Here is a 110,876-nt window from a genome sequence, read left to right as displayed (position 1 = left end):
GGCTGCGATCGGGCGGGTCATCGGCGTCCTTCCGAAAGGGTGGGCGCGCTGCTAGCGCGCGTGACGGGGCGGGTGCACGCCGTCGTCCACGACGGTACCGGCCTGCGCGGGTGCCGCAGCACGCGCGGCACCCGCCGCCATGGTCGCGGTCGCCCGGGCGGCCTTGCGGCGCTCGCGGAGCACCTCGACCACCATCGGCACCACGGACACCGCGACGATCATCAGCACGAGCGCCTCGACGTGGTCTTTGACGAACGCGATGTTGCCCAGCAGGTAGCCGATCACCGTGATGCCGGCCGCCCACAGCGCCGCGCCGAGCGCGTTGTAGGCGATGAAGTGCCGGAACGGCATGCGCCCGACGCCGGAGGCCACCGGGGCGTACGTGCGCACGATGGGCACGAACTGGGCGATGGTGATGGTGCGCCCGCCGTACCTGTCGAAGTACTTCTGGGTCTGGTCGATGTACGTGCGCTTGAAGATGCGCGCGTCGGGCCGGTCGAAGAGACGCGGCCCCACGGCGCGTCCGATGCCGTAGCCGGTCGAGTTGCCCAGCACGGCCGCGCCGAACAGCACGAGCACCACGACGGGCAGCGGCAGCCGCATGGCGTGCTGCGCGGTGAACGCCCCGGCCATGAACAGCAGCGAGTCGCCCGGCAGGATCGGGAACAGCAGACCGGTCTCGACAAAGACGACGACCGCGATCGCGACGACGGCCCACGTCCCGTACGACGTGAGGAACCCGGTGATGAGGCTCGACGGGTCCATCCAGCCCGGCCCGAGCGCGTGGACCGTGCTCGCGAGCGCAAGTGTCTGCATGCGCGCAGCGTAGACGGGGGAGGATGGGGCCCATGACCGAAGCCCGGCCCGCGAGCACGACCGTCACCCCCACCCCTGGCGCCCTGGGGACCCCGCTGTCCCCGCACGCCACGCGCGTCCTGCTGCTCGGCTCGGGCGAGCTCGGCAAGGAGGTCGCGATCGAGCTGCAGCGCCTCGGCGCCGAGGTGGTGGCCGTGGACCGCTACGCCGACGCCCCCGCCATGCAGGTGGCGCACCGCGCGCACGTCGTCGACATGCTCGACGCCGCTGCCCTGCGCGCGGTGCTGGACGCGGAGCGCCCGCACGTCGTGGTCCCCGAGATCGAGGCGATCGCCACGCAGGTGCTCGCCGAGGTCGAGGCGTCCGGCGTCCGCGTGGTCCCCACGGCCCGCGCGACGCGGCTCACCATGGACCGCGAGGGCATCCGCCGTCTCGCGGCCGAGGAGCTCGGCCTGCCGACGTCGCCGTACCGCTTCGTCGACACGTTCGACGCGTTCCGGTCGGCGGTCGCGGAGGTCGGTCTGCCGTGCGTCGTCAAGCCGGTCATGTCGTCGTCCGGCAAGGGCCAGTCCGTCGTCCGCACCGCCGACGACGTCGAGGGCGCGTGGGCGTACGCGCAGACGGGCGGCCGCGCGACGGCGTCCGGCGAGGCCGGGGTCCGCGTCATCGTCGAGGGCTTCGTGACCTTCGACTACGAGATCACCATGCTGACCGTCCGCTCGGTCGCGGGCACGACCTTCTGCCCGCCCGTCGGGCACGTGCAGGTCGACGGCGACTACCGCGAGTCGTGGCAGCCCGCACCCATGAGCGACAAGGCACTCGCTGCCGCTGAGGCCATGGCCGCCCGCGTGACGGAGGCGCTGTGCAGTTCAAGCGGGTGCGGCTGGGGCCTGTTCGGCGTCGAGCTGTTCGTCGTCGGCGACGAGGTGCTGTTCTCCGAGGTCAGCCCGCGCCCGCACGACACCGGCCTCGTCACCCTGGTGAGCCAGGACGTCAGCGAGTTCGGGCTGCACGCCCGTGCGATCCTCGGCCTGCCCGTCGCCGCGCCCGCCCCCGTCGGCGGCCCCGGCCAGCAGGCCGCGGCGTCGTGCGCGGTGCTCGCCGAGGGCACGGGCGTCCCGGTGTTCGACGACGTCGCCGCCGCGCTCGCGGTCCCGACGGCGCAGGTGCGCCTCTTCGGCAAGCCGCGCGTCGAGGGCGGCCGCCGGCGGGTCGCGGTCGCGCTCGCCCGGGGCGCCGACGTCGAGCAGGCGCGGTCGCGGGCCCGCGACGCGGCAGCGGCGCTGAAGGTCCGCCTTGCCTGAGCGGCTCCCGGAGGTCGAGGAGGCCACCGCGAGCACGGCCGCGCCGGGCGCTCTCGCCACGGCGGACCACCGGGCGGAGGTCGGCGTCGGGCCCTGGGAGGGGGAGTGGCCGTCCGGCGCGCGGTGGGACACCGACCTGCTCGCCCACGGCGACCGGCGCAACGTCGCCGACGAGTTCCGCTACTGGACCGTCGACGCCATCGTCGCCGCGCTCGACGCCCGCCGGGACCCCGCCCGCGAGCTGCACGTCGCCATCGAGAACTGGGCGCACGACCTCAACATCGGCTCCGTGGTCCGCACCGCGAACGCGTACAACGTCGCAGGCGTCCACATCGTCGGCCGGCGCCGGTGGAACAAGCGCGGCGCCATGGTCACCGACCGCTACCTGCACGTCCACCACCACCCCGACGCCGACCACCTCGCGTCGTGGGCGGCGGAGCGCGGGCTGACGCTCGTCGGCGTCGACAATGTCGCGGGCTCGGTCCCGATCGAGGGCCGCGCGCTCCCGTCGCGGGCCGTGCTCGTGCTCGGCCAGGAGTCCACCGGGCTGACCCCGCAGGCGCAGGCGGCGTGCGACGTCGTCGTCCACGTCACGCAGCACGGCTCGACGCGCTCGCTCAACGCGTCAGCGGCCGGCGCGATCGCCATGTTCGCCTGGGCGCTCCAGCACGCGACGCCCTGACGGGCGACATCGCGCCTGGCAGGCGGTCCGCGCGACGGCCGGAATGACGGTCAGGCCACAGGCGTGGGAGGATGCTCGATGGCTCATCCACTCGTCTTTTGGAGTATCAACGATGCCCATCGCAACCCCTGAGGTCTACGCCGAGATGATCGACCGGGCGAAGGCTGGCAAGTTCGCCTACCCCGCGGTCAACATCACGTCGTCCTCGACCGTCACCGCCGCCATCCAGGGCTTCGCGGAGGCCGAGTCGGACGGCATCATCCAGGTCTCCGTGGGCGGCGCCGAGTACGCGTCGGGCTCGACCATCAAGGACCGCATCGCCGGTTCGCTGGCCCTGGCCGCCTACGCCACCGAGGTCGCCAAGAACTACAGCGTGAACATCGCGCTGCACACGGACCACTGCGTCAAGAAGAACCTGGACTCCTGGGTCCGCCCGCTCCTCGCCCTCGAGGCGGAGCAGGTCAAGAAGGGTCTCAACCCGACCTTCCAGTCGCACATGTTCGACGGCTCGGACATCCCGCTGGACGAGAACCTCGTCATCGCCGCCGAGCTGCTCGAGCTCTCGCAGGCCGCGCGCACCATCCTCGAGATCGAGGTCGGCGTCGTCGGTGGCGAGGAGGACGGCCACGTCGCGGAGATCAACGAGAAGCTCTACACGACGGCCGAGGACGGCCTCGCGACCGTCCGCGCCCTCGGCGCCGGCGAGAAGGGCCGCTACCTGACGGCCCTCACCTTCGGCAACGTGCACGGCGTGTACAAGCCGGGTGCCGTCAAGCTGCGCCCGTCGATCCTCGCCGACATCCAGAAGGCCGTCGGCGACGAGATCGGCAAGGCCAACCCGTTCGACCTCGTGTTCCACGGCGGCTCGGGCTCGACGGCGGAGGAGATCGCCGAGGCGGTCGACAACGGTGTCATCAAGATGAACATCGACACCGACACGCAGTACGCGTACACGCGCCCGGTGGCCGACTGGATGCTGAAGAACTACGACGGCGTCATCAAGGCCGACGGCGAGATCGGCAACAAGAAGCAGTACGACCCGCGCGCCTGGGCGAAGGCGGCCGAGGCCGGCATGGCCCAGCGCATCGTCGAGGCGAGCCAGCAGCTCCGCTCGGCCGGCCAGAAGATGCGCTGACCGTGAGCTGACGCTCTCGCAGCACGACGGAGCCTCCCACCCGACAGGGTGGGAGGCTCCGTGTCTTTGCGCTAGTCGAGGCCTTCGACGTCGTCGACGATCTCCAGGAGCTCGCCGATGCGGGTGACCTCGAGGAGGAACTTCACCGTCGGCGGGGCGCGCAGGATGCGGACCTTCTGGGGCATGCGGGAGGCGACGCGGGCGAGGAACGCGACGCCCGACGAGTCCATGAACGTGATGTGGTGCGCGTCGATCTCGACGGGCAGGCCCGTCGCCTCGGCCTCGGCGGTCGCCTCGCTGAGCTCTGCGCCGATGTCGGCGTCGATCTCTCCGGAGAGCACGATGCGGGCGCGCGTGGCCCCCACGATGAGGTGGACGCTCGCGGGGTCACCGATCTCGGGCGCTCCGTCGTGCGTACCCGTCCCTGAGACGGCGTCGGAAATGTCGCGCACGATGCTCCTTTCGCAGTCCCGGCCTCGCGTGCTTCCCGGGACCACACTACGGTGAAGTGACCAGCAGGAACACCACTTGTCCCGACGTGCCCGAGGGTGGAGGTTGCATGGCAGAGTCCCCGACGCGTGACGCACAGCCGTCCCCTGACCTCTTCGCGGAGCTGGCCGAGGGGACGGGCCTCTGCATGTTCCTGACCGGGTCGTACGACGACGGTCTGCCGCTGCTGTGGGTCAACGACGCGTTCCTGCGCAAGACGGGCGTCCCGGCGGGTGCGCAGCCCCCGCCCCCGGCCCCCGGGCGAGCGTCGCTGGGACCCCTCGAGCTCGTGCTGGCCGACCCGTCGAGCGGCGTGCTCGCGGTGCCCACGCTCGCCTCGGGCGAGGCCGGGACGTTCACCCTGGAGTGCCGCAAGGCGTCGGGCGGCACCTACTGGAGCCACGTGACGTTCACGCCCCGGCGGGACGCGACGGGTCGCGTGACGCACTACCTCGGCGTGAGCGTGGACGTCTCGGAGTACGTCGACGAGCGGTCCGCGCAGCTCCAGACCCTCGCCGTCGAGCGCCGGCGGCGCGCCGACCTGGACCTGGTCGCACAGACCACCGAGCTGCTCGGCGACCTCGAGTACCCGTTCGCGCTGCGCGACATCGCCGAGCTGCTGCGCACCGTGGTGCCGTGGGCGGCGTTCTACCTCCACGACGACGGGCTGCTGTTCGCCGAGGGCATCGACGTCGCCGCCCCGCCGGGCGGCCGCGGCCGCCGGCATGCGCGCCACGTCGTCGCGGGCGACCCGGAGCGCCCGCTGGAGGCGGGCACGCCCCGCCCCGGCCTGGAGACCGTCGACGCCGTCCAGGACCTGCTCGACGGGCTCGTCGACGGCCCCGTGCTGGTGCGTCTCGACGTCGAGTACCCGCCCTTCAGCGCGTCCGGGTGGCTGCGCCGCGACCTGGTGACGCGCGTCGTCGACGAGACGGGCGTGCGGCCCGCGTCGGTCGTCGTGCACGCCATGGGCGGACGCCGCCAGGTGCTGGGCCTGCTGGTCACGTGGAACGGGGACCAGGCGGGCGTCGCCGTCCCGGGTGACGGCGTCGCGGTGCTCAGCGAGCCCGACGACGTCCGTACGGTCGTCGAGGTCATCGCCCGCCGCGCCGGCACGGCCATCGACAACGCGCGCCTCTACGCGCGCGAGCACCGGCTCGCCGAGGCGCTCCAGCGCGCGATGCTGCCCGAGCAGGCCGACGTCACGGGCCTCGACGTGTGGACGTACTACGCGCCCAACGCGGAGCACGCCCAGGTGGGCGGCGACTGGTACGACGTGCTCGACATCGACGGCTCGACGGTCGGCCTCGTGATCGGCGACGTCGTCGGGCACGACGTCGAGGCCGCTGCCGCGATGGGCCAGCTGCGGTCCGTGGTGCGGTCGTACGCGTACGAGCTGACGACGCCCGGCGTGGTGCTCGACCGCGTCGACACGCTCGTGCAGGGCATGCGCATCCCCCGGTCGGCGAGCCTCGTGTACGCGACGCTGCGCAAGCGCGACGACGCCGCCGGGCCGGGCGAGGAGCGCTGGGACATGGAGTACACGCGGGCGGGCCACCTGCCGCCGCTGCTGCTGCGCGACGGCGAGGTGCGCCAGCTCGACGAGGGCGGCGGCTCCCTCGTGGGCTTCGGGTTCATCGAGCGCCGCACGGCCCGCGAGACGCTGCGGCCGGGCGACGTCCTGCTGCTCTACACGGACGGCCTCATCGAGCGCCGCGACCGCTCGCTCAAGGTGGGCCTCGACGCGCTCACCGAGACGTCGGCGCGCATCACGGCGCGCGACGCCGCGGGCGTGGGCGAGGAGCTGCTGAGCCGGCTGGCCGACGCGCCCGAGGACGACGTCGCCATCGTCGTCGTGCGGCTGCCGGACCCGGTGGCGGACGCCGTGACGCCCGCGCTGTCGCCGCGGTCGCGGCGCTGGCTGCTGCCGAGCGAGCCGGCGTCGATCGGGCGAGCGCGGCACGCGGTGCTGCGCTCGTGCGAGGCGTGGGGGCTGCCGGACTCGGCGTCGGCGGAGCTCGTGGTCTCCGAGCTCGTCGCCAACGGCGTGCTGCACGGGTGGGGCAACATCGGGCTGCGGCTGTTCGACACGGGCGACGGGCTGCGCATCGAGGTCGAGGACGCCAACCCGGCACCGCCCGTCACCACCGACGGCCACCCGAACCGCGTGGGCGGCTTCGGCATGCAGATCGTCGAACGCCTGGCGGACTGGGGCTGGCGCCCCTCGCGCTCGGGCAAGCTCGTGTGGGCGAAGCTCAAGCAGCCGGCGGCGTCGCTCGCCGTGCACTGAGGGGCGGCCACCGCACGCTGGGCGGGCGCGGGTCAGGCGGTCGGTCGCGGCCGGTGCGGGAGCGGGTCGGCCGCGGGGCTCCCGGCCGCGCCTGGACGCGTGAACGCCGTGTCGGCTGCCGAGTCCTCGCAGTCGTGGTCGCGGTCCACGCGGAACATGTCGAGCGCGCCGCACACCTCGAGCACGAACAGGTCGCGCTCGTCGGCGCCGCGCAGCACGGTGGCGCCGCCGCGCTTGCGGCCCGAGTCCGCCAGCGAGATGAGGAACGCCGCGCCCGTGGAGTCCATGAACGTCACGCGGCACATGTCGATGACGAGCAGCTGGCGGCGCAGGCCGACCACGCGGGAGGCGATCTCCGGGAACTGGTCGCGTTCGGCGAGGTCGAGGTCGCCGGTGATCACGAGGGTCGTCGTCGTCGGCGACGTCGCGATCTCGATCATGCTGCGAGAGTACGCGACAACACCCGGGTGAGATGGTCAACGACCGGTAAACTGCGCTGCGGTCCAGGTTGTCGCGTCGTCACGTGACCACCGGGGCAACAAGCCATCCAAGGGAAGGATCCCCATGCCTGCAGTCGTGCTCGTCGGTGCCCAGTGGGGCGATGAGGGCAAGGGCAAGGCGACGGACCTGCTCGGGTCGCGCGTCGACTACGTCGTCAAGTTCAACGGCGGCAACAACGCCGGGCACACCGTCGTCATCGGTGACGAGAAGTACGCCCTGCACCTGCTGCCGTCGGGCATCCTGTCCGAGGGCGTCGTGCCGGTGATCGGCAACGGCGTCGTCGTCGACATCGAGGTGCTGTTCGAGGAGCTCGAGGCGCTCGAGTCGCGCGGCGTAGACGTCTCGCGCCTGCTGGTCTCGTCGCAGGCGCACGTCATCACCTCGTTCCACCGGACGCTGGACAAGGTGACCGAGCGGTTCCTCGGCTCGCGCCGCATCGGGACGACGGGCCGCGGCATCGGCCCGGCCTACGCGGACAAGATCAACCGCCTGGGCATCCGCATCGCGGACCTGTTCGACCCGAAGATCCTGCACGACAAGATCGAGGGCTCGCTCAACCAGAAGAACCACCTGCTGGTGAAGATGTACAACCGCCGCGCGGTCGACGTCGACGCCGTCACCGAGGAGCTGCTGGCGTACGCGGACCGGCTCAAGCCGATGGTCGCGAACACGCCCCTGGTGCTCAACAACGCGCTCGACGAGGGCAAGACGCTGCTCTTCGAGGCCGGCCAGGCGACGATGCTCGACATCGACCACGGCACCTACCCGTTCGTGACGTCGTCGTCGGCCACCGCGGGCGGTGCGGTGACGGGCTCGGGCATCGGGCCGACCCGCGTCGACTCCGTCATCGGCGTCATCAAGGCGTACACGACGCGCGTCGGCGAGGGCCCGTTCCCCACCGAGCTGTTCGACGACAAGGGCGAGTACCTGCGCAAGACGGGTGGCGAGTACGGCGTGACCACCGGCCGCGCGCGCCGCACCGGCTGGTACGACGCCGTCATCGCGCGCTACGCCTCGCGCGTCAACGGCCTGACGGACCTCGTGGTCACCAAGCTCGACGTGCTCACCGGCCTCGACAAGGTGCCGGTGTGCGTGGGCTACGACGTCGACGGCACGCGCTTCGACGAGATGCCCGACAACCAGAGCGACTTCCACCACGCGAAGCCGGTCTACGAGGAGCTCCCTGGCTGGTGGGAGGACATCTCGGGTGCGCGCGAGATCTCGGACCTGCCCGCCAACGCCCAGGCGTACCTCCGCTACATCGAGGACATCTCGGGCTGCCGCATCTCCGCGGTGGGCGTCGGCCCGCGCCGCGACGAGATCATCCCGGTGCACGACCTGATCCACGCGCGCTGACGCGGGCCCGCGCGGCCGGGTCGGCGGTTCTGTTTCGGGTCGGCTGATACATCCGCCGACCCGAAGCAGAACCGCCGACCCGACCGGGGCCTGCCCCCAACCCCGGGGATCGGCAGGCGCCGCGGAGCGGGCGGCCGCGCCGCGAGGCGACGCGGCTGCCTACACTTGGCGCCCGTGAAGATCCTCGTCGTCGGGCCCGGCGCCCGCGAGCACGCCATCGTTCACTCCCTGGCCGCCGAGGGCGTCCACGAGCTGCACGCCGCTCCCGGCAACCCGGGCATCGCGCGCGAGGCGACGCTCCACGCCGTCGACGCGAACGACGGCGCCGCCGTCGCTGCGCTCGCCGCGTCGCTCGGGGCGGACCTCGTCGTCGTCGGGCCCGAGGCGCCGCTGGTCGCGGGCGTCGCGGACGCCGTCGCCGCGGCGGGCTTCCCGGTCTTCGGCCCGACGGCCGCCGCCGCGCAGCTCGAGGGCTCGAAGTCGTTCGCCAAGGACGTCATGGCCGCGGCCGGCGTGCCGACGGCGATGGCGCACGTGTGCACCACGGTCGAGGAGGTCGCGGCCGCGCTCGACGCGTTCGGCGCGCCGTACGTCGTCAAGGACGACGGGCTGGCCGCGGGCAAGGGCGTCGTCGTGACGTCCTCCCGGGAGGAGGCGCTGGCCCACGGGGCCGAGGCGCTGGCAGCCCGGGGGGCATCGTCTCCGGGCGATGCCCGGGTGGTCGTCGAGGAGTACCTCGACGGCCCGGAGGTCTCGCTCTTCGTCATCTCCGACGGCACCCACGTGGTGCCGCTCCAGCCCGCGCAGGACTTCAAGCGCGTGGGCGACGACGACGCCGGGCCCAACACGGGCGGCATGGGCGCCTACTCGCCGCTCGACTGGGCCCCCGCCGGCCTGGTCGACGAGGTCGTCGAGCGCATCGCGCAGCCGACGATCGACGAGATGGCCCGCCGCGGCACCCCCTTCGCGGGCGTGCTCTACGTGGGGCTCGCGCTCACGTCGCGCGGCACGCGCGTCGTCGAGTTCAACGCCCGCTTCGGCGACCCCGAGACGCAGGTCGTCCTCGCCCGCCTGCAGTCCCCGCTGTCCACGCTGCTGCTCGCCTCGGCCACGGGCGCGATCGACGAGCTGCCCGCGCTGCGCTGGTCGTCGTCGCCGGTGGTCAACGTCGTCGTCGCCTCGCAGGGCTACCCGGGGGCGAACCGCACCGGCGACCCCGTCACGGGCATCGACGACGCCGAGGCGCTCGACGGCGTGCACGTGCTGCACGCCGGCACCTCGGTGACCGTGGACGGCACGCTGGTCTCCGCCGGCGGCCGCGTGCTCTCGGTCGTCGCCGAGGGCGCGACGTTCGACGAGGCCCGCGCCCGCGCCTACGAGGGCGTCGCCCGCATCGGCCTGGAGGGCTCGCACCACCGCACGGACATCGGCCTCAAGGCCGGCCGCGGCGAGATCACCGTTCCGTCCCTCTGACCGCACCCGTCATCCTGCGCGACGTCGCAGGGCGGGTTCGCGGACCATCACTCCTACACACGAGAGGTCACGATCGTGACTGAAGCGTTCGGCGGCGGCGCCCTCGACCTGCCCGGCTGGCGGCACGTCTACTCCGGCAAGGTCCGTGACCTGTACGAGCCCGACCTGCCCGCGCTGGGCGGCGCGCACCCGCTGGGCGACGTCGTGCTCGTCGTCGCCTCGGACCGCGTGTCGGCGTACGACCACGTGCTCAGCCCCGGCATCCCCGACAAGGGCGTGGTGCTGACCCAGCTCAGCCTGTGGTGGTTCGAGCAGCTTGCCGACGTCGTGCCCAACCACGTGGTGTCGACCGAGGCCAGCGCGGAGCCGTTCGACGGCCTGGTGCCCGACGTCGTCGCGGGCCGCGCGATGATCTGCCGGCGCCTGCAGATGTACCCCGTCGAGTGCGTGGTGCGCGGGTACCTGACGGGCTCGGGCCTCGCGGAGTACCGCGCGTCCGGGTCGGTCACGGGGATCGCCCTGCCGCCCGGGCTGGTCGACGGGTCGCGGCTGCCCGAGCCGATCTTCACCCCGGCCACCAAGGCCGAGGTGGGCGAGCACGACGAGAACGTGCCGTTCTCCGCCGTCGTCGAGGCGCTCGGCGAGGGTCCGGCGACGACGCTGCGCGACCTCACGCTGGCCGTGTATGCACGGGCCGAGCAGATCGCGCGCGAGCGGGGCATCATCCTGGCGGACACCAAGCTGGAGTTCGGCGTCGACCCGGCCACCGGCGTCGTCGTCCTGGGCGACGAGGTGCTCACCCCGGACTCGTCGCGCTTCTGGCCCGCCGACGCGTGGGAGCCCGGCCACGCCCAGCCGAGCTACGACAAGCAGTACGTCCGCGACTGGCTGACGTCCCCGGCGTCGGGCTGGGACCGCGCGACGGACACGCCGCCCCCGCCTCTCCCGGCCGACATCGTGGCTAGAACCCGCGCCCGCTACCTGGAGGCCTACGAACGCCTGACGGGCGCCCCCCTCACCTGACCACGACGGTCGAGCGACCCTGAAGGTCCGCGTATGGGAGCCCATACGCGGACCTTCAGAGTCGCCCGCGAGCCGGGTGGGCCGGGTGGGCCGGGTCGGGTGGGCGGGTCAGGTGCGGGTTCGGCCGTAGGTGCGGACCGCCAGCGCGTAGGCCAGCAGACCCAGGCCCACCAGCCACGCGAGCGCGACCCAGATGTCCGTTCCCACCGGGCGGTGGTCGATCAGGGCCCGCATGGACTCGACGATCGACGTGACCGGCTGGTTCTCCGCGAACCACCGGACCGGGCCCGGCATGGTCGCCGTCGGCACGAAGGCCGACGACAGGAACGGCAGGAAGATCAGCGGGTAGCTGAAGGCCGACGCGCCCTCCATGGTCGAGGCCGTGAGGCCCGGGACGACGGCCAGCCACGTCAGGGCGAGCGTGAACAGCACCAGCAGGCCGAGGAACCCGAGCCAGCCGGCGAACGACGCCTGCGGGCGGAAGCCCATCGCGAACCCGACCCCGATGATGATCGCGGCCGTGACGAGGTTCGAGAACACCGACGTCAGCACGTGCGACCACAGGACCGCCGAGCGGGCGATCGGCATGGTCTGGAACCGGGCGTTGATGCCCTTCTGCTTGTCGCCCCACAGGCGGAACGCCGTGTACGCGACGCCCGAGGCGACCGTGATGAGCAGGATGCCCGGCAGCAGGTAGTTCGTGTAGTTGCCCGTGCCCTGGATGGCCCCGCCGAAGACGTAGCGGAACAGCAGGAACAGAGCGAGCGGCGTGACGGCCACCGTGATGATGGTGTCCGGGGACCGCAGGATCTGCTTCATGAGGCGGCCCGTGAGGGCGGTGGTGTCGCGGAACATGGTCAGGCCTCCTTGCCGGTCGTGGTGCCGGTCTTGGTGCCGGTCGTGGTGCCGGTCGTGGCGGCCGACGACGTCGAGCCGGTGATGGCGAGGAAGATCTCCTCGAGCGTCGGCTGCTTCTCGACGTACTCGACCGTGGCGGGCGGGAACATCGCCTTGAGCTCGGCGAGCGTGCCGTTCGCGATGATCGTGCCGCCGTGCAGGATCGCGATGCGGCCGGCCAGCGCCTCCGCCTCGTCGAGGTACTGCGTGGTGAGCAGGATCGTGGTGCCGCCGTCGGCGAGCTCCTTGACGGTCTTCCACACCTCGAGGCGCCCCTCGGGGTCGAGGCCTGTGGTGGGCTCGTCCAGGAAGATGATCTCGGGCGTGCCGACCAGGCTCATGGCGATGTCGAGCCGCCGCTTCATGCCGCCGGAGTAGGTGCCGGCGCGGCGGTCGGCCGCCTCCGTGAGCCCGAAGCGGGCCAGCAGGTCCGTGGCGACCTGCTTCGGCGCCCGCTCGCGGCGCAGCACCGCGATGAGCTCGAGGTTCTCGCGGCCCGTGAGGATCTCGTCGACGGCCGCGAACTGGCCCGTGAGCGAGATGGCCTGGCGGACCTTGCCGGCCTCGGCGGCGACGTCGTGCCCCGCGAGCGCGGCGCTGCCGCTGTCGGCGGCCAGGAGCGTCGACAGGATGTTGATGGTGGTGGTCTTGCCGGCGCCGTTCGAGCCGAGCAGGGCGAAGATCTCGCCCCGCCGCACCTCGAAGGTGACGCCCTGGAGCACGGCGTTGTCGCCGAAGGACTTGCGCAGGTCGGTGACCTGGATCGTGGCAGTCATGATCGCTTCTCCTCGGTGCTCTCAGACCCCGGTGAACGGGGAGGTGGACTCCGGGCGGCGCACGACGACGTCGCCGTAGGAGGTGGTGGCGTGGATCTCGGCGGTGGGGCCGCCGTCGGGCGCGCCGGACGGCGTGAGCCGGTTGCGCACCTGGCCGAACTTGGTGGACGCGTCGAGCCAGGCGGCCGTGCCCTCCGGCACGCCCACCTCGACCGACCCGTAGGACGTGTGGAGGGTCGCGACGCCCTCGTCGAGCGAGTCGATGCGGATGCCGCCCGACGACGTCTTGGCCCCGACGGTGCCGCGCACGCGCCCGACGACGATCTCGCCGTGGGCGCCCGCGACCTCGAGCGAGCCCGCGACGGAGCCGACCGTGACGTCGCCCGCCGAGGACTTGATCGTGCCGTCGCCGCTCAGCTCGCGGACCCGCACCGACCCGGCGGCCGACGTGATCGTCGCCGTCCCGGACACGCGCCCGACGACGACGCTGCCGGCCGCTGCGCGCACGTCGAGCCGCGTGGCCTGGTCGATCGTGCCGTTGCCGGCGGACAGCGCGACGTCGACGACGCCGAGCGGCCCCTCCGTGTACAGCGGGCCGAAGGCGAGCTTGCCGGTCAGGTCGGAGCCGAGCGGCACCTCGATCGTGACCTCGACGGTGCCCTTGGGGCCGATCACGAGCTTCCGCAGCGACGTCGGGGACCCGACGGTCAGGACGTTGTTGGCGAAGGTCGCGGTCGTCTCCTGGGCGAGTCGGGCGTCGGCCGCCTTGCCGGGGTTGGTGGGCAGGATCGTGACGACGGCGTCGTCGCGCTCTGCGGCGACCACCTGGACGGTGCCGGCGACCTGGTCGACGACGACGGTGACCGGACCGGAGGCAGGGAAAGTAGGCATGGTTGCTCCAAGGAAGGTGCGGCGGGGCCGCGGAGAAGGTGGTGCGTGACGGGTGGGCGCGTCAGCGCACCCAGCCGGTGACGTGGGTGCCGCCGACCCGCGTGACGCGGGTGGTGCCGGCGGGGGTGCCCTGGGCGAGCGCGGCGGAGACGGCGCGCACGAGCCAGGTGTTGACGGACACGCCGTCGCGGGCCGCGGAGACCTCGACCTGGGCCTTGAGGTTGTCGGGCAGGCGGAGCGTGGTGCGGGTGGTGGCGCCGTCCTCGGCGTCGGCCGGGGGTGCCGGCGGGGCGAAGGAGGCGGGTGCGGGTGCGGCGCCGGTGCGGCCGGCGTCGGGCTCGGGGAGGGCGACGACGAACTCGGGTTCGCCGCCCCGCAGACGCACGTCGACGGACCCGGGGGCGAGCTCCGTGGAGATCTCGCCGGCGGCGGCCGACAGGGCGTCGAGAAGAACGAGGCGGACGGCGGCGTCGAGCGTGCCCGTGAGGCGCTGCGCGATCTGCTGGGCCTCGGGCCCCCCGGTCTCGGCCGCCTGGGTGAGCCGCTGCTGGAGGTCGTCGACGTACCGCGTGATGTCCATGACGCAACTATGACACCACAGTGGTGTCATGACAACACCTTTGTGGTGTCAATCGTGATGCAGCAGGTCAGCGGGCAGAAAGAGGCCCGCCCCCGGTGTCGGGAGGCGGGCCGTGGTGTCGTGGGTCTCCCGGTCAGGAGCCCGTCAGCTCCGGCAGGATCGCCATCGTCGCCATGAAGAGCGCCATGCCGAAGATCGCCGAGAGGACGCCCAGCCCGATCGCGACGTACGCGAGGACCCGGCCGCCCTGGCCCGTGCGCCGGATCCGCCGCAGGGAGACGAAGCCGAGGATGATCGGGACGAGGCCGAGGGGGAAGGTGACGATCGCGGCGATGGCGTAGCCGTCGACGCCCTCGGTCCGAGGGGCCGGTGCGGAGAACGAGCCGTAGCTGCCGTGGGTCATGAGTCGATGGTCGCACCACCGTCCCGCGACGGCCGACCGATGTCCCGTCGAGACGCGGGATCAGGCCGCCGTTGCTGCCCGGTAGACTGACGCCGCACACCCCCCTTCCTCTCGCGAGAGATTCATTCGAGGAGCCCCTGTGGGACGCGTCGTCGTCGAGGTCATGCCCAAGCCCGAGATCCTGGACCCCCAGGGCAAGGCCGTGGTCGGGGCGCTGCCGCGCCTCGGGTTCACGCAGTTCACCAGCGTGCGGCAGGGCAAGCGGTTCGAGCTCGAGGTCGAGGGCGACGTCACGCCCGAGATCCTCGCCGCCGCGCAGCAGGCCGCCGAGACGCTGCTGAGCAACCCGATCATCGAGGACGTCGTCAACGTCTTCGACGCCACCCCCGCCGCGACCGCGGTCAACGCCTGATGACGGGCGTCGAGGGCGCCCGCATCGGCGTCATCACCTTCCCCGGCACGCTCGACGACCGGGACGCGCAGCGCGCGGTCCGCCTCGCCGGCGCCACCCCCGTCGCCCTGTGGCACGCGGACGCCGACCTCCAGGGCGTCGACGCCGTCGTGATCCCCGGCGGGTTCTCCTACGGCGACTACCTGCGCGCGGGCGCGATCAGCCGCTTCGCCGCCGCCATGACGTCGGTCGCCGACGCCGCGCAGGGCGGCCTGCCCGTCCTCGGCATCTGCAACGGCTTCCAGATCCTCACCGAGGCGCACCTGCTGCCCGGCTCGATGGTCAAGAACGACCACCTACACTTCATCTGCCGCGAGCAGGTGCTGGTCGTCGAGAACGCCACGACCGCCTGGACCAACCAGTACGAGGCCGGCCAGCGCATCACGGTGCCGCTGAAGAACCAGGACGGCCAGTACGTCGCCGACGAGCACACGCTCGACGAGCTCGAGGGCGAGGGCCGCGTGGTGTTCCGCTACGACGGCTGGAACCCCAACGGCTCGCGCCGCAACATCGCGGGCATCACCAACGAGCGGGGCAACGTCGTCGGGCTCATGCCGCACCCCGAGCACGCCGTCGAGGCGGGCTTCGGCCCCGACGCCGCCGCCGGTGCCCGCCAGGGCACGGACGGCCTCGGCTTCTTCACCTCGGTGCTCGCGGCGCTCGTCAACGCCTGACCCGCACCGCGAAGGGGGCCCGTCGTCGTGACGGGCCCCCTTCGCGGTGCCTACGACGCCGCGACGACGTCGTTCTCTGCACCGCCGAGACGACGTCGTTCCCTACGACGCCGCGATGACGGAGTGCCGCGTGCCCGGCTGGTATGGGCACAGCGGGTCCGACTCGAGCGGGTCGCCCGTGTGCGCGTAGGCGCGGGCGCGCGAGCCGCCGCACCACAGGTGGTACTCGCAGTCGCCGCAGCGGCCCTTGAAGCCGGCCGGGTCGCGCAGGGCGCGCATCGTCGCGTCGTCGCGGTACAGGTCCACGAGCGAGCGTTCCTTGACGTTGCCGACGGCGAGCGGCAGGAAGCCCGACGGCGTGACGTCGCCCGTGTGCGAGACGAACACGATGCCGTTGCCGTCACGGATCCCGAACGACCGGGCCATCGGCAGCGCCTCGATCTCGGCGGGCGTGCGGCCGGCCTTCTCGTGGCGCATCGCCGCGACGCGGCGGTACGACGTCGCCTCCGTGGTGCGCACCACGAACGGGGCCTCGCGTGCGATGCTCAGCAGCCACCGCATGAGCTTCTCGGCCTCGCCCGGCGACGGCTCCTGGAGCTGCGTGCCGCGGCCCGTGGAGATGAGGAAGAACAGGCTCCAGGTCATGAGCGTGCGCGTGCGCAGCAGCTCGTAGACGGCGGGCATGTCCGGCAGCGTGTCGGCCGTGACCAGGGTGTTCACCTGGACCGGCATCCCGACGGACGCGGCGACGTCGAGCAGCTCCAGGGTCGTCTCGAACGTGCCCGGCACCTGCCGGACGCCGTCGTGCAGGGCGGCCGTGGACCCGTCGAGGCTCAACGAGATGGCCTGCACCCCCAGCTCCCGCAGGCCCTCCAGCCGGTCGCGGCCCAGCAGCGGCGTGGCGGCCGGGGCGAGCGAGACGCCGATGCCGCGGTCCGTCGCGGCGGCGATGAGCTCGTCCAGGTCGGCGCGGCGCAGCGGGTCGCCGCCCGTCATGACGACGTGGGGGAGCGGGTCGCCGAACTCGGTGATCTGGTCGAGCACCGCCAGCGCCTGGCGCGTCGTGAGCTCGCCCGGCAGCGGCTGGCGTACGGCCTCCGCCCGGCAGTGGCGGCACGCGAGGCCGCAGGCCGTCGTCAGCTCCCAGTACACGATCATCGGGGCGCGCTGGTACGCGAAGTTCTCGTGCCGGACGGCGCCGATCGCCGTGGCGGCCGAGGGGTGGGTCGGGGCCATCGTCATCGACCGACTCCTTCGTTCAGGGGTACGCCGACGCTAGCGGCTCGCCGTCCGACGCCGGTACGTGAGGGCGGTCACTGGCGCTTGCGGCACCGTGCCGCCGTGGGCGCGTGCTGGGGCCCGACGGCGGTGACCTGCGGGTTCGTCGCCGGTGCGGCTCTTGCGAGGCGCCGGGAGCCCGGCGCGGGACGGCGTGTGCGGGGTGCGGCGCGTGCGGGGGCGCGGTGTGTGTGGGGCGTGGCGTGTGCTGGGCGCGGCGTGTGCTGGGCGCGCGAAGGGGCGGCGTGTGTTGAGCGCCTGAGGACGGCCGTGGGGCTCGGGAGCGCGGTGGGCGCCGGTGCAGGGGTGGCGCGTGCTCAGCGCAAGAGTGCGACGACGTCGCGGGCGCGTCGGCCGCGAGGGAGCGTGGGCCGGTAGCCCCGCCGCGGGCCTGCGACGGGCGGCTCGTCGTCGGCGTCCGTCTGGTGGTCCGCGGGCGTCAGGCCGGTCGAGGCCAGGACGGCGCGGTCGAGGTCTGCGACCGAGCTGTAGCCCGAACGCCGCGCGACGACGTCGAGGTCCCCGGAGAAGCGGGCGTCGTCGAGGTGCTCGAGCGCGAGGTCCAGCCGGGCCTGGGCGATGTGGCCGGCGACGCTCCGGGGGGCGTGCTCGAAGAGCCGGGCGAGCGTGCGGTCCGTGATGCCCAGCGCCGCGGCGACGTCGGCGGGCGTCAGGTGCGGGTTCGCCGCCTCCGCGGCGATGACCTCGAGCACCCGGGCGCGCAGCGCGGCGCGCGACGGGTCCCGCGCCGGGAGCGGCCGCAGATGGGCAGCAACGGGCCGCTCGTGGAGGCGGACCGCTGCTGGCGTGGGCATACCACGAGTGTGACGGGAGGGGCGCGATCTCCGCTGTCCGGGGGCGCGAAGAGTGCGGGTGTGGCGCCCACAGGATGCTGTGGGCGCCACACCGGGGTGCTAGAGGTGCCTGCCGCGGTCGGCGGAGTCGGCTGAGGACGCCGAGCCAGGGGAGGCGGCGGACGCGGCGGCGTCGCCGGAGGCGGGAGCGTCGCCAGAGGCGGTGGGCTCTGCGGAGTCGGCGGATGACGCGGAGTCGGCGGATGACGCGGAGCCTGCCGAGTCGGTGGAGGACGCAGAGCCGGCAAAGTCGGCCGAGGACGCTGACGCGGCCGCGGACGCCGTCGGCTCCGTGCGCGTCGGCTCGGCGGCGGGCGCGCCGAGGAACCCGCTGACGTCCTGCGGCAGCGGCTCGACGACCGCGTCGCTGAGCAGCGCGCGGATCGCGGACATCTGCTCCTCGAGCTCCGCCTTGCGCAGCGTGATCTCCTCGAGCTCCGCGCGGGCGGACGCGAGCGTCCGGTTGGTGTCGGCGTGCGTGCGCGCGAGCATGGCCTGCGCGTGCAGGTCGATCTCCGAGCGCAGCTCCGTGACCTCGTCACGGACGCGGCGACGCAGCTGCTCGGCCTCGGCGCGGGCGTCCGCCAGCACCTGGTCGGCCTCCTCGCGCGTGCGCTGCGCGGCCGCGAGCTCGTCGTCGCACCGGCGCTGCGTCGCGGCGACGATCTCGGCCGACTGTCGCTGGGCGGCCGCGACCGTGTGCTCGGCGTCGAGCTGGGCGGACTGCACCAGCTGGGTGGCCTCGTGCTGCGCGTCGGCGCGCGTGTTCTCCGCCTCGGTGACGGCCGCGGCGATGAGGCGCTCGATGCGCTCGCCGAAGCTCAGCCCGATCTCGGCGACGGGGACGGGGATCTCCTCGTCCGCCGCGGTCGGGAGGACGGCTGCGGGGAGGTACTCGTCGTCGTCGAGGTCGGCCTCCGTGACGACGACGTCGAACGCGTCCGCGTCCTCGGGCAGGTTCAGCGGCTCGGCGGCGACGTCGTCGGCGAACGTGCCCTCCTCGGTGCCCACGGGCACGTGCGACTCCTCGGGGTCGATGCTCGACGCGGGCTCGGCGCCCGCGTCGTCGTGCTGCTCCGGCGCGACGCCGGCGGGGGCGTCGAGCCCGTCGGTCCGGGCGGGCTCGGTCTGCGCGGGCTCCGTCTGCACGAACCCGGTGTGTGCGGGGTCTGTCTGCGTGGGCTCGAAGTCCGTCGGTGCGTAGCTCGTCCCCGGGGTGCCCGTCAGGACGCCGCCAGCCCGCTCGTCGGCAGCGGTGGCCGCCGCGTCGGGCGCGAGCGGAACCTGCGGCGCGTCGTCGCGGGCGGACGTGGCCTCGTCGTGCGCTACGTCGTGCTGCTCTGGCGCGACGTCGGCGGGGAAGCCAGCGTCCCGCCCTCCACCGTCCCGGACCTCGCCACCGGACGCGGCGCCACCGGACCCAGCGCCACCGGACCCAGCGCCACCGGACGCAGCGCTGTCGGACGCAGCATCGTCGGACCCGGCGTCGTCGGACGCAGCGCCGTCGGGACCCACCTCGTCGCGCCGCGCGCCGACGACCTGCGGGGCGTCGTCGCCGAACCCGAACACGGGGACGTAGGACTCGGTGGGCGCGGTCGGCTGGAACGACGACGGCGCGAACGAGCGCGGGATCCCGCCGAGCACCGTGCGGCGCTCGGGGACGGGCGCGGACGCCTCGGTCTGCTCGGCGGGCCCGCCGCCGACGATCGTGTCGAAGTCGGGCTCGAGCGGCGGGACGCCGGGCGCATCGGCGGGCTCGGCCCACCAGGGGTGCGACCCCTCGGGGGCGGGCGCCTGCGGGTCGTCGGCCGGGTGGTTGCGGAACCAGCGCATCACTGCTCGCCTCCGTCGTGCTGGGCGGGGGCGGGGGCCGGGCCGGCGCCCAGACCGAGCGAGCGGCGCAGGGTCTCGAGCTGGACGGCGATCTGGTCGCGGCGCTGCACGAGCTCGCGCGTGGAGCGCTCGGCGTCGGCGCGCACGCGCGCGACCTCCGTCTGCGCCTCGGCGACGAGGCCCGCGGCGCGCGCGGCGGCGGTCGACGTGGCGGCGTCGGCGTCGGCCTTAGCCTGGCGGCGGATCTCCTCGGCCTCGGCGAGCGCCTCGGTGCGGGCCGTCTCGGCCTCGTCGCGCAGCGCCTGGGCGCGCGCCTCGATGCGGGCGGCCTCGATGCGGGCCTCCTCGACCAGGCGGTGCGCCTTCTCCTGGGCGTCGGCAACCGTGGTGCGGGCGTCGTGCTCGGCGCGGCGGCGCTCGTCCCCGGCGGCCTGCAACGTCTCGCGGGTCAGGGCGTCGGCCGCGGCGGCGGCCTCGCGGCGCGCCTCGGCGGCGGCGTCGCGGCCCTCGGCGAGCAGGCGGTCGGACTCGGCGCGCGCCGCGGCGATCGTCGCCGTCGCGTGGACCTGCGCCTCGGTGACCGTCGTGTCTGCGTCGCGGCGCGCGTCGGTGAGCAGCTGCGCCGCCTTCTCGCGCGCCTCGCCGACGGCGTCGGCCGCCTCGGCGGCGGCCATGGCCACCATGCGCTCCATGCGCTCGCCGTACCCGTGGGCGGCCGTCTGGTCGGCGACGGGCCGTGGGGGACTGGCGATGAACCCGTCGGTCACTCGTGCTCCCAAGTCGAACGGGCCGGGGGCTCCCGGCGCCAGGTGCCTACGCTACCGGCCGTGCGACGACGCCCCGCGCGGCCTGTCGTGCGGGCTGGCGCGCACGCCTTCTGCCCGCCGCCCAGCGGATGTGTCTAACACCACAATCCCGGGTCCTGTCCACGAACAAGCACTTCGCGCCCCTCTGGCGCGGGTCGGAGCCGATCCCGGGGGACGATAGCCGCACCACCCGACACGACCGCCGAGGAAGCCGCACCATGACGATGACCGAGCGTCACCAGTCTGACGTCGTCACCGCCGACGACGTCGTCTATGTCGCGCCCCGGGTCGAGCTCACGGTCTGCCCGCGCGCACTGACGACGTTCTGCCGCTTCGAGGTCTCGGGCCGCGCGTACGGCACGGAGGTCGACGGTGTCGAGGTCGAGGTGAGCGTCGCCGGCGTCACCCGCACGGGCCGCGTGACCGACGGTACCTGGGCGGTGCACTTCGAGGCCGGCGCGCTGGCGCACCGGCACGCGGGCGTCCGCCCGGTCACCGCGCGCCTGACCGACTCCTGGTTCAACGCCGCGCAGTGCACCGAGTGGGTCACCATCGACGAGTTCCTCGACGGGTTCGTCCACGTCGACGGCCGCCACCGCCTCGAGGGCAAGGCCGGGCCGGACGGCGAGCTCGTCGCCTCGGGCGAGCTCGCGCTCGGCACGCACGAGGCGGGTCGCGAGCTCGTGGTCATGCTGGTGCGCGACGACGACGAGGCCGTCGTCGTCTCGACGGGCCTCGTGGAGCCCGGCTGGCGCCACGGCGAGTGGGCCGCCCGCCTGCCGCTGGCAGGCGTGACGACGGGCACCTACCGGATCCGCGCGCTGCTCACGGACACGGTCTGCGCCAGCCTGACCCGCCTCGCGGTGGGTCGCGCGTTCCGCCTGCCCTGACGCCGCCTGCCCTGACGCCACCGGCACCCGGGCCGCCCTGATCCGGCCGGTCGGCCGGCCGCGGTGCCGGCCGCCGCTACCTGTCCACAGCCGCGCCTTCCGCCTCGTTGCGCACAAGGCCGCCGCTCTGCCGCGTGGCGGCGCCGCGCCGGCTGGTCGCATGGGGCCGTGCGCACGCCCCGGCCCCTGCCTCCTGGTCTCCTCCGTCTTGCCGCCGAGCAGGAGGGTCTGCTCGCCTCCGCCCAGCTCACCCTGCACAGGGTGGACGGCGCGCGGGTCGCGCGTCTCGCGAGCCAGCGCCGGATCCTCCCGGTCACCCGAGGCGTGTACGACACCGTCCTGGTCCCACCCCGCGAGCGGACCGGGCACGAGGCGTTCGACCATCGGCGGCGCCGGGCCGCGCTCGTCGCGCTGCTGGCCCTCGGCGGCAACGCGTTCGCCGTCGGCGCCTGTGCCCTCGCGATGCACGGCGTCCAGGGCCTGCCCGTCGACATCGAGCCCGAGGCCGCCGTGCGGGACGGCGGGCCGCGACGTCCGCGCGACGGCATCACGGTCCGCCGGTACGACGGCTGCTCCGTCGTCATGCGTGACGGGTGGCCGGTGTCGTCGGTCGAGAACGCGCTCGTGCACACGGTCCCCAGCCTCGGACGCCGGCGGGCGCTCGCGGTGCTGGACAGCGCCTGCCATCTTCGGCTGACCGACGCGGCCGGTGTCGCGGCCGCGCACGAGCGAGCCCGGGGCCGGCCGGGTGTGGAACGGACGCACGACGTCTGGGCGCTCGCCGACGCCCGCTCCGAGTCTCCGCTGGAGTCCGTCGCCCGGCTGGGCTGCATCGATGCGGGCGTCCCGCCCGACGCTCTCCAGGTCGAGGTGGTCGACGTGGGCGGACGGTTCGTCGCGCGGTGCGATCTCGGGTGGTGGCTCGGGGAAGACCGGTGGCTCGTCGTCGAGGTCGACGGTGCGGACCCGCACTCGCTGCCCGACGCCCTCTTCCGCGACCGTCGTCGGCAGAACGCGCTGCTCACGGGCGGCGTCCAGCTCGTCCGCGTGACGTCGGAGGACGTATGGCGGGGCGCTCTCGCCCCGCTGGTGACGCCGATCCTGCGCCGGGCGGGATGGGCGCCCGGCCGCCTGGTGCCGGACCGGGCGGTCCTGCGTCCCTCGCTTTCGGCGTAGTACTTCCTTGCGTCTGGGGGCTCAGAACGCAAGGAGGTACTACATCGAAACGCAGGGGTCAGAGCGCGGCGAGCGCCTGCGTCACGTCGTCGACGAGGTCCGCCGGGTCCTCCAGGCCCACCGACAGGCGGACCGTCGTCTCGTTGATGCCCACCTTGGCGCGGCCCGCCGGGCCGAGCTTGCGGTGCGTCGTGGTCGCCGGGTGGGTGACCATCGACTTGGCGTCGCCGAGGTTGTTCGAGATGTCGATGACCTGGAGCGCGTCGAGGAACTGGAAGGTGCGCTTCTTCGCCTCGACGGGGTCGAGCCCGTCGGGCACGGCGAGGTCGAACGTGACGACCGTGCCGCCGCCGGCCTGCTGCGCCACCGCGAGCTCGTGCTGCGGGTGCGACGTCAGGAACGGGTAGCGCACGACCGAGAGCCCGTCGAGGCTCTCGAGCGCCGTCGCCACCTCGAGCGCGGCGTCCGTCTGGGCGCGGACGCGCAGGTCGAGCGTCTCGAGGCCCTTGAGCAGCACCCACGCGTTAAACGCGCTGAGCGACGGCCCGGTGTTGCGGATGAAGGTCTGGACGGGCCCTTCGAGGAACGCGCGCGAGCCCAGGATCGCCCCGCCCAGCACGCGGCCCTGCCCGTCGATGTGCTTGGTCGCCGAGTACACGACGACGTCCGCCCCGAGCTGGAGGGGCTTCTGGAGCACGGGCGTCGCGAACACGTTGTCGACGACGACGACAGCACCGGCCGCGTGGCCGAGCTCGGCCACGCGGCGCACGTCGACGAGGTCCTGCATGGGGTTGGAGGGCGACTCGAAGAACACGACGTCGGCCGGGCGGGAGAGCGCCTCCTCCCACTGCGAGAGCACGTGCCCGTCGACGTAGTCGACGCTCACGCCCCACTTGGCGAAGATCTCCTCGTAGATGACGTTCGTCGAGCCGAAGAGGGCGCGCGCCGAGACGATGCGCGAGCCGGCCTTGACCAGCGCGGCGAGCGCGGTGAACACGGCGCTCATGCCCGTCGCCGTGGCGTAGCAGGCCTCGGCCTCGGGGCCCTCGACGAGGCGCAGGCGCTCCTCGAAGGCGTGCACGGTCGGGTTGCCGTAGCGCGAGTAGACGAAGCGCGACAGGTCGCCCGCGAACGCCGCCTCGGCGTCGGCGGCGGAGTCGTAGACGTAGCCCTGCGTGAGGTAGATCGGCTCCGACGTCTCCTGGTACTCGGAGCGGCGGTGGCCGCCGCGCACCGCGAGCGTGCGGGGGCGGGCGCTCGCAGGGAGCGGGCCGCGACCCGAGCCGCCGGGCCGCGTGGCGTCGCCCGCGGGGCCGGTGACGATCGGCGCGGTCATCGCGCGTCGCCCGCGGGGGCGCCGTCGGTGTAGCTGGTGCGCCAGGGCAGCCGGGCGACCTTCCAGCCCTCCACGTCGCGGACGCCGGAGAGCCCCGGCGCGCCCTCGAAGCCCTGGAGCACGTTGTACGACGGCGCGAGGCCCGCGGCCGTGGCGACGCGCGCGGCGGCGACCGAGCGCTGGCCGGAGCGGCACAGGAACACGAGCGAGGCGTCGTCGCCGGCACCGGCGGCCGCGAGTCCGGCCTTGAGGTCGGCGAGGAACGCCGGGTTGGGCGTGCCGTTGTTGAGCACCCACTGCGTGAACACGGCCTGCTTGCCCGTGCTCGCGACGTCGGGCACGCCGATCTGCTCCCACTCGGCCTGCGTGCGCACGTCCACCAGGACGACGTTCGGGTCGGTGGTGAGCAGCTCCCACGTCTGCTCCGGCGTGAGGTCGCCCGCGTAGCCCTCGGCGGGAACGGCGGTGATCGCGCTCATGAGTGCCTCCATCGATCGTGGCTGGAGCACCCTGCTGTCGCAGGGTTGCTGCGGCGTCGTCCTGCCACGTCAGTCGGCCGCTCGGGATGGTCGCCGGGATCGTACGACGCGGCGGCGCCGGTGTCCGCAACGTCTCGCATGATGGTCCCGAATCGTGAGATTCGCGCCAGGAGCCGTTGACGCGCGACGACGGAGCGCCCAGAGTGGCGACCGGTCACGAGTGCCAGCGCGAAGCCCCGGCTCGCTGGCCGGCAACCCTCCCTCCGCGGCGGGGTGCCCCGGGTGACGACCAGGCCGTGCGCACCTCCCCGCACGGCAAGCGCCAAGAGGAGACCGCCATGACCGCGACCGCCGCCGCCGCCCCCACCGCCGTGGCCGAGCACGCCGCCAGCCCGACCTACACCCCCGCCCGGGTCGACGGCGTCGCCGCCGTGCTGCCCGTCGTCGGCGCGGACACGCTCGTGCCGCTCGTCGACGGCCGCCGCGTCCCGTACGCCAACCTCGACGTCGCCGCGTCGGCGCCCGCGCTCCAGGCGGTGGCCGACCACGTCGACCGCGTCCTGCCGCTCTACGCGTCCGTGCACCGCGGCGCGGGGTACCTCTCGCAGGTGTCCACCGCGCTGTACGAGCAGGCCCGCCGCACCATCGGCGCGTTCGTCGGCGCGCGCGAGGACGACCTCGTCCTCGTCACGCGCAACACCACCGACTCGCTCAACCTGCTCGCCGGGTGCGTCCCCGCCGACCCCGCCACCGGCGCACCCGGCCGCGTGCTGGTGCTCGACATCGAGCACCACGCCAACCTGCTGCCGTGGCAGCGGGACACCGACGCGACCGTTCTGGCCGGCGGCCCGTCCGTCGCCGCGACGCTCGACGCCGTCCGCGAGGAGCTCCGCGACGGCGGCCCCTACGCCCTCGTCGCGATCACGGGCGCCTCCAACGTCACGGGCGAGGCCCTGTCCGTCGCGGCCGTGGTCGAGATCGCGCACGCCGCGGGCGCCCGCGTGGTGCTCGACGGCGCTCAGCTCGTGCCGCACCGCCCGTTCTCGCTCGCCGCGTCCGGCGTCGACTACGTCGCGTTCTCCGGCCACAAGACCTACGCGCCCTACGGCGCCGGCGCCCTCGTGGGCCGCCGCGACTGGCTCGACGCCGGCACCCCGTACCTCGCCGGCGGCGGGGCGGTGCGCCGCGTGCGCGTCGCCGAGACGACCTGGCACGAGGGACCCGCCCGCCACGAGGCCGGGTCGCCCAACGTCATCGGTGCCGTCGCGCTCGCGGCCGCGGCCGAGGCGCTGCGCGCCGTCGACCCGGCCGAGCTCGCCGTGCACGAGGCCGCGCTGCGCGACCGGCTCGTCGCGGGCCTCGCCGAGATCGACCGAGTCCAGGTGGTCCGCTGCTGGGCCGACGCCGTCGACCCTGTCGGCGTGGTGACCTTCACGGTCGCGGGCTACGACCCCGGCCTCGTCGCGGCGTTCCTGTCCGCCGAGCACGGCATCGGCGTGCGCGACGGCCGGTTCTGCGCGCACCCGCTGCTGGGCCGCCTGGGCTTCGACGCCGGGGCCGTGCGCGCCTCCGTGGGCGTCGGCACTCCCGGCGCCGACGTCGAGCGGCTCGTCGCGGCGGTCCGGTCGCTCGTCGCGGACGGCCCGCAGGCGCAGTACGACGTCGTCGACGGCCTGTGGGTCGTGGTCGACGACCCGCGCCCGGTGCCCGAGGGCCTCGGCCTCGACGGCCTCCTGGCCACGGCCGCGCTCGGCGACCCGACGGGCTGCACGCCGATCCTCTGAGGCGTCACGAGGGCGGCGTCACCAGACGGCGGCGCCATGAGGGCGCCCGTCACCAGGTCGGCGGCCGCCGGTCCGGCCCGCGTACCGCGTCCTCGAGCTGGGCCGCGAGGGCCAGCAGCGTGCGCTCGCCGCCCGGGTGGCCCACGAGCTGGACGCCCATCGGCATGCCCGCCGGGGCGGTCGGGGTCGGCGCGGTCCACCGCGTGGGCACCGTGATGGCGGGCAGCCCGGTCACGTTCATCATCGACGTGTAGGGCGTGAACTGGCACTGCTGCTCGAAGTTGCGCTCCGGGTCCTCGGCGTCGAACCAGCCGAGAGGCGGCGGCACCATCCCCAGGGCGGGCAGCACGACGGCGTCGTACGGGGCGATGCGCTGGAGCGTCGTGCGCTCGAACACGCTCAGCGCCCGCAGCGCCTCGACGAGCTCCCGCGCGCCGACCTTGCGGCCCACGCCCACGAGCCACCGGGTGAGCGGCTCCAGCAGCCCGAGCCGCTCCGGGTCGTCGATGGGCAGCGCCGCCGCGCCGGCCATCCACAGGCTGCGGAACGCCGGGGCGTACGAGGCGTCCGGCTCGCGGTGCAGCTCCTCGAGGTCGTGCCCGAGCCCGGCCAGCGCGTCGACCCCGGCCCGGTGCGCGGCGAGGGCGTCCGGGTCGGGCGTGATGTCGTAGAACCCCTCCCACGGGCTGAACGTCGACACGGCGAGCCGGAAGCGGCCCTCGCCCTGCGCGGCCTCGAGGTACGACCAGCGCGGGCCGACGTCCTGCCGCAGCGTGTACCGGTGCGCGGCGCTCCCGTCGGGCCGCCGCGCGATCATCCCCTCCAGCAGCAGCGCGGCGTCCGCGACCGTCCGCGCGATCGGCCCGTTCACCACGAGCCCGCCCACGGAGTCCACGCCGCCGCCGTCGGGCAGCAGGCCGCGGCTCGGCTTGAGCCCGACGACGCCGCACGCCGCCGCCGGGATGCGGATCGACCCGCCGCCGTCGGACCCCGGCGCGAACGGCAGCATCCCGGCCGCGACCGCCACGGCGGCCCCGCCGCTCGACCCGCCCGCGGTGCGCGTCGGGTCCCACGGGTTGCGCGCGGGCGGGAACGCGAGCCCCTCGGTGTAGGCGGGGAAGCCGAGCTCGGGCGCGGCCGTCTTGCCCAGGCTGACCGTCCCGGCCGCGTCGAGCTGGGCGACGATGTCGCTGCTCACGGTCGGCACGTACTCGTGGTCCCCGGCGAACGCGCGCGAGCCGAAGCCTGTCGGGACGCCCGCGCGGTCCCACAGGTCCTTGTCGCCGGACGGCAGCCCCCACAGCAGGTCGTCGCCCGCTCCGGTGTCGTCGCCGACCGGCTCGCCCGCCGCGTCCGTGCGGCCGGTCCGCGCCTCGCGGTCCCGCACGAGCGCGGCGGCGCGCTCGCGGGCGGCGACGGCGGTGACGGTCGCGAACGCCCCGAGCCGCCCGTTGCGCGCGGCGACCCGCCCCAGGTAGTGGTCCGTCAGCCCGACGGGGGACAGCGAGCCGCCCAGCAGCAGCTCGCGCAGCTCGACGGCGGTCCGCTCGTGCAGCTCGGTCATGCGCCCCACCCTAGGTCGCGGGTCGCGGGCCAGGGCGCCCGAGGCCAGACATCCTGCCCGCGGCCCCCGCCCCGCGGCGGAGGGCCGCGCCGCTCACAGCAGCGGCCGCACCTCCTCACCCAGCCAGGCGGCCACCGCGACCGGGTCGCCGTCCACGGGCAGCACCGCGACCGTCGTCGTGCCCGCGTCCGCCCAGGCCCGCAGGTGGTCGGCCGTCGCCTGCGCGCCCTGCGCGCGCACCGGCGGCGGCAGCACCACGAAGGTGCACACCGCGAAGGGCCCGCCGCGCCCGGCGGCGGACCGCCCCTCCGCGACGAGCTCGAGCGCTCGGCGCACGTCGTCGGGCATGGTGCCGCCCGTGAGCACGACGCCGTCGGCGACCTCGCCCACGAGCCGTAGCGTCCTGGGCCCCTGTCCCGCGGCGAGCACGGGCGGCGGGGACGCGGGCGGCCAGTCGAGCGCGACGTCGTCGAGCGTGACGTAGCGCCCGCGGACGCTGAGCCGCTCGCCGGCCAGCAGCGCCCGCAGCGCCGTCACGTGCTCGCGCAGCAGCGTCAGCGGCGAGGCGACGCGCGCCCCCACCTGCTCCATCCACGACTGCACCCCGTGCCCGACGCCGGGCACGAGCCGCCCGGGGAACATGCCCGCGAGCGTCCCCAGCTCCATCGCCGTCAGCGCGACGTTGCGCAGCGGGACCGGCAGCACACCGAGCCCGACGCGCAGCCGCGACGTCGCCGCGAGGATCGCCCCGGCGGCCGCGACGCCCGACTCCTTGAAGCAGTCCTCCCACAGCCAGAGCTCCTCGAGGCCCGCGGCGTCGGCCGCCCGGGCGACGTCCAGGAGCTGCGCGGGCGAGAGCTCTTCCGGGTTCGCGATGCACCCCAGCGTGACCATGCCCGCGACGCTAGCCCGCGCCCCCGACACGCACCACGCGGTCAGAGGGGCGTGACCTCGCCGTGGAAGTGCCGCAGCCGCCGCCCGGCGTTCCAGCCGACGTACTCGAACCCGTCGTCCGAGGCCGTGATCGCCACGTCGACCGTGCCCGGCAGCAGCACGGGCCGCCCGAACTCCACCGTCCACCGGTACGCCGGCCCGCGCCGCGGCCCGACCTCCGCGAGCGCGCGCGCCGCGGTGTACATCCCGTGCGCGATCGCGCGCGGGAACCCGAACGCCTTCGCGGACAGCGCCGACAGGTGGATCGGGTTGAGGTCGCCCGAGATCGCCCCGTACGCGCGCCCGGTCCCGCCGGGCAGCGCCCAGCGCCCCGTGGGCAGGGGAGGGGCCCACGTCCCGGCGGGTGCGCGGTCCTCGCCCTCGTCGGGGGCGCTCGCGGCGTCGTCGGGCACGTGGAAGCCGCGCGAGAGGTACGTCGAGACGCCCCGCCACGCGAGCTCGTCGCCGACGCGGACCTCGGCGACCATGTCGAGCTGCACGCCGCGGCGGTGCGGCCGCAGCCGCTCCGCCCACGCGCGCACCTCGAGCGCGTCGCCGACCCGGACGGGCCGCAGCAGCGACGCGTCGTTGGCCAGGTGCACCGTGCCGATGAGCGGCAGCGGGTAGTCGCCGCGCACCATCACGGACGTGGCCAGCGGGAACGCCAGCACGTGCAGGTACCCCGACGGCAGCAGCTCCGAGCCGGGCTCGTGCATGAGCCGCTGGTAGTCGCGCAGGTGCGTGCCGAGCCCGTCCGTGGGCAGGTGCGCCACGCGGTGCGCGACGCGCGGCAGCGTGAGGGCGTCGTCGTCCGACGCCGCGGCGCCCGACCCGAGCACGGGGAGCGCCGGCAGCGCCCGCCCCGCCGCCATGCGGCCCGACGACGCGGCCCCCCGCGCGTACAGGCCGGGCAGGCCGGGCATCGCGGGCAGCGTCTCGACGTCGAGGCCCTCGCCGTCCGACGTCGTGAGGACGGCGGTCACCGGCCCACCAGGTTCTGCCCGCACACGCGCAGCGTCTGGCCGGTGATGCCCACCGCGCCGGGCGACGCGAGGAACGCGACGGCCTCGGCCACGTCCACCGGCTCGCCGCCCTGGAGCAGCGAGGAGAGCCGCCGCGCCACCTGCCGGGTCGCGAACGGGATGTGCTGGGTCATCTCCGTCTCGATGAACCCGGGCGCGACGGCGTTGGCCGTGCCGCCGTGCGCGGCGAGCAGCGTGGCCGTCGCGGCGGTGTGCCCGACGACGCCCGCCTTGGTGAACGCGTAGTTGGTCTGCCCGCGGTTGCCCGCGATGCCCGACGTCGAGGCGAGCGACACGATGCGCAGCCCGTCGAGGTCGCCCGCCGCGGCGGCAGCCAGCAGGGTCTCGTTGATGCGCAGCTGCGCCTCGACGTTGACCGCGACGACCGAGTCCCACCGGGCCGCGTCCATGTTGGCGAGCAGCTTGTCGCGCGTGATGCCGGCGTTGTGCACGACGACGTCGAGCCCCCCGTGGCGCGTCCGCGCGTGCGCGAGGATCTTCTCCCCGGCGTCGGGCGCCGTGACGTCGAGCTGGAGCGCGGTGCCGCGCACGGCGTTGGCGGTGCGGGCCAGGCCCTCGCCCGCGGCGGGCACGTCGACGCAGACGACGGTGGCGCCGTCGCGCGCGAGCGTCTTCGCGATGGCGGCGCCGATGCCGCGGGCGGCGCCCGTGACGACGGCGACCTTGCCCTCGAGGGGGCGGTCCCACGCGTCGGCGGGGTAGAGGAACCAGCCGTTCGCCGCGCTGACGGTCAGGAGCTGCCCGTCCACGTAGGCGCTCTTCGCGGAGAGGAAGAACCGCAGCGCCGCACGGGCCGAGGGGTGGTCGGCGGCGGCGTCGTCGGCGAGCTGGATGCCGTTGGCGGTGGCGCCGGCGCGCAGCTCCTTGGCGAGCGAGCGCAGGAACCCGTCGACGCCCTGCCGCACGGCGGCGAGCTCGGGTGCGTCGCCGGGCGCGGCGGCGCGGGAGACGGTGACGACGCGCCCGTTCGGCGCGAGCCGCTTGAGCGCGCCGGGCAGGGAGAGCACGGCGGTGGACGCGTCGGCGGGCCGCGCGACGTCGGTGAGCACGACGACGACGGCGCCCCAGCGGGTGGCGTCGTCGTCCTGCCGCGCGACCGTCAGCCCCCAGCCGTCCAGCGTCGCGGCGACCGCGGCCGCCGACTCCTGCGACGCGGCGTCGGACACCACCAGCACCGGGCCCACCGTGAGCGGCGCCCCCGGCTGGTGGCGGCGCAGGAGGGCCGGGCGCGGCAGGCCGAGCTTCTTGGCGAGGGTCTTCGTCATGCCGGTGTTGACGGCCTTCGTGTACGTGTCGGTCACGGTGCCCGCCTCAGGCCGACTCGAGCAGGGCGGTGGCGCCGAGGCCGCCGGCCGCGCAGACGGACAGGAGCGCGCGCGCCGACTTCCCGGTCTCGGCGGCCCGGGCGGCGACCAGCTTCGCGGCCGTCGCGAGGATGCGTCCGCCCGTCGCGGCGAACGGGTGGCCGGCCGCGAGCGAGGACCCGTTGACGTTGATGCGGTCCCGGTCGACCGTGCCGAGCGCACCCGGCAGCCCGAGCTCGGTGCGGCAGTAGTCGTCGTCCTCCCACGCGGCGAGCGTCGTGAGCACGGTGGAGGCGAAGGCCTCGTGGATCTCGAAGAAGTCGATGTCGGCGAGCGTGAGCCCGTTGCGGGCCAGCAGGCGCGGCACCGCGTGGGCGGGGGCCATGAGCAGCCCCTCGTGCCCGTGGACGTAGTCGACGGCGGCGGTCTCGGCGTCGACGAAGCGTGCGAGCACGGGCAGGTCGCGCTCCGCGGCCCACGCGCGGGACGCGAGGAGGACGGCGGACGCGCCGTCGGTCAGGGGCGTCGAGTTGCCCGCCGTCATCGTGGGCTCGGCCGTGCCGAGCGCCTTGCCGAACACCGGGGCGAGGGCGCCGAGCTTCTCGAGCGACGTGTCGGTGCGCAGGTTGTCGTCGCGGGTCAGGCCGCGGAACGGGGTGACCAGGTCGTCGAAGAAGCCCTCGTCCCAGGCTCGGGCGAGGTGCTGGTGCGAGGCGAGCGCGACGGCGTCCTGCGCCTCGCGCGTGACGCCCCAGCGGGCCGTCGTGACGGCCTGGTGCTCGCCCATCGACAGGCCGGTGCGCGGCTCGTCGGTGGACGGGGTCAGCGGCTTGAGGTCGGCCGGCCGCAGCCGGGCCAGCGCCTTGAGACGGCCCTGGACGGTCCGGGCGTGCGAGGCCTCCAGCAGCACGCGGCGCAGGCCCTCGCTCACGGCGACCGGGGCGTCGGAGATGGTGTCGGTGCCGCCGGCGATGCCCGCCTCGATCTGGCCGAGCCGGATCTTGTTGGTCACCGCGATGGCCGCCTCGAGGCCCGTCGCGCAGGCCTGCTGGACGTCGTAGGCGGGCGTCTGCGGGGAGAGCGACGAGCCGAGCACGCACTCGCGCACCAGGTTGAAGTCGCGCGAGTGCTTGAGCACCGCGCCGCCCACCACCTCGCCGAGCCGTTCGCCCTGGAGGCCGAACCGGGCGACGAGGCCCTCGATCGCCGCGGTGAGCAGCTCCTGGTTGGAGGCGTCGCCGTACGCCTTGCCGGCGCGGGCGAACGGCAGGCGGTTGCCGCCGACGACGACGGCGTCGCGGGCAGGGGTGGGCGTCGGGGTGGTGGAGCGTGTGGCCACTGCGTCGTTCCTTCGCTCGTGCGTGCGGGGCGCGATCTTCGGTGATCGTCCCTCTGCCCCGTGGTGGGGCCAAACTGTGACGTGCTACTCAGAGTACCTGATACCGTGAGTTCCGTGAGCCGGGTCACAGCCACGACCCCGGCACTCCTCACGGATCACAGGAGAACGCGATGACGCGTGACCAGGACGGGCGATCGACGCGCTGGGACGACCACCGCACCGCCCGCCGCGCCGAGCTGGTCAAGGCCGCCCGCAAGGTGGTCCACCGGCAGGGCCCCGGCGTGTCGATGGACGACATCGCCGCGGCCGCCGGCACCTCGAAGTCGATCGTGTACCGCTACTTCGCCGACAAGGCGGGGCTGCGGCTCGCGGTGGCCACCGCCGTCGTCGGCGACATGCACGCCGCCCTCTCGCGGGCCGCGGCCGAGGCGCCGACGCCGCTGGGCGGGCTGCGCGCCATGGTGCGGGTCTACCTCGAGATGATCGAGCACTCGCCGCGCGTCTACTGGTTCGTCACCCGCACCTCCATCGCGGGCGTCGAGCCGGAGCCCGAGGAGAGCCCCGGCGCGGACGCACCCCTGTCCGCGTACCTGGACTCCGTGATCGAGATCGTCGCCCGCCCGTTCGCCGAGCTCGCAGGCGTTCCCGACGACGTCGCCGCGGCCTGGGCCGCCGGCGCCGTCGGGCACGTGCGCGGCGCCGGCGAGTGGTGGCTCGCCCACCGCGAGGCGGGCACGACGACGCTGACCCGCGAGGAGCTCACCGAGCACGTGACGGCCTGGCTCTGGCAGGGCCCCGTCGGCGTGCTGCACACGCCGCCCCTGAAGACCACGCTCTAGGAGTCCTCGATGACCACCACGGACCAGACCGCGCCGGCGACCCCGGCGGTCGAGCCGCCCGCGACCCCCGTCCCCGCGGCCGTCCCCGCGGCCGCCCCCGCCCGGACGGACCCCGCCGACGCGCGCGTCGACGTCGCCGCCCTCCACGACACGCTGCTCGGCCGCTGGCCGCGGTGGCGCGCCGCCGCGCGCGCCCACGCCGCCGAGCCGCGGTTCTGGAAGGACGAGACGCTCACGATGGCGGAGCACCGCGCCCGCGTGCTCGACCAGTGCCGCGAGCTCGCCGCGGACCCGGACCACCAGGTGTGGCTCGCGTTCCCCGCCCGCCTGGGCGGTGGCGACCAGCCGGGCGCCAACCTGGCCGGCTTCGAGGAGCTCGCCCTGGGCGACCCGTCGCTCCAGATCAAGGCCGGGGTCCAGTGGGGCCTGTTCGCGTCCGCCATCTGGCAGCTCGGCACGCCCGAGCAGCAGGACCGCTGGCTGCCCAGCGCCATGGACCTGTCCGTCCCGGGCGCGTTCGCGATGACGGAGACGGGCCACGGCTCCGACGTCGCCGCCGTCGGGACGACCGCGACGTACGACCCGGACACGCAGGAGTTCGTGGTCCACACGCCGTTCCGGGCCGCGTGGAAGGACTACCTCGGCAACGCGGCCGAGCACGCCACGGCCGCCACGGTGTTCGCGCGGCTCGTCACGCGCGGCGTGGACTACGGCGTCCACTGCTTCTACGTGCCCGTCCGCGACGGCGCCACGGGCGCGTTCCTGCCCGGCGTCGGCGGCGAGGACGACGGCCTCAAGGGCGGTCTGCGCGGCGTCGACAACGGCCGCCTCTGGTTCGACCACGTGCGCGTGCCGCGCGAGAACCTGCTGGCCCGCTACGGCCAGGTGGCGGAGGACGGCAGCTACACGTCGTCGATCGAGAGCCCCGGCCGCCGCTTCTTCACGATGCTCGGCGCGCTCGTGCAGGGCCGCGTCTCGCTCGACGGCGCCGCCGGCACCGCCTCCCGCGTCGGCCTCGCGATCGCGGTCCGGTACGGGGCCGAGCGCCGTCAGTTCTCGGGCGCGACGCCCGACGACGAGGTGGTGCTGCTCGACTACGCCACCCACCGCCGCCGCCTCCTGCCGCGCATCGCCGAGACGTACGCGCTGCACTTCGCGCACGAGAGGCTGCTCGACCTGTTCGACGACGTCTTCAGCGGCCGCGGGGACACCCCCGAGAAGCGCGCCGACCTGGAGACCATGGCCGCCGCGATGAAGGCGACGTCGACGGCGTTCGCGCTCGACACCCTCCAGGAGTGCCGCGAGGCGTGCGGCGGCGCCGGGTTCCTCACCGAGAACCGCATCACGTCCCTGTACGACGACCTCGACGTCTACGCGACGTTCGAGGGCGACAACACGGTGCTGCTCCAGCTCGTCGCCAAGCGGCTCGTGGGCGACTACGGCAAGGCGCTCGGCGCGCAGGTGCGCACGCCCGAGGGCAAGGCCCGGTTCGTCGCCGACCGTGCCGTCGACACGCTGCTGCACCGCACGCCGCTCAAGCGGGCCGCGCAGACGGTCGCCGACGCCGTCGCGCGGCCCGGCACGGTGTTCGACGCCGAGGCGCAGCGGGTCCTGCTGGCCGACCGCGTCGCCGCGAAGGTCGAGGCCGTCGCGCTCGCCCTGCGTCCCGCGCGCCACGCCGAGCCGGCCGCCGCGCAGCGGATCTTCGACCGGCAGCAGGTCGCGCTCATCGACGCCGCCCGCTCGCACGCCGAGCTGGTGCGCTGGGAGCTGTTCACGCAGGCCGTCGACGCGACGCCCGACGCCGGCACGCGGACCGTGCTCGGCTGGCTGCGCGACGTCTACGCGCTCACCGTGATCGAGCGCGACCTGGCCTGGTTCGTCGTGAACGGCCGCCTGGCGACATCGCGCGCCCGGGCCGTGGAGGGCGAGCTCGACGCGCTGCTGCGCCGGCTGCGGCCGCACGCGCTCGACCTGGTCGCGGCGTGGGGCCTGACGGACGACCACCTGCGCGCCGCGATCGCCACGGGCGCCGAGAAGGTCCGCCAGGACGAGGCGCGCGCGTACTACGCGGCGCAGCGCGCGGCGGGCGAGGCCCCGCGGCGGGAGAAGGCGCCGCGGCGCTGAGCCGCGACGGCCGCGACGCCAGGACGCCGTCCCGGGAGGTCCGGGACGGCGTCCTGCGCGTTCGCGGCCGGGGCGAGCGGGGAACGAGCGGCGAGCCGGAGGGTCAGGCGGCGGCGGGCGTCGGCATCGCGTGACGGGCGACGGGTGCGCGGTCCGGCAGGAGCTCCGGGGCGGCCTCCGCGGCGGCGGGCACCGGGAGGGGGAGCGGCGCGGGCTCAGGCTCCGGCTCGGCGGGTTCCGGCGTCGGGCGCGTGCCGAGCGTGACGAGCGGCGGCTCGAGGACCGACGCGGCCGGCGTGAGCCAGCCCAGCACGAACGCCGACGCCAGGCCGACCGCCAGCGCGGCGACCGCGACCGAGGTGCTGCCGACCCCGAGGGCCACCCCGAGCACCGTGCCGTCGGCGACGGCGATCCCCGCTCCGGTCAGCAGCACGGCCTTCATGCGATCAGCTCCTCAGGTCCCTCCACCATGGGACGACGAACCGGGGGTGCTCGCATCCGCAGCGTGCTGCGGTGAGACGGTCAGCGCTGGACGGGGTGCCAGAACGGGGCGGGCGTGGCCGGGGCGGCCGCGGCGGGGGCAAGCGCAGAGGGGGCCGGTGCAGACGGGGCCGGTGCAGACAGGGCCGGTGCCGACGGGGCGGGCCAGGCCTGCGCCGCCGGCTCGGGCTGCGGGTCCCACAGCATGGGGCTCGGCGCGGGCCGCGCCTGGGCGAGCAGCGCGCCGTGCACCTGGCCGGCGAGGCTCAGCGCGAGCTCGAACCGCAGGGGCGAGCAGGACTCCGCCGCGAGCCGGCCGCCGGCCGCCGGGTGCGGCACGAACGCCAGCACCTCGTCGTCGCGCAGCAGGACGCCGCGGTCGAGCACCTCGACCAGGATGTCCTCGAGCAGGATCTCCTCGCGGCCCTCGTCGGAGTCGAGCTCGGCGTACAGGTCGACGATGTTCGTCCAGCGCAGCGTGAGCGTGCCCTCGATGGTGTCGAGCAGCCACCAGCCGTCGAGCGACTCGAGGAAGACGTCGCCGAACACCGTCGTGAAGCGAGGGGTCTTCCCATGCGTGCCCAGCCACGACCACGAGGCGAGACCGAACGCGAACGCGCTCGGCGAGAAGCTCCTGAGCATCTGCACGTGCGCATCAAACCACTTCGTGGTATCGGTGGCGAACACGCAGGTCACGACGCCGGGCTCAGTCGACGGGCGGGTCCTCCCGCAGCCAGTGCAGCACCGAGAAGGCCTCGCGCCGCAGGCGGACGTTCGCGAACGGGGCCACGACGCGGCCCAGCAGCCAGGCCGGCACCACACCCAGGAGCGGCGCGAGCAGCACGCTGACGCCGAACGAGAGCGTCGTGACGAACGTCAGGAACCAGACGAGGAACATCCCCAGGAGCACGAACACGACCCAGCTCGCCGGCATCGGGGCCGGCAGCCGCGCGGCCCAGGGCAGGGCGGGTACGTGCCAGTGCGTCACGAGGCGCGTGCGCGACGGCTCGTCGCCCACGTCCCAGCACACGCTGTCCGGAACGGTCATGCGCTCACCTCCGCTCGGAGAGCACACCCGGGCCTCCGCCCGGGTGGTGTCCCAGCATGGGCCCTGGCGCGATCCGACGTCGACCCTGACGCTCGACGATCGGCGGCACCGCGTGCGTCTCCGCCCGCCGACGGCGGGAACCCGCGGCGGCGGGCCCGGCTAGACTGGCCACGCGCGAGTCGCGCACCCCCACCCGCCAAGGCCGACGCCGGAACCGCGTCCGCGGAGCTCACCCGGCCCCCTGGCAACGTGCGAAACCCGAGGGAGTTTGATGTCTGCCGCCGCTCGCGCTGAACAACCGTCGCTGGACACGGTCGAGAACGCCGCCGCCACCCCTGACGAGGTGCAGCCGTACGCGGAGCTCGGCCTCAAGCCGGACGAGTACCAGCGGATCCGCGACATCCTGGGCCGCCGCCCCACCGCGGCCGAGCTCGCGATGTACTCGGTCATGTGGTCGGAGCACTGCTCCTACAAGTCGTCCAAGGTGCACCTGCGCAAGTTCGGCGAGCGCGTCACCCCGGAGATGACCAAGAACCTGCTCGTCGGCATCGGCGAGAACGCCGGCGTCGTCGACATCGGTGACGGCTGGGCCGTGACGTTCAAGGTCGAGTCGCACAACCACCCGTCGTTCGTGGAGCCGTACCAGGGTGCGGCCACCGGCGTCGGCGGCATCGTGCGCGACATCATCTCGATGGGCGCCCGTCCTGTCGCCGTGATGGACCAGCTCCGCTTCGGCGACGTCAACCACCCCGACACGGCGCGCGTCGTGCACGGCGTCGTCAGCGGCGTGGGCGGGTACGGCAACTCGCTCGGCCTGCCGAACATCGGCGGCGAGCTCGTGTTCGACGGCTCCTACCAGGGCAACCCGCTCGTCAACGCGCTGTGCGTCGGCGTGCTGCGGCACGAGGACATCCACCTCGCCAACGCCTCGGGTGTGGGCAACAAGGTCATCCTGTTCGGCGCCCGCACGGGCGGCGACGGCATCGGCGGCGCCTCGATCCTCGCGTCCGAGACGTTCGAGGACGGCGTCCCCGCCAAGCGCCCGTCGGTGCAGGTCGGCGACCCGTTCATGGAGAAGGTGCTCATCGAGTGCTGCCTCGAGCTGTACGCCGCCAAGGTCGTCGAGGGCATCCAGGACCTCGGCGCCGCGGGCATCTCGTGCGCCACCTCCGAGCTCGCCTCCAACGGCGAGGGCGGCATGCACGTCTTCCTCGACGACGTCCTGCTGCGCGACCCGTCGCTCAACGCGGGCGAGATCCTCATGTCGGAGTCGCAGGAGCGCATGATGGCCGTCGTCACGCCGGCCAGGCTCGACGAGTTCATGGCGATCACGAAGAAGTGGGACGTCGAGACGTCGATCGTCGGCGAGGTCAACGACTCGGGCCGCCTCACGATCGACCACCACGGCCAGCGCATCGTCGACGTCGACCCGCGCACGGTCGCGCACGAGGGGCCCACCTACCACCGCCCGTACGCCCGCCCGGCGTGGCAGGACGCGCTCGTCGCCTCGACGACGGCGGACCTGCCCCGCCCGGTCACCGCGGACGAGCTGAAGGCGACCGCGCTGCGCCTGCTCGCCTCGCCCAACCTGGCCTCCAAGGCGTGGGTGACCGACCAGTACGACCGGTTCGTGCAGGGCAACACCGCGCTCGCGCAGCCCGACGACGGCGGCGTGGTCCGCGTCGACGAGTCGACGCACCTCGGCGTCGCGCTGGCCACCGACGCCAACGGCCGCTACGCCAAGCTCGACCCGCGCACGGGCGCCCAGCTCGCGCTCGCCGAGGCGTACCGCAACGTCGCCACCGCGGGCGCTGTGCCCATGGCCGTGACCGACTGCCTGAACTTCGGCTCGCCCGAGAACCCCGACTCGATGTGGCAGCTCGTCGAGGCGATCGAGGGCCTCGCCGACGCGTGCCAGGAGCTCGCCGTCCCCGTGACCGGCGGCAACGTCTCCCTCTACAACGAGACGGGCGCCCCCGGCCTGGTCGACTCGGCCATCCACCCGACGCCCGTCGTCGGCGTGCTCGGCGTGCTCTCCGACGTCCGCACGGCGGTCCCGTCCGGCTGGCGCACGTCCGGGCTGCGGGTCCTGCTGCTCGGCGCCACCGCCGACGAGCTCGACGGCTCCGTGTGGGCCGACGTCGTCCACCAGCACCTCGGTGGTGTGCCGCCGCGCGTCGACCTCGCCGCCGAGCGCGCGCTCGCCTCGGTGCTCGTCGGCGCCCGCGAGGCGGGCCTCGCCGTCGCCGCGCACGACCTCTCCGAGGGCGGCCTGGTCCAGGCGCTGCTCGAGTCGTCGCTGCGCTACGGCGTGGGCGTCCAGGCGTCCACGGCCGGCATCGAGGCGCGCGACGGCGTGTCGGCGTTCGCCGCGCTGTTCTCCGAGACGACGGCCCGCGCGCTCGTCGCCGTCGACCGGGCCCGCGAGGCCGAGCTCGTCGCCGCGGCCTCCGCGGCGGGCGTCCCGGTGCTCGCGATCGGCACGACGGGCGGCGACGCCGTCGTCGTCGACGACGTGACCGTCGCGCTCGACGAGGCCCGCACGGCCCACGAGGGCACGCTGCCGACGTACTTCGGCTGATCCCGACGGCGAAGGGGCCCGGTTCGCCGTCTCGGCGGGCCGGGCCCCTTCCGTGTCCGCGGGTGCGGGAGTGCGGTCAGCGCACCACGGTGACCGGGCAGGCCGCGTAGTCGAGGACCTGGCGGCTCACCGAGCCGAGCAGGAGGCGGCCGAAGCCGCCCAGGCCGCGCGAGCCGACGACGACGCGGCCGGCGGTCGCGGAGGCGTCGACCAGCGCGGCGGCGGGGGCGGCGTTGACGACGGTGCGCTCCAGGCGGCCGGCGGGCAGGTCGATGCCCGCGGCCTCGACGGCCCGGTCGAGCAGCTCACGGGCGTGGCGCTCGTAGTCCTCGCCCGAGGGGATCCCGGCCCAGGTGCCGGGGAGCGGGGCGAGGCCTGACGTCTGCCACGCGTACACGACCTGCAGCGTGCTGCCGGTGCGGCGGGCCACCTCGGCGGCGTGCCGCACCGCGAGCACCGACGCGAGCGACGAGTCGACGCCCACGACGACGCGCGGGCCCGACGCGACCACGTCGCGGGGCAGCAGCGCGGTGCCGTCGGACGTCGCGGCGGCCGTCACGGCGGGGACCGCGGCGTCACCCGCGTGACGCACCACGGTGACGGGGACGCTCGCCCGCTCCACCACCTCGGCGCTCACGGAGCCGAGCACCAGGCGCCCGAGCTTCGACAGGCGGCGCCGGCCGAGCACCAGCTGCTCGCTGCCCTCCGCGGCCTCCAGCAGCGCCTCGCGTGCGGACCCGGCGACGGCCACGACCGACGTCGGGCAGGCGGCACCGACCCGCCGCTTCGCCTCGCCGACGAGCTGCTCGGCCCACACCGTGCGGCCCTGGGACGGGTCGTCGCCGCCCGCGCTGACGGCGGTCAGCGTCGTGCCGCGCGACGTCGCCTCGGCGAGCGCCCAGTCGAGGGCCTCCCGGGCCTCGTCGGTCTCGTTGATGCCAACCACGATGCCGCGCATCGCTCACCTCCGGGGTGGGGGCGGCGCCGGGTAGCACCGCCGAACGGGTCGAAGAGCCGGGTCTCAGCGCTCCGGGGCGGGGACGGGACCGTCGTCGTCGACGGCGGTCTCCGCGGTCACGGCCTTGGCGGGGTCGAAGCCGCGGGCGCGGTTGGCCAGCATGAGGCCGATGGTCGGGAACACCAGGGCCGTCACCTTGGCGCCGCCCACCATGGCCGCCGCGTACGGCGTGCTGAAGGCGCCCGCCTCCAGGCCCAGGTGGCCCATGACGACGACGACGGCGAGGCCCGTGCCGACGAGCAGCGAGGTGGCGGTGCGCTCCTGGAGCGTGGAGCCCTTGGGCAGGGTCAGCGAGCCGGGGACGCCGCGGGCCAGGAACTTGAGGATCACGAACACGGGGAGGAACCACAGCGCCTGCGGGGAGGCGACGAGGCCCGCGAGGTCGAACGTCACGCCCGCCCACACGAAGAACAGCGGGATGAGGAAGCCGTAGCCCAGCGCCTTGGCCTTGCGGAACAGGATGTGCTGCTCGGCCGGCGAGGTCTTCTTGTTCATCGCCTGGACCAGGATGCCGGCGGCGAACGCGCCGATGAGGCGGTCCACGCCCATGGCCACGGCCAGCAGCACGACGGCGCCGACCACCAGCACCTGGAGCCGGATGCCGAACTGGCCCGAGGCGTCCATGGTCATCGACTGGATCCTGCGGAAGACGAACGGCAGGCCCCCGCGCAGCAGCCACAGCAGGACGGCGATGATCGCGCAGAACGCCAGGTGCATGAGCGTGGCCCAGAGCGGGCTGTGATCGCCGGAGACGTCGCCGACGATGAGCGCGACGGCCACGAGCGGCGCGAACTGGCCGATGACGCCCGCGGCGATGGTCGCCTGGCCCACCTTGGTGGTGATCTCCTGGGCGTCGTTCATCATCGGGTAGATGGTGCCGATCGCCGTCGAGACCACGGCGCCGCCGATGAACACCGCGGTGACGAAGGCCGACGTCGAGCCGCCGAAGTCCACCACCGAGGCGAGAGCGAACATGGCGCCGACGGCGATGACCAGGCACAGCAGCCACGACGTCGTCGCGGTGCGCAGCGGGCGGCCCATGAGCTTCTTGAAGTTCGTCTCCTGGCCCGCGAGGAAGAACAGGGCGACGACGCCCATGACGCGCAGCCAGTCGACCAGCCCGCCCGGGGTCACGACGGCGAGGCCGAGGACCGAGGGGCCGATGAGGATGCCGAGGAACATCTCGAGCACGGCGACGGGAACCCGCACGAAGCGGGAGAGCACGGTGTAGAGGATCGGCGCCAGCACGGTGGCTGCGACCATCACGACCAGCGTGACGAGCGTGGTGCGGTCCATCGGGACACCCTTCGAACGGCCTGGGAGGGAACGAGCAAGGCCTTGCGCACAGGCGCGAGCCCTGGCGACACGTCGGCGGGCACGCACCGCCAGTGTGGCGCGGCGACCCCGCGGCGTCGCGCGGTTGGCCGCAGAGGCGCGGGCCACGGGCTGTGCGAGGGCGTTCCCGGGCCACCCTGCCCGGTGGTGCGCCGGGGTTCAGGCGGCGCGGCCGTGCGCGAGCAGCCAGCCGACGATCGCCGTGCTGGCGCCCGGCGTCCAGGAGGGCACGTGGTAGCCGCCGACGACGGTCCACAGGGCGACCTCGGCGCCGCCGTCGCACCCCGCCGACGTGCTGACCGTCGTCTCCGCGCCCGGGCGGGCCTTCTCGAGGTCGAGCGGGGCGCCGGTGGTCGGCGCCGCCGTGCAGCCGTCGAGGGTGCGCCACGCGTCGACGGTCGCCTGCGCACCCGGGTAGCCGCGCCCAGGCCCGTTGCTGCCGCCCGTGAAGGAGATCGTCTCGTCGGTGCTGCCCTGCACCTGGAGCACGCTGACGGACCGGGAGGGCGCGCACGCCGCCGGGTCCTCCGCCTGCTCGCCCGCGACGGACACGACGGCCGCGACCAGGTCGGCGTGGTCGCACGCCATGCGCAGGGCCATGAACCCGCCGTTGGAGTGCCCGACGACGAAGACGCGGCCCGGGTCGACGGCGTAGCGGTCCTCCACGGTCGTGATGACCTGCGCCAGGTACGCGGAGTCGTCGACGTCCTTGTCGTCGAAGTCGCAGCACGCGTTCGTGGCGTTCCAGAACTGGTCGCCGCCCGAGTCCGTGGTGCCCTCCGGCGTGGCCAGCAGGAAGCCCTCCTGCGCGGACCGGTCGGCCAGGCCGAGGTAGCCGCTCAGCTCGCCGCCGTCCGACGTGTAGCCGTGCAGCCCCACGACCAGCGGCACCGGCGTGCTCCCGTCGTAGCCAGCCGGGACGGTGAGGGTGAAGGGCCGGTCCCCGAGCGCGATGGGCCCGGAGGTGCCGGCCGCGACGACGGCCGGCGTCGACGTGGCGCCGGAGGTCGCCTCGCCCGCCGTGCCCGAGGTGGGCCCGGAGCACGCGGAGAGCGCGAGCAGGGCCACGGCGGCCAGGGCAGCGCGGAACAACGGCGTCGTCGTCGGCATCTCTCGATGATGACGCAGGTCAGGGCACGTGCGCCAGCCCTTTCCGTGCGGCGGTCGCGCTCGTATCCTGGTGTCCAGGAGGTCCTGATGACGCCGCGGATCGAGCTTCTCGTCGTCGTCGCCACGATCTGGGTGCTGGTCGTCGCGACGGCCCTGGCCTGCGCCGCGTTCCGGGAGCGGTCCCGACGTCGGGAGCGGGAGCGGCGCTCCCGGGAGGGCGACCCCCTCGACACCCTGGTGCTCCAGCTCCGGCTCGGCCAGATGGCCGCCGAGATCCAGCAGCTGGCCGGGTCGCACGGGTTCGCCGCCGCCCACCACACGCGCGCGGCGCAGGCCGCCTACGACGCCCTGCTCGCGGAGGCGTGCCGCCGCGCGGGGCTCGACGTCGTCACGCCGCTGCGGGCGACGGAGGTCTCGCGGGAGTCGGAGCGGCTGCGCGAGGAGCTGGAGCTGACCTCGCGCGGCTGGAGCTGGTGAGCCCGGCGCCGATGGCGCCCCGTGCCCGTCCGGGCCGGAGGGCCGCTGGCACACTGCGGCGATGATCAGTGTCGAGCGCGCCGAACCCACCGACGCCCACGTCCTCTCCGCGACGTCGGTGCTCGCCTTCGAGGACGACGTCAACTACGGGGCGCCCCCGCCGCCCGGCGGCCCGCCCGGGTACGACTCCCCGGACTGGCACGAGCAGGCCTTCCGGTGGGGGCACGTGTACCGGATCGCCGAGGACGGCGTCGTCGTCGGCGGGGCGATCCTCATCCCGCGCGGCGCGGACGCCATGGAGCTCGGGCGGGTCTGGCTCGTGCCCGAGGCCCAGGGCCGTGGCCTCGGCCGGCAGGTGATGACGCGCCTGGAGGAGCTGTACCCCGCCGTCCGGCGCTGGGGCCTCGAGACGCCGCCGTGGAACTGGCGCACCCAGGCCTTCTACGCGGCGTGCGGCTACACCGAGGTGCGCCGCACGGCGGACGACGTCTTCTTCGCCAAGGAGATCCCGGGCGCCTGACGCCCGACGACGGCGAGGCCCGCCGGTCGCGTGGTGCGACCGGCGGGCCTCGCCGTGCGTGCCGGGTGCGTCAGAGGGACGCGAGGGCCCCGTTGAACGTGGCGCTCGGGCGCATGACGGCGCTCGTCAGCTCCGGGTCCGGGCGGTAGTAGCCGCCGATCTCGGCCGGGGCGCCCTGGACCGCGAGGAGCTCCTCGACGATCTGCGCCTCGGACGCCGCCAGCGCGGCGGCCAGCGGGCCGAAGGCGGCCGCGAGCTCCGCGTCCGTCGTCTGCGCGGCGAGCTCCTGGGCCCAGTAGAGGGCCAGGTAGAAGTGCGAGCCACGGTTGTCGATCGTGCCGAGCTTGCGGCCCGGCGAGCGGTCCTGGTCGAGGAACGTGCCGGTCGCGCGGTCGAGCGTGTCGGCGAGGAGCTGGGCGCGGGCGTTCGACGTCGTCTGCGCGAGGTGCTCGAACGACGCCGCGAGCGCGAAGAACTCGCCGAGCGAGTCCCAGCGCAGGTAGTTCTCCTCGACGAGCTGCTGCACGTGCTTCGGGGCGGAGCCGCCGGCGCCCGTCTCGAACAGGCCGCCGCCGTTCATGAGCGGCACGATCGAGAGCATCTTGGCCGACGTGCCCACCTCGAGGATCGGGAACAGGTCGGTGTTGTAGTCGCGCAGCACGTTGCCCGTCACCGAGATGGTGTCGAGGCCCGCGCGCATGCGCGCGAAGGAGAACGCGGTCGCCTCGGCGGGGGCCATGACGTGGATCTCCAGGCCGTCCGTGTCGTGCTCCGGCAGGTACTGCTCGAGCTTGCCGATGAGGTTGAGGTCGTGCGCGCGGTGCGCGTCCAGCCAGAACACCGCGGGGGTGCCCGAGAGGCGGGCGCGGCGCACGGCCAGGGCGACCCAGTCGCGGATCGGGGCGTCCTTGGTCTGGCAGGCGCGCCAGATGTCGCCGGCCTCGACGTCGTGCGCGAAGAGCACCTCGCCGGTGCCGTCGACGACCTCGACGCGGCCCGCCACGGGGATCTCGAAGGTCTTGTCGTGCGAGCCGTACTCCTCGGCCGCCTTGGCCATGAGACCGACGTTCGGCACGGTGCCGATGGTGGCCGGGTCGAGTGCGCCGTGCGCACGGCAGTCGTCGATCGCCGCCTGGTAGACGCCCGCGTACGACGAGTCGGGGATGACGGCGAGCGTGTCGTGCTCCTTGCCGTCCGGGCCCCACATCTTGCCGCCGCCGCGGATCATCGCCGGCATGGAGGCGTCGATGATGACGTCCGACGGGACGTGCAGGTTGGTGATGCCCTTGTCCGAGTTGACCATCGCGAGGGCCGGGCCGGCGGCGAGCCCGTCGGCCACCGCCTGGCGGACCGCCTCGCCGTCCGTCATCGACTCCGTCGCGGCGAGCAGGGCGCCCAGGCCGTCGTTGGCGGAGACGCCCGCGGCACGCAGCGAGTCGCCGAACTGCTCGAACACGGCGGGCAGGAACGTCTCGACCACGTGCCCGAAGATGATCGGGTCGGAGACCTTCATCATCGTGGCCTTGAGGTGGGCGGAGAAGAGCACGCCCTCCTCCTGCGCGCGCGAGATCTGCGCGGCGAGGAACGCGCGCAGCGCGCGCACCGACAGGAACGTGCCGTCCACGACCTCGCCGGCGAGCACGGAGAGCCCGCTCTTGAGCACGGAGACCGTGCCGTCGTCGGCGACGAGGCGGATCGTCAGGGTGTCGTCGGCGGGGATGACGACCGACTTCTCGTTGTGGAAGAAGTCGCCCTCGGTCATGGTCGCGACGTTGGTCTGCGACGTCGGCGACCAGGCGCCCATGCGGTGCGGGTGCGCCTTGGCGTACGCCTTGACCGAGCCGGGGGCGCGGCGGTCGGAGTTGCCCTGGCGGAGCACGGGGTTGACGGCCGAGCCCTTGACGCGGTCGTAGCGGGCGCGCACGTCGCGCTCCTCGTCGGTGGCCGGCGCCTCGGGGTAGTCGGGCACGTCGAAGCCCTGCGCCCGGAGCTCGGCGATCGCGGCCTTGAGCTGCGGCACCGACGCGGAGACGTTGGGGAGCTTGATGATGTTGGCCGTGGGCTCCTCGGCGAGGCGCCCGAGCTCGGCGAGCGCGTCCGGGACCTGCTGCTCCGGGGTCAGGCGCTCCGGGAACTGCGCGAGGATGCGCGCCGCGACGGAGATGTCGCGCGTCTCGAGCTCGACGCCGGCCTGGCCCGCGAAGGCCTGGACGATCGGCAGGAACGAGTACGTCGCCAGCAGCGGTGCCTCGTCGGTGTGGGTGTAGATGATCGTGCTCGGACCGGCCATGGGCGGCGTCGCTCCCTGGTGCGTCGGCGCTGCTGTGCAGCGGGGCGGAGTTTTCTCGACATCAAGATACTTCAGCGCGCGCGGGCGTCTCGCATCGACCGGGGTGGACCCTTCTGCGGGACGCCGTCTCGCCATGTGAAATAGATAATGTTGAGTGTTGCCCTCAACAATGTCGATTCGTAGAGTCCTGCGTACCGGGGTCCCACGGCCCCGGTGGTCATGAGCTCCGACGTTCAGCCCCGGCTTGTCGGACGGCAACCCCCCGCGTGGGTGGGTGCCCCGGGTGAGGACCAGGTTCGCCGGCACCGTCGGCGAGACAACACGCGAACCCCGCCCCGTGCGGGACAGGAGGAGAAGCAATGAACCGGAGCCTGTGTCGTCGTAGCTGTCGCTGACACGCGACGCCGCGACCTGCGGCCCGGGGCGGCAGCCCCGCAGCACCTCCCGACACCGCCCCCTGGCGGTCCCCCTCGACCCCGCTGCCCGTCGTCGTCCTGACGGGTCCCCTCGGCCTACGCCGCGCCTTGGCGTACCCCCTTCCTGGAGACACCCATGCCTCGAACCGTCCCCGCACGCTGGCGCCTCGCCGCCGCAGCCCTCGTCGTCGCCCCCGCGCTGGCCCTCACGGCCTGCGCCGGACCGGGCACCGCCGCCGGGGGTGCGCCCTCCGCCGACGCCGGCACGCCCGTCGAGGGCGGCACGCTGCGGTTCGCGCTCGGCGCCTCGCCGTCGGGCGTCGACCCGCAGCAGGTGGGCTCGAACGTGAGCATCTACATCGCCCGCCAGCTCGCCGACTCGCTGACCGACCAGGACCCGGAGACGGGCGAGATCAAGCCCTGGCTCGCCACCTCCTGGGAGGTCAGCGACGACCTGACGCAGTTCACGTTCCACCTGCGCGACGACGTCACGTTCTCGGACGGCACGCCGCTGACGGCGACGACGGTCAAGGCGAACTTCGACGCCCTCACCGGCCCCCTCGGCGCGTCGGCGCCGCTCGCGGCCAGCTACCTCGCGGGCTACCAGGAGACCAAGGTCGTCGACGAGCACACCGTCACGGTCGTGTTCGCGGCCGCGAACGCCCAGTTCCTCCAGGCCAGCTCGACCGTCACGCTCGCGATCCTCTCGGACGCCACCGCGACCGCCGACCCGGCCGCCCGCCTCCAGGGCAAGGTCGTCGGCTCCGGCCCGTTCGTCCTGAAGTCGTACACGCAGGACCAGGGCGCCGTGATCACCAAGCGCGCCGACTACGCGTGGGCCTCCGGCGTCGCCGACCACGAGGGCGCCGCCTACGTCGACGAGATCGACTTCTCCATCGTCCCCGAGTCGGGCGTCCGCGCCGGCGGCCTCGCCTCCGGCCAGTTCGACGCCGTCGGTGACGTGCTGCCGCAGGACGTCCAGCAGATCTCCGGTGCGGGCGGCTCGCTGCTCACGCGCACCAACCCGGGCGTCGTGTTCGTCCTGCAGCCCAACGTCGCCAGCGGCCCGCTCGCCGACGTCGCGGTGCGCCGCGCGGTGAGCCAGGCGATCAACCGCCAGGAGCTCGTCGACACCGTGCTCTCCGACGCGTTCAAGCCCGCCACGAGCGTGCTCGCCTCCACCACGCCCGGCTACGTCGACCTCTCGAAGGACCTCGCCTTCGACGCCGACGCCGCGACCGCCGCGCTCGACGCGGCCGGCTGGGCGAAGGGCGCCGACGGCGTCCGCGAGAAGGACGGTCAGAAGCTGTCGTTCGACGTCATCTACGCCCCCAACTTCACCGGCTCGCAGGCCGTGCTCGAGCTCGTCCAGCAGCAGCTCCGCGCCGTCGGCGTCGAGCTGGAGCTGCGCCAGCTCACCCAGGCCGAGCAGACGGCCGCCCAGAAGAGCGGCGACTACGACACGTACTACTACAACGTCACGCGCGCCGACGGCGACATCCTGCGCCCGCAGTTCGGCGTCCAGGGCAGCAACCTCAACAAGCGCGGCGCCGACCCGGTGCTCGACGGCCTCCTCGCCGGCGAGCTCACGCAGGCCGACGCCGCCGCGCGCGCCGACGCGATCGGCAAGGCCCAGGAGGCCGTGCTCGACCAGGTCTACGCCATCCCGCTCTTCGAGCTCGCGCAGTCCATCGGCGTCGCGAAGGACGTCCACGGCGTGACCTTCGACGCCTCCAGCCGCCTGCTCTTCCACGACGCCTGGATCGCGGGGAAGTGACATGACGCGCTACGTCCTGGGCCGGGTCCTCGCGGCCGCCGCCGTGCTGTGGGCCGCCTTCACCGTGTCGTTCGTGGTGCTCTACCTGCTCCCGTCCGACCCCGTGAGCGTCATGCTCGACAACGCGTCCGCCGGCCAGTCCGTCGACCCGGCCCAGGTCGCGGCGCTCCGCGCCCGCTACGGCTTCGACCAGGGACCGCTCCAGCAGTACCTGTCGCAGCTCGGGCACACCCTGACCGGCGACCTCGGCACCTCGCTCTCGAGCGGCGCCCCGGTGCGCGAGCTCATCGGCCAGGCCCTGCCGCAGACGGCGGCGCTCGCGGGGCTCGCGCTCGTGATCGCCGTCGTCGTCGGCGGAGGCGTCGCCCTGCTGGCCTCCTGGACCCGCTCCGACCGGCTGCGCGGGCTGCTGCTCGCGCTGCCTCCGCTCGGCGTGGCCGTGCCGGGCTTCTGGGTGGGGCTGCTGCTCCTCCAGCTCTTCTCCTTCCGCTGGTACTGGTTCCCCGCGGTGGGCAACGAGGGCTTCGCGTCCCTCGTGCTCCCGGCCGTCACGCTGGCGATCCCGGCGTCGGCGTCGGTGGCCCAGGTGCTCGCGCAGGGGCTCGACGCCGCGTGGCGCTCGCCCTACGTGGAGACGGCGCTCGCCAAGGGCGCCACCCGCACCCGCGTGCTCACGCGGCACGTGGTGCGCAACGCGGTGCTCCCGGCGCTGACCGTGCTGGGCGTGCTCGTCGGCCACCTGCTCGCGGGGTCCGTCGTGGCCGAGACCGTGTTCTCCCGCCAGGGCTTCGGGCGGCTCGTCGAGGAGGCGGTGACCGTCCAGGACATCCCCGTGGTGCAGGGCCTCGTGGTCGTCGCGGCCGTGGTGTTCGTGCTGGTCAACCTGCTCGTCGACCTCGCGTACCCGCTGCTGGACCCGCGCATCGACCTGACGGCGGCCGCGGGCCGCGGCCTGCTGCGCCTGCCGCGGCGCTCCCGCTCCGCCGGGGTGCCCGGCCGCGCCGCCGTCCCCGCCGCCCCCGCCGAGCTGAGGAGTGCCGCATGAGCGTCCTGTCCGTCGTCCGCGCCCCGTCCGCCGGGGCCGCCGCGGGAAGCCCGACGACGGCGCCGCGCGCCCGGCGCCTGGCCCGGCCGTTCCTGCGTCCCGGCGCGGTCCTCGCGGCCGCCGTCGTGCTGGTGGTGCTCGCCTGGGCCGTCGCGCCCGGCCTGTTCGCCGCGCAGGACCCGATCACGGGCGTGCCCGCCGACAAGCTCCAGGCGCCCAGCGCCGCGCACTGGTTCGGCACCGACCACCTCGGCCGGGACCTGTTCAGCCGGACCGTGCACGGCACGGGGCTGTCGCTCACGGCGGCGTTCGTGGCCATCGGGATCTCGCTCGTCGTCGGCGGCGCGCTCGGCCTGGTCGCCGGGTTCGCGGGCGGCTGGGTCGACACGCTCGTCATGCGGGCCTCCGACGTGCTGCTCGCCATCCCCGGCCTGCTGCTCTCGCTGGCCGTCGTCACGGCGCTCGGGTTCGGCACGCTCAAGGTGGCCGTCGCCGTGGGCGTCGCGACCGTCGCGACCTTCGCCCGCGTCATGCGCGTCGAGGTGCTGCGCGTGCGCGGCGCCACCTACGTCGAGGCCGCACGCCTCGCCGGCGCGCGCGAGACCGCCGTCGTGCTGCGGCACGTGCTGCCCGGCGCCGCCGGGCCCGTGCTGGTGCTCGCCGCCGTCGAGCTCGGCGCCGTCGTCCTGGCGGTGTCCGCGCTCAGCTTCCTCGGCTTCGGCGCGGCCCCGCCCACCCCCGAGTGGGGCTCGCTCGTGGCCGAGGGCCGCAACTACCTCGCCACCGCCTGGTGGTACTCCACCCTGCCCGGTGTCGTGATCGCGGCCTTCGTGGTCGCCGTCGGACGCCTCGGGCGCGCTTTCTCCCACGACCGGAGGGCAGTGCGATGACGATCCTGACGAACCGGGTGCCCACGGAGACGCCCGCGACCCCGGCCCCCGCCGCGCCGGAGGCCGCCGACGGCGCCACCGCGCCCCAGCCGGTCCTCGCCGTCCGCGACCTGCGCGTCTCCTACCGCGGCCGCAGCGGCGTCGTCGACGCCGTCCGCGGCGTGACGTTCGACGTGCTGCCGGGCGAGATCGTCGCGCTCGTCGGCGAGTCCGGCTCGGGCAAGTCGACGACGGCGCACGCCGCCGTCGGCCTGCTGCCGCACGCCGGAGGAGTGACGGGCGGGAGCATCGCCCTGGGCGCCGACGCGTCCCGGCGCCTCGACCTCGCCGGCCTGCCGCAGCGTGCCTGGGAGCGCGTGCGCGGCTCGCGCGTCGGCCTCGTGCCGCAGGACCCGGGCGTCGCGCTCAACCCCGTGGTCCGCATCGGCGAGCAGGTGGCCGAGGTGCTGCGCATCCACGGGCTCGCGGGCCGCCGCGACGCCGCCGCGACCGCCGTCGAGATCCTGCGCTCCGTGGGACTCGACAACCCCGAGGCGCGCGCCCGGCAGTACCCGCACCAGCTCTCGGGCGGCATGCGCCAGCGCGTCCTCATCGGCATCGCGCTCGCCGCCCGCCCCGAGCTCGTGATCGCCGACGAGCCCACCAGCGCGCTCGACGTCACCGTGCAGCGGCGCGTGCTCGACCTGCTCGTGGACCTCACGCAGCAGGCCGGCTCCGCGGTGCTGCTCATCACCCACGACCTCGCCGTGGCCGCCGACCGCGCGCACCGCGTCGTGGTGCTCAAGGACGGCGAGGTCGTCGAGCAGGGCCCGACGGCAGAGCTCCTCGCCGCGCCGCAGCACCCGTACACGCAGGCGCTGCTCGCGGCAGCGCCAGGGCTCTCGCTCGGCCGCGACGAGGTCGGGCCCGGTGGCGCCGCAGGTGCCGCGACGGCCAGTGCGCGCGTCGCCGAGCGGGACGCCGTCGCCGCGCCCGCGCCCGACCTGCTCGTCGTCGACGGCCTGCGCAAGCAGTTCGCGCTCGGCGCCCGCGGCACCCTCACCGCCGTCGACGACGTCTCGTTCACGATCCCGCGCGGGTCCGCGTTCGCCCTCGTGGGCGAGTCCGGCTCGGGCAAGTCGACCACCGCGCGCCTCGTGCTCGGCCTCGAGCGGGCCGACGCCGGGACCGTGCGGATCGACGGGCGCGACGTCGCGGGCGCCCGCGGCCCCGCGCTGCGCGACCTGCGGCGCCGCACGCAGCTCGTCCACCAGAACCCTTACGCCTCGCTGGACCCGCGGTTCACGGTCGCGCAGGTGGTCGACGAGCCGCTCCGCGCCCACCGCACGGGCCCGCGGGCGGAGCGCCGGGCGCGCGTCGCCGAGCTCCTCGACGCCGTCCACCTCCCGCAGGCGCTCGCGTCCCGCCGCCCCGCGGAGCTCTCGGGCGGGCAACGGCAGCGCGTCGCGATCGCCCGCGCGCTCGCCCTCGACCCCGACCTGCTGGTGCTCGACGAGCCGACGAGCGCGCTCGACGTCTCGGTCCAGGCGCGCGTGCTCGACCTCCTCGCGCAGCTCCGCGCCGAGCGCGGGCTGACCTACCTGTTCATCTCGCACGACCTCGCCGTCGTGCGGCAGGTCGCCGACCACGTCGGCGTCCTGAGCCACGGCCGCCTCGTGGAGACCGGCCCGGTGGCCGACGTCTTCGACCACCCGCAGGACCCGTACACGGCCGAGCTCGTCTCGGCCGTCCCCGGCCGGCAGGTCCCTGCCGCCGCCCGCGCGAGCTGAAGGAGAGGCACGACATGACCGCACCGACCACCGAGGTCACGCCCGTCGGCACCCGGACCGCCCAGCGGTGGGCCGCCTGGCACGCCGAGCGCGAGCGCGACCTGGCCACGCCGCACGGCTGGCTGAGCCTCGTCGCCTACCACTGGCTCCCCGCCGAGCCGTCCCGCCTGCCCGGCCTTCCCGGGCTGTGGTGGGCCGACGCCGACGGTGCCCGCACGCGCCCCGGCTCCGCGCCCGACGAGCACGGCTCCCTGCACGCCGACGATGTCGTCGACGGCTCCGCGGACGCCGTCGTCGCCGAGGGCGCCTCGCGCATCCTGGGCACGTTCCTGCCCGCGGGCCGCTCGCCGCTCGACGCCGACCCGGGCGCGACCGCCGAGGTCGCCGTCGAGCTCGTGCGGCGCACGGGGCGCTACGCCGTCCGCGTCCGCGACCCGCACGCGCCCGCCCTGCTCGGGTTCGCGGGCGTGCCGGTGTTCGGGCACGACGACGCCTGGGTGCTCGACGCCACCGTCCGGCTCTTTGCGGAGCCGCGCGCGGAGACCGTCGGCGCGGCGCGCATCGGGCTCGTCCACCGCACGCAGGTGGTCGGCGAGGTCGACCTGCCGTACCCGGGCGACCCGGCCCGCACGGTGACGCTCGCGCTCACGGGCAAGCCCGGCGGCGCCACGCTGCTGCTGTTCTCCGACGAGGCGGCCGGCGTCGCCCCGTGGCGCGTGCTGTGGCTCGACCTGCCCGAGACGCTCGCCCCCGGCGCCGAGGGCACCGTGCGCGTCGACCTCAACCGCACCATCAACCTGCCCTACGCGTTCAGCGACCACGGTACGTGCCCCGCCCCCGTGCCGGGCAACCACGTGCCGTTCGCCGTCACCGCGGGCGAGAAGGCACCCCGGTGACGGCCGTCGCCGCACCGCCCACCGCGGCGGTCGCCCCGCCCTACGCCGGCCTGCGGGTGGTCCCCGCGCGCCACCCGGGGCGCTGGGTCGCCACCGCGGGCGTCGCCCTGCTGCTCGCGATGGTGGTCAGCTCGCTCGTCCGCAACGAGCACTGGGAGTGGGACGTCGTCGCGACGTACCTCACCTGGCCCTCGGTGCTCGAAGGGCTCTGGGGCACCCTCCGCCTCGCCGCGACGGCCACGGTCATCGGCTTCGGCCTGGGCACCGTGCTGGCGCTCATGCGCCTCTCGCGCTCGCCGCTGCTCCAGTCCGTGGCGTGGGGCTACATGTGGGTGTTCCGCTCGGTGCCGCTCATCCTGCAGCTCCTGCTCTGGTACAACCTCGCGTACCTGTACCCGGAGCTGAGCCTCGGCATCCCGTTCGGCCCCGGGTTCGTCCACGTCGAGACGCTCGACGTCGTCGACAAGTTCGGTGCCGCCGTCCTGGGCCTGGGCCTCTCGCAGGCCGCCTACAGCGCCGAGATCGTGCGTGCCGGCATCCTCGGCGTCGATCAGGGGCAGCACGAGGCCGCCGCGTCGCTCGGCATCCCGCGCTGGCGCCAGCAGTGGCGCGTCGTCCTGCCGCAGGCCATGCGCACCATCGTGCCGACGTCGGTCAACGAGATCATCGGCCTCGTCAAGGGCACGTCGGTGGTGTACGTGCTCGCGTACGGCGAGCTCTTCTACATGGTCGGCATCATCTACGGCCGCAACCAGCGGGTCGTCCCGCTGCTGCTCGTCGCGGGCATCTGGTACCTCGTCATCACCACGGTGCTGACCGTCGCGCAGTACTACCTGGAGCGGCACTACGCCAAGGGCGCACTGCGCACCCTGCCGCCCACCCCGCGCCAGCGGGTGCTGGCGCTGCTGCGTACGCGCGGCCACCTCACGCGCGTCGCGCAGGGCGGGGGCCGGGCATGAGCGGCGGCCACCTGCGCCTGCACGGGCTGCGCAAGTCCTACGGCACCCTCGAGGTGCTGCACGAGGTCGACCTCGAGGTCCGCCCCGGCGAGGTCACCGTGATCCTCGGGCCGTCCGGCTCGGGCAAGTCCACGCTGCTGCGCCTGGTCAACCACCTCGAGAAGGTCGACGCCGGGTTCGTGGAGCTGGACGGCGAGCTCGTCGGCTACGAGCGGCGCACCACGCGCCGCGGCGAGGTGCTGCGCGAGCTCAAGGAGAAGGACGTCCTGCGGCAGCGCACCCGGATCGGGTTCGTGTTCCAGTCCTTCAACCTCTTCCCGCACCTGACCGTGCTCGAGAACGTCGTCGAGGCGCCCGTGTCCGCCCAGGGGCGCCGCCGCGCCGACGTCGAGCCCGAGGCGCGCGAGCTGCTGACCCGCGTGGGCCTGGCCGACAAGGCCGACGCCCGGCCACGCCAGCTCTCGGGCGGCCAGCAGCAGCGCGTCGCCATCGCGCGGGCGCTCGCCATGCGCCCGTCGGTCCTCCTGTTCGACGAGCCGACGTCGGCCCTCGACCCCGAGCTGGTCGGCGAGGTCCTCGACGTCATCCGCGACCTCGCGCACGGCGGCACCACGCTCGTCGTCGTCACGCACGAGATCGGCTTCGCCCGCGAGGTCGCCGACACGGTCGTCTTCATGGACGCCGGCCGCGTCGTCGAGCAGGGACCGCCCGACCAGGTCCTGTCCCACCCCCGCCACGAGCGGACCCAGGCGTTCCTCGCCAAGGTCCTGTGACCCCCACCCCCACGAGAGGCAACCATGAGCACCCACGCCCGCCGGCGCCCCCGCGCCGCCCTCGCACTCCTCGCCGCCCTGCCCGTCGTCGCGCTGCTCGCCGCGTGCAGCGGGGCGTCCGCGGCCGCGGGGGACAGCGACCTGCAGGCCGCCGCGGACGCTGCCGGACTCCAGGTGAACACCACGCCGGAGCAGGACCGCATCCACACGGCCGAGAACCCCGCTGCCGTCAAGCTCCTCCCGGCCGAGTTCGCCGCCAAGGACACCTTCAAGGTGGCCGTCAGCGCGGGCGGCGCCCCGCCGCTGACCTTCCTCGCCGACGACGAGAAGACCCCCATCGGCAACGAGACCGACATCGCCCAGCTCGTCGCCGACGCGCTCGGCAAGAAGCTCGAGCTCGAGGTCAAGGCGTGGGCCGACTGGCCGCTGGCCGTGCAGTCGGGCGACGTCGACGCCGTCATCACCAACGTCACCGTGACCGAGGAGCGCAAGGAGCTCTACGACTTCTCCTCCTACCGCAACGACCAGCTCGGCTGGCTCGTCAAGGCCGGCGGCGACATCACGAAGATCGACGAGCCCAAGGACATCGCGGGCCTCACGGTGGCCGTCGGCTCGGGCACCAACCAGGAGAAGATCCTGCTCGCCTGGGACAAGCAGAACACCGACGCGGGCCTCGAGCCCGTCAAGGTCGAGTACTTCGAGAACGACGCCGACACCATCCTCGCGCTCCAGTCGGGCCGCATCGACGCGTCGTTCGGCCCCAACGCCTCGGCGGCGTACAAGGCGCGCGTCTCGCCGAAGGACTTCGCGGTGGTCGGCACGCTCAACGGCGGCTGGCCCAACACCGCCCAGATCGCCGTCACCACGCTCAAGGGCAACGGCCTCGTCGACGCCGTGACGGTCGCGCTGCAGGGCGCGTTCGACGACGGCTCGTACCAGAAGGTCCTCCAGCGCTGGGGCCTGGAGGCCGAGGCCATCGCCAAGCCCGAGACCAACCCGCCGGGCCTGCCCAAGACCGAGTGACCGGCCGCCCCACCCCGTAACGACCCAGGAGATCCACCATGTCCCTCCCCACCCGGGTGCCCCTGTCCGTGCTCGACCTCGCGCTCGTCCCCGCGGGCGGCACGGGCGCGCAGGCGGTGCGCGACGCCGTCGACACCGCCGTCCAGCTCGACCGGCTCGGCTACCACCGCGTCTGGTACGCGGAGCACCACCTGTCGCCGGGCGTGGCCTCGGCGTCGCCGTCGGTGCTGGCCGCGGCCGTGGCCGCGCGGACCGAGCGCATCCGGGTGGGGTCGGGGGCGACGCTGCTGAGCACCACGAGCCCGCTGATCGGGGCGGAGCAGTTCGGCACGATCGCCGCCCTGCACCCGGGGCGCGTGGACCTCGGCCTGGGGCGGGCGTTCACCCCGCCGCCGACCGGGGCCGCGGGCTCGGCACCCGCCCGCCCGGCGCCCTCCGTGGCGGGCCCGCGCGTCGTCGACGGGCTCTACGTGCCCGCGGCGCCGCCGTCGCTGGGCGACTCCGTGCTGCGTGAACGGTTCCTCGCCCAGACGGCGGTCGTCGGCGCCTCGCGGCGTCCCGCGAGCTTCCGCGCGGAGCTCGAGCTGGTGCTCGGGCTGCGGGCCGGCACGTTCGCCGACGAGTCCGGGCACCGCTACACCTCGCCGCCCGTCGAGGGTGCGCTGTTCGACCTGTTCGTGCTCGCCTCCTCGGCGGGGGAGTCGGCGCGGGTCGCCGGCGAGCTGGGCCTGCCCATCGCCGCGAACTTCCACGTGAGCCCGCACACCACGCTCGACACCGTCGCCGCCTACCGTGCGGCGTTCCGGCCGGGCGTCCTCGACGCGCCCTACGTCGTCGTCTCGGCCGACGTGCTCGTGGCCGAGACCACCGACCGGGCGCGCGCTCTCGCCACGCCCTTCGCCGACTGGGTCGCGTCCATCCGCCGCGGCGCCGACGGCGCGATCGCGTACCCGCGGCCGCAGGACGCCTCCGACTGGGCCGCCCGCACCGAGGCCGAGCGCGCCGTCGTCGCCGACCGCGTCGACACGCGCGTCGTCGGGGACGCCGCCACCGTCGTCGAGCGCCTCGAGACGCTCCAGCGCGTCACGGGCGCCGACGAGCTGCTCATCACCACCGCCGCCCACGACCCGGCCGACGCGCGCCGCTCGTACGCGCTCCTGGCCGAGGCCTGGGGCGTGGGCGACCCCGCCGCGGCCGCCGACCACCCCCTCGCGCTCGCGCGCTGAACGCGCCCGGCCCCACCACACCTGGAGGAAAAGACCATGAGCACCACCCCCGAGCTGCAGACCCCCGACGCCGCCGGCGTCAAGGTGGCCGACGGCGCCCTGCTGATCGACGTCCGCTCCGCCGCGGGCCGCGCGTCCACCGGCGAGATCCCCGGCGCCACCCTGGCCGACCGGAACGACCTCGACGCCCTCTTCGGCACCACGTCGGCGCCGCTCGTCTCGCTCGACACGCCCGTCGTCGTCGTGTGCGGGTCCGTCAACGGGTCCGGTCCCGTCGCCGAGGCGCTCGCGGCGCGCGGGTACACCCGCGTCTCCCACGTCGACGGCGGCTTCCCCGCCTGGAAGGCCGCGGGCCTGCCCGCGACCGAGCCCGCCGCCGACGCCGCGCACGTCTGACCCGGACAGGAGCACCACCATGCCCGTCGAGTTCCTCGGCATCGCCACCACCAACGACGCGAGCGAGACCACCGCCCGCACCACCGCCGCGTTCGACCCTGGCTACCTCGAGCGCATCGTGCGCGCCCACGAGGACAACGGCTGGACGCGCGTGCTGTTCGCGTACGGCTCGTCCGGCCCGGAGCCGTCGGCCCTCGCCGCGTACACGGCCGCGCGCCTGCAGAGCATCGAGCTGCTGCTCGCGCACCGCCCCAACGTCTCCTACCCGACGTACGCCGCCAAGACGTTCGCGACGCTCGACCAGCTCTCGGGCGGCCGCCTCAGCGTGCACTTCATCACGGGCGGCAACGACTACGAGCAGGGCCGCGAGGGCGACACTCTCACCAAGGACGAGCGGTACGCCCGCACGCACGAGTACATCCGCATCGTGAAGCAGGCGTGGGCGAGCGCGGAGCCGTTCGACCACCACGGCGACTTCTACGACTTCGACGACTTCGTGCTCGACACCAGGCCTGTCGCCGGGCACACGCCCACCGTCTCGTTCGGCGGGTCCTCCGACGCCGCGTTCAAGGTCGGGGCGGCCGAGGCCGACATCTACGCCGTCTGGGGCGAGCCGCTGGACCGCACGCGCGAGCAGATCGAGCGCGTGCACACCGAGGCCGCCGCCGCGGGCCGTGCCACGCCGCCGCGCATCCACGCCGCGTTCCGCCCGATCGTCGCGCCCACCGAGGAGCTCGCGTGGGAGAAGGCGCACCGCATCCTGGGCCGCATCGAGGAGCGCAAGGCCGCCCTCGGCGGCACGCTCAGCCGCCGTCACCCGATCGACAAGCCGGAGAACGCGGGCTCGCAGCGCCTGCTGGAGATCGCCGCGCAGGGTGAGCGGTTCGACTCCGTCCTGTGGACCGCCACGGCCAAGGCCACGGGTGGCGCGGGCAACTCGAACGCCCTCGTGGGCACGCCCGAGCAGGTCGCCGAGGCGCTGCTGGCGTACTACGACCTGGGTGTCCGGGTCATCTCGGCGCGCGGGTACGACCTGCTCGACGACGCCGTCGACTTCGGCCGGTACGTCATCCCGATCGTGCGCGAGGAGGTCGCCAAGCGCGACGCCGCGCTCGCCGAGGCCGCCGCCGCGGAGGTGGCTGCCTGATGCGGTTCCAGCTGCTCGACATCGTCTTCAACCCGCCGCACCCCGTCACGGGCGAGGCGGTGCCGCCGTCGGACCGGCTCGCGCGCGTCGTCGAGCACGCGGTGCTCGCGGAGGAGCTCGGCTTCGACTCGTTCGCGGTGGGGGAGCGGCACGCGGGCGACGTCCTGTCGTCGGCGCCCACGGTGATCCTCGGGGCGGTGGCGCAGGCCACCGAGCGGATCCTGCTGAGCACGGGCGTCACGGTGCTCTCGCTGCTCGACCCGATCCGCGTGGCCGAGGATCTCGCGACGGTGGACCAGCTCTCGCGCGGGCGCCTCGAGATCACCATCGGCAAGGGCAACGAGGACCTCCAGTACCCGCTGCTGGGCCTCGACATCACCAAGCAGTACGAGTACCTCGAGGAGAACTACGAGCTGCTCCGCCTGCTGCTGAGCGAGGAGGACGTGACCTGGGAGGGCCGCCACCGGCATCGCCTCGAGAACGCCACCACGCTGCCCCGGCCCTTCGCGGGACCCTTCCGCATCTGGCACGGCTCGGCGACGTCGAAGTTCGCCGTCGAGCTGGCCGCCAAGCACGGTGACCCCATCATCAGCGCGAACGCGCTGCAGCCGCGGGAGAACTACCAGGTGCTCATCGACCACTACCGCGAGCTGTACCTCGCGCACGGCTTCGACCCGCAGTACGGGTACGTCGGCTCCGGCTCGGGCGGCCTGTTCCTCGCGGACACCACGGAGGAGGCGGTCGAGCAGTACCGGCCGCTGTACGAGGCGCAGGTCGCCGCGATGCGGCGCCGGGGCTACGACCCGGCCACGCACGTCGGCAAGGCGCTGGCCTTCGAGACGGTCGAGGAGGCCGTCGAGCGCGGCCCGGCGCTCGTCGGCTCCCCGGAGCGGGTCGCGGAGAAGATCCTCGACTACCACGAGAGCTTCGGCCACGTGCTCCAGTCGGTCTCCGTCAACCACCTGCTGCCGCCCACGCAGCAGGAGGACGTGCTGCGCCGCTTCGCCGAGGAGGTCGTCCCGGTCGTCCAGGCCGAGGTGCGCACCGACCTGTGGACGGCGGCCGACGAGCGCCGCGCCAAGGGGTTCACGGCCGGCGGCACCAACCCGGCAGAGGGCGACGCCGCCCCGCGCGCATGACGGTCGCCGTCCCCGCGCGGTCCACGGTGGACGGTCGTCTGCGGGGTCCGGTGCGCTCGCGCCGGACCCCGCAGGCCGTCCGTGCCGCCGTCCTGGTGGTGTGCCTCGCCACCGGCTTCACCACCCTGCTCGACCAGTCGATGCTCACCGTCGCCGTCCCCGTGCTGCGCGGCGAGCTCGGCGCGAGCACCGCGCAGCTCCAGTGGATCCTCGCGGGGTACTCGCTGACGTTCGGCATCGCGCTGGTCCCCGCCGGACGGCTCGGGGACCTCGTCGGCCGCCGCCTGCTGCTGGTCGCCGGGATCGTGGTCTTCAGCGGCTCCTCCCTGGTGGGTGCCACCGCGTCCGGCGCCGGGGTGCTGGTGCTCGCCCGGCTGCTCCAGGGCATCGGCGCGGGCATCGCGAACCCCCAGGTCATCGGCCTGATGCAGGACCACTTCACCGGCTCGGGCCGCGCACGGGCCTTCGGCGCGTACGGGTCGATCGGCGCGTTCTCGGCCGTCATCGCCCCGCTCGTCGGCGGCAGCGTCATCGCCGCGGCCGGCCCCGAGCTCGGCTGGCGCCTCGTCGTCGGCCTCAACATCCCGTCCGCCGTCGTGGTGGTGGTGCTCGCGCTCTGGCTCGTGCCCGCCGCGCCCGCACACGTGCCGTCCGCCGCCTCCGCGGTCCTGTCGTCCGACGCCGACGCCGACGCCGACGCCGCCGCCGACGCCGCACGCCGCGCGACCCGAGCCCTTCGCCGGCGCGGCCGCCCGCGGCGCGCGCCCCGCGACGGGCTCGACGTCGTCGGCCTCGTGCTCATCACGCTCAGCGTGCTCGCGCTGCTCGTCCCGTTCGTGCTCCAGGACGCGTCCCTCGCGCGGCGGGTGCTGTTCGCCGCGCCGCTCGCCGTCGTCGTGCCCGCGCTCGCCCTGTGGGAGCGGCGCTACGCCCGCTCCGGCCGGGTGCCGGTCCTCGCCCCCGAGCTCGTGCGCTCGCCCGGCTACGTCCTCGGCTGCCTCGTCGCGACCTTCTCGTTCGGGCAGGCCCTCGGGTACTCCGCCGTGCTCATGCTGTTCCTCCAGGACGGTCTCGGGCTCAGCCCCGTCCAGGCCGGGCTCGTCACCACGCCCGGCGCGATCGTCTCCGGCGTCGTCGGCAACCTCTCCTGGCGGGTGCTGCGCCGCTGGGGACGCGCGGGCGTCACCGCCGCGTACGCCGCCAAGGTCGTGACCAGCATCGGCGTGCTCGTCGCGGTCCTCGTCGTGCCGGAGCGCGGGTTCGTGGCCACGCTCGTGGTCGCCCAGGTGGTCACCGGCGCCCTCGCCGGGGTCAGCTTCTCGCCCAACCAGACGCTCACCCTCGAGCACGCCGCCCCCGGCCGCCACGGCGTCGCCGCCGGCGCGCTCCAGCTCGCGCAGCGCATCAGCTCCACCGTCTGCCTCGCCGCCATGACGGGCGCCTACGTCGCCGTCGCCGGCCCGCACGCCGTCGTCGGGCACCCGGGCGCCACGACCGGACACCGCGCGGCCCTCGCCGTCGCCACCGGCATCACCATCGCGCTCGCGGCCGCGGCGCTCGCGGCGAGCCTCGCCGACGACGCGATCGCCCGCCGTCGCCGGACGCGCTCAACAGTAGTATCAATGCTAGAATCTCCATCATGACCACGACGCTGTCGCTGACAGAGTTCAACCAGAACCCGTCGAGGGCCACCCGGCTGGCCGACGACGGTGAGGTCATCGTGCTGCGCCGCGGCGCCGCGGCCTATCGGCTCACGAAGGTCGAGCACCCAGAAGACCCGATCGACGCCCTCATCCAGTCCGGGCTCGCCACGCCGCCGCGCAAGGCAGCCAAGGTGACCCGCTTCAAGCACACTGCCACCGACCAGGACGCGGGAGCGCTGCTCGACGCCGACAGGGACCGCCTTGGCTACTAGTGCCCACCGCACCTGGTACGTCGACTCGTCGGTGCTCCTGCGCGCCATCGTGGACTCGTCTCGAGCAGCCAGCGCCTGGTTCGAGGCCGTGGTGGCGAACGGCGACAGGCTCGTCGCATCCCGCCTCTTGGAGGTCGAGGTCAGGCGTGCCGTCCGCACCATCGGAGGCGATCAAGACGTCGTCACCGAGTACCTCGACGAGTTCGTCCTGATCCACATCCCCGACGACCTCCTCGACGAAGCAGTCGCGACCGAGCAACGTCTCGGCGGAGCCGACTCGATCCACGTCGCGACGGCACTGCGCGTCGGGACAAGAACGATCACCGTGGCCACGCATGGCAAGCAGATGGCCACGGCCGCCCTCGCCCTCGGTTTCGACGTCACCGACCCCGTCACCGACGACCCCCGCAGGGGTCCGGTCGCCTGACGCGGCACCGCCCGCAACCAGAACGTGTCGGCCAGCGAGCGTGACGACGACGCCCGGCGAGAGCGGATCGCTCTCGCCGGGCGTCGCCGTGTCGAGCCGGGCCGCCGGTGCTCAGGCCGCCGGTGCCTCGACGTCGGCGGCCGCGGCGCGCCTCGTGAGCGGCTCCCGCAGCCCGACGTGCTCGCGCAGGGTGGTGCCCTCGTACGCGGTGCGGTAGGCGCCGCGCTCCTGCAGCTCGGGGACCACGCGGTCGACGATGTCGTCGAGGCCGCTCGGGACGATCCAGGGCGTGATGTTGAACCCGTCCACGGCGCCGGTGCGCACCCACCGGGTGAGCTCCTCGGCCACGGTCGACGGCGTGCCGACGAACCCACGTTCGCCGCTGTTGCGGATGACGAGCTGGCGGATCGACAGCCCCTCCGCCTCGGAGATCGCGCGCCACTTCTGCGCGATCTCGCGCGTGCGGGCGCCCGTCGTGGCGGAGCCCCGCTCGCCGCCCAGCTCCTCGACGACGGGGTCGTGCGCGGGCAGCGGGCCGTCGGGGTCGTAGCCGGAGAGGTCCTCGCCCCAGACGTTGCCGACGATCGAGAGCGCCGTGGCCGGGGTGACCTGCTGCGAGCGGACCCAGCGGGCCTTCTCCTCGGCGTCGGCGGGGGTGTCGCCGACGATGATGCTGGTGCCGGGGAAGATCTTGAGGTCGTCCTCGGGCCGGCCGGCGGCGACGACGCGGCGGCGCACGTCGGCGGCGAACGCCAGCGCGTCGTCCAGCACCGAGCCGTGCGCGGAGAAGATGACGTCCGCGTGCGCGGCCGCGAAGTCGCGCCCGGCGGGGGAGTCGCCGGCCTGGAAGATCACCGGGTGGCCCTGCGGGCTGCGCGGCGTCGTCGGGTCGATGGCGACGTCGGCGGGCGTGCGCAGCGCCGACCCCGCGACCTCGACGCGAGAGACGTCGTCGCCGGCGTCGGGGAATGCGTCCCAGATCGCGCGGGCCGTGCGCAGCACGGCCGCGGCCCGCTCGTACCGCTCGGCGTGGTCGAGGTAGCCGCCGCGGCGGAAGTTCGCGCCGGTCCACGCGTTGTCCGTGGTGACGACGTTCCACGCCGCCCGCCCGCCGGAGAGCACGTCGAGGCTCTGGAGGCGCCGGGCCAGGTCGGCCGGGTCGTTGTACGTGGTGTTCTGCGTGGCCACCAGCCCGATGCGCTCGGTCACGGCGGCGAGCGCCGCGAGCTGCGTGACGGCGTCGGGGCGCCCGACGACGTCGAGGTCGTGCAGGCGGCCGCGCGACTCGCGCAGGCGCAGGCCCTCTCCCAGGAAGAACGCGTCGAAGAGGCCGCGCTCGGCGGTGCGGACGACGCGCTCGAACGACGCGAAGTCCGTCTGCGAGCCCGACTCCGGGTCGGACCAGATGGTGGTGTGGTTGACGCCCTGGAAGAACACGCCGAAGTGGACCTGGGCGTGCGGCCGGACGAGGGGGTGGTCGGTCATGGTCTGGCTCCTCAGGCGACGGCGACGGCGTCGCGCGCGTCGTAGCGGTTGGCGGGCCGTGCCAGGCCCAGGGAGTCGCGCAGCGTCGCGCCCGGCTGGGGAGCGGCGGTGAGGCGGGCGGCGCGCAGCGCGGGCAGCACGTCGCGCGCGAGCACGGGCAGGTCCTCGTCGAGCACGGCGGGCAGCAGGCGCACGCCGTCGACGCCGGCCTGGGCCAGCCCTTCGAGGAGCGTGACGAGCCCGGCCGCGTGGCCCTCGTAGCGCAGCGCCCCGGTGCCCCACGGGGAGCGGGCGCCGGCGGGGACGGCGGCGTCGAGCGCGGCAAGCCGCTCGGCCGCGGTGCGGTCCGCGCCGTCGAGCACGACCTCGAGGTCGACGCCGGCGCGCGGCGAGCCCGCCCGCGCGGCCTCGGCGGCGGCCACCGCCGTGGCGACGTCGGCCCCGCCCACGAGCGTGACGTCGACGAGCCGCTCGTCGCGCACCGACGGCGCGACGTCGCCCGCGGCGGCGACCACCACGAGCTGGCCCTGCGGCGGGCGCGGCGTGATGAGCGGGCCCTTGACGGAGAAGCTCTCGCCCTCGAACTCGGGGTAGTGGATGCGGTCGCGGTCCACGTAGCGCCCGGTGGCGACGTCGCGGATGACGGCGTCGTCCTCCCACGTGTCCCACAGGTCGCGCACCACCTGGACGACGTCGCGCGCCTCGCGCTCGACGTCCGCCACGGGGCCACGGCCGTAGGCCTGCGCGGTCTCCGGCGTGCGGGTGACGCCCGCGAGCCAGCCGCCGCGGCCCGCGGCCGCGATGTCGAGCGAGGCGAGCTGGGCCGCGAGGTGGAACGGCTCCGGGTAGGTGGTGGGCGCCTGCGGCACGAGGCCGACCGCCGTCGTCGTGCGCGAGACGAACGCGGCCCGTGTCACGGACTCCAGGCGGGCCGACGACGCGGCGCCTGGCGCGGCGGGGAGCAGGGCATCGGTGAACGTCACGAAGGTGACGCCGGCGTTCTCGGCCTGGCGCACCGCGCGGGCCAACCGGGTGCCCGAGACGAGCTCGGCGGGGACGAGCCCTGACGCGACGGCGGCCGCGGGGTGCGCGCCCGCGCCGTCGACGTCGAGGCCGATGAAGAAGGGGGTGGTCATGGGGTTCTCCTATGCCTCGGGCGTGAGCACGGCGCCGAAGTCGGTGGTGCGCCGCAGCGCGAAGCCGAGGCCGCGGTAGAGGCGGATGGCGGTGTCGTTCGCGGCGGACGCGTGCAGCATCACGTGGTCGCCGCGTCGGCGGACGTGGTGGGCGACGTCGAGCACCAGGCGCGTGGCGAGGCCCTGGCCGCGGTGCTCGGGGTCGGTGGTGACGGCGCTGATCTCGGTCCAGCCGGTGGGGCGCAGCCGCTCCCCGGCCATGGCGACGAGGCGGCCCTCGCGCCGGAACCCGACGTAGCGGCCCAGCGTGTAGGTGCGCGGCAGGAACGGCCCGGGGCGCGAGCGCTCCACGAGCGCGAGCATCTCGGGCACGTCGGCCTCGCCAAGCACGACGGCCTCGGCGTCGGGCCGCGGCCGCAGGGCCTCGGTCTCGACGAGCTGGACGCCGCCGTGCTGCTCGAGCTGCCGCCAGCCGGGCGGGACGGCGACCCCGACGGGCGGCCCGGGGAACGTAGCGCCGTGCCCGACGACGTCGACGATCGCGTCCCAGACGTCGGGGTGGTCCCACGAGCGGACGGCCGCGAAGGGCGAGACGTCGACGGGGTAGCGCAGCACCAGGTCGTTGCCCTCGGCGAGGTGCGCGTGCGCGCCCGTGAGCGAGGACCACTGCGGTGCGTCGAGGACGCCGAGGTCCGGGAGGGTGAGCGTCGTCATCTCAGATCGCCGTGTGACGGCCGATGCGGTGGTACTCGCGGTCGCGGTAGAGCAGCGCCGAGGCGTCGGTGACGCCGGCGTCGAGGGCGCGCAGCGACACGAGGTAGCTGTCGCCCACCGGGGTGCGCTGCACCACGCGGGCGCGGAGCCAGGAGACGGCGCCGTCGATGACGGGCTCGCCCGTGGGCAGCGTGCTCCACCCGCCCGGCGCGAAGCGGTCGATGCCGCTCGTCGCGAAGCGCGCCGAGACGTCGTCCTGGTGGTCGGCCAGGAAGCTGACGGCGAGCGTCGTCGCCTCGCGGACGGCCGGCCACGACGACGACGTGGAGGCCAGGGAGAACGCCAGCAGCGGCGGCTCGGCGGACACGGAGATCACCGACGTCGCGGTGAACCCGACGGGCCGGTCCTCGTGCGTGAGCGCGACGACGGCGACGCCGGCGGGGTGCTGACGGAACACCGCCTTGAACTGCTCGGGCGTCAGCTGCGGCTCGTCGAGCTCCGAGATCAGGCGTTCGAATGCCTGGGGAAACGAAGGAGAGGTCATCGTGGCTCCTCGGTCGATCACGCTTGCCGCGCGGCGACTCGCCCCGGAGGGCGGCCGGCGGCCGGGTCATCTCCCGGAGCACCCCGCCGTGTCGTGGGGTTGCTGCCCAGCAAGCCGGGGCTTGTCGCTGGGTCTCGTGACCTGCCCGTAGTCAACGCGAGGAACCGGCTGCCGCAACGGTTCGGGCCGGACTTCCCACAATGTGGACCGAAATACTCAACAAGAAGCGGCTCCTTACCACGTGGACATCAGTCTCGCGATGCGAAACGCCCATTGATGTGCTGACAGTCCGCCGCCTAAAGTCCGTCACGTCGAGGTCGCGAGGCCTCGGGTCATGAGTTCCGACGCCAAGCCCCGGCTCGTCGGACGGCAACCCCCCGCGCGGGTGGGTGCCCCGGGTGAAGACCAGGTCCGCCGCACCAGCGGCGGACAACGCGCGAACCCGCCACGGTGCGGGGTACGAAGGAGCCGCCATGTCTGTCACGTCCGCGACCGTCGCGTCCGCGTCCGGGCCCCGCACCGCGAAGCCCGTCGTCCTCGGCGTCGACCTCACCACCGCCGGGGCACGCGCGCTGCGCACCCCCGGCGCCCCGGTCGCCCGCCCGTTCGACGGCGAGCGGTTCGTGCGCCTCGTGCGGACCGCCGACCAGGCGCTGCTCGACCTCGTGGTGCTCGACGAGCCGTTTCTGCTGCACCCCGGCCGCGGCCGGGTCAGCGGCCGCCTCGACTCCGCCGTCGCCGCGGCACGCGTCGCCCCGCTGACGCACGGCATCGGCCTCGTCGCCGCGCTCGACACCATGCACCTCGAGGCGTCGGCCGTCGCCGACGCGATCGCCGCGGTCGACCGTGCCAGCGACGGCCGCTCCGCCTGGCAGGTGGGCTGCCCCACGGGCGTCACCCCGGCCGACGAGCGCTGGCCCGTGCAGTCCGTCGCCGACGCCGGGCGCGTCGTGCGCAGTTGGGACCAGGAGGGCTCGGCGGGCGCCGAGCCCGGCCCCGACGGCCGCGTCCGCGTCGACCACGACGGCATCCGCTTCGCCGTGCGCCGCAGCGTCGCCGGCCGCAGCCCGCTCCCGCAGGGCCGCCCGCCCGTCGTGATGCGCGTCCAGTCGCCCCGGTGCATCGTCCCCGCCGCGACGACCGCCGACGTCGTCCGCATCGTCGCCCCGGGCCGCGAGGAGGCGCGCGCGACGCGCGAGGCCGTGCACGCCGCCGCGCTCGCCGCCGGGCGCGACCCGCGCACCCTGCGGTACCTCGTCGAGGCCTACGTCGTGCTCGCCTCCGACCGCGAGAGCGCCCTCGCGCGCCTCGCGATGGTCGAGGCGCTCGAGGGCCCCGGCGTCGGCGGCGGTGCGCTCGTCGTCGCGGGCACCCCCGCGGACCTCACGCACACCGTCACCGACTGGGTCGACGGGGGCGTCGCCGACGGGTTCCTGCTGCGCCCCTCGGCGCTCGACGCCGACCTCGACGCCGTCGTGCACGGGCTCGTCCCGGCGCTCCAGGCGCGCGGGAGGTTCCGCACGTCCCGCGAGCCGAGCACGCTGCGCGAGGCGCTCGGGCTGCCGGTGCCGGGGTACGCGGCCGCGTCGGACGCCCGGCGCGACGACGCCCTGGTGCGTGCCGGGTAGGGTCGCCGCCATGGCGACGGTGCTGCCCTTCGACGGTCATGTCCCGCAGATCGACCCGACCGCGTGGCTCGCGCCGACGGCCACGGTGATCGGCCGGGTCCGCATCGGCCCGCGCGCGAGCGTCTGGTACGGCGCCGTGCTGCGCGGCGACATGGACGAGATCGTGCTGGGCGAGGGCAGCAACCTCCAGGACAACGTCGTCGTGCACACGGACACCGGCGTGCCGACGCGCATCGGCGCGCACGTGGGCGTCGGGCACGCAGCGATCGTCCACGGCGCGACCGTCGGCGACGGCGCGCTCGTCGGCATGGCAGCGACGCTCCTCAACGGGGCCGTGGTGGGCGAGGGCGCGTTCGTCGCGGCGGGCGCCCTGGTTCGCGAGGGCCAGGAGGTCCCGCCGCACCACCTCGCCGTCGGCGTCCCGGCCAAGGACCGCGGCGAGCTCGACGCCGAGGGCCGCGAGCGCGTGCGCCGCAACGCCGTCGAGTACCAGGCCCTCGCGGAGCGGCACCGCGCGTCGCAGGCGTGAGTGGCCGATCGCTGCGGCTCAGGCGGGCGTGCGGTGGCTCAGCGCGACGGCTCAGGCGGGCGTGCGGACGGAGCCGAACGTCAGCTCCTGACGCAGGCGGAAGCCCAGCCCGGCGTAGAGCGCCCGGGCCGGGTTGGTGGCCGTCGTGTGCAGGTAGACGCCGTCGCCGCGCTCGCGGATGTGGTGCGCGACGTCCCGGACCAGCCGCGCGGCCAGGCCCTGGCCGCGGTGGTCGGGGTGCGTCGCGACGGCGCTGATCTCGGTCCAGCCGACGGGGTGCATGCGCTCCCCGGCCATCGCCACGAGGGCGCCGCCGCGGCGGATCCCGACGTAGCGCCCCATGAGGTAAGTGCGCGGCAGGAACGGACCGGGCTGCGCGAGGGCGACGAGGCCGAGCATCTCCGGCACGTCGTCCGCGCCGAGCTCCACGGCCTCGTCGTCGGGGCGGGTCTCGAGCCGGTCGGTCTCGACGAGCTGGACGCCGTCGAGCGTGAAGGTGACCTCCCACCCGGCCGGGAGGGCGACGCCGGCCGGCGGGAGGGCGAAGTCGCCCCCGGGGCCCACCAGGTCGACGATCGCGTCCCAGACGCCGGGGGCGTGCCAGTCGCGCACGGCCGTGAACGAGCAGACGTCCGGCTGGAACCCGCGCGCGTCGCCGTCGCCCACCGCGAGCGGTGCCAGGGGGCCGGTGATCGCGGACCAGGTGGCGTGGTCGAGGATCGCCTCGTCGCGCGGGGTCACGGTCAGAGGGTCTCGAACGTGTCGCGCTTCCAGGGCAGGGTGCCGCGCTGCGACACCCACAGGCCCATGGCGGTGAGCACGGCCGCGCCGACGACGTTGCCGAGCAGCACGGGGATCTCGTTCCACAGCCACCAGTCGCCGAACGTGATGGGCGCGCCCACGAGCATCGCGGCGGGGATGACGAACAGGTTGACCACCGAGTGCTCCCACTGGAGCGCGAAGAACAGCATGATCGGCATCCAGATGGCGGCGATGCGCGCGCCCGTGGAGCGCGTGGTCATGCCCATGACGGCGCCGAGGGAGACCAGCCAGTTGCACAGCACCGCGCGCAGGAACACCAGGCTCAGGCCGGCGCCCGCGCCGAGCGCCTGGTAGCCGTGCGTCTTGTGCAGGGCGAGGTCGCGGATCCAGACGGCGAGCGGGGCGTCGTAGGTGTGGCCCATCTCGGTGACCGTCGCCCAGAACACGAGGGCGAACAGGGCGCAGCCGACGATGTGGCCCGCGATCGCGACGCCGAGGGTGCGCAGCGTGTCGCGGCCCGTGGCCCGCTTGCGCCACCAGGCCAGGGGCACCAGGCCCATGGACGAGGTGACGAGCTCGAGGCCCAGCAGGATGACGATGACGAACGCCATCGGGAACACGACCGCGCCCAGGAACGGCAGGCCGGTCTGCGAGACGATCGTCCCGGCGAGCATGACCACCGCGCCGAATACGAACGAGCCGAGCACGGCCTGCACGAAGACCTTGCGCGAGCTGCGGTGGGCCTTGTAGGCGCCGGACTCCACCATGCGGTCGACGACGTCGGTGGGCACCCGGTCGCGCGTGGCCGCGGGCAGCCGGTCGGGGTGGGCGTCGGACGCAGGGGTGCTCTCGACGGTCAGGACAGGGGACACGACGGCCTCGGGCTCTCGATGGGCACGGCAGGGCGTGGCGGATGTGGTCTTACCACTGTACCCCTGTCGACGGCGAGCCGCTCGGCGGCGACACCGTGACGTTGGTCGCGCTCACAGCGCCGCCAGGGCCCGTCCCCGCGCCGTCCGCGCTGCTCGGCCCTACTGTCGGGATCGTGCCCTCGCGTCATCTCAGCCTCGCCTCGACCACCACCGAAGAGGTCCGGTCCGCGCTCGCCGCGCTGCGGGCGGAGATCGGCCTGCCCGCGATGTTCCCGCCCGCCGTCGTCGACGAGGCGCGCGCCGCCGCGCAGCGCGACGTCACGCGCGACCGGCAGGACCGCCGCGACATCGACTTCGTCACCATCGACCCGCCCGGCTCCATGGACCTCGACCAGGCCGTGCACGTCGCGTCGTCGGGCGACGGCTACATCGTGCGGTACGCCATCGCGGACCTCGCCGCGTTCGTGACGCCCGGCAGCGCGCTCGACCTCGAGGTCAACCGCCGCGGCACCACGGTCTACGGGCCCGACACGCGCACGCCGCTGCACCCGCCCGTGCTGAGCGAGGGCGCGGCCAGCCTGCTGCCCGACCAGGACCGCCCCGCGGCCCTGTGGACGATCGGCCTCGACTCCCACGGCGAGATCACCTCCGCGACCGTCGCGCGTGCCATCGTGCGCTCGCGCGCCCGGCTCACGTACGGCGAGGCGCAGTCCGCGCTCGACGACGGCAGCGCCCCCGAGTCCCTCCAGCTCCTCGCCGACGTCGGCAGGCTGCGCCAGGCCCGTGAGCGCGAGCGCGGCGGCACGTCCCTGGACGTCCCCGAGCAGGAGGTCGCGCAGAAGGAGGACGGCACGTTCGCCCTGTCGTTCCGCCGCACCCTGCCCGTCGAGGGCTGGAACGCGCAGATCTCGCTCCTGACCGGCATCGCCGCCGCGCGCATCATGCGCGAGGCCGGCGTCGGCATCTTCCGCACGCTGCCCCCGCCGACCCGCGCGACCTCGCCCGGCTGCACCGCACCGCGCAGGCCCTCGGCATCGACTGGCCGCCGGACGTCGGCTACGCCGAGCTGCTCCACCGCCTCGAGTCGCGCAAGCCCGCGCACGCCGCGTTCCTCAACGAGGCGACGACGCTCTTCCGCGGCGCCGGGTACCTCGCGTTCGGCGTCCCCGGCGAGGACGGCGCCGTGGTGCGCCTGCCCGCCGACCCCGCCGAAGGGACGTCCCGCCACGCCGCCATCGCGGCCGAGTACGCGCACGTCACGGCCCCGCTGCGGCGGCTCGTCGACCGGTACGGCACCGAGGTCTGCCTCGCCCACTCCGCCGGCAGGGACGTGCCGCGCTGGGTGGGCGACGCGCTGCCCGGCCTGCCCCAGACGATGGCCGCCACGGGGCGCGTCGCGTCCGGGTTCGAGCGCTCGTGCGTCGACATCGTCGAGGCCGCGCTGCTCGGGCACCGGCTGGGGCAGCGCTTCGACGGCGTCGTCGTCGAGACGGAGACCAAGAAGGACGGCGGCCCCGCCACGCGGGGCGAGGTGGTGCTGCGCGACCCGGCCGTCCGCGCCCGGCTCGACGGCGAGGCGCTGCCGCTCGGCGAGCGCGTCCGCGTCACGCTGACGACGGCGTCGGTGCCGGAACGCAAGGTCCGCTTCACGCTGCCCTGACATCTCCCCTGGGCACCTACCCTGGGCGCATGCCTCCGCGCCGCCGCACCGAGCCCGCCGCCGGGCGGGCCGCCGTCCAGGCCTGGCTGCGCGGGGCGGCCGCCCGCGCCGACGTGACCACGGCCGTGCGCTTCACGCTCGAGGAGCTCGCCGACGTCGCGCCCGGCAACGCCGTCGAGGTGCGCGTGCCGCCCGCCGGCGCCGTGCAGGCGATCCCGGGCCCGCGGCACACGCGCGGCACGCCGCCCAACGTCGTCGAGACCGACGTCGAGACGTGGCTCGCCCTCGCGACGGGCCGCCTGGCGTGGGACGACGCCGTCGCGGCCGGCACGGTGCGCGCCTCGGGCGAGCGCAGCGACCTGTCCGCGTACCTCCCGCTCCAGGCGGCGCGCCCGCGCTGACGGGTGACCTGGGCTGACGGGATGACGTCCGCGGTCATCGCCGCTAGCGTGCCGACCAGCGTGAACCCGGACACATCGCCCCTGGACGGGGAGCCGCTGCGCTGCGGCCTCCTGTTCGTCGTCGGGGCGTGACCCGGCGTTCATCGCCGCTTCACCTGTCACTGCTTGCCTGTCTGCGCCTATCAGCGCGTTCTCGATGAGGAGCCAGTGTGACCACCACGCCCCTGGCGAGGCCCTGGACCCGGAGTGCCCTCGCAGCCCTCCTGTCCGCGGCCATCGCCGTCCCCACCGCCGCGGCGCTCGCCGCACCCGCCGCGGCGGCCGTCGGCCCGACGGCGCCCGTGATCATCGACGAGGTCTACGGGGGAGGCGGCAACAGCGGTGCCGCCTTCGACCAGGACTTCGTCGAGCTGTGGAACACCACCGACCAGCCCGTGAGCCTCGCGGGGTGGTCGATCCAGTACGCGAGCTCGGCCGGCGCGTTCGGCGCCAGCCTGACGACGCCCCTCACGGGCACCGTCCCCGCCCACGGCCACTTCCTCGTGGGGGAGGCGTTCGGGGCCAACCTCGACCAGGCCGACCTCCCGACGCCGGACGTCACCGGCACCATCGCGATGTCGGGCACGGGCGCCAAGGTCGCGCTCGTCAGCACGACGACGCCCATCAGCTGCTCGGGCGCCGCCTGCGCCGCGCTGCCGCAGGTCGTCGACCTGGTCGGCTGGGGCTCGGCGGCGAGCGCCTTCGCGGGCACCGCCCCCGCCCCGGGCACGACGAACGCCACGTCCGTCGCGCGCAACGGCGACCACCGGAACACCGCCGACAACGCCGCGGACTTCACGGCGGGCGCGCCGACGCCGGCCAACAGCGGCAGCGCGACCGACCCGGGGCCCGACCCCGACCCGACCGACCCGCCGGCCCCCGGCGCGGACACGCACACGATCGCGCAGATCCAGGGCACGGGCGCGTCGTCGCCGCTCGTGGGCCAGACCGTGACGACGTCGGGCGTGGTCACCGCCGCGTACCCCGCGGGCGGCTTCAACGGCTACGTCATCCAGACGCCCGGCACGGGCGGCGCGCTCGACCTCGCGACGCACACGGCGTCGGACGCGATCTACGTCTTCTCGTCCTCGACCGTCGGGTCCGTGCGCATCGGCCAGACCGTGCAGGTCACGGGTGCGGTCAGCGAGTTCTCGGGCCTCACCGAGATCAGCGTGACGAGCGCCGCGAACCTGCGCGTGCTCGCCGACGCCGCCCCGGTCGCCCCGGCCACCGTCGCGTGGCCCGCCACCGACGCCCAGCGCGAGTCGCTCGAGTCGATGCTCGTGGCGCCGCAGGGCGACTTCACGGTGTCGAACGCGTACACGGCCAACCAGTACTCCGAGGTGGGCCTGGCCGCGGGCGACAAGCCGCTCGTCCAGTGGACCGACGCCGCCCGCCCGGGCACGCCGGAGGCCGACGCGATCAAGGCCGACAACGCGGCCCGCGGCGTCGTCCTCGACGACGGCTCGTCGATCAACTTCCTGTCGGGGGCGAACTCGTCGCTCACGCCGCCGTACGTCTCGCTCAGCGAGCCGCTGCGCGTGGGCGCGGCCGTGACCTTCACCGGGCCGGTGATCGTCGACTACCGCAACAACCTGTGGAAGCTCCAGCCCACGCAGCAGGCCGTCGCCGGCGGCGCCAAGCCCGTGACGTTCGAGAACACGCGCACGGCGGCCCCCGAGGCCGTGGGCGGCGACCTCAAGGTCGCCACGTTCAACGTGCTCAACTACTTCACGACGACGGGCGACAGCTTCCCCGGCTGCACGTACTACGCCGACCGCCAGGGCAACCCCGTCGCCGTCAACGACTGCGGTGCGCGCGGCCCGCGCGGCGCCTGGGACGCGACGAGCCTGAAGCGCCAGCAGGACAAGATCGTCGCGGCGATCAACGCCGTGGACGCCGACGTCGTGGGCCTCATGGAGATCGAGAACTCGGTCGTCCTGGGCAAGCCCAAGGACTCGGCGCTCGCCACGCTCACGGCCGCGCTGAACACGGCCGCGGGCTCCGACGTGTGGGCCTTCGTGCCGTCGTCGGCCGAGCTGCCCACCGACCTCTCGCAGATGGACGTCATCACGACGGCCCTCATCTACAAGAAGGCCTCGGTCGAGCGCGTCGGCGACTCGCGGGCGCTGGGCGACCAGTCGGCCCCCGGCCAGGCGTTCGACGACGCCCGCACGCCCGTCGGGCAGGAGTTCGCCCCCGTGGGCGGCGGCGAGCCGTTCTTCGTCGCGGTCAACCACCTCAAGTCGAAGGGCTCGGCCGGCGGTCACCCCGGTGACGCCGACACGGGCGACGGGCAGGGCGCCTCGAACGGGTCCCGCGTGCTCCAGGCCACCGCGCTGCGCGACTGGATCGGCACCGTGACGACGCCCGGCGAGGCCGTCGCGCTCGTCGGCGACTTCAACTCCTACACGCAGGAGGACCCGCTGGAGGTGCTCTACCAGGCGGGCTACACGGACGCCGCGGCCCACCTGTCGCAGGGCCAGTACTCCTACTCGTTCAGCGGCCTGTCCGGCTCGCTGGACCACGTGCTCCTCAACGGCCCCGCGCTCGAGCGCGCGACCGGCGCGGACATCTGGGAGATCAACGCGGAGGAGTCCATCGCGCTGGAGTACAGCCGGTACAACTACCACGGCACGCTCTTCTACGCGCCGGACCCGTACGCGTCGTCCGACCACGACCCGGTCGTCGTCGGGCTGACGCGCGGCGCGGTCGCGCCGAGCGGGCCGGTCGACCTCGACCTCGTGAACGTCAACGACTTCCACGGCCGCATCGACGCCAACACGGTCAAGGTCGCGGGCACGGTCGAGCAGCTCCGCGCCCAGAACCCGGACGGCACGCTCTTCGTGTCGGCGGGCGACAACATCGGCGCCTCGCTGTTCGCCTCGGCGCTCCAGCAGGACCAGCCGACCCTCGACGTGCTCAACGCCCTCGACCTCAAGGTCAGCGCCGTGGGCAACCACGAGTTCGACCAGGGCTTCGCGGACCTCACCGGCCGCGTGGCCGACGCCGCGGACTTCCCGTACCTGGGCGCCAACGTCTACACCCAGGGCACGACGACGCCGGCGCTGCCGGAGTACGACGTCGAGCAGGTCGACGGCCTCGACGTCGGCTTCGTGGGCGTCGTCACGCAGGAGACCCCGTCGCTCGTCTCGCCGGCCGGCGTCGCGGGCCTCGACTTCGGCGACCCGGTCGCGGCGCTCAACCGCGTCACCGCCCAGCTGAAGGACGGCAACCCCGCCAACGGCGAGGCGGACGTCGTCGTCGCCCTGGTGCACGACGGAGCCCCCGCGGGCACGCCGGACGGTGCCACGCTCGAGCAGGAGGTCGCCGCCGGCGGCCCCTTCGCGAAGATCGTGACCGACACCGACCCGCGCGTCGCGGCCATCCTCACGGGCCACACCCACAAGCAGTACGCGTGGGACGCCCCCATCACGGGCACGGACCGCACCCGCCCGATCATCCAGACGGGCAGCTACGGCGAGTACGTCGGCCACACGTCGCTGACCATCGACCGCGACACGCACGAGGTCACGGCCTACACGGTCGAGAACGTCGCCCGCACCACCACGGCCGACGCCGACCTGGTCGCCACGTACCCGCGCGTCGCGCAGGTCAAGACGATCGTCGACGCCGCGCTCGCGCAGGCGGACGTCATCGGCAACCAGCCGGTCGGCTCGGTCACGGGCGACATCACGACGGCGTTCTCGGGCGGCTCGTTCGTGAACGGCGTCTGGACCGGCGGCACCCGCGACGACCGCGCGTCGGAGTCGGCGCTCGGCAACCTCGTGGGCAACGCGCTGCGCGACTCGCTCGCGTCGACCGACCGGGGCGGCGCCGAGATCGGCATCGTCAACCCGGGCGGCCTGCGTGCCGAGCTCCTCCGGGGCGACGACGGCGTCATCACGTACGCCGAGGCCAACGGGGTGCTGCCGTTCGTCAACAACCTCTGGACGCTGACGCTCACGGGCGCCCAGCTCACCGAGGTGCTCGAGCAGCAGTGGCAGGTGGACGCGAACGGCAACCGCCCGTCGCGCCCGTACCTGGCGCTCGGCCTGTCCGACAACGTCACCTGGGTGGCGAAGACGGCCGACGTCAACGCGGCGCCGGGGCACAACGTGCTCGCGGTGTACGTCGACGGCAAGCTCGTGCAGCCGGACGACACGTTCCGCGTGGCGACGTTCAGCTTCCTCGGCACGGGTGGCGACAACTTCTGGGCGTTCCAGGACGCCACGGACGTGCGCGACTCGGGCCTCGTGGACCGCGACGCGTGGATCGACTACATCCGCGCGAACTCGCCGCTCACGCCGTCGTTCGCCCGCACCCGGGTGGTCGCGGACGCGCTGCCGGAGACCGTCCAGGCGGGCGGCACGGCCTCGGTGTCCCTGACCGGGCTGGACCTCACCTCGCTCGGCTCCCCGGCGAGCACGGCGGCCACGGTGGCGCTCGTCCCGGCGGCCGACACCGCGGCCGCCGGCGTCGACCTGGGCGACGTCACGGTCTCCGGCGGGGCGGCCGACGTGGCCGTCACGATCCCGGCGGCCACGGCCGCGGGCGAGTACGCGCTCAAGGTGGTCGTCTCGCCGTCGGGCACGACGGCGCTCGTGCCCGTCACGGTCAAGGCCGCCCCGGCACCGGCGTACCCGGCCTTCTCGGCGACCACCGTCTACACCGGTGGCGAGAAGGTGACCTACCGCGGCAAGGCGTACCAGGCCCAGTGGTGGACCCAGGGCGCGGCCCCGGGTGCCTCGCCGTGGGGCTCGTGGATGGAGATCGGTGCCGAGGTGAAGACCTCGAAGGGCACCTTCCGCGAGTGGACCGACTCGTGGGTCTACGTCGGCGGCGAGACCGTGGTGCACGACGGCCACCTCTGGAAGGCGCAGTGGTGGACCCGCAACCAGGAGCCGGGTGCCGAGCAGTGGGGCCCCTGGGCGGACCTGGGGGCGATCTGACACCGTCGCGGTAGAGGCAACGGGGGCCGGTGCCCCGAACGAGCCGCTCGTTCGGGGCACCGGCCCGCGTCTGTCCGTCCTGCCGCGGCGGATAGGCTGGCCGGGTGAGCAACGCGCCCGAGCAGCCCGGGGACAAGCCCGCCGACGACGTCGACCTCCGCTCGGTGGTCGACCCCGCGAGCGTGCGCCGCGCGCCCCGCTACAAGGGGTTCCTGGTCACGGGCGGCATCGTCGGCTTCGTGGCCGGGCTGGCCCTCGGCCTGTACCTGCTCGCGACGTACGACCCGAGCCGCGACCAGTACATGGACAAGCCGGGCGTCTGGCTCACCGTGACGGTCGCCGCCACGACGACGGTCGCGATCTTGCTCGCGGGCCTGCTCGCGACAATCCTCGACCGGCGCTCCCTCAAGCGCTGGAGCGCTCAGCACGACATCCGACAGGACGCCGAGCCCGGCGTGTGATACTTGGGCCATGCCTCTGCGCCCTGACGGACGCCTCAACCATGACCTGATGCCCGGCGAGAAGGGCCCGCAGGACGCCTGCGGGGTCTTCGGAGTCTGGGCTCCCGGCGAGGAGGTCGCGAAGCTCGCGTACTTCGGCCTCTACGCCCTGCAGCACCGTGGCCAGGAGTCGGCCGGTATCGCCACCTCGAACGGTGAGCAGATCCTCGTCTACAAGGACATGGGTCTGGTCTCGCAGGTGTTCGACGAGACCGCCCTCGGCGCCCTGCGCGGCCACATCGCCGTCGGGCACTGCCGCTACTCCACGACGGGCGGCGTGACCTGGGAGAACGCCCAGCCGACGCTCGGCGCGACGGCGTCGGGCACCGTGGCGCTCGGCCACAACGGCAACCTCACGAACTCCGCCGAGCTCGTCAACCTCGTCGCGGAGCGCTACGGCGCGCAGCGCCGGGGCGAGCTCGCCCGCGGCAACACCACGGACACGGCGCTGGTCACGGCTCTGCTCGCGGGCGACGCCGACCACACGCTCGAGCAGACCGCCCTCGAGGTGCTGCCGAAGCTGCGCGGCGCCTTCTCGCTCGTGTTCATGGACGAGAACACGCTCTACGCCGCCCGCGACCCGCAGGGCGTGCGTCCGCTGGTGCTGGGCCGCCTCGAGCGCGGCTGGGTCGTCGCCTCCGAGGGCCCCGCCCTCGACATCGTCGGCGCGTCGTTCGTGCGCGAGGTCGAGCCGGGCGAGCTCATCATGATCGACGGCGACGGGCTGCGCTCGCAGCGCTTCGCCCCGGTCGACCGCGCCGGCTGCGTCTTCGAGTACGTCTACCTGGCCCGGCCCGACGCCGCGATCAACGGCCGGTCCGTCCACGCGGCGCGCGTCGAGATGGGCAAGGCCCTGGCCAAGGAGCACCCTGTCGAGGCCGACCTGGTCATCCCGACGCCGGAGTCCGGCACGCCGGCCGCCGTCGGGTACGCGCAGGAGTCCGGCATCCCGTTCGGGCAGGGCCTGACGAAGAACGCCTACGTGGGCCGCACCTTCATCCAGCCGTCCGACACGCTGCGCCAGCTCGGCATCCGGCTCAAGCTCAACCCGCTGCGCGAGGTCATCCGGGGCAAGCGCCTCGTCGTCGTCGACGACTCGATCGTGCGCGGCAACACGCAGCGCGCCCTCGTGCGCATGCTGCGCGAGGCCGGCGCGGCCGAGGTGCACATCCGCATCTCCTCGCCGCCCGTGAAGTGGCCGTGCTTCTACGGCATCGACTTCGCGTCGCGCGCCGAGCTCATCGCCAACGGCCTGTCCGCGGACGAGATCGGCAAGTCGCTGGGCGCCGACTCGCTCGGCTACATCTCGCTCGACGGCATGATCGCCGCGACGCAGCAGGCCGAGTCGCAGCTGTGCACCGCCTGTTTCACGGGCAGGTACCCGATCGAGCTGCCGCCCGAGGACCAGCTCGGCAAGCACCTGCTCGAGCAGGAGGAGCTGCCGCTCGGAGCGCCCGAGGACGGCCTGCACTCGCTGTCCGTCTCCGCGGGCGGCGCCGGTGCGCTCGCCCACCCGTAACACCCAGGACCGACCGATGGTGGTTTCGAGACGCTCAACCACCGGCCAGGAGAGATCGTGACGAGCAGTGACCAGACGACGGGCCTGACCTATGCCTCGGCCGGTGTCGACACCGAAGCCGGCGACAAGGCCGTCGAGCTCATGAAGGACGCCGTCCGCCGCACGCACGGCCCGGCCGTGCTCGGGGGAGTGGGCGGGTTCGCCGGGCTCTACGACCTGTCGGCCTTCAAGGAGTACCGCGCCCCGCTGCTGGCCACCTCCACCGACGGCGTCGGCACCAAGGTCGCCATCGCCCAGGCCCTCGACAAGCACGACACCATCGGCTTCGACCTGGTCGGCATGGTCGTGGACGACATCGTCGTGGTGGGCGCCAAGCCGCTCTTCATGACGGACTACATCGCCACGGGCAAGGTGGTCCCGGAGCGCATCGCCGACATCGTGCGCGGCATCGCGCAGGCGTGCGAGGTCGCCGGCACCGCGCTCGTGGGCGGCGAGACCGCCGAGCACCCCGGCCTGCTCGCCCCTGACGAGTACGACGTCGCCGGCGCCGCCACGGGCATCGTCGAGGCCGACCGCGTGCTCGGCCCGGACCGCGTCCGTGCGGGTGACGTGCTCGTCGCCATGGCGTCCTCGGGCCTGCACTCCAACGGCTACTCGCTCGTGCGCGCCGTCGTGAAGCACGCCGGCTGGGAGCTCGACCGCCACGTCGACGAGCTCGGCCGCACGCTCGGCGAGGAGCTCCTCGAGCCCACGCGCGTCTACGCCAGCGACGTCCTCGCCCTCGCCGCGGACGACGCAGCGCAGGTCCACGCGTTCACGCACGTCACGGGCGGCGGCCTGGCCGCGAACCTCGCGCGCGTGCTGCCCACGGGCCTCGTCGCCACCGTGGACCGTTCCTCGTGGGACGTCCCGGCGGTGTTCGGCCTGGTGCGCACGCTCGGCCAGGTCCCGACGTCGGACATCGAGGGCACGCTCAACCTGGGCGTCGGCATGGTCGCCGTCGTCGGCGCCGACGGCGCGGACGCGGCCCTGGCGCGCCTCGCCTCGCTGGGCGTCCCCGCGTGGGTGCTCGGCACGGTCGCGGAGCTCGACGACGCGACGTCGTCGTCGGACCTGGTGGCGGGAACGAAGGGCGTGGACGGTGGCGCCGTCCGCCTGGTCGCCGACTACCGCTTCTGACGAGACCCCGTCTCGCACGAAGGCCCGGACGGCAACGCCGTCCGGGCCTTCGTCATGTGGTGCGACTCACGTGGTGCGACGCTGCGTCAGCGCTCGTCGTCGTCCCATGCGGAGTAGGTGTTGTCGAAGTCGTCGTCCCGCGCCGGGAAGCGGTCCTCGGTGGCGACGTCGGTGCGACCGCCGCCACTCAGCTCCGCCTCCAGCGCGTGGTAGTTCGTCGCGGGGCTGAAGTACTTCAGCTCGCGAGCAACCTTGGTCTGCTTTGCCTTCTGACGGCCGCGGCCCATGGCTCCCCCTCAACGTGGAGCGGGGCGGCAACGTCTCCAGACGTGCGGCCCCGTTAGTAAGTGCGTGTCTGTTCAGTCGACAACGGTACACGCCCGTGAGGCATTCCCTCCACTCCGTAGGCCAAATGAGGCCTACATGACGCTGGAACACACCCCGGCGGGAGCGCGCCGTCGCGTGGTCGAGGCGCGCCGACACGGGATTTCATCCGCGAAACCAAGTCGCACAAGTGCCCCGTGGCGTGACAATGGTGACCACGGCCGAGCGACCAGCACCAGGCGCCGTCTGGGTTTCGGCCGCAGCTCGATGACAGGAGAGGTACCGGATGTCGCTTCACGGTGAGTCGGAGGTCCTGCTGACGCCGGCCGAGGTGGCGAGCCTGTTCCGGGTCGACCCCAAGACGGTCACCCGGTGGGCCAAGGCGGGCAAGCTCTCGTCCATCCGTACGCTCGGCGGTCACCGCCGGTACAAGGAGGCCGAGGTCCGGGCGCTGCTCGGCGCGGCGTCGGAGGCCGCGGAGCACCCCGCGCAGTAAGGCGACCCCTGCCGGCGCGGCTGACGACGACGTCAGCCGCGCGGCTTCTTCGCGGCGACACGGCCGACGACGACGTTCAGAACGACGACGGCCGCGACCACCGCCACCGCGCCCAGCAGCACCTTGACGTTGCGCGCGCGGCGGTCGTCACCCACGGGCATGCCTCCGCCGGTGAGGAACGCCCCGGCGTCGGACGCCGCGACGCGCGTCGTCCTGGCGGCCTTCTTGGCCTGGTACTTCGGGGAGAGCTGGGTGGTGAGCGCGTCGATGGTCGCGCCGAGCTCGGCGCGGCTGCGCTCGATCTCCGCCTGGAGCTCGGCCCGCGTGGGCGCCTTGCCGGTCGGCGCCGCCCCGCGCCCCGCGGGGACCCGTCGGCGGGCTGGGGGAGCTGGGACTCGGCGCTCACGGGAGCTTCTCCTTGCGGGCGGTGGAGGAGAGGTTGGCACGGACCGTCGCGATGTCGCTCTTGACGCGGTCGATGGCCTCGGGCTTGCCCGAGGCGTGCTGGAGGAGCCGGACGCCGACGGCGACGAGCCCGCCGGCGAGCAGCAGCATCGCGAACCCGATGACGAGCGCGGACAGCCACAGGGGCCACGCCTCGCCGAGGCCGAGCACCGCCGACCAGATCAGCACGCCGAGCGCGTACAGCGAGATGGCGCCGGCGGCGAGGAACAGGCCGATGCCGAGCCCTGAGGACTTGGCCTTCTGCGCCATCTCCGCCTTGGCGAGCGCGACCTCGGCCCGCACCAGGCGGCTGGTCTGCTCGGAGAGCTGTTCGACGAGCCTGCCCAGGGTGGGCTCGGTGTCCGGGTCGGTCATGCTCCCATGCAACCCGTTGTCACTGGTCGCGGCAATTCCTGGGGCGTCGGATGGCCGGCAGGGCCTCGTCCGGGAACGGCGAAGGCCCCGGATCCTGGTGGACCCGGGGCCTTGACGGTGGCTCCGAGGGGCGTCGATCCCCTGACCTCACGATTTTCAGTCGTGCGCTCTACCAACTGAGCTACAGAGCCTCGGACACAAAAGCCCGGTTGCCGTTTCCGACTGACCGGGCGCTTCGTGAGCGACCCTGACGGGACTTGAACCCGCGACCTCCGCCGTGACAGGGCGGCGCGCTAACCAACTGCGCTACAGGGCCTTGGCCTTCGCGATTCCCTCGCTTGGGCCGGGTAGAAGCGTACCCCGAACCGGCCGGAAACCTGAAATCGGCCTCTGACCTGCGACGATGCGCTCCCGAGTACCCCCAACGGGATTCGAACCCGTGCTACCGCCGTGAAAGGGCGGGGTCCTAGGCCGCTAGACGATGGGGGCTGGACGTCCGACATCCTACCGGGACGCGTCTGCGGCGCCGACAACGGGCCGACGGACGCCCTCGGGGACGTCACCGCAGGCGTGGACCGGGCAGGATGAGCCAGATGATGGAGTTCTCCCGCGCCGACTTCGAGGATGCCGTCTCCGACGCCCTCGACGCCATCCCCGAAGAGCTCACCGCGATGATGGACAACGTCGTCGTGCTCGTGGAGGACGACGCGCCGGCCGACGACCCCGAGCTGCTCGGGCTCTACGACGGCGTGCCGCTCACGGAGCGGGGCGAGTTCTGGGCGGCGGGCGCGCTGCCCGACCGGATCACGATCTTCCGCAACCCGACGCTCGCCATCTGCGAGACGCGCGAGGAGGTCGTCGAGGAGGTCGCCGTCACGGTCGTGCACGAGATCGCGCACCACTTCGGGATCGACGACGACCGCCTCCACGAGCTGGGCTGGGACTGACGGCTACGCGCCGGGCGCGGTCGCCGGCTCGTCGTCGGGGAACCCCTCCGGGTTCGCCGACTGCCAGCGCCACGTGTCCGCGCACATGTCCTCGATGGTGAGCCGGGCCGTCCAGCCGAGCTCCTCGCGCGCCCGGGTCGGGTCGGCGTAGGACGCCGCGAGGTCGCCCGCGCGGCGCGGTCCGACCACGTACGGCAGCTCCCGGCCGACCGCACGCTCGAACGCGTGCAGCAGCGCCAGCACCGAGGTGCCCGTGCCGGTGCCCAGGTTGAACGCGCGCGCCGGCTCCGTCATCGCGTCCAGGTGCTCGAGCGCGGCGACGTGCCCGGCGGCCAGGTCGACGACGTGGATGTAGTCGCGCTCGCCGGTGCCGTCGGCGGTCTCGTAGTCGTCGCCGAAGACGGTGAGCTTCTCGCGGCGTCCCACGGCCACCTGCGAGAGGAACGGCATGAGGTTGTTCGGGATGCCGTTCGGGTCCTCGCCGATGCGGCCCGAGGCGTGCGCGCCCACCGGGTTGAAGTAGCGCAGCAGGGCGACCTTCCAGCCCTCGGTGACGGCCGCGACGTCGGTGAGGATGCGCTCGACGATCACCTTCGTCTGCCCGTACGGGTTGGTGGCCTCGAGGAACTCCCAGCCCTCGCCGTACGGCACCGGCGCCTTCTCGCCGTACACGGTGGCCGACGACGAGAACACCAGCCGGTGGACGCCGTGGCGCTGCATCGCCTCGACGACGGCGAGGGTCGAGTCGAGGTTGTTGCGGTAGTACAGCGCCGGCTTGGCGACCGACTCGCCGACGGCCTTGAAGCCCGCGAAGTGGATGACGGCGTCGAACTGCTCGGCGGCGAAGAGCGCCTCGGTCGCGGCCGCGTCGGTGAGGTCGACCTCGTGCACGGGGACCGCACGGCCCGCGAGCTCCTCGATCCGGGGGATCACCGTCCGCTTGGAGTTCGAGAAGTCGTCCGCGATGACGGCGTCGTGGCCGGCGGCCAGGAGAGCCAGGACGGTGTGAGACCCGATGTACCCGGCTCCGCCGGTGACGAGAACGCGCATGGCCTCTACCCTAGCCAGCCGCGTCGGGCCGGGGTCGAGGGTGTGTCCGATCTGGTGGCTCAGCCGGTGTTGTCTGCCGGCTGAGCCTGCGGTTCCGCTCCGGGCGAGTGCCTCGTCCCTCGGCCCTCACCCTCCGCTGCACCTCCGGCTCAGCCGGTGAACTCCCAGTGCCAGGGCTCGGGCTTGCGGCCGCCGGGCTCGGCCCAGTCGGGGTGGGTCCAGCCGAACTTCGGGGCGTTGGCCTTCATCCACCGGTACTGCGGCGTGCCGAAGCTCGACACGCCCGTGCCGAGGTCGACGGCGAGGCCGAGCCCGTGGTTGGAGTGGCCGGGCCGGGCCGCCCAGAAGCCGCGCGACCGCTTCACGGCCACCTGGCTCGCGTACGACCGGTACGAGTCGGTGACGCCCAGGTCGGTGCCGAAGGCGGCCCGGAACGCGTCGTTGAGGCGCGTGAGCGCCGCGGCGGCGTCCGCGCGCAGCGTGTTGCCGGGCGACCAGGGGAGCGAGGCGAGCAGGCGCGCGGGGATCCGCCCGTTGCCGTGCTTCTTGGCCTCCGCGACGACGCTCGCCAGCCGGGACTGCTCGGCCGCACGCGCGGCGGCTTCCTCTGCCGCGCGCTGCGCGGCGGCCTGCGCTGCCGCGGCGCGGGCTGCGGCCTCCTCGGCGGCCCGCTGGGCCGCGATCTCCTCGGGCGTCGGCGGTGCCGGCGCGACGGCGATGGCCGCCGCCGGCGTGGCCTCGACGAGCTCGGCGAGCGCGGCGGTCTGCTGCGCGAGGGCGGCCGTGACGGCCTGGGCGTCGACGTCGCCGGTCGTCGCGGTGCCGATGGCGGCGGTGACCGCGGCGTCGGCGGCGGCGCCGACCTCCGGCAGCGTCGTCGTCGGGACGGCGGCGGGCGTGGCGGCCGCGGTGGCGCGGCGGACGAGCTCGCGGACCACGGAGGTGGCCTGCTGGATCTGCGCGATCTGCTCGGGCGGCGCGCCGTTGCCCTCGGTGGTGACGTGCTCGGCCCCGGCGAGCGTGCCGGACGCCTGCGCGACGGCGGCGACGACCGCGGGGTCGGCCTGCGCGGAACCGGCCTGGCGGGGGTCGGTCTGGCGGGGGTCGGTCTGGCCGGCGGCGGGATCGGCGGCGACCGGGTCCACGCTGACCGGATCGGCATGGACGGGCGCGACCTCCGCCGTCGCGACGGACGACCCCGCGACGTCGACGGCCCGCGCCTCGAACGTCGCCGTGGTGCGCGCGGCGTGCGGCGTGGCGGTCAGGACGGCGGGGACGGCCGTCGTCGCGGCCAGGGCGGCGGCCGTGACGGCGGCGAGGCTGGTGGTGACGGCCCGCGCGGCGGGCGTGCGGCGGGCGCGGCGTGCGCGCAGGGACGCGCGGCGGGGGAACTGCTGGGGCACGGGTGCTCCTCGGTCGTGACGGTGCGGGGCACCCGGCGACGACGTCGTCCCCGGGTGCGGTGGGCGAGCCGGGCTCAGCCCACGAACTCCCAGTGCCAGGCCTCCGGCTTGGAACCGCCGGGGGCGGCCCAGTCGGGGTGGATCCAGCCGTAGGCGGGGGCGTTGGCCTTCATCCACGCGAACTGCGGGGAGCTGAAGTCGGCGACGCCCGTGCCGAGGTCGACGGCGACGCCGAACCCGTGGTTGGAGTAGCCCGGCACGGCGGCCCAGCGCCCGCGCAGCTGCTTGACGGCCACCTGGTCGGCGTACGACCGGTACGAGTCGGTGATGCCCAGGTCCGTGCCGAAGGCGGCGCGGAACGCGTCGTTGAGGCGGACGAGCGCGGCGGCGGCGTCGGCGCGCAGCTTGCTGCCCGTCGTCGACCACGGGATCGGGGCCAGCAGGTGCTCGGGGATCTGGCCGTTGCCGTACTGCATGGCCTCGGCGGCGAGCGCCGCGAGGTGCGCGGCCTCGGCCGCCTGCTGCTCGGCCGCCTGCTGCGCCGCGACCTCCTCGGGCGACGGCCCGGGCACGACGGCGATGGCGGCGGCCGGGTTCGCGTCGATGAGCTGCGTCAGGACGGCGGTCTGCTGCGTGAGCGCGGTCGCGACGACCTGCGGCTCGGCGGCGTCCGCCGACGCGGCGCCGGCGGCGGAGACCGCGGCGTCGGCGGCGGCACCGATCTCGGGGGCGACGGTCGCACGGGCGGCGTCCGAGGACTCGTCCGTCGCGGCGCTCTCGCCCAGCGTGGCCGCGGCGTCCGCGGGGGCCGCGGCCGTCGTGGTGGTCGAGGCGGGCACGCCGGCGGCGACGGGCGTCGTCGCGGCCGCGGCCGTCGACGCGGCGGCCGGCTCGCCCGTGGTGCTGACGCGGCGGACGAGCTCGCGGACCACGGACGTCGTCTGCTGGATCTGGGCGATCTGGTCCGCGGGGGTCCCGTTGCCCTCCGCGGCGACGTGCTCGGCCGCGGCGAGGGCGCCGGAGGCCTGCGCGACGGCGGCACCGACGGCGGCGACGACCTCGGGGGCCGCGTCGATGGGGGCGATCTCGGCGCCGGCGGCGTCCGACGAGGAGACGGTGACGGCCTGGGCGCCCGGCGTGGCGGTCGCACGGACCGCGGGCCGCGCGTCCTGGTGCGTGGGGAGCGTCGTGGCGGCCAGCGCGGCCGCGGTGACGACGACGACACCGGTGGTGACGGCGCGAAAGCGCGGAGTGCGACGGGCGCGCGTCGACGTGCGCAGGGAAGCGCGGGTCGGCTGCAGCTGGGGCACGGGTTGCTCCTCGGTCGTGGCGTGGTGTGGTAAGACCAGACCACGGCCGCATCGACCGAGGGGCGGGGCTCCGGCGTACTTAGGTGAGCCCACCGTGGGGGCCTGAGTGGCCCCGCCGGGACAACGGGTGGCGCGTCGTGCGCCATGGGTGGCGCGCGCCGGACGCATCGGAGCGCGCCGCGACCGCGCGTCGCGCGCCGGTCGCGGCGCGCCAGCGATGGGTCAGCGCGCGCCGCGCCCGCCGAGCCAACCCGCCAGGCGGTCGGGCCGGTCGGTGATGATGGCGTCGACCCCGGCGGCGGTGAGCGCCTGCCACTGGGCGACGTCGTCGGCGGTCCACACCATGACCTGGAGGCCGGCCGCGTGCAGCGCGGGGACCAGGCCGGCGTCGCCGAGGACGAGCTCGACGGACGGGTTGCACGTCATCACGCCGAGCTCGGCGCACCCCTCGAGCAGACCGTCGTGGTGGCGCTCGACGAGGAGCCCGCGCCGCAGCGCCGGGGCGGCGTCGCGCAGGGCGGCGACCGTCTGCGGGTAGAAGGACTGGACGACGACGCGGTCGCGCAGCCCGGCCGCCTCGACCGCCGATGTGACGCGCGCGGCGTCGCCGGGCGCCCACACGTCCTTGAGCTCGAGCAGCAGGTCCGTGCCGGGGCGGTCGGCCAGGAAGCCGAGCACCTCGCCGAGCGTGGGGATGCGCTGGCCCGCGAAGGCGGGGGCGAACCACGAGCCGGCGTCGAGGGCGCGGAGCTGCGTGAGGGTCATGGCGCCGACCTCGCCCGCGCCGTCCGTCGTCGCGTCCACGGTGTCGTCGTGGATGACGACGATCTCGCCGTCGGCGGAGAGCTGGATGTCGAGCTCGACCATGTCGGCGTCCGCGCGCCAGGCCGCCTCGAACGCGGCGAGCGTGTTCTGGGGCGCGATCCAGCTGTTGCCGCGGTGGGCGATGACTGCGGGGGAGGAGGGCACGAGCGTCATCGTCGCACCACCGGGCCGACCGTGCGGCGCGACGCGCGCTGCCGCCTGGCGCGGGCGCCGCGCGTGCGAGGCGGACGCTCGCCACCCCGGTGTTGACTGGCCCGCATGAGACCACCCGCGGCCGCCGACCCGGTGACGGTGTCCATCCATCGCGTCGTCAGTCCCGAGCTCGTGCCGCAGGTGACGGCGTGGGTGCAGGAGGGCGTGAACCTGGCCAACCGGTACCCGGGCTTCCTCGGGTCGGGCTGGATCCGGGCGGCCGAGGGGTCCCGCGACTGGTACATGCTCTACCGGTTCGCGGACGCCTCGCGGCTGGCGGCGTGGGAGGACTCGCCGGAGCGCCTGGCCTGGCTCGTGGGCGGCGCCGGCCTCGTCGCCGAGGAGCGCGTCGTGCGGCGCACCGGCATCGAGGGCTGGTTCGACGCGCCCGCGCGGCAGGACGAGCCGTCCGGGCCGCCGATCCTCCCCGCGCCGCCGCGCTGGAAGCAGGCGGCCGTCATCTGGATGGCGTTCTTCCCGGTGAACCTGCTGTTCACGTGGCTGTTCGGGCTGGCAGTCCCGGCGGCGGAGGCGTGGCCGCTGCCGCTGCGCGTGCTGGTGTCGACGCTCGTGCTGACGCCGATCATGTCGTACTGGGTGCTGCCGTGGATGACCGCCCGGCTGTCCGGGTGGCTGCACGGGCGGGCGTGAGTGCCTCAGCAGGGATTCGAACCCTGGACCTACGGACTGAAGTCCGTCTCGGGAGGTGAAAGGCGGGGTAGCGCCCTGCAGTCCGACGCAGCTGAAATCGGCTCTGATCAGCATGAACGGTGCGCGCGGCTAGCTCGTCATGCAGCCGGGTAAGGCCGCGTGAAGCATCGGTTTGCTACACAGATCGGCCCCTCCCGTGGACTCGCGGGAGGGGCCGATCGTCGTCGCGCTCAGTTCGTGGTTGCTGCCGATCCGTTGGCTCCGTTGGGATAGAGGTGCCGCGCCATGATGTACGCCAGGCCCAGCATCTGGACCACGTTGGCCGAGAACCACGCGATCACGACGCCGGGGACGACCTCGTTCCACTCCGACCAGACGTAGAAGCCCATCAGGGCGACCCTCGCCAGGGGCGTCAACCCGACGGCCGCGAGGGCGAAGTAGAAGAAGCCCTTGCGCAACGTGTTCGCGAGGTAGGCGGCGTCGACGGCCGCCCCGTTCAGATCCCCCTTGACCGCACGGTCCGTCGCCGCCTCGACGCCGGTCAGTCCCCGCCGCCTGACGATGATGGCTGACCAGCGCACGGACCCGCCCCCAGACGACGACATCGGCCCCGGTGCGCCGAATGCCCCGCCACGGTCGCTCGCATCATGCGATGCGGCCCCGGGTGACCCTGCAAGCACCCGGCAAGCAAACGCCCCCGCTCACCCTCACGGGTGTGCGGGGACGCGTTCGTGCGTCTAGGGTCGATTCAGATTCCGAGCGCCTTCGCCTTCGCGGCCGCGAACTCCTCGTCAGTGAGCACGCCAGCTGCGTGGAGATCGGCGAGCTGCTTTACCTTGTCGGCGACTGACGTCTCAGCGGGGGCGGCAGGTGCGACGGGGGCCGCTGCGTTGACGACCACGGTGGGCCCGGCGGCGGGCGCGTTGAGGTCGCGCACAGCGTTGAGCACGGCATCCCGGAAGGCGGTCGCCTCGTCCTTGTCGACGCGGAACGAGATCGTGTTAGCCACCGCGCCAGCCGACGTCTGGACGTCGACAGCGTAGAACCGCAGACCATCCTTCCTCGTGGTCACGCTCGTGACGTGCCGTAGGAGCAGCGTGTCGCTCGCAGAGGTGCCGGTCCGGCCCGTGACCGCCACCGAGGCGCCCAGCGTCGCCCAGGCTGCGGCCTTGTTCATCCCGCCAAGCGACTCGCGCATCCACTCGATCCGATCGGGCCATAGGCGCACGAGCGCGTTCTTGCCGTCGATGTGGGACTCGACCTGGATGATCGGCACGGGACCTCTCGCGGTGACGGGAGCCTTCACCCTCGTGGTCGGGTCCAGCGGGTTCAGCTCTGCGATCCGCTGCTGAGCCGACTCCTTCGCCTGGTCGACCGCCTGCGACGCGGCGTCCTTGATCTTGTCCATGAAGCCCATGTGCACTCCGTTGCGTGCGAACGGCAGCCACCAGGAACCGGGCTGCTCACCCGCAGGATTCCACAGGAGACGAGGGTGAAACGCCGGTGAACAGTGCGGAAGGGGCGATTTCAGCCACTGTGTTCCGACGCTGCTCGCGCAGTCCGGCGTCGGGCAGTGCTCTCGTGGCACGCCGTAACGGCCGCTGCTACACGTCTGCTACACAACAATGGCCATCAACGCAAGGACTCGGCAAAACGCGCTGCTCAGAGAGTGCCCCAGCAGGGATTCGAACCCTGGACCTACGGATTAAAAGTCCGCAGCTCTAACCGCTGAGCTACTGAGGCACCCCCGAGGTTACGGCACCCGGGCGCCACGAGGGGTTGTGCGGAGCCGCGACGACCCTTGTCGCTTCTTGACAACGTCGACAAACGATAAGGGAGTCATGCTCTCGGAGCCGACACCGCTGCGTCGAGAGAAGCGCCCGGCCCTCCTCGGCGTGGCGGTCGCGGCGGTCCTGGTCGTGGGCGGCGTCGCCGCGCTGCTCCAGCGGCCCAGGTCTGGATGACGGCGACCGGCCGGTACCTCTGGACCGACGGGATCACCGACCCCCGCAAGCCGCTCGCCGACCTTCCTCAGCTCCTGCAGGCCGACATCCGGCCGGGCGAGTCGATGTTCCTCGACGACCTGCCCCTGCACCTTCGCGTGCTCAGCGCGACGCCGGGCCTCGTCTACGCCGTGACGATCGCACTCGCGACCGTCCTCGTGGTCCGCGTGCTCGCGGCGCGGGAGATGACGCTGACCGAGCTCGCCTCCCGCGTCGGCATCACGCTCGCCAACCTGTCGATCCTGAAGAACGGCCGCGCCCGCGCCGTCCGGTTCTCCACCCTCGCCGCGATCTGTCGCGAGCTGGGCTGCCAGCCCGGCGACGTGCTGACGTACGCGGACGAGCCGGACCACTCGCCACCAGAGGGTCGGCGCTGACCTGCGCGTCGACGCGGTGCGGCCTCGGCCGGGGAGGGTGGCACCCGGCCGCGTCAGTCGCAGGTCTGCGTCGTCGTCGCTCCAGTCGTCGCTCCCGGGCCGGCCTGCGTGACCGCCCCCGTGCACGTGGGCGACAGGTCTGTCCAGGCCACGAGCCCGGCCGCGGCGGTCGCGGCGACGGCGAGCGACGCGACGGCGATCCACAGCGCGGCCAGCTGCGTGCTGCGGGTTCCCGTCCGCGCGCGCAGGCGGACGATCGCCCAGATCAGGGCTGCGATCGCGAGCGGCGGGAGCCAGAAGCCGACGAGCCCGGCGACGGCGAGGACGAGCAGCCAGCCGTCGCCCCGGGCCGGGGACGGTGCGCCGGGCAGGGGTGTCGCGGTCGCGGCGATCGCGTCCACCGGGCCGAGGTCGGCCAGCACGCGGGCGACGGCGTCGTCGTCGGTGCCGTGCAGGGCGAGCGACTCCGTGACGTGCTCGCGGACGGCGGCGAGGGTCTCGGCGCGCTCGCGCGGGTCGGCCGCCGTCAGGGCGCGGTCGAGGTCGGCCAGGTAGGCCTCGACCAGCGGCGGCAGGGTGCGGATCTCGGTCATCTCGACTCCTCGAGCGCATGGTGGACGTCGGCGGCGAACAGGTCCCAGGTGCTGCGGAACGTCTCGAGGGCGGCGAGGCCCTGGGGGGTGAGCTCGTAGTAGCGGCGGGGCGGCCCGACAGGGGACGGGCCCAGCGTCGTCGTGACCCAGCCCTGCTGCCGCAGCCGGGAGAGCAGGGGGTAGAGCGTGCCCTCGCTGGTCAGGAGCACCTTGCCGGCGCCGAGCCGCTCGGCGAGCTCGAGCCCGTACGCGCGCCCGGACCGCAGGCAGGCCAGGACGCAGTACTCCACGACTCCCTTGCGGAGCTGCGTGAGGACGGCGTCCGGCGTCGGTTCCATGCGGTACACGCTAGTGGTTTCTTGCATCGCACGCTAGAGGTCTGCGTGCGGGCGAACCATGACGGCACGGACGCCAGGGGCCGGCGGTCGGGGACGCGCGGCCGCCGTCCTGGGCGTGCCGGCCCCGCGCTCTCCGCGGTCACGGGCTCGGCCCGCGCGCGACGGCGCTCGCGGGCCGAGGCGGCCGCCTTGGAGCCGCGCTGGCGGCGCTCGCGCGCGGGCCGAGCCGGGGTGGCGAGCGGCGCGTCGCGCTCGACACCGCCGGGTCGGCGGCGTCGGCGGCCACGAGCGGCGAGAGGCAGCCGGGGACCGCCGCGACGCGCCCGGCGCTCAGCCCACGAAGGGCCCGCCCGCGAACGCCCCGCCTGCCCCGAACACCGTCTCCGTGAACCGCTCCCCGATCAGCCGGTGCGTCTCCGCGTCCGGGTGGAGCGAGTCGGGCAGCGGGTGCGCGTCGACGTCGTCGGGGCCGTAGAGCGTGAGCCCGTCCACCAGGTGCAGGTGCGGGTCCTTGCGGTCCTTGACGACGCGCTCGAGCTCGGCCCGCACCACCTGGAGCGTGAGCTTCCCGGCCGCGACCTCCGCCGGGTCGCCCGTCGCGCGGAAGCGCGTGACGCCCTCCGCGAGCGCCGCGACGTCGAAGGCGCCCGGCCCCGGCGTCTCCTCGTGGATGGGGCACAGGATCGGCGTCATCACGAGCAGCGGGGTGTCCGGGTGCCCGTCGCGGACAGTGTCGAGGAACCCGTGCACGGCGGGCGTGAAGGCCCGTCGCCGCATGAGGTCGCTGTTGACGATGTTGATCCCGGCCGCGAGCGAGACCAGGTCGGCGGGCGTGTCGCGCATGACGCGGGCCACGAACGGGTCCAGCAGCGAGCTGCCGCCGAACCCGAGGTTGACCAGGTCGACGCGCGCCGCCCGCGCGGCGACCGACGCCCACGTGCCCGTCGGCGTTGCGGCGTTGGACCCCTGGCTGATCGAGGACCCGTGGTGCAGCCACGTCCGGCCCGTGCCCGCGACGGGCCGCAGGGGCGCGTCGGCCTCGAGCGCGACGAGCTCGACCGACTCCGTGTGCGGCAGCCAGATCTCGACGTGCCGCTCGGGCCCGCTGGGCCCGAGGTCGAAGACGAGCGTCTCCGGCTCCGCCTCCGACGTCGTCGTGCGTCCGGTGGCCATGTCGAGCGTGACGACGACGGCGCTGCCCAGCGAGTGCGACGCGACCAGCGAGCCGTCGACGACGGCGTCGAACACGCCAGGCGCGCGCGGCGGCACGCCCGCGTAGCCGAAGCGCGTCGCGAGCGCTGTCAGCGCGACCCGCTGCGCCGTCGTCGCGAACGCGAGCCGGACTCCGGCGGGCTGCGCCTCCGCGAGCTTGAGCTGCGCGTCGCCACGCGCCCGCGCCCACGCGGGCAGCCGGTGCGCCCGCACCCCGACAGCGGTGACCTCGATCTCCACAGCGCCGTGAACGAACGCCGCACTGACGGAACTCTGCATGCCGCCACCCTAGGCCGCCGCCGCGCCCGCGCCCGCGCCCGGGCTGATCGTCGGTTCGCTCTCTGATCGTCGGTCGGATCCGACGATCAGACCGCGAACCGACGATCAGCCGCCCGGCGCCGTTAGGGTTTCTGCATGCCGATTCCGTCGTATGTCGCCGGGTTGCGAGCGCTCGTGGGTCACGAGATGTTGTGGATGCCCGGGGTGACCGTCGTCGTGCGTGACGACGTCGGCCGACTGCTCCTCGCGCAGCGCTCCGACACGGGCCGGTGGGCGCTCGTCAGCGGCATCGTCGACCCGGGGGAGGAGCCCGCCGTCGCCGCCGCCCGCGAGGTCGCGGAGGAGACGTGCGTCGACGTCGTCGTGCAGGCGCTCGCCGCGGTGTCGACGACGCCGGAGGTCGTCTACGAGAACGGCGACCGGAGCGTGTACCTGGACCTGCTGTTCACGGCCCGGGCCGTGTCACCCGAGGCGGCTGCGGCCGCGGCCGTCGGCGACGAGGAGAACCTGGCCGTCGGCTGGTTCGAGCCCGACGCGCTGCCGGAGGACCTCATGGGCTCGACGGTGTTCCGGCTGGGGCTGCTCGAGAGGTTCGAGGCGGCAGGATCGGCCGCCGCCCTGTTCCTCACGTAGCCACATCGTGGAATCAGTTTGGGGACCGCCGGAGACCTGACGTACCGTCGTCACCGTGAACAACCGTTGGTATTGGCGCTTTACGCCGGCTCCGTGGGGAGCCGTGCGGGCTGACGCCTGACCAACACATCCCCACCGGAGCCAGCAGAGGCCTTCGACGCAGGACGCGTCGGGGGCCTTCGTCGTGAGACGAGGCGCTCCGGTCGCCCCTCGGGTCCGTCCCGGGGCCGGGACGCCGTCCGCACGACGACACCCCGAACCTCAGACCCGGATCCCCAGGAGCCAGAACCGCCATGACGATGAGCCACACCGCACCGAGCGATCTGACGGCGCGCGATAGCCTTTCCGGCGGCCCGGGCACCCAGCCCGCCGCCCTTGACCGGAAGGCTGAGCTGTTGGCCGAGACCTCCGACCTCCGCATCCGCGCCCTCGACGCGCTGCCCGCCCCCCGGGACGTGCGCCTCGAGCAGCCGCTGGGCACCGAGCGCAGCGACCTCGTCGCGATGTCGCGCCGCGCCGTGCGCGACGTGCTCGTCGGCGAGGACGACCGCCTGCTCGTCATCGTCGGCCCGTGCTCCGTGCACGACCCCGCCGCGGCGCTCGACTACGCGTCGCGCCTCGCGCCGCTGGCGGCCGAGCTCGCCGACGAGCTGCTCGTCGTCATGCGCGTGTACTTCGAGAAGCCGCGCACCACCGTCGGGTGGAAGGGCCTCATCAACGACCCGCACCTGGACGGGTCGCACGACGTGCTCCACGGCCTGCGCCTCGCCCGCGAGGTGCTGCTCGGCGTGCTCGACGCCGGCGTGCCCGTCGCCACCGAGTTCCTCGAGCCGACCAGCCCGCAGTACATCGCCGACGCCGTCACCTGGGGTGCGATCGGCGCGCGCAACGTCGAGTCGCAGGTGCACCGTCAGCTCGCGTCGGGCCTGTCGATGCCCGTCGGCATGAAGAACGCCACCGACGGCGACGTGCAGACCGCCGTCGACGCGTGCATCACCGCGGCCTCGGAGCACACGTTCTTCGGCGCGGACTCGGAGGGGCGTGCCGCCTCCGTCGCGACGACCGGCAACCCGGACTGCCACATCATCCTGCGCGGCGGCCGCGGCGGCCCCAACTACTCCCGCCCCGACGTCGATGCCGCCCTCGACGTGGCCCGCAGGTCCGGGCTCGACGGCGCCGTGTCGCACGGCCTGATCGTCGACGCCTCCCACGGCAACTCGGGCAAGGACCATGTGCGCCAGGCGGGCGTCGTGCGCGAGATCGCGGCCCGGCTCGCCGAGGGCGAGCGGGGCGTCACGGGCCTCATGATGGAGAGCTTCATCGAGGCCGGCGCCCAGAACCCGGGGCCGCTGCCCACGCTCGTCTACGGCAAGTCGGTCACCGACAAGTGCATCGACTGGGACACGACGGCGGACCTGCTGCGCGAGCTGGCGGCCTCCGTCGCGACCCGCCGGGCGCTCTGACGGGCCGCTGACTCGGGCCGGACCGGACCGCGTCGGACCCGGCCGCGTCGGACCCGGCCGCGTCGGTCGAGGTGTCCGGCTCGGGTCGAGGTCGCAAGCCCTCGACCCGAGCCGATGGCCTCGACCCGGCGCGCCGACAGCCGCTCCGGGTGGGCGGGCCGCGCGACGGACACGGACACCCGGGCTGCCCGAAGGCCGTCACCCCGTGAGGATGGAGGTCAGCCGACCGACCGTCGAGAGGCCGCGCGATGCCCTTCTCCGTCCAGCTCCCTCGGTACGACCTGCACACCCGCACGGAGCCCGAGCAGCCCCGCCGGCGTCGGCGGTGGTCGTGGCCCGTCGTCTTCCTGGGTGTCGGCGTGACGATCGCGGCCGTCGGGGCGTCCGGCGTGCTGCGCGCGGCCGCCGAGCCCGAGTGGCTGGAGCAGGAGTACGCCCTCAACACGCACTACGCGCGCTGCATGGCCGACGCGGGCTGGGAGATCGTCGAGACCACGCCCTTCATGACCGGGCCGCGCCCGCGCGACGAGCACGGGATGGTCCCCATCGGCGAGCGCCCGCCCACCCGGCAGGCGGCCTACGAGGGCGTCCAGCCCGCCTGGATCCCGTACTCGACGGCGTCGGACGCCTGCTGGGCCGGAGCCACGACCGCCGTCGGCTGACACCGCCTCACGCGGAACCGACGAAGCCCTCCAGCGTCGCCTTCTCCGTCGGCCGGCCGCTGCGGATGAACGCCTCCACCTCCGGCATGCGGTCCCACACGTTGAGCCCCATCCCGGCCTGCACCACCCCGCCGCGCAGCCAGAAGGCGAACGCCTCGCCTGCCGGGTCGCCGACGACGACCACGTCGTCGTACCCGCCCGGGCCGTCCACGTAGCCCGTGTACTCCATCCCCAGGTCGTACTGGTCGGAGTAGAAGTACGGCAGGATGTCGTACTCGTCCGTGGCCCCGAGCATCGCCTTCGCGGCGTGCGGGCCCGAGTCGTTCGCCCGCGCCCAGTGCTCCACGCGCAGCGCCCGCCCGTAGGTGGGCGAGGGGATCGCGGCGATGTCGCCCGCGGCCCAGACGTCCGGGTGCGTGGTCCGCAGCGTCCCGTCGACGACGACCCCGCCGCCCTCCGCGGCGGGTCGGACACCGAGCCCCGCCGACGCCGCCAGCCCGACGTTGGGCGTCACGCCCACGCCCACGACGACGATCGTGGCGTCCACGTGCGTCCCGTCGGCCATGTCGACGCCGGTCACCTGCCCGTCGGTGCCCGTGAGCCCCGTGACTGTCGCACGCCGGTGCAGCCTGACGCCGTGCCGCTCGTGCAGCTGCGCGTACACCTCGCCGAGCTCCGGCCCCAGCACGCGGCCGAGCGGGTGCGTGCCCTGCCCGACGACGGTGACGTCCAGTCCGAGCTGCCGCGCCGACGCCGCCACCTCCAGCCCGATCCACCCGTCGCCCACCACCGCGACGCGCGCCGCCCCGACGTGCGGCTCGGTGCCCTCGAGCGACGCCTGGAGCAGCACGCCCGAGAGCCGGTCGGCGTCGTCGAGCGTGCGCAGCAGGTGCACGCCGCGCAGGTCGTTGCCCGGCACGGGCAGCGGCCGCGGCGTCGATCCCGTGGCCAGCAGCAGCCGCCCGAACGGCAGGGAGGCGCCGTCAGCGAGCGTGACGCGGTGGTCGTCGAGCGACAGCCCGACAGCGGTGGCGTGCGTGCGCAGCTCGACGTCGTGGTCGCGGTACCAGGCCTCGTCGAGCGGGAACACCGACCCGCGCTCCGCCTGCCCGCGCAGGTAGTCCTTGGAGAGCGGCGGCCGCTCGTAGGGTCGGTGCGGCTCGGAGGTCACGACGACGACGTCGCCGTCGTACCCCTCCCCGCGCAGCGTCTCCACGGCCCGGGCGGCGGCAAGCCCGCCCCCGACGACGACGATCGGCTCGCTGGCCACGTGACCCCTCCGAGAGCTCGGCACCTGCGGACCCAGCCGATCCTGCCCGGAGCCGGGAGCGCGCGCCAGAGGGCGTCGTGCGGCTGTGGACAGGGCGTCCCGACATCACCTCAGCCATCACCTCAGTCGCAGGGATCCTCGGCGCGGCGTCGCCACGCGACAGGGGACGTCTCGGACACCTCCTCCTGAGCGGTGCGCGGGTCGACGTGCCGCTGTGCGTACGCCCGGACGCCGTGGGCATGCTGGTGCCTTCAGCCGACCACGCGCTCCTCGCCTCACGGGCATCGCCCGACGCCGGACCTGACGCCGACGGTGGGGTACGCGATCGGTAGTGCAGCGAGGTGACTACGCATGAGCCGTCCTCCGAGGTGGAGCACCAAGCGGGCGTGGCAGGTGGCGGCGTTCGGCCTTGTCGTCCTGGCCTCGGGCTACCTGCTGCTGGCGCCGGTCTACCAACCCCAGACCGAGTGCTCCGGGGGAGGGAGCTACTCGCCGTCCGGCGAGCTGGTCTCGTCCTGGGACACCTGCGACCCACCGGGCGCCATCCTCACCTCCGGGAACCTGTCGTTGGTGGCCTGGGTCTCCGCCCCGGTCCTGCTGGCGGCATTGCCACTGGCCGCTCACGGGCGGGCGTGGACCGTGCTGTCGACGGTGTCGGCGGTGAGCCTCGTGGTGTTCGTGCTGTTCCTCGGCGGGTTCGCGATCGGTCCCTCCTTCGTACCGGGCACGGTGTGCGCCGTGGTTGGGGCGCTCCTGCGTCAGCGGCGCGCGGGCTCGCCGTCGGCACCCACGCCGACTGTCGTTCCCCACGCGTGACGTCGATGTCTCGCACGCGGTGTTCGACAACGCGAAAGGCCCTCCGGACCGAGCGTTTCCACTGGTCAGAGGGCCTTTCGGCTGGTCGGGGTGACAGGATTTGAACCTGCGACCTCTTCGTCCCGAATCAGTTCTGAGGGGTTGCTCGGAGCGCTGTTCCGCGTGGTTCTGCTGTTCGCCGTTCGCCGGTGTTCGCCCCGGCCCGGATCGATAAGCCCTCCGTTAAGCCCTCGGAGCGGTGGTGTCTTGAAGGTGGGGACACTCGGAGGCGCTGCGGCGACAGTGGAGCGTAGGAGGCGGACGGAGGTCAGGGTCAAGGGTGGGCGTAGCCCATCGCGTTGCGACGCCGTAGGCGCCCTTGACGCTGGGTGGAGTCGGCCGGATGCTCGGCTGTCGGTGCGCGTCCGGGCGCGAGGTGGTGCAGTATCTCGGGCGGGGTGACGGTCTGCAGCTCGTCGAGGCAGGCGCGATGGCCAGGCTGAGTGGTGAGGCGGTTCCGGGTCAGCTCGGAGCCGCCTTCGTTGTGGGAGTGGGCGGCTGGACGGGTGGGGTGCGCGGAGCGAGCGTAGCGAGCGGAGCGCGGGGCCCCGCCCGGGAGGCCGCCCCGCGCGGCGAAGCCGCGCGCTTGAGCCAGTAAGGAAAGTTCTCACCCGCTCCGTCGCCGCCACCGCCACGCGCGAAGCTGCAGGTCACTGGTACGTTGCCCGGGCCGACCTGTTGCATCTCTGCGTGGGGGACTGCGTGAAGAACTACCCGAACCAAGCTGCTGAGTTCTCGCGCGTGAGGAGCACTCTGAACACAATCAGCAGCCTGAACGCCCAAGGCCTCGATGTACTGGATGACGGCGTGCTGGGCTATGAGCTCGCGCGAAGCCGGGACTACACATTCCGAGGCATCGACTATACGACCGCTTCGGCGCAGGACATCGAAGCTCGTATTGTGCTTGAGAAGGCGAAGCCACGCGGTGACCAGGGTGCGCGAACGAACGCACGTGAGCTCCGGAGAACGCTCAGGGACCTTGGGTGGCTCGACTCCACGGGTGCCGTCACGTCCGCTGGTCGGGCCCTGCTGGCCTGCGCTTCGCAAAGCCAGACTGAGCGCGACCTCCTCGCCGCCGGGCTGATGCGTGTTGCTGTCGCGGACGCGGTCACGGGCCGCGTCTCCCATCCCGTGCGGATGATGCTCCACTTGCTTCACGCGGCCCCGAGCCACCGGCGCCTGGGTCTAGAGTTGGCGTTGGAGAACCTGGACGACTCGCCTTCGGAGACAAGTCGTGTTATCGGTCTGTATCAGCAGAACGCCACGGACGCGCAGATCCGGGCTGCAACTGGTGTCACTGAGAACCAGCAGAAGAACAACCGGAAGATCTTTCCCACGCTGGCAAAGTACGCGGGACTGGTGGTCGAGGACGCCCAGCACGACTTTCATCTGACGCCTAGCGGCCGTGCAGCAATTGGGCTGCCGTCGCCATCGACGAGTGTGACCGCAACTCCGACACCTACCACCGCAACGGCGCTCCCTTCGGGAGGCAATGTCGTTGTAGGTGGTGCGCAGCGCCAGGGTCGAAACCTTACTGTCGGGCGTAAGCGCTCAGTGAACCAGGTCGGATCACACTCGGTGAGCCGAACAGTTCCCGCAGCCCTCACGCCCGACCAGCAGGCCGAGGCACAGACGCGCCTGGGTGAACGTACGACGGTGCATCAGGCCTTGGTTCGGCAGTTCGCGGCTCGGATTGGTGATGCTGCGGGTGAGTTCTGGGAGGATCCGGCAAGCTTTGACTTGGTCTGGGCTCCGACTGGCGTTCCCGAGCGGCACATCTTCGAAATGAAGACGATCCAGTCTGACGCCGATCCTCAGATCATTCGCGCGATTGGGCAACTCTCATACTACGCGTACTTCAACGTCGCGAAGGCATTCCCTGGAGCGCCGGCGACGAAGACCGTCGTTGTCAATGACGATCTTCACCAGGACCTTCGAGACTTCCTGGAGCACTCCGGTGTTGGTGCGTTGCGAGTTCACTTGGACGGAACAGTAGAGGCCCTCAACCCACTCGGTCAGGCAATGGTGGCGCTGCTTCCGTAGAGGCGAGGCGTCGGGCTGCAAGCTCAACATACTCAGGCTTGATTTCGCATCCCCAGTACTGTCGACCATTACGGGCCGCGGAGACGCACTCCGTACCACTACCGGCGAACGGCACCACCACAAGGTCCCCCTCGTTGGAGAAATGGCGGACGATCCGGTCCGTCAATGCTAGTGGCTTTTGCGTTGGGTGGTCGACGCGCTCGGCGGCAAAGCGGCGGCCTGCAAGAACAGGGAAGTGCCAGACGTCACCTGCGAGTCGTCCGTCCGGGTGTGGTGTCCATACCTTCCCGTTCTTGGTGATCGGATGCTTGAGGCGCTCGGTGCTCTTGTAGGGTTCGCGGATCGGAACATAGTTGAACCCGGGCGGTTTTGAGAACCACAGGATGGGTTCGTAATGCGTGGCGAGCGTTTTGGTGCTGCGACTCCACCCGTTTTCGTAGTTCCAGACGATCATTCGGCGGTACTCAAGTCCGAGGTTGTACATCTCCACCTGGACGAATCCGATGTAGTGATGAATCCCGTACACGAAGATGGACCCCCGGGTGCGAGGATCCGCTCACACTCGGTGAGCCAGAGTCGAACCCACGGCAACCAGTCGTGCGACCGAGTCCATTCCTGCTCGATTCCAAAGGCGGGACCGATGTTGTATGGCGGGTCGGCGATGATCAGTTGTGCGGACCGGTCAGGGAGGCGCTTTAGCTCCTCAACGCAGTCACCGAGAATGAGTTCCCCCACTAGAGTTTCCTCATCACGATGACATTCTGGTGGTGCACGTTTGGCACGTATGCGAAGGGATACCCGTACGGGAACACTCGCTTGTGGCGCTGCCAGAGGACGTTCATTGCCTGGAGAGTGAGGCCACGCGTCTCGAGTTCGCGAGCGATGTCAGCGTGGAACATGTAGTAGCGCGACTTGTGGCGGAAGTCTCCGACGATCAGGACCATGTAGCCCTTGTGCTTCAGGGCCGCTGCCGATGCAGTGAGTGTGTCGCCGAGAACCTCAATGAACTTGTCGTAGTCCTCGATGTTTCCCAAGTCGCGCTCGTCGTCACCATACGTCGTGACGAGCCCGTGCGCTTCGCGCGTCTGCTGCTGCTTGTGGTCGGACTTCTTGTTGAGGATCGACCAGTACGGCGGAGACGTCACAATGAGGTCGACGGTCTCAGGGTCAAGCCGAGCTGCGAGTTTCCGCGAGTCCCCACGCATGACAACTTGGGGGTTGGCGTCAAGCAGGTCTGAGGGTACCTCTGTCTGCAATCGCAGTTCGGCGAGCTGGGCGAAACTCGGGTAGAGCTCGAATCCGACTCCGCGTCGACCGTCGAGAGCGGCTGCCTTGAGGGTTGAGCCCACACCAGCGAACGGGTCGAGCACCAGTTGCCCAGGCTTCGTGAACATGCGGATGATCCGGCCCACGTCTGTGTACGAGAACGGCGCAGGATGGAGGCGCTCGATCTCTGCTTCCTTGTGGCCAGCTCCGAGGCCGCGCTGCGTCCAGACGCTCGTGCTCTCGCTGAGCCACTCTTTGGCGGTCAGCCCATTGAGCAGGTTGCGAGGATCGATCTCGGGCTTAGCTTCTTCGGACATGTTTCCCCTCCCGGTACTGACGGACCATGGTGCTGGTTGCTCCCGAGTCCTTGGAGCGGGCTACCTGCGGCTAGCAAAACGGCCCGCCGTCGCCGGTCGGGCCTGCCGCCACAGATTACCCGCTTCGAGTCCTGAGACTGGGACATCGGCACGCGGTTGTGGAGCCGGCCCTTGCTCGGTGCGCCACGGGATGATCGTGCACGTGGCCACTGACACGGCGTTGTCATGCCTCCACTGTGTCGAGCAAGATGCGGTGAACCCGTGGTGCCGCTGCGATGAGGTCTGGCCCGACGAGGGAGTAGAGGCTCCCGTCGCTATGGGTGATCGTGGCGCCGGCCGCGGTTGCGAGCGCGACGCCCGCGGCAACGTCCCAGGTTCGATTAGCGTCGATCAGCACGGCGTCGAGGCGTCCAGCGGCAAGCCAGGCGAGGTCCGTGGCGGCGGAGCCGAGCATGCGGACGCGGCCGACGCCGTTTGCCAACCGCCCAATCGTTGCGAGTCGGCGCCTGTTCTTCTCGGTGCTTCCCGCGCCGGTGGCGAAGTCGCCCATGGTGACGACTGCCTCGTGCAGCTCACTGGTCGCTGACACCTGGAGCCGCTTGTCGTTGAGGTAGGCGGCGCTGCCACGCGTGACGTACCGCTCGCGGTGCATCGGGAGGGCGATGGTCCCGAAGGTGGGCTTGCCGTCCTCGACGAGCGCCAGCGAAACACCAAAGTTGGGTATCCCGCGCGTGAAGTTGGTGGTGCCATCGATGGGATCGAGGCACCAGAGTCGCTCGGTGCTGCCCTCGGCTCCGCGTTCCTCGCCCAGGAAGCCGAACTCGGGTGTCTCTCGGGTGAGGAACGTCCTTACAGCGTCCTCGATGGCGTAGTCCGTGGTCGTGGCGAAGTCGCGGTCGGTCTTGTAGGTCCGGCGGCCGTCGGTCCCGTGGCGCAGGATCGAGAGTGCGAGGTCTACCGCGGCTGCTGCGACGCTCTCAATACTTGACGACACGGCTTCGCTCCCAGGTCTCGGTGAAGATCCGCTCAAACACGGGGAACAGGCCGTGCGGCTCGCCGTCGTCGGCCTCGATGAGGAACGTCGGCGCGTCCAGCCCGCGCAGGTTCGGAAGGTATGGCTGCACGAGCGAACGCGTGCCGTCGATGTTCGTGATGTTGAACCGGACGGGCTCGTCGTAGGTGCGCACCTGGACGCGACCCTCGGCCTCGGGGGTAAGGCGTTCCCGAAGGCGCTGGATCACGAGCAGGTTGGCGCGTGTCAGCTTGGCGAGATGCCCGACCGGATGCCCTTCCTCGAGTTCGCGGGCCTTGGTCGCCTTGCCGTCTGGGTCGAGGAAGAGGCAGCGCAGCGTGAGGCCGTTCTCGACGAGTTCCGCGAGGGTGACGTCAGAGACGGTCTGGCAGAGGGCGTTGAGGCTGAGGCCCATGGCGTCGACGTGCTCGGCCGATGCGAGGGTCCGCAGGACGGGCACGGCTGACTGAGCCTCGGAGCGGGTCGCGAACACGCCGCGAACGTCGCGCGTCGAGATGAGGGATTGCTCGCTCGGCGGCGCCAGGCGCTCGTGCACGAGGGCTTCCAGTCGGTGCACCGCGCCGCGCAGCTCGTCGATGCCTTCGGGTCCAGGAGTGGCGGCCGTCGTTTCGACGCCAAGCCGCGAGTCGAGCGACAGACCGTACAGAGATGCCGCCGCGAGGACGACGTCAGCCGGCGGTCGCGCTCGGCCCTTGATCCAGTTGCTCACGGCTGACTCGGAGTACGTGCCCGACTCCGGGCCGACGTTCGCGGAGCGCAGCGCGAGAGCGAGGGGCGCACCCCCTCCGGCCGCGCGTCGGGCCTGGTCAAGCACGTCCCGAACGACAGCGTCCCATGTCTGGCTCACGTTCCTCAGTGTGGCATGGATCGCCCCACGTGCGAATGAGATGGCCCAGATCGCTTGACAGACGATTCGCTCGGGTGTGTAGTCGTTCGCAGGAGAAGCGATTCACGCGCTCCATGTGCGAACGGAGTTGGTTCCAGTGGCTATCGCCAAGCGTTTCCCCATCGCCCACGGCCTCGCGTTCCCCAACGGGGCGTTCCTGCGTGGCGAGGTCGAGCCGGTAGTGGACTTCCAGGCCGAGAAGCGGGCTGACGGTTCGCGTCCGCAGCAGCGCGACAAGGAGTCGGGGCTGCCGATGTGGCAGTGCACGGTCATCGACGCGGACGACGACGCGAACCGCAAGGACATCGGCGTCTCGGTGAAGTTCGCGGCCGAGGTGCAGCCAGTCCCGCCGAAGAACACCTCGCCCCTGCCGTGGACGCCGGTCGAGTTCGTGGGTCTGACGGCGCTGCCGTGGATCGACGACAACGGGCAGCGTCCGCGCCTTCAGTGGTCGTTCCGGGCCGAGGGCATGGTCGCGCCGGGGCAGGGCCGCGCCGAGCAGCCCAAGCCTCCTGAGTCCAAGGCGGCGGCCTGATGTCCGCGGCGATCACGGGCGAGATCGTCGAGCGTGAGGACGCCTCGATCCGCGAGCTGATGGAGATCGCCTGCGACCTCGTCTCGTGGGTCGACGGTCGGGTCTCGTCGGTCGACGTCGGCCACAACCACGTCGGCGTTCACGTCGAGACCCAGGACGACGCCGAGCGCCTAGCCCGGATGCTGTCGCTCGGCACGGTGACCGACTTCCCACCCGAGGCTGGGTCGCACGCCTTCACCGTTTGGTCGTCGAACTCGGGCCCGGGTGTCCAGTTCTCGGTCTTCTGCTTGGCCGAGCTGGTCCGCCCAGTCCGTGCGTTCCCTCCGGCCGAGCCGTGGTGGCTCGGCTTCTACGACGGCGGCCTCGGGACGGAGGCGGCGTGATGGACGCGCTCAGCACGACGTGGGCCATCACCCGCACTGTCGCCGGTGCGGTCTGGTACATGCTCGTTTGGACCTTCCGGTCATGGCGGCTGGTTCTGGCCTGCGTCATGCTGGGCAACCTCCTTCTGATCGGGGAGCGCGCCTTCGCCGGATATGCCGTGATCTGGTGCGTGCCCGCGTTCTCGCTCCTGCGAGCGGTCTGGTGGGCCGTGCACCCGCTCACCTACGAGGCGGTGCTTGGCGGTCCGATTCGTCGTCGGGGTTGGAAGCGTCGCCTTCGCCGGAACTGGAAGCGCATCGCGGACCGCTGCGGCCTGGCCACCGCACCTCGTGTTGACGAGGCCCGCGTGATCCCGAGGCTGCGTCGGGTGCGGGCGTCGGGCAACATGCTCACCTTCAACGTCCGCGCTCGGGTCGGGCAGACCGCCGACGACGTTGCCGCCGCGGCCGAGGCCATCGCCACCTCACTCGGGGCCGAGGCTGTCGAAGCGCACCGGCTCGGCGCGGGCTGGGTCGAGTTGTCCCTCACGATGCGCGAACTGCTGGACGTCGCAACGCTCCCGACGATCCCGTCCGCGATCGAGTTCCGCGGCGTGACCATCGGCCGCTGCTCGGACGGCACGCCGTGGCGGCTCGACCTCGCCGGGCGCCACACGCTCGTCGTCGGGCGTTCGGGGTCGGGCAAGGGGTCCGTGTTCTGGGGTGTCGCCGGGAACCTGGCCCCGGCCGCGCACGCGGGCATGGTGCATCTCTGGGGCGTCGACCTGAAGGGCGGCGTCGAGGTCGCGGTGGGTGCGCCGATGTTCTCTCACGTCGCGATGAACGAGGCCGATGCGGTCGGTCTCCTGCGCGGGCTCAACCGCGTGATCGTCGACCGGCAGTCCGTCATGCGCGGTCAGTCGCGCAGCTTCGAACCGTCGCCCGGCGACCCGGTCCACGTCCTGATGATCGACGAGCTCGCCGTCCTCACGGCCTACGCCTCCAAGGAGGTCGTCAACGAGGCCGTGAACCTGCTCAAGCTGATCCTCACGCAGGGCCGCGCCTTCGGGGTGATGGTCGTCGCGTTCGTTCAGGACCCACGCAAGGAGACCGTGGGAATGCGCGACCTGTTCACCCAAACCGTCGCGCTCCGCCTCGCCTCCGGCGCTGAGACGCGCATGGTGCTCGGGGACGGCATGGCCGCGCTCGCCCCGGCTCACCACATCTCGCAGACCATGCCCGGCGCCGGGTACGCCGTGACTGACGACGGCGTTGTCGCTCGCGTTCGCGCGGACTACTGGGCGGACGACTTCATCCGCCTGGTCGCGGGCACGTACCCGGCGCCTCCCGCGCCTCCGCTGCCCGACGAGGGCGTCACGGTTGAGCCCGCAGGGACGGAGCCTCCCGCCCCGGTCGGCGTGACGCTCAGCGGTGCTCCTCCGCGTCCACGGACGCCTCGCAAGCCCCGCGCCCCTCGGGTTCCGCAGCCCACGTCGAGTGATGGCGACCCCGAGGCGGCGTGATGTCCACGGTCGAGCAGGTCGGCGGGGGCTTCTGGGGACACTCCCCGGACGTCCCGCTAGACCTGCCCGACCTCGACCCCGCCGCGGTCGCCGGGATCGTCGGCCGGATCGCTGACAAGTCGTGGCAGGACTTCGCGGACACCCTCGGCCGGGTCGCCAACTGCTCGCACCCGATCCGCCTCGTCGGCCGCGCCGACACCATCGACGCCCGCACCGGCGAGGTCATCGAGACATTCAGGTCCGTCGATCAGCCGCTCGGAATGCTCTACAAGCCGTGCGGCAACCGTCGCGCCGATGAGTGCGAAGCTTGCTCGCGCATCTACGCCCGCGACACCTTCGAACTTATCTCGACCGGCCTTCACGGCGGCAAGGGCGTGCCCGGCGACGTCGCCCGAAACCCGCTGCTGTTCGTCACGCTGACGGCTCCCTCGTTCGGCGCGGTACACGGTGTGCGCGACGGCGAGAAGCCGTGTCGGCCCCGCGCCCTCGGTTCGGTGTGCGAGCACGGCCGCTCGTTCGCCTGCTGGGATCGCCACGAGGACGGCGACGCCGAGGTCGGCGCCCCGCTGTGTCCCGAGTGCTACGACGTCGCGACCGCCGCCGTGTGGCAGTGGTTCGCGCCCGAGCTGTGGCGCCGGTTCACGATCGCGCTGCGCCGCCACCTGACCGCCTCGCTCGGCGTGAACCGCGGAGCCCTGAACCGACACCTGCGCCTCGAGTACGCCAAGGTGGCCGAGTTCCAAGCGCGGGGCCTGGTCCACTTCCACGCGCTCGTGCGCGTCGACGGGCCCGATGGTCCAGGGTCGCCCGCGCCGATCCCCGCGGCCACGCTCTCCGAGGTCGTGACGGCTGCCGTGGCCGCGGTGCGCTATGAGGTCGACCCGATCGACTCCGACGACGTCGCCCGCATACTCCGTTTCGGCGCACAGACCGACGTGCGCGTGGTCCGCGAAGCCGCGGTGATCGACGGTGACGTCACGGCCGAGCAGGTCGCCGCGTACCTGGCGAAGTACTCGACCAAGTCCGCAGGTGTCGACCCGGCGCGACCGCGCCCCCACCTCGCCGCGCTGGCTGAGGCCTGCCGAACGCTCGCAGCTCGCGCCTTCGCCGGCTGCCACTTCGGGTGCGCCGACCGTGCCGCAGATCGGCACCCTGGCCTGTGCGGCGACTGCGCAGAGAGTCCGTACGCGCTCCTGGGCCACTGGGCGTCGATGCTCGGCTTCCGTGGGCACTTCTCGACCAAGTCGCGTCGCTACTCAGTGACGCTCGGTGCGCTCCGCCGTGCTCGACGTCGGTTCCAGCGCCTCGCCTCCGAGGCCCGCCGCAACGCCACCACGCTCGACACCCGCGACCTGGAAGCGCGCCTCATGGCCGAGTACGCCGAGGAAACCACCCTCGTCGTCGGTTCCTGGCGCTACGAGGGCACCGGCTGGCCTCGGGCGGGGGACAAGGCCCTTGCCGACGCCGCCGCATCCCGTGCCCGCGAGTACGCGCAGTGGCGAGCAGAACAGCGCACGAACCCGGCCCGACAGCCGAACCAGAACCACGACCCGAGGGGGAGAGATGACCAAGCGTGAACCGCTCGCCGTGAGCGAAGTCGCCCCGGTGCTCTGCGACGTGAACGTGGCGTGCAAGGCGCTGGGGATCCACCGCACGATCCTGTACGAGCTGATCCGCTGCGGCGCGCTTCGCACCGTGAAGATCGGCACGCGGCGACTCGTGCCCATCGCGGCGCTGAAGGAGTACGCCGAGAGCCTGGACGGTGCGGCATGACCGACCAGACAGTTCCGAGGAAGCCGCCGCGCCGTGCTCGAGGGGAGGGCACCGTCTACTGGGACAAGCGCCTGGAGCGGTTCGTCGCGACCCGGATCGTGGGCTACGACGACCGCGGCAAGGAGATCAGGAAGCGCGGTTCCGGCAAGTCCCGCTCGGCGGCGATGGAGGCGCTTCGGCTCCGCGTCCGCGACTACGAGCGAGGTCTCGCCCCGGGCGCCGATAAGACGACCGTGAGCGACGTCGTCAAGGACTGGATCCTCTACGGGCAGGGCCAGGTCGACGACAACACGGTCAAGACGCGCGAGTTCAACTGCGCACACATCGACGCCGGGATCGGTGACGTCCTGCTCCGCAAGCTGACGACCAAGCACGTCGAGAAGCTGCTCCGCTCGATGGTCGCCACGCACTCGACCCGCACCATCGCGGACGTCCGGGCCTGCCTGAACTCAGCCATCAAGCGGGCCATGGCGCGTGACCTCGTCGACCGGAACGTCGTCGAGCTGGTCGTCACGCCGCGCGGCACGACCGGCCGGAAGTCCAAGTCCCTCACGGAACGCCAGGCACTTGAAGTCCTGACGCTCACCAAGGCGCACTGGATGTACGCGTACATCGTCGTCTCGATGCTCGTGGGCATCCGCACCGAGGAGATGCGGGCGCTGACGTGGGATCGGGTCGACCTCGACAGCGAACCCGCCACGGTCGCGGTGTGGCGGTCGGTCCGGAAGTCGGGGGACACCAAGACCCGGAAGTCCAGGCGGACCCTCGCGATGCCGGACCTCGCCGTCGATGTGCTCCGGCGACGACGTCGGGACCAGGACGCCGACCGCGTCAAGGCGGGCGCCGACTGGAAGGACACCGGCCTGGTGTTCACGACGACACTCGGCACCGCTCTCGACTCCGCGAACGTGCGACGCGGGTTCCGGTCAGCACTCGGCGCGGTGCCGAGCGTTAACCCTGCCGAGTGGACTCCGCGCGAGCTGCGGCACTCGTTCGTCTCGCTCATGTCGGCAGGCGGCGCAGCGGTGGAAGAAATCGCACACGTCGTCGGGCACTCCGATACCTCGACGACGGAACGCATCTACCGGCACGAGTTGCGGCCGGTGATCCAGACCGGCGCGACGTTCATGAACAGGTTCGCCGCCGTCGACGTCGTCGCGCCCGACTGGCACATGGAACCGCTGTTCAGGCTGCCCGGAGAGGAGCGCACCGCTCATGCGTAAGCCCTCGGTTAAGCCCTCCACGGGGGTTCGGGGCTTCTCCAGGCAAAGCGAAAGGCCCTCCGAACTCAGCATTTCCGCTGGACAGAGGGCCTTTCGGCTGGTCGGGGTGACAGGATTTGAACCTGCGACCTCTTCGTCCCGAACGAAGCGCGCTACCAAGCTGCGCCACACCCCGAGGGACTGCCTGCACCGATCCGAGGGCTACCCGGTCGGTGAAGCCTGCTCAGCATAGCGGAGCATCGGCCCAGGACGAAAACCGGTCCGGGGTGAGGGGGCTCACCGTGCCGTGAGGGTGAGCAGCGTGGCTTCGGGGCGGCACGCGAAGCGCACGGGCGCGTACGGGGACGTGCCCGCGCCGGCCGAGACGTGCAGCCAGGTGGAGCCTGCCCCGTTGCGGCGGTCCGGGCGGGCGCCCGGCCAGCCGTGGAGCCCCGACGCCCGGCGGCGGTCGAGGTCGCAGTTGGTGACGAGGGCGCCGAAGCCCGGGACCCGCAGCTGCCCGCCGTGCGTGTGGCCGGCGATGATCAGGTCGGCGCCGTCGGACTGGAAGCCGTTCAGCACGCGCTGGTAGGGCGCGTGCGTGACCCCGAGGTGCAGCACGGCGTCGTCGTGCGTCGCGCCTGCGGCGGGTGCACCGGCGGGGCGCTCCGGGATGGCGTCGAGGTCGAGGTGCGCGTCGTCGGTGCCGACGAACGACAGGCGTCGCCCGTCGGCGAGCACGACGTCGTCGCGGCGGTTGTCGAGGTCCTTCCAGCCGGCGGCCGTGAAGGCCGCCGCCATGCGGTCCCAGGGCAGCGGGACCGGCTCGGGCCGGTGCACGCGCGCGTCCGGGAGCAGGTACCGCGCCGGGTTCTTGGGGCGCGGCGCCCAGTAGTCGTTGGAGCCCATGACGAAGACGCCGGGCGCCGTCGCGAGCAGGGGATCGAGCGCGTCGAGCAGCGGGTCGACGGCGCCGACGTCGGCGAGGTTGTCGCCCGTGTCGACGACGAGGTCGGGCCGGAGCTCGGCGAGCGAGCGGATCCACGCCAGCTTGCGGCGCTGGCGCGGGACCAGGTGCAGGTCGCTGACGTGCAGCACGCGGACGTCGCCCTGCCCGGCCGGGAGCACGGGCACGGTCACGTGCCGCACGGTGAAGAGCTTCGTCTCGACGTACGCGTACGCGAGACCCGCGGCCGCGACCGCGAGCGCCCCGCCGAGGGTGGTGCCGGCGCGCCGGGCGCCGGACCCGCTCAGTGTCCGCCTCCGCCGCCGTTGTTGCCCCCGCCGTTCGGCAGGTTCGGGATCTGCGGGATCTCGGGGATCTGCGGGATCTGCGGACCCTGCCCGCCGCCGTCGCCCGGGTTCGTGGGCTGGGTGGGCTGTGCGGGCGGCGTGGGGGGCGCGGGCGGGGCCGGCGGGGTGCCGACCAGGTTCGGGTCGGGCGCCGGGAACTCCGTGGCGGGCACGTCCACGAGCGCCTGCGTCATGTAGTCCTGCCACAGCGGCACGGCCACCGAGCTGCCGTACATGGGCTTGAGGCGCTTGCCGTTGAACACGATGTTGAGGTGGTCCTGCTCGCCGGACTCCTCGCCGACCCACACGGTCGTGACGAGGTTCGGGGTGAACCCGGTGAACCACGTCTGCGCCGAGCCCTGGTTCGTGCCGGTCTTGCCGGCGGCCGCGCGCCCGTCGGGCAGCTTGCCCGTCCGGGCGGTGCCGGTGCGCTCGGTGAACACGTGCGTCATCGCGTCGACGACGGTGGCGGCGACGTTCGGCGCGAGGGCGTTCGGGTTGCAGGCGGGGCCGGGCACGGGGACGTCGGTGCCGTCGGCCTTGGTCACCTGCGTGATCGCCATGGGCGCGCAGTAGGTGCCGTTGCTGGCGAGCGTGCCGTAGGCGGCGGCGAGCTGGAGCGGCGACGTCGTCTGCGTGCCGACCACCATGGCGGGCGTGATCAGGATGTCGTCGGGCTGCGGGTTGAACAGCGTGACGACGGTGCCGCCCTTGCCGGGCTTCGTCGTCGGGCGGAAGCCCATGTCCCAGGCGGTGTTCCGCACGCCGCACAGGTCGAGCTCGGTGGCCATCGACGCGAAGGCGGTGTTGACGGACTCGTAGGTGGCCCGCAGCACGGTGATGGGGCCGGAGAGGTTGCCCTCGGCGTTCGCGGGCGCCCAGGGCTTGCCGCCGAACGTGCTGCACGACGAGTGCCAGGCGCTCTGGGGGCGCTCCCGCTTGGTGGCGTCGACGGTGTCGTAGAGCGTGTGCCCTTCCTTGAGCCACTCGGCCAGCACGAACGGCTTGAAGTTCGAGCCGGGCTGGAAGCCCTTCGAC

Annotated in this window: 107 protein-coding genes, 5 tRNA genes, 2 pseudogenes and 5 riboswitches (2 of these 119 cut by a window edge); of the genes and pseudogenes, 57 read left to right on the top strand and 57 right to left on the bottom strand. The window is 73.6% G+C overall.

Going from position 1 to position 110,876, the window contains the following annotated elements:
* A protein-coding gene (locus tag ET471_RS04145; RefSeq protein WP_129186731.1) for an HAD-IIA family hydrolase crosses the window boundary here: on the bottom strand, positions 1–21 show its 5' end (the start). 753 nt of this gene lie to the left of the window's left edge; the window shows 21 of its 774 coding nt (coding positions 1–21); the start codon lies at positions 19–21; its stop codon lies beyond the left edge, outside the window.
* 30 nt (positions 22–51) lie between these two features.
* Complete coding sequence (locus ET471_RS04140) at positions 52–816, bottom strand: VTT domain-containing protein (RefSeq protein ID WP_129186730.1); 765 nt, start codon at positions 814–816, stop codon at positions 52–54.
* 32 nt (positions 817–848) lie between these two features.
* Between ET471_RS04140 and purT the strand changes: the two genes are divergently transcribed.
* From purT to fbaA, 3 genes are all read left to right on the top strand, one after another.
* A complete protein-coding gene (gene purT / locus ET471_RS04135) occupies positions 849–2,120 on the top strand; it encodes a formate-dependent phosphoribosylglycinamide formyltransferase (protein WP_129186729.1) in 1,272 nt (423 codons plus the stop codon).
* Positions 2,113–2,802 (top strand): TrmH family RNA methyltransferase, encoded by a 690-nt coding sequence (locus tag ET471_RS04130; protein WP_129186728.1) that lies wholly within the window; start codon positions 2,113–2,115, stop codon positions 2,800–2,802. The genes purT and ET471_RS04130 overlap by 8 nt, the downstream gene beginning before the upstream one ends.
* A gap of 112 nt (positions 2,803–2,914) precedes the next feature.
* On the top strand, positions 2,915–3,937 hold the full coding sequence (fbaA, locus tag ET471_RS04125; RefSeq protein ID WP_129186727.1) for a class II fructose-bisphosphate aldolase: 1,023 nt from the start codon (positions 2,915–2,917) through the stop codon (positions 3,935–3,937).
* Between the two features lie 71 nt (positions 3,938–4,008).
* Here fbaA and ET471_RS04120 read toward each other — a convergent pair whose 3' ends face one another.
* A complete protein-coding gene (locus ET471_RS04120; RefSeq protein WP_129186726.1) occupies positions 4,009–4,389 on the bottom strand; it encodes an STAS domain-containing protein in 381 nt (126 codons plus the stop codon).
* A gap of 107 nt (positions 4,390–4,496) precedes the next feature.
* On the opposite strand from ET471_RS04120, the gene ET471_RS04115 reads away from it, so the two are divergent.
* Positions 4,497–6,716, top strand: a complete 2,220-nt coding sequence (locus tag ET471_RS04115; RefSeq protein ID WP_129186725.1) for an ATP-binding SpoIIE family protein phosphatase — start codon at positions 4,497–4,499, stop codon at positions 6,714–6,716.
* Positions 6,717–6,748: 32 nt separating this feature from the next.
* On the opposite strand, the gene ET471_RS04110 is transcribed toward ET471_RS04115, so the two are convergent.
* Positions 6,749–7,156 carry an STAS domain-containing protein gene (locus ET471_RS04110; protein WP_129186724.1) on the bottom strand — a complete coding sequence of 136 codons (408 nt, stop codon included), beginning with the start codon at positions 7,154–7,156 and terminating at the stop codon, positions 6,749–6,751.
* A 124-nt stretch (positions 7,157–7,280) separates the two neighbouring features.
* On the opposite strand from ET471_RS04110, the gene ET471_RS04105 reads away from it, so the two are divergent.
* The 3 genes from ET471_RS04105 to ET471_RS04095 all read left to right on the top strand — a co-directional run bounded on the left by ET471_RS04105 (position 7,281) and on the right by ET471_RS04095 (position 11,069).
* Positions 7,281–8,573 carry an adenylosuccinate synthase gene (locus ET471_RS04105; RefSeq protein ID WP_129186723.1) on the top strand — a complete coding sequence of 431 codons (1,293 nt, stop codon included), beginning with the start codon at positions 7,281–7,283 and terminating at the stop codon, positions 8,571–8,573.
* Between the two features lie 174 nt (positions 8,574–8,747).
* On the top strand, positions 8,748–10,046 hold the full coding sequence (purD, locus tag ET471_RS04100) for a phosphoribosylamine--glycine ligase (protein ID WP_129186722.1): 1,299 nt from the start codon (positions 8,748–8,750) through the stop codon (positions 10,044–10,046).
* Between the two features lie 75 nt (positions 10,047–10,121).
* Positions 10,122–11,069 (top strand): phosphoribosylaminoimidazolesuccinocarboxamide synthase, encoded by a 948-nt coding sequence (locus tag ET471_RS04095; protein ID WP_129186721.1) that lies wholly within the window; start codon positions 10,122–10,124, stop codon positions 11,067–11,069.
* A 108-nt stretch (positions 11,070–11,177) separates the two neighbouring features.
* Here the strand turns inward: ET471_RS04095 and ET471_RS04090 are convergent, their stop codons facing one another.
* The 5 genes from ET471_RS04090 to ET471_RS04070 all read right to left on the bottom strand — a co-directional run bounded on the left by ET471_RS04090 (position 11,178) and on the right by ET471_RS04070 (position 14,616).
* Positions 11,178–11,924 (bottom strand): ABC transporter permease, encoded by a 747-nt coding sequence (locus ET471_RS04090; protein WP_129186720.1) that lies wholly within the window; start codon positions 11,922–11,924, stop codon positions 11,178–11,180.
* A gap of 2 nt (positions 11,925–11,926) precedes the next feature.
* Positions 11,927–12,742, bottom strand: coding sequence for an ABC transporter ATP-binding protein (locus tag ET471_RS04085; RefSeq protein WP_129186719.1), 816 nt, complete (start codon positions 12,740–12,742; stop codon positions 11,927–11,929).
* Between the two features lie 21 nt (positions 12,743–12,763).
* Positions 12,764–13,633: a DUF4097 family beta strand repeat-containing protein gene (locus ET471_RS04080; RefSeq protein WP_129186718.1), complete on the bottom strand. Its 870-nt coding sequence runs from the start codon at positions 13,631–13,633 to the stop codon at positions 12,764–12,766.
* Positions 13,634–13,694: 61 nt separating this feature from the next.
* On the bottom strand, positions 13,695–14,213 hold the full coding sequence (locus tag ET471_RS04075) for a histidine kinase (RefSeq protein WP_242496418.1): 519 nt from the start codon (positions 14,211–14,213) through the stop codon (positions 13,695–13,697).
* Between the two features lie 133 nt (positions 14,214–14,346).
* Entirely contained in the window at positions 14,347–14,616 is a 270-nt protein-coding gene (locus tag ET471_RS04070) for a DUF4190 domain-containing protein (RefSeq protein ID WP_129186716.1), read from the bottom strand.
* Between the two features lie 139 nt (positions 14,617–14,755).
* Between ET471_RS04070 and purS the strand changes: the two genes are divergently transcribed.
* Together purS and purQ are read left to right on the top strand one after the other, a co-directional pair.
* Positions 14,756–15,028 (top strand): phosphoribosylformylglycinamidine synthase subunit PurS, encoded by a 273-nt coding sequence (gene purS / locus ET471_RS04065; RefSeq protein WP_129186715.1) that lies wholly within the window; start codon positions 14,756–14,758, stop codon positions 15,026–15,028.
* Positions 15,028–15,741, top strand: coding sequence for a phosphoribosylformylglycinamidine synthase subunit PurQ (gene purQ, locus ET471_RS04060; RefSeq protein WP_129186714.1), 714 nt, complete (start codon positions 15,028–15,030; stop codon positions 15,739–15,741). The genes purS and purQ overlap by 1 nt, the downstream gene beginning before the upstream one ends.
* A gap of 102 nt (positions 15,742–15,843) precedes the next feature.
* On the opposite strand, the gene ET471_RS04055 is transcribed toward purQ, so the two are convergent.
* The 4 genes from ET471_RS04055 to ET471_RS04040 form a co-directional block, all read right to left on the bottom strand.
* Positions 15,844–16,983 (bottom strand): TIGR04053 family radical SAM/SPASM domain-containing protein, encoded by a 1,140-nt coding sequence (locus ET471_RS04055; protein ID WP_129186713.1) that lies wholly within the window; start codon positions 16,981–16,983, stop codon positions 15,844–15,846.
* A gap of 353 nt (positions 16,984–17,336) precedes the next feature.
* The gene (locus ET471_RS04050) at positions 17,337–17,834 is read right to left on the bottom strand and encodes a helix-turn-helix domain-containing protein (RefSeq protein ID WP_129186712.1); all 498 of its coding nucleotides are present in this window, start codon (positions 17,832–17,834) and stop codon (positions 17,337–17,339) included.
* A 99-nt stretch (positions 17,835–17,933) separates the two neighbouring features.
* Entirely contained in the window at positions 17,934–19,706 is a 1,773-nt protein-coding gene (locus tag ET471_RS17885) for a hypothetical protein (protein WP_165350398.1), read from the bottom strand.
* Positions 19,706–20,473, bottom strand: coding sequence for a hypothetical protein (locus ET471_RS04040; RefSeq protein ID WP_129186711.1), 768 nt, complete (start codon positions 20,471–20,473; stop codon positions 19,706–19,708). The genes ET471_RS17885 and ET471_RS04040 overlap by 1 nt, the downstream gene beginning before the upstream one ends.
* A 263-nt stretch (positions 20,474–20,736) precedes the next feature.
* On the opposite strand from ET471_RS04040, the gene ET471_RS04035 reads away from it, so the two are divergent.
* Together ET471_RS04035 and ET471_RS04030 are read left to right on the top strand one after the other, a co-directional pair.
* The gene (locus ET471_RS04035) at positions 20,737–21,402 is read left to right on the top strand and encodes a hypothetical protein (protein WP_165350397.1); all 666 of its coding nucleotides are present in this window, start codon (positions 20,737–20,739) and stop codon (positions 21,400–21,402) included.
* 168 nt (positions 21,403–21,570) lie between these two features.
* Positions 21,571–22,578: a hypothetical protein gene (locus ET471_RS04030; protein ID WP_129186709.1), complete on the top strand. Its 1,008-nt coding sequence runs from the start codon at positions 21,571–21,573 to the stop codon at positions 22,576–22,578.
* 58 nt (positions 22,579–22,636) lie between these two features.
* Here ET471_RS04030 and ET471_RS04025 read toward each other — a convergent pair whose 3' ends face one another.
* Positions 22,637–23,914, bottom strand: a complete 1,278-nt coding sequence (locus tag ET471_RS04025) for an O-succinylhomoserine sulfhydrylase (RefSeq protein ID WP_129186708.1) — start codon at positions 23,912–23,914, stop codon at positions 22,637–22,639.
* Positions 23,911–24,393: a rhodanese-like domain-containing protein gene (locus ET471_RS04020; protein ID WP_129186707.1), complete on the bottom strand. Its 483-nt coding sequence runs from the start codon at positions 24,391–24,393 to the stop codon at positions 23,911–23,913. The genes ET471_RS04025 and ET471_RS04020 overlap by 4 nt, the downstream gene beginning before the upstream one ends.
* A gap of 5 nt (positions 24,394–24,398) precedes the next feature.
* Positions 24,399–24,486, bottom strand: a riboswitch (SAM riboswitch).
* 119 nt (positions 24,487–24,605) lie between these two features.
* Positions 24,606–24,721, top strand: a riboswitch (SAM riboswitch).
* Positions 24,722–24,731: 10 nt separating this feature from the next.
* On the opposite strand from ET471_RS04020, the gene ET471_RS04015 reads away from it, so the two are divergent.
* Complete coding sequence (locus ET471_RS04015) at positions 24,732–26,177, top strand: aminotransferase class V-fold PLP-dependent enzyme (RefSeq protein ID WP_129186706.1); 1,446 nt, start codon at positions 24,732–24,734, stop codon at positions 26,175–26,177.
* Between the two features lie 49 nt (positions 26,178–26,226).
* Here ET471_RS04015 and ET471_RS04010 read toward each other — a convergent pair whose 3' ends face one another.
* The 5 genes from ET471_RS04010 to ET471_RS03990 all read right to left on the bottom strand — a co-directional run bounded on the left by ET471_RS04010 (position 26,227) and on the right by ET471_RS03990 (position 32,360).
* Positions 26,227–27,741: an amidase gene (locus tag ET471_RS04010; protein ID WP_129186705.1), complete on the bottom strand. Its 1,515-nt coding sequence runs from the start codon at positions 27,739–27,741 to the stop codon at positions 26,227–26,229.
* Positions 27,742–27,834: 93 nt separating this feature from the next.
* Positions 27,835–28,635: an LLM class flavin-dependent oxidoreductase gene (locus tag ET471_RS04005; RefSeq protein WP_129186704.1), complete on the bottom strand. Its 801-nt coding sequence runs from the start codon at positions 28,633–28,635 to the stop codon at positions 27,835–27,837.
* Positions 28,636–28,676: 41 nt separating this feature from the next.
* Positions 28,677–29,657, bottom strand: coding sequence for a MaoC/PaaZ C-terminal domain-containing protein (locus ET471_RS04000; protein ID WP_129186703.1), 981 nt, complete (start codon positions 29,655–29,657; stop codon positions 28,677–28,679).
* On the bottom strand, positions 29,654–31,018 hold the full coding sequence (locus tag ET471_RS03995) for a 3-oxoacyl-ACP reductase (RefSeq protein ID WP_129186702.1): 1,365 nt from the start codon (positions 31,016–31,018) through the stop codon (positions 29,654–29,656). Before ET471_RS03995 ends, ET471_RS04000 begins: the two co-directional genes overlap by 4 nt.
* A gap of 10 nt (positions 31,019–31,028) precedes the next feature.
* A complete protein-coding gene (locus tag ET471_RS03990) occupies positions 31,029–32,360 on the bottom strand; it encodes an acetyl-CoA C-acetyltransferase (protein ID WP_129186701.1) in 1,332 nt (443 codons plus the stop codon).
* 170 nt (positions 32,361–32,530) lie between these two features.
* Here ET471_RS03990 and ET471_RS03985 point away from each other — a divergent pair, with 170 nt between their 5' ends.
* Both ET471_RS03985 and ET471_RS03980 read left to right on the top strand, forming a co-directional pair.
* Positions 32,531–33,199, top strand: a complete 669-nt coding sequence (locus ET471_RS03985) for a TetR/AcrR family transcriptional regulator (protein ID WP_129186700.1) — start codon at positions 32,531–32,533, stop codon at positions 33,197–33,199.
* A 9-nt stretch (positions 33,200–33,208) separates the two neighbouring features.
* The gene (locus ET471_RS03980) at positions 33,209–35,326 is read left to right on the top strand and encodes an acyl-CoA dehydrogenase family protein (RefSeq protein ID WP_129186699.1); all 2,118 of its coding nucleotides are present in this window, start codon (positions 33,209–33,211) and stop codon (positions 35,324–35,326) included.
* A gap of 103 nt (positions 35,327–35,429) precedes the next feature.
* On the opposite strand, the gene ET471_RS03975 is transcribed toward ET471_RS03980, so the two are convergent.
* From ET471_RS03975 to ET471_RS03965, 3 genes are all read right to left on the bottom strand, one after another.
* A complete protein-coding gene (locus ET471_RS03975) occupies positions 35,430–35,768 on the bottom strand; it encodes a hypothetical protein (protein ID WP_129186698.1) in 339 nt (112 codons plus the stop codon).
* A gap of 80 nt (positions 35,769–35,848) precedes the next feature.
* On the bottom strand, positions 35,849–36,454 hold the full coding sequence (locus ET471_RS03970; RefSeq protein WP_207207323.1) for a hypothetical protein: 606 nt from the start codon (positions 36,452–36,454) through the stop codon (positions 35,849–35,851).
* 58 nt (positions 36,455–36,512) lie between these two features.
* The gene (locus ET471_RS03965; protein WP_129186697.1) at positions 36,513–36,854 is read right to left on the bottom strand and encodes a DUF485 domain-containing protein; all 342 of its coding nucleotides are present in this window, start codon (positions 36,852–36,854) and stop codon (positions 36,513–36,515) included.
* Positions 36,855–37,125: 271 nt separating this feature from the next.
* Between ET471_RS03965 and purL the strand changes: the two genes are divergently transcribed.
* Positions 37,126–39,435 (top strand): phosphoribosylformylglycinamidine synthase subunit PurL, encoded by a 2,310-nt coding sequence (gene purL, locus ET471_RS03960; protein ID WP_129186696.1) that lies wholly within the window; start codon positions 37,126–37,128, stop codon positions 39,433–39,435.
* Between the two features lie 76 nt (positions 39,436–39,511).
* On the opposite strand, the gene ET471_RS03955 is transcribed toward purL, so the two are convergent.
* From ET471_RS03955 to ET471_RS03945, 3 genes are all read right to left on the bottom strand, one after another.
* Entirely contained in the window at positions 39,512–40,393 is an 882-nt protein-coding gene (locus tag ET471_RS03955) for a universal stress protein (protein ID WP_129186695.1), read from the bottom strand.
* Positions 40,394–40,456: 63 nt separating this feature from the next.
* Positions 40,457–41,749: a cation:proton antiporter gene (locus ET471_RS03950; RefSeq protein WP_129186694.1), complete on the bottom strand. Its 1,293-nt coding sequence runs from the start codon at positions 41,747–41,749 to the stop codon at positions 40,457–40,459.
* 198 nt (positions 41,750–41,947) lie between these two features.
* Positions 41,948–42,898, bottom strand: a complete 951-nt coding sequence (locus tag ET471_RS03945; protein ID WP_129186693.1) for a CE1 family esterase — start codon at positions 42,896–42,898, stop codon at positions 41,948–41,950.
* A gap of 87 nt (positions 42,899–42,985) precedes the next feature.
* On the opposite strand from ET471_RS03945, the gene ET471_RS17880 reads away from it, so the two are divergent.
* Both ET471_RS17880 and ET471_RS03935 read left to right on the top strand, forming a co-directional pair.
* Positions 42,986–43,375, top strand: coding sequence for a hypothetical protein (locus tag ET471_RS17880; protein WP_165350396.1), 390 nt, complete (start codon positions 42,986–42,988; stop codon positions 43,373–43,375).
* Positions 43,376–43,436: 61 nt separating this feature from the next.
* Positions 43,437–43,895, top strand: a complete 459-nt coding sequence (locus ET471_RS03935; RefSeq protein ID WP_129186692.1) for a GNAT family N-acetyltransferase — start codon at positions 43,437–43,439, stop codon at positions 43,893–43,895.
* A gap of 70 nt (positions 43,896–43,965) precedes the next feature.
* Here ET471_RS03935 and ET471_RS03930 read toward each other — a convergent pair whose 3' ends face one another.
* Positions 43,966–46,185 carry an NADP-dependent isocitrate dehydrogenase gene (locus ET471_RS03930; RefSeq protein ID WP_129186691.1) on the bottom strand — a complete coding sequence of 740 codons (2,220 nt, stop codon included), beginning with the start codon at positions 46,183–46,185 and terminating at the stop codon, positions 43,966–43,968.
* 215 nt (positions 46,186–46,400) lie between these two features.
* Positions 46,401–46,513, top strand: a riboswitch (SAM riboswitch).
* Positions 46,514–46,737: 224 nt separating this feature from the next.
* On the opposite strand from ET471_RS03930, the gene ET471_RS03925 reads away from it, so the two are divergent.
* Genes ET471_RS03925 through ET471_RS03855 form a run of 15 tightly spaced genes read left to right on the top strand, consistent with a single transcriptional unit; the run spans position 46,738 to position 61,983 of the window.
* Complete coding sequence (locus ET471_RS03925) at positions 46,738–48,378, top strand: ABC transporter substrate-binding protein (RefSeq protein ID WP_129186690.1); 1,641 nt, start codon at positions 46,738–46,740, stop codon at positions 48,376–48,378.
* A 1-nt stretch (position 48,379) separates the two neighbouring features.
* A complete protein-coding gene (locus ET471_RS03920) occupies positions 48,380–49,423 on the top strand; it encodes an ABC transporter permease (RefSeq protein ID WP_129186689.1) in 1,044 nt (347 codons plus the stop codon).
* On the top strand, positions 49,420–50,313 hold the full coding sequence (locus ET471_RS03915; RefSeq protein ID WP_129186688.1) for an ABC transporter permease: 894 nt from the start codon (positions 49,420–49,422) through the stop codon (positions 50,311–50,313). Before ET471_RS03920 ends, ET471_RS03915 begins: the two co-directional genes overlap by 4 nt.
* A complete protein-coding gene (locus tag ET471_RS03910; RefSeq protein WP_129186687.1) occupies positions 50,310–52,082 on the top strand; it encodes a dipeptide ABC transporter ATP-binding protein in 1,773 nt (590 codons plus the stop codon). Before ET471_RS03915 ends, ET471_RS03910 begins: the two co-directional genes overlap by 4 nt.
* Before the next feature lie 14 nt (positions 52,083–52,096).
* Positions 52,097–52,978 (top strand): DUF1684 domain-containing protein, encoded by an 882-nt coding sequence (locus tag ET471_RS03905; protein ID WP_129186686.1) that lies wholly within the window; start codon positions 52,097–52,099, stop codon positions 52,976–52,978.
* Positions 52,975–53,937, top strand: a complete 963-nt coding sequence (locus ET471_RS03900) for an amino acid ABC transporter permease (protein ID WP_242496417.1) — start codon at positions 52,975–52,977, stop codon at positions 53,935–53,937. The genes ET471_RS03905 and ET471_RS03900 overlap by 4 nt, the downstream gene beginning before the upstream one ends.
* Complete coding sequence (locus ET471_RS03895) at positions 53,934–54,710, top strand: amino acid ABC transporter ATP-binding protein (protein ID WP_129186684.1); 777 nt, start codon at positions 53,934–53,936, stop codon at positions 54,708–54,710. The genes ET471_RS03900 and ET471_RS03895 overlap by 4 nt, the downstream gene beginning before the upstream one ends.
* A 24-nt stretch (positions 54,711–54,734) precedes the next feature.
* Entirely contained in the window at positions 54,735–55,733 is a 999-nt protein-coding gene (locus ET471_RS03890) for an ABC transporter substrate-binding protein (protein WP_129186683.1), read from the top strand.
* Between the two features lie 38 nt (positions 55,734–55,771).
* Positions 55,772–56,959 carry an LLM class flavin-dependent oxidoreductase gene (locus ET471_RS03885; protein WP_129186682.1) on the top strand — a complete coding sequence of 396 codons (1,188 nt, stop codon included), beginning with the start codon at positions 55,772–55,774 and terminating at the stop codon, positions 56,957–56,959.
* A 36-nt stretch (positions 56,960–56,995) separates the two neighbouring features.
* Positions 56,996–57,355: a rhodanese-like domain-containing protein gene (locus ET471_RS03880; RefSeq protein WP_129186681.1), complete on the top strand. Its 360-nt coding sequence runs from the start codon at positions 56,996–56,998 to the stop codon at positions 57,353–57,355.
* A 19-nt stretch (positions 57,356–57,374) separates the two neighbouring features.
* Positions 57,375–58,502, top strand: coding sequence for an LLM class flavin-dependent oxidoreductase (locus tag ET471_RS03875; protein ID WP_129186680.1), 1,128 nt, complete (start codon positions 57,375–57,377; stop codon positions 58,500–58,502).
* A complete protein-coding gene (locus ET471_RS03870; RefSeq protein ID WP_129186679.1) occupies positions 58,502–59,641 on the top strand; it encodes an LLM class flavin-dependent oxidoreductase in 1,140 nt (379 codons plus the stop codon). Before ET471_RS03875 ends, ET471_RS03870 begins: the two co-directional genes overlap by 1 nt.
* Positions 59,638–61,284 (top strand): MFS transporter, encoded by a 1,647-nt coding sequence (locus ET471_RS03865; RefSeq protein ID WP_129186678.1) that lies wholly within the window; start codon positions 59,638–59,640, stop codon positions 61,282–61,284. The genes ET471_RS03870 and ET471_RS03865 overlap by 4 nt, the downstream gene beginning before the upstream one ends.
* A complete protein-coding gene (locus ET471_RS03860; protein ID WP_129186677.1) occupies positions 61,281–61,556 on the top strand; it encodes a hypothetical protein in 276 nt (91 codons plus the stop codon). The genes ET471_RS03865 and ET471_RS03860 overlap by 4 nt, the downstream gene beginning before the upstream one ends.
* The gene (locus tag ET471_RS03855; RefSeq protein WP_165350395.1) at positions 61,546–61,983 is read left to right on the top strand and encodes a PIN domain-containing protein; all 438 of its coding nucleotides are present in this window, start codon (positions 61,546–61,548) and stop codon (positions 61,981–61,983) included. The genes ET471_RS03860 and ET471_RS03855 overlap by 11 nt, the downstream gene beginning before the upstream one ends.
* Positions 61,984–62,094: 111 nt before the next feature.
* Here ET471_RS03855 and ET471_RS03850 read toward each other — a convergent pair whose 3' ends face one another.
* Genes ET471_RS03850 through ET471_RS03835 form a run of 4 tightly spaced genes read right to left on the bottom strand, consistent with a single transcriptional unit; the run spans position 62,095 to position 65,862 of the window.
* Complete coding sequence (locus ET471_RS03850) at positions 62,095–63,468, bottom strand: NtaA/DmoA family FMN-dependent monooxygenase (RefSeq protein ID WP_129186675.1); 1,374 nt, start codon at positions 63,466–63,468, stop codon at positions 62,095–62,097.
* Between the two features lie 11 nt (positions 63,469–63,479).
* A complete protein-coding gene (locus ET471_RS03845; RefSeq protein WP_129186674.1) occupies positions 63,480–64,604 on the bottom strand; it encodes an LLM class oxidoreductase in 1,125 nt (374 codons plus the stop codon).
* A gap of 9 nt (positions 64,605–64,613) precedes the next feature.
* Positions 64,614–65,318 (bottom strand): GNAT family N-acetyltransferase, encoded by a 705-nt coding sequence (locus ET471_RS03840; protein ID WP_129186673.1) that lies wholly within the window; start codon positions 65,316–65,318, stop codon positions 64,614–64,616.
* A gap of 1 nt (position 65,319) precedes the next feature.
* Positions 65,320–65,862, bottom strand: coding sequence for a flavin reductase family protein (locus tag ET471_RS03835; protein WP_129186672.1), 543 nt, complete (start codon positions 65,860–65,862; stop codon positions 65,320–65,322).
* Positions 65,863–65,876: 14 nt separating this feature from the next.
* Positions 65,877–66,004, bottom strand: a riboswitch (SAM riboswitch).
* Between the two features lie 188 nt (positions 66,005–66,192).
* A riboswitch (SAM riboswitch) is annotated at positions 66,193–66,305 on the top strand.
* A 30-nt stretch (positions 66,306–66,335) separates the two neighbouring features.
* Here ET471_RS03835 and ET471_RS03830 point away from each other — a divergent pair.
* Both ET471_RS03830 and ET471_RS03825 read left to right on the top strand, forming a co-directional pair.
* Entirely contained in the window at positions 66,336–67,490 is a 1,155-nt protein-coding gene (locus ET471_RS03830) for an LLM class flavin-dependent oxidoreductase (protein ID WP_129186671.1), read from the top strand.
* A 10-nt stretch (positions 67,491–67,500) separates the two neighbouring features.
* On the top strand, positions 67,501–68,019 hold the full coding sequence (locus tag ET471_RS03825; protein WP_129186670.1) for a gamma carbonic anhydrase family protein: 519 nt from the start codon (positions 67,501–67,503) through the stop codon (positions 68,017–68,019).
* Between the two features lie 51 nt (positions 68,020–68,070).
* Here the strand turns inward: ET471_RS03825 and ET471_RS03820 are convergent, their stop codons facing one another.
* Both ET471_RS03820 and ET471_RS03815 read right to left on the bottom strand, forming a co-directional pair.
* Positions 68,071–68,760: a GNAT family N-acetyltransferase gene (locus tag ET471_RS03820; protein WP_207207322.1), complete on the bottom strand. Its 690-nt coding sequence runs from the start codon at positions 68,758–68,760 to the stop codon at positions 68,071–68,073.
* Positions 68,761–68,762: 2 nt separating this feature from the next.
* Complete coding sequence (locus ET471_RS03815) at positions 68,763–69,653, bottom strand: formate/nitrite transporter family protein (protein WP_129186669.1); 891 nt, start codon at positions 69,651–69,653, stop codon at positions 68,763–68,765.
* Between the two features lie 41 nt (positions 69,654–69,694).
* On the opposite strand from ET471_RS03815, the pseudogene ET471_RS18930 reads away from it, so the two are divergent.
* The 7 genes and pseudogenes from ET471_RS18930 to purM all read left to right on the top strand — a co-directional run.
* Positions 69,695–70,585: pseudogene (locus ET471_RS18930) on the top strand (RNB domain-containing ribonuclease); the annotation flags it as partial.
* Between the two features lie 251 nt (positions 70,586–70,836).
* Complete coding sequence (locus ET471_RS18925) at positions 70,837–71,313, top strand: hypothetical protein (protein WP_342586072.1); 477 nt, start codon at positions 70,837–70,839, stop codon at positions 71,311–71,313.
* 29 nt (positions 71,314–71,342) lie between these two features.
* A complete protein-coding gene (locus ET471_RS03805; RefSeq protein ID WP_129186668.1) occupies positions 71,343–71,714 on the top strand; it encodes a sterol carrier family protein in 372 nt (123 codons plus the stop codon).
* Positions 71,715–71,923: 209 nt separating this feature from the next.
* Complete coding sequence (locus tag ET471_RS03800) at positions 71,924–76,705, top strand: ExeM/NucH family extracellular endonuclease (protein ID WP_165350394.1); 4,782 nt, start codon at positions 71,924–71,926, stop codon at positions 76,703–76,705.
* Positions 76,706–76,809: 104 nt separating this feature from the next.
* Entirely contained in the window at positions 76,810–77,166 is a 357-nt protein-coding gene (locus ET471_RS03795; protein ID WP_129186667.1) for a hypothetical protein, read from the top strand.
* A 10-nt stretch (positions 77,167–77,176) separates the two neighbouring features.
* Positions 77,177–78,724: an amidophosphoribosyltransferase gene (gene purF, locus ET471_RS03790; protein WP_129186666.1), complete on the top strand. Its 1,548-nt coding sequence runs from the start codon at positions 77,177–77,179 to the stop codon at positions 78,722–78,724.
* 57 nt (positions 78,725–78,781) lie between these two features.
* On the top strand, positions 78,782–79,903 hold the full coding sequence (gene purM / locus ET471_RS03785; RefSeq protein WP_129186665.1) for a phosphoribosylformylglycinamidine cyclo-ligase: 1,122 nt from the start codon (positions 78,782–78,784) through the stop codon (positions 79,901–79,903).
* Between the two features lie 86 nt (positions 79,904–79,989).
* On the opposite strand, the gene ET471_RS03780 is transcribed toward purM, so the two are convergent.
* Positions 79,990–80,190, bottom strand: coding sequence for a DUF3073 domain-containing protein (locus ET471_RS03780; protein WP_129186664.1), 201 nt, complete (start codon positions 80,188–80,190; stop codon positions 79,990–79,992).
* A 323-nt stretch (positions 80,191–80,513) separates the two neighbouring features.
* Between ET471_RS03780 and ET471_RS03775 the strand changes: the two genes are divergently transcribed.
* Positions 80,514–80,723, top strand: coding sequence for a BldC family transcriptional regulator (locus ET471_RS03775; RefSeq protein ID WP_129186663.1), 210 nt, complete (start codon positions 80,514–80,516; stop codon positions 80,721–80,723).
* 32 nt (positions 80,724–80,755) lie between these two features.
* Here the strand turns inward: ET471_RS03775 and ET471_RS03770 are convergent, their stop codons facing one another.
* The 5 genes from ET471_RS03770 to ET471_RS03750 all read right to left on the bottom strand — a co-directional run bounded on the left by ET471_RS03770 (position 80,756) and on the right by ET471_RS03750 (position 82,031).
* Complete coding sequence (locus ET471_RS03770) at positions 80,756–81,169, bottom strand: DUF3618 domain-containing protein (protein ID WP_129186662.1); 414 nt, start codon at positions 81,167–81,169, stop codon at positions 80,756–80,758.
* Positions 81,126–81,542, bottom strand: a complete 417-nt coding sequence (locus tag ET471_RS03765) for a phage holin family protein (protein ID WP_129186661.1) — start codon at positions 81,540–81,542, stop codon at positions 81,126–81,128. Before ET471_RS03765 ends, ET471_RS03770 begins: the two co-directional genes overlap by 44 nt.
* 118 nt (positions 81,543–81,660) lie before the next feature.
* Positions 81,661–81,733: transfer RNA gene (locus ET471_RS03760), tRNA-Phe, on the bottom strand.
* Positions 81,734–81,784: 51 nt separating this feature from the next.
* Positions 81,785–81,858: transfer RNA gene (locus ET471_RS03755), tRNA-Asp, on the bottom strand.
* Positions 81,859–81,958: 100 nt separating this feature from the next.
* Positions 81,959–82,031: transfer RNA gene (locus ET471_RS03750), tRNA-Glu, on the bottom strand.
* A gap of 104 nt (positions 82,032–82,135) precedes the next feature.
* Between ET471_RS03750 and ET471_RS03745 the strand changes: the two genes are divergently transcribed.
* Entirely contained in the window at positions 82,136–82,489 is a 354-nt protein-coding gene (locus tag ET471_RS03745; protein ID WP_129186660.1) for a metallopeptidase family protein, read from the top strand.
* 3 nt (positions 82,490–82,492) lie between these two features.
* Here the strand turns inward: ET471_RS03745 and galE are convergent, their stop codons facing one another.
* From galE to ET471_RS03725, 4 genes are all read right to left on the bottom strand, one after another.
* On the bottom strand, positions 82,493–83,539 hold the full coding sequence (galE, locus tag ET471_RS03740) for a UDP-glucose 4-epimerase GalE (RefSeq protein ID WP_129186659.1): 1,047 nt from the start codon (positions 83,537–83,539) through the stop codon (positions 82,493–82,495).
* Positions 83,540–83,688: 149 nt separating this feature from the next.
* On the bottom strand, positions 83,689–84,942 hold the full coding sequence (locus ET471_RS03735; protein ID WP_129186658.1) for a M15 family metallopeptidase: 1,254 nt from the start codon (positions 84,940–84,942) through the stop codon (positions 83,689–83,691).
* A gap of 74 nt (positions 84,943–85,016) precedes the next feature.
* Entirely contained in the window at positions 85,017–86,252 is a 1,236-nt protein-coding gene (locus ET471_RS03730; RefSeq protein WP_129186657.1) for a M15 family metallopeptidase, read from the bottom strand.
* A 222-nt stretch (positions 86,253–86,474) separates the two neighbouring features.
* Positions 86,475–87,230: a glycerophosphodiester phosphodiesterase gene (locus ET471_RS03725; RefSeq protein WP_129186656.1), complete on the bottom strand. Its 756-nt coding sequence runs from the start codon at positions 87,228–87,230 to the stop codon at positions 86,475–86,477.
* Positions 87,231–87,335: 105 nt separating this feature from the next.
* Here ET471_RS03725 and ET471_RS03720 point away from each other — a divergent pair, with 105 nt between their 5' ends.
* On the top strand, positions 87,336–87,920 hold the full coding sequence (locus tag ET471_RS03720) for an antibiotic biosynthesis monooxygenase (protein ID WP_129186655.1): 585 nt from the start codon (positions 87,336–87,338) through the stop codon (positions 87,918–87,920).
* 230 nt (positions 87,921–88,150) lie between these two features.
* Here ET471_RS03720 and ET471_RS03715 read toward each other — a convergent pair whose 3' ends face one another.
* From ET471_RS03715 to ET471_RS03705, 3 genes are all read right to left on the bottom strand, one after another.
* Positions 88,151–88,501 (bottom strand): hypothetical protein, encoded by a 351-nt coding sequence (locus ET471_RS03715; protein ID WP_129186654.1) that lies wholly within the window; start codon positions 88,499–88,501, stop codon positions 88,151–88,153.
* A 167-nt stretch (positions 88,502–88,668) separates the two neighbouring features.
* The gene (locus ET471_RS18380) at positions 88,669–89,508 is read right to left on the bottom strand and encodes an SHOCT domain-containing protein (RefSeq protein WP_242496416.1); all 840 of its coding nucleotides are present in this window, start codon (positions 89,506–89,508) and stop codon (positions 88,669–88,671) included.
* Positions 89,509–89,590: 82 nt separating this feature from the next.
* Positions 89,591–89,663, bottom strand: a tRNA-Lys gene (locus tag ET471_RS03705).
* 98 nt (positions 89,664–89,761) lie between these two features.
* On the opposite strand from ET471_RS03705, the gene ET471_RS18770 reads away from it, so the two are divergent.
* Entirely contained in the window at positions 89,762–89,884 is a 123-nt protein-coding gene (locus ET471_RS18770; RefSeq protein ID WP_280949904.1) for a hypothetical protein, read from the top strand.
* On the top strand, positions 89,881–90,300 hold the full coding sequence (locus ET471_RS19080; RefSeq protein ID WP_425356567.1) for a helix-turn-helix domain-containing protein: 420 nt from the start codon (positions 89,881–89,883) through the stop codon (positions 90,298–90,300). The genes ET471_RS18770 and ET471_RS19080 overlap by 4 nt, the downstream gene beginning before the upstream one ends.
* Before the next feature lie 53 nt (positions 90,301–90,353).
* Here the strand turns inward: ET471_RS19080 and ET471_RS03695 are convergent, their stop codons facing one another.
* From ET471_RS03695 to ET471_RS03685, 3 genes are all read right to left on the bottom strand, one after another.
* A complete protein-coding gene (locus ET471_RS03695) occupies positions 90,354–90,893 on the bottom strand; it encodes an HAAS signaling domain-containing protein (protein WP_129186653.1) in 540 nt (179 codons plus the stop codon).
* Complete coding sequence (locus ET471_RS03690) at positions 90,890–91,231, bottom strand: PadR family transcriptional regulator (protein WP_129186652.1); 342 nt, start codon at positions 91,229–91,231, stop codon at positions 90,890–90,892. The genes ET471_RS03695 and ET471_RS03690 overlap by 4 nt, the downstream gene beginning before the upstream one ends.
* A gap of 330 nt (positions 91,232–91,561) precedes the next feature.
* Positions 91,562–92,722: an SGNH/GDSL hydrolase family protein gene (locus ET471_RS03685; RefSeq protein ID WP_129186651.1), complete on the bottom strand. Its 1,161-nt coding sequence runs from the start codon at positions 92,720–92,722 to the stop codon at positions 91,562–91,564.
* Between the two features lie 135 nt (positions 92,723–92,857).
* On the opposite strand from ET471_RS03685, the gene ET471_RS03680 reads away from it, so the two are divergent.
* The 3 genes from ET471_RS03680 (at position 92,858) to ET471_RS03670 (ending at position 95,480) form a co-directional block, all read left to right on the top strand.
* Positions 92,858–93,355 carry an NUDIX domain-containing protein gene (locus ET471_RS03680; protein ID WP_129186650.1) on the top strand — a complete coding sequence of 166 codons (498 nt, stop codon included), beginning with the start codon at positions 92,858–92,860 and terminating at the stop codon, positions 93,353–93,355.
* Between the two features lie 299 nt (positions 93,356–93,654).
* Positions 93,655–94,818 (top strand): 3-deoxy-7-phosphoheptulonate synthase, encoded by a 1,164-nt coding sequence (locus ET471_RS03675; protein ID WP_425356580.1) that lies wholly within the window; start codon positions 93,655–93,657, stop codon positions 94,816–94,818.
* A 248-nt stretch (positions 94,819–95,066) separates the two neighbouring features.
* Positions 95,067–95,480: a hypothetical protein gene (locus ET471_RS03670; protein ID WP_129186648.1), complete on the top strand. Its 414-nt coding sequence runs from the start codon at positions 95,067–95,069 to the stop codon at positions 95,478–95,480.
* 7 nt (positions 95,481–95,487) lie between these two features.
* Here the strand turns inward: ET471_RS03670 and ET471_RS03665 are convergent, their stop codons facing one another.
* Positions 95,488–96,750, bottom strand: a complete 1,263-nt coding sequence (locus tag ET471_RS03665; RefSeq protein ID WP_129186647.1) for an NAD(P)/FAD-dependent oxidoreductase — start codon at positions 96,748–96,750, stop codon at positions 95,488–95,490.
* Positions 96,751–97,101: 351 nt separating this feature from the next.
* On the opposite strand from ET471_RS03665, the gene ET471_RS03660 reads away from it, so the two are divergent.
* Positions 97,102–97,566, top strand: a complete 465-nt coding sequence (locus ET471_RS03660; protein WP_129186646.1) for a hypothetical protein — start codon at positions 97,102–97,104, stop codon at positions 97,564–97,566.
* 741 nt (positions 97,567–98,307) lie between these two features.
* On the top strand, positions 98,308–99,648 hold the full coding sequence (locus ET471_RS03655) for a hypothetical protein (RefSeq protein ID WP_129186645.1): 1,341 nt from the start codon (positions 98,308–98,310) through the stop codon (positions 99,646–99,648).
* Here ET471_RS03655 and ET471_RS03650 read toward each other — a convergent pair.
* The 4 genes and pseudogenes from ET471_RS03650 to ET471_RS03630 all read right to left on the bottom strand — a co-directional run bounded on the left by ET471_RS03650 (position 99,608) and on the right by ET471_RS03630 (position 102,973).
* A pseudogene (locus tag ET471_RS03650) lies at positions 99,608–100,383 on the bottom strand (DNA-methyltransferase). The gene ET471_RS03655 and the pseudogene ET471_RS03650 sit on opposite strands and share 41 nt — an antisense overlap.
* Positions 100,383–101,231 (bottom strand): DNA methyltransferase, encoded by an 849-nt coding sequence (locus tag ET471_RS03640; protein ID WP_129186643.1) that lies wholly within the window; start codon positions 101,229–101,231, stop codon positions 100,383–100,385. Before ET471_RS03640 ends, ET471_RS03650 begins: the two are co-directional and overlap by 1 nt.
* A 223-nt stretch (positions 101,232–101,454) precedes the next feature.
* Positions 101,455–102,225 (bottom strand): inositol monophosphatase family protein, encoded by a 771-nt coding sequence (locus ET471_RS03635; RefSeq protein ID WP_165350391.1) that lies wholly within the window; start codon positions 102,223–102,225, stop codon positions 101,455–101,457.
* A complete protein-coding gene (locus ET471_RS03630) occupies positions 102,209–102,973 on the bottom strand; it encodes a DUF5919 domain-containing protein (protein WP_129186641.1) in 765 nt (254 codons plus the stop codon). Before ET471_RS03630 ends, ET471_RS03635 begins: the two co-directional genes overlap by 17 nt.
* 274 nt (positions 102,974–103,247) lie before the next feature.
* On the opposite strand from ET471_RS03630, the gene ET471_RS03625 reads away from it, so the two are divergent.
* From ET471_RS03625 to ET471_RS03600, 6 genes are read left to right on the top strand one after another with little or no spacing between them, the layout of a single operon-like run.
* Positions 103,248–103,685: a plasmid replication, integration and excision activator gene (locus tag ET471_RS03625; protein ID WP_129186640.1), complete on the top strand. Its 438-nt coding sequence runs from the start codon at positions 103,248–103,250 to the stop codon at positions 103,683–103,685.
* The gene (locus ET471_RS18370) at positions 103,685–104,068 is read left to right on the top strand and encodes a hypothetical protein (protein WP_129186639.1); all 384 of its coding nucleotides are present in this window, start codon (positions 103,685–103,687) and stop codon (positions 104,066–104,068) included. The genes ET471_RS03625 and ET471_RS18370 overlap by 1 nt, the downstream gene beginning before the upstream one ends.
* Complete coding sequence (locus ET471_RS18920) at positions 104,068–105,570, top strand: FtsK/SpoIIIE domain-containing protein (RefSeq protein WP_129186638.1); 1,503 nt, start codon at positions 104,068–104,070, stop codon at positions 105,568–105,570. Before ET471_RS18370 ends, ET471_RS18920 begins: the two co-directional genes overlap by 1 nt.
* The gene (locus ET471_RS03610; RefSeq protein WP_129186637.1) at positions 105,570–107,147 is read left to right on the top strand and encodes a replication initiator; all 1,578 of its coding nucleotides are present in this window, start codon (positions 105,570–105,572) and stop codon (positions 107,145–107,147) included. The genes ET471_RS18920 and ET471_RS03610 overlap by 1 nt, the downstream gene beginning before the upstream one ends.
* A complete protein-coding gene (locus ET471_RS03605; protein WP_129186636.1) occupies positions 107,134–107,343 on the top strand; it encodes an excisionase family DNA-binding protein in 210 nt (69 codons plus the stop codon). Before ET471_RS03610 ends, ET471_RS03605 begins: the two co-directional genes overlap by 14 nt.
* A complete protein-coding gene (locus ET471_RS03600; protein ID WP_129186635.1) occupies positions 107,340–108,566 on the top strand; it encodes a site-specific integrase in 1,227 nt (408 codons plus the stop codon). The genes ET471_RS03605 and ET471_RS03600 overlap by 4 nt, the downstream gene beginning before the upstream one ends.
* A 98-nt stretch (positions 108,567–108,664) precedes the next feature.
* On the opposite strand, the gene ET471_RS03595 is transcribed toward ET471_RS03600, so the two are convergent.
* The 3 genes from ET471_RS03595 to ET471_RS03585 form a co-directional block, all read right to left on the bottom strand.
* Positions 108,665–108,741, bottom strand: a tRNA-Pro gene (locus ET471_RS03595).
* 101 nt (positions 108,742–108,842) lie between these two features.
* On the bottom strand, positions 108,843–109,799 hold the full coding sequence (locus ET471_RS03590) for a metallophosphoesterase (protein ID WP_129190683.1): 957 nt from the start codon (positions 109,797–109,799) through the stop codon (positions 108,843–108,845).
* Positions 109,796–110,876: the final stretch of a transglycosylase domain-containing protein gene (locus ET471_RS03585; protein ID WP_129186634.1), read on the bottom strand. Its footprint extends 1,274 nt past the window's final position; only the last 1,081 of its 2,355 coding nucleotides appear in the window; its start codon lies off the right edge, out of view; it ends in the stop codon at positions 109,796–109,798. Before ET471_RS03585 ends, ET471_RS03590 begins: the two co-directional genes overlap by 4 nt.

The sequence above is a fragment of the Xylanimonas protaetiae genome, assembly GCF_004135385.1.
GTDB lineage: Bacteria > Actinomycetota > Actinomycetes > Actinomycetales > Cellulomonadaceae > Xylanimonas > Xylanimonas protaetiae.
This window is presented reverse-complemented; position numbering and strand designations above follow the sequence as displayed.

Bases quoted from the DNA above. Each gene is read 5' to 3' on its own strand.
- ET471_RS04020 (WP_129186707.1), bottom strand. From the start codon at position 24,393: ATGAGCGCGATCACCGCCGTTCCCGCCGAGGGCTACGCGGGCGACCTC.
- galE (WP_129186659.1), bottom strand. From the start codon at position 83,539: ATGCGCGTTCTCGTCACCGGCGGAGCCGGGTACATCGGGTCTCACACC.
- ET471_RS03895 (WP_129186684.1), top strand. From the start codon at position 53,934: ATGAGCGGCGGCCACCTGCGCCTGCACGGGCTGCGCAAGTCCTACGGC.
- ET471_RS03935 (WP_129186692.1), top strand. From the start codon at position 43,437: ATGATCAGTGTCGAGCGCGCCGAACCCACCGACGCCCACGTCCTCTCC.
- ET471_RS03910 (WP_129186687.1), top strand. From the start codon at position 50,310: ATGACGATCCTGACGAACCGGGTGCCCACGGAGACGCCCGCGACCCCG.
- ET471_RS18370 (WP_129186639.1), top strand. From the start codon at position 103,685: ATGTCCGCGGCGATCACGGGCGAGATCGTCGAGCGTGAGGACGCCTCG.
- ET471_RS03670 (WP_129186648.1), top strand. From the start codon at position 95,067: ATGCCCTTCTCCGTCCAGCTCCCTCGGTACGACCTGCACACCCGCACG.
- ET471_RS03600 (WP_129186635.1), top strand. From the start codon at position 107,340: ATGACCGACCAGACAGTTCCGAGGAAGCCGCCGCGCCGTGCTCGAGGG.
- ET471_RS03915 (WP_129186688.1), top strand. From the start codon at position 49,420: ATGAGCGTCCTGTCCGTCGTCCGCGCCCCGTCCGCCGGGGCCGCCGCG.
- ET471_RS03890 (WP_129186683.1), top strand. From the start codon at position 54,735: ATGAGCACCCACGCCCGCCGGCGCCCCCGCGCCGCCCTCGCACTCCTC.
- ET471_RS03965 (WP_129186697.1), bottom strand. From the start codon at position 36,854: ATGACCGTTCCGGACAGCGTGTGCTGGGACGTGGGCGACGAGCCGTCG.
- ET471_RS04140 (WP_129186730.1), bottom strand. From the start codon at position 816: ATGCAGACACTTGCGCTCGCGAGCACGGTCCACGCGCTCGGGCCGGGC.
- ET471_RS03780 (WP_129186664.1), bottom strand. From the start codon at position 80,190: ATGGGCCGCGGCCGTCAGAAGGCAAAGCAGACCAAGGTTGCTCGCGAG.
- ET471_RS03980 (WP_129186699.1), top strand. From the start codon at position 33,209: ATGACCACCACGGACCAGACCGCGCCGGCGACCCCGGCGGTCGAGCCG.
- ET471_RS03640 (WP_129186643.1), bottom strand. From the start codon at position 101,231: ATGTCCGAAGAAGCTAAGCCCGAGATCGATCCTCGCAACCTGCTCAAT.
- ET471_RS03860 (WP_129186677.1), top strand. From the start codon at position 61,281: ATGACCACGACGCTGTCGCTGACAGAGTTCAACCAGAACCCGTCGAGG.
- ET471_RS03765 (WP_129186661.1), bottom strand. From the start codon at position 81,542: ATGACCGACCCGGACACCGAGCCCACCCTGGGCAGGCTCGTCGAACAG.
- ET471_RS03880 (WP_129186681.1), top strand. From the start codon at position 56,996: ATGAGCACCACCCCCGAGCTGCAGACCCCCGACGCCGCCGGCGTCAAG.
- ET471_RS04015 (WP_129186706.1), top strand. From the start codon at position 24,732: ATGACCGCGACCGCCGCCGCCGCCCCCACCGCCGTGGCCGAGCACGCC.
- ET471_RS17885 (WP_165350398.1), bottom strand. From the start codon at position 19,706: ATGCGCTGGTTCCGCAACCACCCGGCCGACGACCCGCAGGCGCCCGCC.
- ET471_RS03840 (WP_129186673.1), bottom strand. From the start codon at position 65,318: ATGACGACGCTCACCCTCCCGGACCTCGGCGTCCTCGACGCACCGCAG.
- ET471_RS04010 (WP_129186705.1), bottom strand. From the start codon at position 27,741: ATGACCGAGCTGCACGAGCGGACCGCCGTCGAGCTGCGCGAGCTGCTG.
- ET471_RS03985 (WP_129186700.1), top strand. From the start codon at position 32,531: ATGACGCGTGACCAGGACGGGCGATCGACGCGCTGGGACGACCACCGC.
- ET471_RS03930 (WP_129186691.1), bottom strand. From the start codon at position 46,185: ATGGCCGGTCCGAGCACGATCATCTACACCCACACCGACGAGGCACCG.
- ET471_RS03725 (WP_129186656.1), bottom strand. From the start codon at position 87,230: ATGACGCTCGTGCCCTCCTCCCCCGCAGTCATCGCCCACCGCGGCAAC.
- ET471_RS03925 (WP_129186690.1), top strand. From the start codon at position 46,738: ATGCCTCGAACCGTCCCCGCACGCTGGCGCCTCGCCGCCGCAGCCCTC.
- ET471_RS04050 (WP_129186712.1), bottom strand. From the start codon at position 17,834: ATGCCCACGCCAGCAGCGGTCCGCCTCCACGAGCGGCCCGTTGCTGCC.
- ET471_RS18920 (WP_129186638.1), top strand. From the start codon at position 104,068: ATGGACGCGCTCAGCACGACGTGGGCCATCACCCGCACTGTCGCCGGT.
- fbaA (WP_129186727.1), top strand. From the start codon at position 2,915: ATGCCCATCGCAACCCCTGAGGTCTACGCCGAGATGATCGACCGGGCG.
- purT (WP_129186729.1), top strand. From the start codon at position 849: ATGACCGAAGCCCGGCCCGCGAGCACGACCGTCACCCCCACCCCTGGC.
- ET471_RS03805 (WP_129186668.1), top strand. From the start codon at position 71,343: ATGCCTCCGCGCCGCCGCACCGAGCCCGCCGCCGGGCGGGCCGCCGTC.
- ET471_RS18770 (WP_280949904.1), top strand. From the start codon at position 89,762: ATGCTCTCGGAGCCGACACCGCTGCGTCGAGAGAAGCGCCCGGCCCTC.
- ET471_RS04090 (WP_129186720.1), bottom strand. From the start codon at position 11,924: ATGTTCCGCGACACCACCGCCCTCACGGGCCGCCTCATGAAGCAGATC.
- ET471_RS03675 (WP_425356580.1), top strand. From the start codon at position 93,655: ATGAGCCACACCGCACCGAGCGATCTGACGGCGCGCGATAGCCTTTCC.
- ET471_RS03695 (WP_129186653.1), bottom strand. From the start codon at position 90,893: ATGACCGAGATCCGCACCCTGCCGCCGCTGGTCGAGGCCTACCTGGCC.
- ET471_RS03835 (WP_129186672.1), bottom strand. From the start codon at position 65,862: ATGACCTCTCCTTCGTTTCCCCAGGCATTCGAACGCCTGATCTCGGAG.
- ET471_RS03845 (WP_129186674.1), bottom strand. From the start codon at position 64,604: ATGACCACCCCCTTCTTCATCGGCCTCGACGTCGACGGCGCGGGCGCG.
- ET471_RS03610 (WP_129186637.1), top strand. From the start codon at position 105,570: ATGTCCACGGTCGAGCAGGTCGGCGGGGGCTTCTGGGGACACTCCCCG.
- ET471_RS03660 (WP_129186646.1), top strand. From the start codon at position 97,102: ATGAGCCGTCCTCCGAGGTGGAGCACCAAGCGGGCGTGGCAGGTGGCG.
- ET471_RS04115 (WP_129186725.1), top strand. From the start codon at position 4,497: ATGGCAGAGTCCCCGACGCGTGACGCACAGCCGTCCCCTGACCTCTTC.
- ET471_RS03865 (WP_129186678.1), top strand. From the start codon at position 59,638: ATGACGGTCGCCGTCCCCGCGCGGTCCACGGTGGACGGTCGTCTGCGG.
- ET471_RS03605 (WP_129186636.1), top strand. From the start codon at position 107,134: ATGACCAAGCGTGAACCGCTCGCCGTGAGCGAAGTCGCCCCGGTGCTC.
- ET471_RS03905 (WP_129186686.1), top strand. From the start codon at position 52,097: ATGACCGCACCGACCACCGAGGTCACGCCCGTCGGCACCCGGACCGCC.
- ET471_RS19080 (WP_425356567.1), top strand. From the start codon at position 89,881: ATGACGGCGACCGGCCGGTACCTCTGGACCGACGGGATCACCGACCCC.
- ET471_RS04085 (WP_129186719.1), bottom strand. From the start codon at position 12,742: ATGACTGCCACGATCCAGGTCACCGACCTGCGCAAGTCCTTCGGCGAC.
- ET471_RS04005 (WP_129186704.1), bottom strand. From the start codon at position 28,635: ATGGTCACGCTGGGGTGCATCGCGAACCCGGAAGAGCTCTCGCCCGCG.
- ET471_RS04110 (WP_129186724.1), bottom strand. From the start codon at position 7,156: ATGATCGAGATCGCGACGTCGCCGACGACGACGACCCTCGTGATCACC.
- ET471_RS03950 (WP_129186694.1), bottom strand. From the start codon at position 41,749: ATGGACCGCACCACGCTCGTCACGCTGGTCGTGATGGTCGCAGCCACC.
- ET471_RS03955 (WP_129186695.1), bottom strand. From the start codon at position 40,393: ATGCGCGGCATCGTGGTTGGCATCAACGAGACCGACGAGGCCCGGGAG.
- purQ (WP_129186714.1), top strand. From the start codon at position 15,028: ATGACGGGCGTCGAGGGCGCCCGCATCGGCGTCATCACCTTCCCCGGC.
- ET471_RS03745 (WP_129186660.1), top strand. From the start codon at position 82,136: ATGATGGAGTTCTCCCGCGCCGACTTCGAGGATGCCGTCTCCGACGCC.
- ET471_RS04035 (WP_165350397.1), top strand. From the start codon at position 20,737: ATGACCGAGCGTCACCAGTCTGACGTCGTCACCGCCGACGACGTCGTC.
- ET471_RS04075 (WP_242496418.1), bottom strand. From the start codon at position 14,213: ATGGACATCACGCGGTACGTCGACGACCTCCAGCAGCGGCTCACCCAG.
- ET471_RS03975 (WP_129186698.1), bottom strand. From the start codon at position 35,768: ATGAAGGCCGTGCTGCTGACCGGAGCGGGGATCGCCGTCGCCGACGGC.
- ET471_RS03690 (WP_129186652.1), bottom strand. From the start codon at position 91,231: ATGGAACCGACGCCGGACGCCGTCCTCACGCAGCTCCGCAAGGGAGTC.
- ET471_RS03875 (WP_129186680.1), top strand. From the start codon at position 57,375: ATGCCCGTCGAGTTCCTCGGCATCGCCACCACCAACGACGCGAGCGAG.
- ET471_RS03720 (WP_129186655.1), top strand. From the start codon at position 87,336: ATGAGACCACCCGCGGCCGCCGACCCGGTGACGGTGTCCATCCATCGC.
- ET471_RS04070 (WP_129186716.1), bottom strand. From the start codon at position 14,616: ATGACCCACGGCAGCTACGGCTCGTTCTCCGCACCGGCCCCTCGGACC.
- ET471_RS03870 (WP_129186679.1), top strand. From the start codon at position 58,502: ATGCGGTTCCAGCTGCTCGACATCGTCTTCAACCCGCCGCACCCCGTC.
- ET471_RS03850 (WP_129186675.1), bottom strand. From the start codon at position 63,468: ATGACCGACCACCCCCTCGTCCGGCCGCACGCCCAGGTCCACTTCGGC.
- ET471_RS03830 (WP_129186671.1), top strand. From the start codon at position 66,336: ATGTCTGTCACGTCCGCGACCGTCGCGTCCGCGTCCGGGCCCCGCACC.
- ET471_RS04025 (WP_129186708.1), bottom strand. From the start codon at position 23,914: ATGACCGCGCCGATCGTCACCGGCCCCGCGGGCGACGCCACGCGGCCC.
- ET471_RS03775 (WP_129186663.1), top strand. From the start codon at position 80,514: ATGTCGCTTCACGGTGAGTCGGAGGTCCTGCTGACGCCGGCCGAGGTG.
- ET471_RS03680 (WP_129186650.1), top strand. From the start codon at position 92,858: ATGCCGATTCCGTCGTATGTCGCCGGGTTGCGAGCGCTCGTGGGTCAC.
- ET471_RS03885 (WP_129186682.1), top strand. From the start codon at position 55,772: ATGTCCCTCCCCACCCGGGTGCCCCTGTCCGTGCTCGACCTCGCGCTC.
- ET471_RS03920 (WP_129186689.1), top strand. From the start codon at position 48,380: ATGACGCGCTACGTCCTGGGCCGGGTCCTCGCGGCCGCCGCCGTGCTG.
- ET471_RS04080 (WP_129186718.1), bottom strand. From the start codon at position 13,633: ATGCCTACTTTCCCTGCCTCCGGTCCGGTCACCGTCGTCGTCGACCAG.
- ET471_RS17880 (WP_165350396.1), top strand. From the start codon at position 42,986: ATGACGCCGCGGATCGAGCTTCTCGTCGTCGTCGCCACGATCTGGGTG.
- ET471_RS03945 (WP_129186693.1), bottom strand. From the start codon at position 42,898: ATGCCGACGACGACGCCGTTGTTCCGCGCTGCCCTGGCCGCCGTGGCC.
- purF (WP_129186666.1), top strand. From the start codon at position 77,177: ATGCCTCTGCGCCCTGACGGACGCCTCAACCATGACCTGATGCCCGGC.
- purL (WP_129186696.1), top strand. From the start codon at position 37,126: ATGTCTGCCGCCGCTCGCGCTGAACAACCGTCGCTGGACACGGTCGAG.
- ET471_RS03685 (WP_129186651.1), bottom strand. From the start codon at position 92,722: ATGCAGAGTTCCGTCAGTGCGGCGTTCGTTCACGGCGCTGTGGAGATC.
- ET471_RS04105 (WP_129186723.1), top strand. From the start codon at position 7,281: ATGCCTGCAGTCGTGCTCGTCGGTGCCCAGTGGGGCGATGAGGGCAAG.
- ET471_RS04055 (WP_129186713.1), bottom strand. From the start codon at position 16,983: ATGACGATGGCCCCGACCCACCCCTCGGCCGCCACGGCGATCGGCGCC.
- ET471_RS03825 (WP_129186670.1), top strand. From the start codon at position 67,501: ATGGCGACGGTGCTGCCCTTCGACGGTCATGTCCCGCAGATCGACCCG.